The organism is Martinezella paranaensis (assembly GCF_014200235.1).
Lineage (GTDB): Bacteria > Pseudomonadota > Alphaproteobacteria > Rhizobiales > Rhizobiaceae > Rhizobium > Rhizobium paranaense.
This window is the reverse complement of record NZ_JACHBI010000005.1, coordinates 1-114549: the sequence shown is the minus strand read 5'-3', so window position 1 is coordinate 114549 and position 114549 is coordinate 1. Positions and strand designations below refer to the sequence as shown.

General features: G+C 59.5%; 112 protein-coding genes (1 of these 112 only partly in view). 43 read left to right on the top strand and 69 right to left on the bottom strand.

What is annotated here, in order from left to right:
* Positions 1 to 911: the 3' portion of a guanine deaminase gene (gene guaD / locus GGD50_RS14265; protein WP_183937974.1), read on the top strand. Its footprint begins 448 nt before the window's first position; the window shows 911 of its 1359 coding nt (coding positions 449-1359); its start codon lies off the left edge, out of view; it ends in the stop codon at positions 909 to 911.
* An 11-nt stretch (positions 912 to 922) separates the two neighbouring features.
* On the opposite strand, the gene GGD50_RS14260 is transcribed toward guaD, so the two are convergent.
* The 3 genes from GGD50_RS14260 to GGD50_RS14250 all read right to left on the bottom strand — a co-directional run bounded on the left by GGD50_RS14260 (position 923) and on the right by GGD50_RS14250 (position 5309).
* The gene (locus GGD50_RS14260; protein ID WP_183937972.1) at positions 923 to 3193 is read right to left on the bottom strand and encodes an FdhF/YdeP family oxidoreductase; all 2271 of its coding nucleotides are present in this window, start codon (positions 3191 to 3193) and stop codon (positions 923 to 925) included.
* 146 nt (positions 3194 to 3339) lie between these two features.
* Positions 3340 to 4293: a lytic transglycosylase domain-containing protein gene (locus tag GGD50_RS14255; protein ID WP_183937970.1), complete on the bottom strand. Its 954-nt coding sequence runs from the start codon at positions 4291 to 4293 to the stop codon at positions 3340 to 3342.
* Between the two features lie 122 nt (positions 4294 to 4415).
* Positions 4416 to 5309 carry a LysR family transcriptional regulator gene (locus GGD50_RS14250; protein WP_183937968.1) on the bottom strand — a complete coding sequence of 298 codons (894 nt, stop codon included), beginning with the start codon at positions 5307 to 5309 and terminating at the stop codon, positions 4416 to 4418.
* A gap of 189 nt (positions 5310 to 5498) precedes the next feature.
* Here GGD50_RS14250 and GGD50_RS14245 point away from each other — a divergent pair, with 189 nt between their 5' ends.
* Positions 5499 to 6800 (top strand): MFS transporter, encoded by a 1302-nt coding sequence (locus GGD50_RS14245; RefSeq protein ID WP_343069937.1) that lies wholly within the window; start codon positions 5499 to 5501, stop codon positions 6798 to 6800.
* A 58-nt stretch (positions 6801 to 6858) separates the two neighbouring features.
* On the opposite strand, the gene GGD50_RS14240 is transcribed toward GGD50_RS14245, so the two are convergent.
* The 10 genes from GGD50_RS14240 to murA form a co-directional block, all read right to left on the bottom strand.
* Complete coding sequence (locus GGD50_RS14240; protein WP_183937964.1) at positions 6859 to 7464, bottom strand: flavin reductase family protein; 606 nt, start codon at positions 7462 to 7464, stop codon at positions 6859 to 6861.
* Between the two features lie 106 nt (positions 7465 to 7570).
* Positions 7571 to 8686 carry an anhydro-N-acetylmuramic acid kinase gene (locus tag GGD50_RS14235; protein WP_183937962.1) on the bottom strand — a complete coding sequence of 372 codons (1116 nt, stop codon included), beginning with the start codon at positions 8684 to 8686 and terminating at the stop codon, positions 7571 to 7573.
* 10 nt (positions 8687 to 8696) lie between these two features.
* The gene (locus tag GGD50_RS14230; RefSeq protein ID WP_183937960.1) at positions 8697 to 9716 is read right to left on the bottom strand and encodes a serine hydrolase domain-containing protein; all 1020 of its coding nucleotides are present in this window, start codon (positions 9714 to 9716) and stop codon (positions 8697 to 8699) included.
* Between the two features lie 19 nt (positions 9717 to 9735).
* Complete coding sequence (locus GGD50_RS14225) at positions 9736 to 11478, bottom strand: dipeptide ABC transporter ATP-binding protein (protein WP_183937958.1); 1743 nt, start codon at positions 11476 to 11478, stop codon at positions 9736 to 9738.
* Positions 11475 to 12314 carry an ABC transporter permease gene (locus tag GGD50_RS14220; protein ID WP_183937956.1) on the bottom strand — a complete coding sequence of 280 codons (840 nt, stop codon included), beginning with the start codon at positions 12312 to 12314 and terminating at the stop codon, positions 11475 to 11477. The genes GGD50_RS14225 and GGD50_RS14220 overlap by 4 nt, the downstream gene beginning before the upstream one ends.
* Positions 12314 to 13273, bottom strand: coding sequence for an ABC transporter permease (locus GGD50_RS14215; protein ID WP_183937954.1), 960 nt, complete (start codon positions 13271 to 13273; stop codon positions 12314 to 12316). Before GGD50_RS14215 ends, GGD50_RS14220 begins: the two co-directional genes overlap by 1 nt.
* A gap of 126 nt (positions 13274 to 13399) precedes the next feature.
* The gene (locus GGD50_RS14210) at positions 13400 to 14920 is read right to left on the bottom strand and encodes an ABC transporter substrate-binding protein (RefSeq protein ID WP_183937952.1); all 1521 of its coding nucleotides are present in this window, start codon (positions 14918 to 14920) and stop codon (positions 13400 to 13402) included.
* An 81-nt stretch (positions 14921 to 15001) separates the two neighbouring features.
* Complete coding sequence (murQ, locus tag GGD50_RS14205) at positions 15002 to 15925, bottom strand: N-acetylmuramic acid 6-phosphate etherase (protein ID WP_183937950.1); 924 nt, start codon at positions 15923 to 15925, stop codon at positions 15002 to 15004.
* A gap of 275 nt (positions 15926 to 16200) precedes the next feature.
* Positions 16201 to 17091, bottom strand: coding sequence for a glucosamine kinase nucleotide-binding domain-containing protein (locus GGD50_RS14200; RefSeq protein WP_183937948.1), 891 nt, complete (start codon positions 17089 to 17091; stop codon positions 16201 to 16203).
* Entirely contained in the window at positions 17088 to 18344 is a 1257-nt protein-coding gene (gene murA / locus GGD50_RS14195; protein ID WP_183937946.1) for a UDP-N-acetylglucosamine 1-carboxyvinyltransferase, read from the bottom strand. The genes GGD50_RS14200 and murA overlap by 4 nt, the downstream gene beginning before the upstream one ends.
* Positions 18345 to 18583: 239 nt before the next feature.
* Between murA and GGD50_RS14190 the strand changes: the two genes are divergently transcribed.
* Positions 18584 to 19444 carry a MurR/RpiR family transcriptional regulator gene (locus GGD50_RS14190; protein WP_183937944.1) on the top strand — a complete coding sequence of 287 codons (861 nt, stop codon included), beginning with the start codon at positions 18584 to 18586 and terminating at the stop codon, positions 19442 to 19444.
* 486 nt (positions 19445 to 19930) lie between these two features.
* Here GGD50_RS14190 and GGD50_RS14185 read toward each other — a convergent pair whose 3' ends face one another.
* The 6 genes from GGD50_RS14185 to GGD50_RS14160 form a co-directional block, all read right to left on the bottom strand.
* On the bottom strand, positions 19931 to 21193 hold the full coding sequence (locus GGD50_RS14185) for a flavin monoamine oxidase family protein (RefSeq protein ID WP_183937942.1): 1263 nt from the start codon (positions 21191 to 21193) through the stop codon (positions 19931 to 19933).
* Positions 21194 to 21270: 77 nt separating this feature from the next.
* Entirely contained in the window at positions 21271 to 21867 is a 597-nt protein-coding gene (locus GGD50_RS14180; RefSeq protein WP_183937940.1) for a DsbA family protein, read from the bottom strand.
* Positions 21868 to 22034: 167 nt separating this feature from the next.
* Positions 22035 to 22892, bottom strand: a complete 858-nt coding sequence (gene nadC / locus GGD50_RS14175) for a carboxylating nicotinate-nucleotide diphosphorylase (protein ID WP_183937938.1) — start codon at positions 22890 to 22892, stop codon at positions 22035 to 22037.
* 1 nt (position 22893) lies between these two features.
* A complete protein-coding gene (locus GGD50_RS14170) occupies positions 22894 to 24435 on the bottom strand; it encodes an L-aspartate oxidase (protein WP_183937936.1) in 1542 nt (513 codons plus the stop codon).
* Positions 24432 to 25403, bottom strand: a complete 972-nt coding sequence (gene nadA, locus GGD50_RS14165) for a quinolinate synthase NadA (RefSeq protein WP_183937934.1) — start codon at positions 25401 to 25403, stop codon at positions 24432 to 24434. Before nadA ends, GGD50_RS14170 begins: the two co-directional genes overlap by 4 nt.
* 69 nt (positions 25404 to 25472) lie before the next feature.
* A complete protein-coding gene (locus GGD50_RS14160; protein ID WP_183937932.1) occupies positions 25473 to 26375 on the bottom strand; it encodes an NUDIX hydrolase in 903 nt (300 codons plus the stop codon).
* Positions 26376 to 26657: 282 nt separating this feature from the next.
* Here GGD50_RS14160 and GGD50_RS14155 point away from each other — a divergent pair, with 282 nt between their 5' ends.
* Positions 26658 to 27491, top strand: coding sequence for an SMP-30/gluconolactonase/LRE family protein (locus GGD50_RS14155; protein WP_183937931.1), 834 nt, complete (start codon positions 26658 to 26660; stop codon positions 27489 to 27491).
* A gap of 17 nt (positions 27492 to 27508) precedes the next feature.
* Here GGD50_RS14155 and GGD50_RS14150 read toward each other — a convergent pair whose 3' ends face one another.
* A complete protein-coding gene (locus tag GGD50_RS14150) occupies positions 27509 to 28201 on the bottom strand; it encodes an FCD domain-containing protein (RefSeq protein ID WP_183937929.1) in 693 nt (230 codons plus the stop codon).
* A gap of 129 nt (positions 28202 to 28330) precedes the next feature.
* On the opposite strand from GGD50_RS14150, the gene GGD50_RS14145 reads away from it, so the two are divergent.
* The 6 genes from GGD50_RS14145 to GGD50_RS14120 all read left to right on the top strand — a co-directional run bounded on the left by GGD50_RS14145 (position 28331) and on the right by GGD50_RS14120 (position 34346).
* Positions 28331 to 29335, top strand: coding sequence for an ABC transporter substrate-binding protein (locus GGD50_RS14145; protein WP_183937927.1), 1005 nt, complete (start codon positions 28331 to 28333; stop codon positions 29333 to 29335).
* 53 nt (positions 29336 to 29388) lie between these two features.
* Positions 29389 to 30204 carry an ABC transporter ATP-binding protein gene (locus GGD50_RS14140; RefSeq protein WP_183937925.1) on the top strand — a complete coding sequence of 272 codons (816 nt, stop codon included), beginning with the start codon at positions 29389 to 29391 and terminating at the stop codon, positions 30202 to 30204.
* 3 nt (positions 30205 to 30207) lie between these two features.
* The gene (locus GGD50_RS14135; RefSeq protein WP_183937923.1) at positions 30208 to 31071 is read left to right on the top strand and encodes an ABC transporter permease; all 864 of its coding nucleotides are present in this window, start codon (positions 30208 to 30210) and stop codon (positions 31069 to 31071) included.
* Positions 31072 to 31124: 53 nt separating this feature from the next.
* Positions 31125 to 32861 (top strand): L-arabinonate dehydratase, encoded by a 1737-nt coding sequence (araD, locus tag GGD50_RS14130; RefSeq protein ID WP_183937921.1) that lies wholly within the window; start codon positions 31125 to 31127, stop codon positions 32859 to 32861.
* Between the two features lie 18 nt (positions 32862 to 32879).
* Positions 32880 to 33605: a ribonuclease activity regulator RraA gene (locus GGD50_RS14125; RefSeq protein WP_183937919.1), complete on the top strand. Its 726-nt coding sequence runs from the start codon at positions 32880 to 32882 to the stop codon at positions 33603 to 33605.
* Positions 33606 to 33926: 321 nt separating this feature from the next.
* A complete protein-coding gene (locus GGD50_RS14120; protein WP_183937917.1) occupies positions 33927 to 34346 on the top strand; it encodes a GlcG/HbpS family heme-binding protein in 420 nt (139 codons plus the stop codon).
* A gap of 13 nt (positions 34347 to 34359) precedes the next feature.
* Here GGD50_RS14120 and GGD50_RS14115 read toward each other — a convergent pair whose 3' ends face one another.
* The 6 genes from GGD50_RS14115 to GGD50_RS14090 all read right to left on the bottom strand — a co-directional run bounded on the left by GGD50_RS14115 (position 34360) and on the right by GGD50_RS14090 (position 38206).
* Positions 34360 to 34647 carry a hypothetical protein gene (locus GGD50_RS14115; protein ID WP_183937915.1) on the bottom strand — a complete coding sequence of 96 codons (288 nt, stop codon included), beginning with the start codon at positions 34645 to 34647 and terminating at the stop codon, positions 34360 to 34362.
* Between the two features lie 6 nt (positions 34648 to 34653).
* Positions 34654 to 35115, bottom strand: coding sequence for a RidA family protein (locus GGD50_RS14110; protein WP_183937913.1), 462 nt, complete (start codon positions 35113 to 35115; stop codon positions 34654 to 34656).
* Between the two features lie 20 nt (positions 35116 to 35135).
* Entirely contained in the window at positions 35136 to 35930 is a 795-nt protein-coding gene (locus tag GGD50_RS14105; RefSeq protein WP_183937911.1) for an amino acid ABC transporter ATP-binding protein, read from the bottom strand.
* Positions 35931 to 35935: 5 nt separating this feature from the next.
* On the bottom strand, positions 35936 to 36583 hold the full coding sequence (locus GGD50_RS14100) for an amino acid ABC transporter permease (protein ID WP_183937909.1): 648 nt from the start codon (positions 36581 to 36583) through the stop codon (positions 35936 to 35938).
* Between the two features lies 1 nt (position 36584).
* Positions 36585 to 37250: an amino acid ABC transporter permease gene (locus GGD50_RS14095; RefSeq protein ID WP_183937907.1), complete on the bottom strand. Its 666-nt coding sequence runs from the start codon at positions 37248 to 37250 to the stop codon at positions 36585 to 36587.
* Between the two features lie 80 nt (positions 37251 to 37330).
* Positions 37331 to 38206: a transporter substrate-binding protein gene (locus GGD50_RS14090; protein WP_183937905.1), complete on the bottom strand. Its 876-nt coding sequence runs from the start codon at positions 38204 to 38206 to the stop codon at positions 37331 to 37333.
* A gap of 152 nt (positions 38207 to 38358) precedes the next feature.
* Between GGD50_RS14090 and GGD50_RS14085 the strand changes: the two genes are divergently transcribed.
* On the top strand, positions 38359 to 39165 hold the full coding sequence (locus tag GGD50_RS14085; RefSeq protein WP_183937903.1) for an IclR family transcriptional regulator: 807 nt from the start codon (positions 38359 to 38361) through the stop codon (positions 39163 to 39165).
* 14 nt (positions 39166 to 39179) lie between these two features.
* Here the strand turns inward: GGD50_RS14085 and GGD50_RS14080 are convergent, their stop codons facing one another.
* Both GGD50_RS14080 and recX read right to left on the bottom strand, forming a co-directional pair.
* Positions 39180 to 39779 carry a DUF922 domain-containing Zn-dependent protease gene (locus GGD50_RS14080; RefSeq protein WP_183937901.1) on the bottom strand — a complete coding sequence of 200 codons (600 nt, stop codon included), beginning with the start codon at positions 39777 to 39779 and terminating at the stop codon, positions 39180 to 39182.
* A 97-nt stretch (positions 39780 to 39876) separates the two neighbouring features.
* Positions 39877 to 40413, bottom strand: coding sequence for a recombination regulator RecX (gene recX / locus GGD50_RS14075; RefSeq protein ID WP_183937899.1), 537 nt, complete (start codon positions 40411 to 40413; stop codon positions 39877 to 39879).
* A 374-nt stretch (positions 40414 to 40787) separates the two neighbouring features.
* Between recX and GGD50_RS14070 the strand changes: the two genes are divergently transcribed.
* Positions 40788 to 41819, top strand: coding sequence for an aldo/keto reductase (locus GGD50_RS14070; protein ID WP_183937897.1), 1032 nt, complete (start codon positions 40788 to 40790; stop codon positions 41817 to 41819).
* A 76-nt stretch (positions 41820 to 41895) separates the two neighbouring features.
* Here the strand turns inward: GGD50_RS14070 and GGD50_RS14065 are convergent, their stop codons facing one another.
* Entirely contained in the window at positions 41896 to 42729 is an 834-nt protein-coding gene (locus GGD50_RS14065) for an alpha/beta fold hydrolase (RefSeq protein WP_210318845.1), read from the bottom strand.
* A 285-nt stretch (positions 42730 to 43014) separates the two neighbouring features.
* Here GGD50_RS14065 and GGD50_RS14060 point away from each other — a divergent pair, with 285 nt between their 5' ends.
* The gene (locus tag GGD50_RS14060; RefSeq protein WP_183937893.1) at positions 43015 to 43455 is read left to right on the top strand and encodes a MarR family winged helix-turn-helix transcriptional regulator; all 441 of its coding nucleotides are present in this window, start codon (positions 43015 to 43017) and stop codon (positions 43453 to 43455) included.
* 3 nt (positions 43456 to 43458) lie between these two features.
* Here GGD50_RS14060 and GGD50_RS14055 read toward each other — a convergent pair whose 3' ends face one another.
* Both GGD50_RS14055 and GGD50_RS14050 read right to left on the bottom strand, forming a co-directional pair.
* A complete protein-coding gene (locus tag GGD50_RS14055; protein ID WP_183937891.1) occupies positions 43459 to 43689 on the bottom strand; it encodes a hypothetical protein in 231 nt (76 codons plus the stop codon).
* A 173-nt stretch (positions 43690 to 43862) separates the two neighbouring features.
* Positions 43863 to 44138: a DUF982 domain-containing protein gene (locus tag GGD50_RS14050; RefSeq protein ID WP_183937889.1), complete on the bottom strand. Its 276-nt coding sequence runs from the start codon at positions 44136 to 44138 to the stop codon at positions 43863 to 43865.
* A gap of 426 nt (positions 44139 to 44564) precedes the next feature.
* Here GGD50_RS14050 and GGD50_RS14045 point away from each other — a divergent pair, with 426 nt between their 5' ends.
* On the top strand, positions 44565 to 45317 hold the full coding sequence (locus GGD50_RS14045; protein ID WP_183937887.1) for a YoaK family protein: 753 nt from the start codon (positions 44565 to 44567) through the stop codon (positions 45315 to 45317).
* A 305-nt stretch (positions 45318 to 45622) separates the two neighbouring features.
* Here GGD50_RS14045 and GGD50_RS14040 read toward each other — a convergent pair whose 3' ends face one another.
* From GGD50_RS14040 to GGD50_RS14030, 3 genes are all read right to left on the bottom strand, one after another.
* Complete coding sequence (locus tag GGD50_RS14040) at positions 45623 to 46282, bottom strand: peroxiredoxin (protein WP_183937885.1); 660 nt, start codon at positions 46280 to 46282, stop codon at positions 45623 to 45625.
* Between the two features lie 112 nt (positions 46283 to 46394).
* Entirely contained in the window at positions 46395 to 46973 is a 579-nt protein-coding gene (locus tag GGD50_RS14035) for an RBBP9/YdeN family alpha/beta hydrolase (RefSeq protein WP_183937883.1), read from the bottom strand.
* 244 nt (positions 46974 to 47217) lie between these two features.
* Positions 47218 to 47403, bottom strand: coding sequence for a hypothetical protein (locus GGD50_RS14030; protein WP_246451192.1), 186 nt, complete (start codon positions 47401 to 47403; stop codon positions 47218 to 47220).
* Positions 47404 to 48094: 691 nt separating this feature from the next.
* On the opposite strand from GGD50_RS14030, the gene GGD50_RS14025 reads away from it, so the two are divergent.
* Both GGD50_RS14025 and GGD50_RS14020 read left to right on the top strand, forming a co-directional pair.
* Complete coding sequence (locus tag GGD50_RS14025) at positions 48095 to 48904, top strand: mechanosensitive ion channel family protein (RefSeq protein ID WP_183937881.1); 810 nt, start codon at positions 48095 to 48097, stop codon at positions 48902 to 48904.
* Positions 48905 to 49030: 126 nt separating this feature from the next.
* Positions 49031 to 49372 carry a DUF2934 domain-containing protein gene (locus GGD50_RS14020; RefSeq protein WP_183937879.1) on the top strand — a complete coding sequence of 114 codons (342 nt, stop codon included), beginning with the start codon at positions 49031 to 49033 and terminating at the stop codon, positions 49370 to 49372.
* 64 nt (positions 49373 to 49436) lie between these two features.
* On the opposite strand, the gene GGD50_RS14015 is transcribed toward GGD50_RS14020, so the two are convergent.
* Positions 49437 to 49715, bottom strand: a complete 279-nt coding sequence (locus GGD50_RS14015; protein WP_183937877.1) for a hypothetical protein — start codon at positions 49713 to 49715, stop codon at positions 49437 to 49439.
* 243 nt (positions 49716 to 49958) lie between these two features.
* On the opposite strand from GGD50_RS14015, the gene GGD50_RS14010 reads away from it, so the two are divergent.
* From GGD50_RS14010 to GGD50_RS14000, 3 genes are all read left to right on the top strand, one after another.
* A complete protein-coding gene (locus GGD50_RS14010) occupies positions 49959 to 50483 on the top strand; it encodes a hypothetical protein (RefSeq protein WP_183937875.1) in 525 nt (174 codons plus the stop codon).
* 167 nt (positions 50484 to 50650) lie between these two features.
* Positions 50651 to 50815 carry a DUF1328 domain-containing protein gene (locus GGD50_RS14005; protein ID WP_183937873.1) on the top strand — a complete coding sequence of 55 codons (165 nt, stop codon included), beginning with the start codon at positions 50651 to 50653 and terminating at the stop codon, positions 50813 to 50815.
* A 548-nt stretch (positions 50816 to 51363) separates the two neighbouring features.
* Positions 51364 to 51570, top strand: a complete 207-nt coding sequence (locus GGD50_RS14000) for a CsbD family protein (protein WP_183937871.1) — start codon at positions 51364 to 51366, stop codon at positions 51568 to 51570.
* A 192-nt stretch (positions 51571 to 51762) separates the two neighbouring features.
* Here the strand turns inward: GGD50_RS14000 and GGD50_RS13995 are convergent, their stop codons facing one another.
* From GGD50_RS13995 to GGD50_RS13985, 3 genes are all read right to left on the bottom strand, one after another.
* Positions 51763 to 52026, bottom strand: coding sequence for a hypothetical protein (locus GGD50_RS13995; RefSeq protein ID WP_183937869.1), 264 nt, complete (start codon positions 52024 to 52026; stop codon positions 51763 to 51765).
* A 37-nt stretch (positions 52027 to 52063) separates the two neighbouring features.
* A complete protein-coding gene (locus GGD50_RS13990; protein WP_183937867.1) occupies positions 52064 to 52729 on the bottom strand; it encodes an acyl-homoserine-lactone synthase in 666 nt (221 codons plus the stop codon).
* Between the two features lie 78 nt (positions 52730 to 52807).
* Positions 52808 to 53551, bottom strand: a complete 744-nt coding sequence (locus GGD50_RS13985) for a LuxR family transcriptional regulator (RefSeq protein WP_183937865.1) — start codon at positions 53549 to 53551, stop codon at positions 52808 to 52810.
* Positions 53552 to 53675: 124 nt separating this feature from the next.
* On the opposite strand from GGD50_RS13985, the gene GGD50_RS13980 reads away from it, so the two are divergent.
* Together GGD50_RS13980 and fba are read left to right on the top strand one after the other, a co-directional pair.
* Complete coding sequence (locus tag GGD50_RS13980) at positions 53676 to 53885, top strand: hypothetical protein (protein WP_183937863.1); 210 nt, start codon at positions 53676 to 53678, stop codon at positions 53883 to 53885.
* A gap of 384 nt (positions 53886 to 54269) precedes the next feature.
* Entirely contained in the window at positions 54270 to 55334 is a 1065-nt protein-coding gene (gene fba, locus GGD50_RS13975) for a class II fructose-bisphosphate aldolase (RefSeq protein ID WP_183937861.1), read from the top strand.
* A 112-nt stretch (positions 55335 to 55446) separates the two neighbouring features.
* Here fba and GGD50_RS13970 read toward each other — a convergent pair whose 3' ends face one another.
* Positions 55447 to 56349: a LysR substrate-binding domain-containing protein gene (locus GGD50_RS13970; protein WP_183937859.1), complete on the bottom strand. Its 903-nt coding sequence runs from the start codon at positions 56347 to 56349 to the stop codon at positions 55447 to 55449.
* A gap of 130 nt (positions 56350 to 56479) precedes the next feature.
* On the opposite strand from GGD50_RS13970, the gene GGD50_RS13965 reads away from it, so the two are divergent.
* Both GGD50_RS13965 and GGD50_RS13960 read left to right on the top strand, forming a co-directional pair.
* Positions 56480 to 57616, top strand: a complete 1137-nt coding sequence (locus GGD50_RS13965; protein ID WP_183937857.1) for a TauD/TfdA family dioxygenase — start codon at positions 56480 to 56482, stop codon at positions 57614 to 57616.
* A complete protein-coding gene (locus GGD50_RS13960) occupies positions 57613 to 58374 on the top strand; it encodes a class II aldolase/adducin family protein (RefSeq protein WP_183937855.1) in 762 nt (253 codons plus the stop codon). The genes GGD50_RS13965 and GGD50_RS13960 overlap by 4 nt, the downstream gene beginning before the upstream one ends.
* Positions 58375 to 58418: 44 nt before the next feature.
* Here the strand turns inward: GGD50_RS13960 and GGD50_RS13955 are convergent, their stop codons facing one another.
* From GGD50_RS13955 to GGD50_RS13925, 7 genes are all read right to left on the bottom strand, one after another.
* Positions 58419 to 60158, bottom strand: coding sequence for a glycerol-3-phosphate dehydrogenase/oxidase (locus GGD50_RS13955; protein ID WP_183937853.1), 1740 nt, complete (start codon positions 60156 to 60158; stop codon positions 58419 to 58421).
* 23 nt (positions 60159 to 60181) lie between these two features.
* Positions 60182 to 61711: an FGGY-family carbohydrate kinase gene (locus tag GGD50_RS13950; protein ID WP_183937851.1), complete on the bottom strand. Its 1530-nt coding sequence runs from the start codon at positions 61709 to 61711 to the stop codon at positions 60182 to 60184.
* 90 nt (positions 61712 to 61801) lie between these two features.
* Positions 61802 to 62644, bottom strand: coding sequence for a DeoR family transcriptional regulator (locus GGD50_RS13945; RefSeq protein ID WP_183937849.1), 843 nt, complete (start codon positions 62642 to 62644; stop codon positions 61802 to 61804).
* A gap of 172 nt (positions 62645 to 62816) precedes the next feature.
* Positions 62817 to 63764 carry a D-ribose ABC transporter substrate-binding protein gene (locus GGD50_RS13940; RefSeq protein WP_183937847.1) on the bottom strand — a complete coding sequence of 316 codons (948 nt, stop codon included), beginning with the start codon at positions 63762 to 63764 and terminating at the stop codon, positions 62817 to 62819.
* Positions 63765 to 63877: 113 nt separating this feature from the next.
* Positions 63878 to 64930 (bottom strand): ABC transporter permease, encoded by a 1053-nt coding sequence (locus GGD50_RS13935; protein WP_183937845.1) that lies wholly within the window; start codon positions 64928 to 64930, stop codon positions 63878 to 63880.
* A gap of 23 nt (positions 64931 to 64953) precedes the next feature.
* Positions 64954 to 66498 carry a sugar ABC transporter ATP-binding protein gene (locus GGD50_RS13930; protein WP_183937843.1) on the bottom strand — a complete coding sequence of 515 codons (1545 nt, stop codon included), beginning with the start codon at positions 66496 to 66498 and terminating at the stop codon, positions 64954 to 64956.
* Positions 66495 to 67142 (bottom strand): DUF2291 domain-containing protein, encoded by a 648-nt coding sequence (locus tag GGD50_RS13925; RefSeq protein ID WP_183937841.1) that lies wholly within the window; start codon positions 67140 to 67142, stop codon positions 66495 to 66497. The genes GGD50_RS13930 and GGD50_RS13925 overlap by 4 nt, the downstream gene beginning before the upstream one ends.
* Positions 67143 to 68006: 864 nt before the next feature.
* On the opposite strand from GGD50_RS13925, the gene GGD50_RS13920 reads away from it, so the two are divergent.
* The 9 genes from GGD50_RS13920 to GGD50_RS13880 all read left to right on the top strand — a co-directional run bounded on the left by GGD50_RS13920 (position 68007) and on the right by GGD50_RS13880 (position 78013).
* The gene (locus GGD50_RS13920) at positions 68007 to 69560 is read left to right on the top strand and encodes an FGGY-family carbohydrate kinase (RefSeq protein ID WP_183937839.1); all 1554 of its coding nucleotides are present in this window, start codon (positions 68007 to 68009) and stop codon (positions 69558 to 69560) included.
* A gap of 49 nt (positions 69561 to 69609) precedes the next feature.
* Positions 69610 to 71121: a glycerol-3-phosphate dehydrogenase gene (locus GGD50_RS13915; protein WP_183937837.1), complete on the top strand. Its 1512-nt coding sequence runs from the start codon at positions 69610 to 69612 to the stop codon at positions 71119 to 71121.
* A gap of 27 nt (positions 71122 to 71148) precedes the next feature.
* A complete protein-coding gene (locus tag GGD50_RS13910) occupies positions 71149 to 72081 on the top strand; it encodes a sugar phosphate isomerase/epimerase family protein (RefSeq protein WP_183937835.1) in 933 nt (310 codons plus the stop codon).
* 174 nt (positions 72082 to 72255) lie between these two features.
* A complete protein-coding gene (locus GGD50_RS13905; RefSeq protein WP_183937833.1) occupies positions 72256 to 73206 on the top strand; it encodes a sugar-binding transcriptional regulator in 951 nt (316 codons plus the stop codon).
* Positions 73207 to 73298: 92 nt separating this feature from the next.
* Positions 73299 to 74063, top strand: coding sequence for a DeoR family transcriptional regulator (locus GGD50_RS13900; RefSeq protein WP_183937831.1), 765 nt, complete (start codon positions 73299 to 73301; stop codon positions 74061 to 74063).
* Positions 74064 to 74071: 8 nt separating this feature from the next.
* Positions 74072 to 74857 (top strand): triose-phosphate isomerase, encoded by a 786-nt coding sequence (locus GGD50_RS13895; protein ID WP_183937829.1) that lies wholly within the window; start codon positions 74072 to 74074, stop codon positions 74855 to 74857.
* Positions 74854 to 75309, top strand: coding sequence for a D-erythrulose-4-phosphate isomerase (gene derI / locus GGD50_RS13890; protein ID WP_183937827.1), 456 nt, complete (start codon positions 74854 to 74856; stop codon positions 75307 to 75309). The genes GGD50_RS13895 and derI overlap by 4 nt, the downstream gene beginning before the upstream one ends.
* Before the next feature lie 258 nt (positions 75310 to 75567).
* Entirely contained in the window at positions 75568 to 77289 is a 1722-nt protein-coding gene (locus tag GGD50_RS13885; RefSeq protein WP_183937825.1) for an ABC transporter ATP-binding protein, read from the top strand.
* 130 nt (positions 77290 to 77419) lie between these two features.
* The gene (locus GGD50_RS13880; protein WP_183937823.1) at positions 77420 to 78013 is read left to right on the top strand and encodes a class I SAM-dependent methyltransferase; all 594 of its coding nucleotides are present in this window, start codon (positions 77420 to 77422) and stop codon (positions 78011 to 78013) included.
* A 50-nt stretch (positions 78014 to 78063) separates the two neighbouring features.
* On the opposite strand, the gene GGD50_RS13875 is transcribed toward GGD50_RS13880, so the two are convergent.
* A complete protein-coding gene (locus tag GGD50_RS13875; protein ID WP_183937821.1) occupies positions 78064 to 78963 on the bottom strand; it encodes a universal stress protein in 900 nt (299 codons plus the stop codon).
* Between the two features lie 103 nt (positions 78964 to 79066).
* Entirely contained in the window at positions 79067 to 79492 is a 426-nt protein-coding gene (locus GGD50_RS13870) for a MerR family transcriptional regulator (protein WP_183937819.1), read from the bottom strand.
* A gap of 70 nt (positions 79493 to 79562) precedes the next feature.
* Here GGD50_RS13870 and GGD50_RS13865 point away from each other — a divergent pair, with 70 nt between their 5' ends.
* The 7 genes from GGD50_RS13865 to GGD50_RS13835 all read left to right on the top strand — a co-directional run bounded on the left by GGD50_RS13865 (position 79563) and on the right by GGD50_RS13835 (position 88150).
* On the top strand, positions 79563 to 81860 hold the full coding sequence (locus GGD50_RS13865) for a heavy metal translocating P-type ATPase (protein ID WP_183937817.1): 2298 nt from the start codon (positions 79563 to 79565) through the stop codon (positions 81858 to 81860).
* Positions 81861 to 82066: 206 nt separating this feature from the next.
* Positions 82067 to 82762 carry a FadR/GntR family transcriptional regulator gene (locus GGD50_RS13860; protein WP_343069926.1) on the top strand — a complete coding sequence of 232 codons (696 nt, stop codon included), beginning with the start codon at positions 82067 to 82069 and terminating at the stop codon, positions 82760 to 82762.
* Positions 82759 to 83925, top strand: coding sequence for a PLP-dependent transferase (locus GGD50_RS13855; protein ID WP_183937815.1), 1167 nt, complete (start codon positions 82759 to 82761; stop codon positions 83923 to 83925). The genes GGD50_RS13860 and GGD50_RS13855 overlap by 4 nt, the downstream gene beginning before the upstream one ends.
* 42 nt (positions 83926 to 83967) lie before the next feature.
* Positions 83968 to 85227 carry an ABC transporter substrate-binding protein gene (locus tag GGD50_RS13850; protein WP_183937813.1) on the top strand — a complete coding sequence of 420 codons (1260 nt, stop codon included), beginning with the start codon at positions 83968 to 83970 and terminating at the stop codon, positions 85225 to 85227.
* A gap of 90 nt (positions 85228 to 85317) precedes the next feature.
* Complete coding sequence (locus GGD50_RS13845) at positions 85318 to 86253, top strand: carbohydrate ABC transporter permease (protein ID WP_183937811.1); 936 nt, start codon at positions 85318 to 85320, stop codon at positions 86251 to 86253.
* Between the two features lie 3 nt (positions 86254 to 86256).
* Entirely contained in the window at positions 86257 to 87087 is an 831-nt protein-coding gene (locus tag GGD50_RS13840) for a carbohydrate ABC transporter permease (protein ID WP_183937809.1), read from the top strand.
* A 4-nt stretch (positions 87088 to 87091) separates the two neighbouring features.
* Complete coding sequence (locus GGD50_RS13835) at positions 87092 to 88150, top strand: ABC transporter ATP-binding protein (RefSeq protein WP_183937807.1); 1059 nt, start codon at positions 87092 to 87094, stop codon at positions 88148 to 88150.
* Between the two features lie 88 nt (positions 88151 to 88238).
* Here the strand turns inward: GGD50_RS13835 and GGD50_RS13830 are convergent, their stop codons facing one another.
* Positions 88239 to 89780 carry a hypothetical protein gene (locus tag GGD50_RS13830; protein ID WP_183937805.1) on the bottom strand — a complete coding sequence of 514 codons (1542 nt, stop codon included), beginning with the start codon at positions 89778 to 89780 and terminating at the stop codon, positions 88239 to 88241.
* Between the two features lie 207 nt (positions 89781 to 89987).
* Positions 89988 to 90656 carry a methyltransferase family protein gene (locus GGD50_RS13825; RefSeq protein WP_183937803.1) on the bottom strand — a complete coding sequence of 223 codons (669 nt, stop codon included), beginning with the start codon at positions 90654 to 90656 and terminating at the stop codon, positions 89988 to 89990.
* 264 nt (positions 90657 to 90920) lie between these two features.
* Between GGD50_RS13825 and GGD50_RS13820 the strand changes: the two genes are divergently transcribed.
* From GGD50_RS13820 to ehuR, 4 genes are all read left to right on the top strand, one after another.
* Positions 90921 to 91415 carry an Lrp/AsnC family transcriptional regulator gene (locus tag GGD50_RS13820; protein ID WP_183937801.1) on the top strand — a complete coding sequence of 165 codons (495 nt, stop codon included), beginning with the start codon at positions 90921 to 90923 and terminating at the stop codon, positions 91413 to 91415.
* A 119-nt stretch (positions 91416 to 91534) separates the two neighbouring features.
* A complete protein-coding gene (locus GGD50_RS13815) occupies positions 91535 to 93031 on the top strand; it encodes an NAD-dependent succinate-semialdehyde dehydrogenase (protein ID WP_183937799.1) in 1497 nt (498 codons plus the stop codon).
* 32 nt (positions 93032 to 93063) lie between these two features.
* On the top strand, positions 93064 to 94443 hold the full coding sequence (locus GGD50_RS13810; protein ID WP_183937797.1) for an aspartate aminotransferase family protein: 1380 nt from the start codon (positions 93064 to 93066) through the stop codon (positions 94441 to 94443).
* A 135-nt stretch (positions 94444 to 94578) separates the two neighbouring features.
* On the top strand, positions 94579 to 96009 hold the full coding sequence (gene ehuR, locus GGD50_RS13805) for a MocR-like ectoine utilization transcription factor EhuR (RefSeq protein WP_183937794.1): 1431 nt from the start codon (positions 94579 to 94581) through the stop codon (positions 96007 to 96009).
* A gap of 43 nt (positions 96010 to 96052) precedes the next feature.
* On the opposite strand, the gene ehuA is transcribed toward ehuR, so the two are convergent.
* The 19 genes from ehuA to GGD50_RS13710 form a co-directional block, all read right to left on the bottom strand.
* Complete coding sequence (gene ehuA / locus GGD50_RS13800) at positions 96053 to 96817, bottom strand: ectoine/hydroxyectoine ABC transporter ATP-binding protein EhuA (protein WP_183937792.1); 765 nt, start codon at positions 96815 to 96817, stop codon at positions 96053 to 96055.
* The gene (ehuD, locus tag GGD50_RS13795; protein ID WP_183937791.1) at positions 96814 to 97506 is read right to left on the bottom strand and encodes an ectoine/hydroxyectoine ABC transporter permease subunit EhuD; all 693 of its coding nucleotides are present in this window, start codon (positions 97504 to 97506) and stop codon (positions 96814 to 96816) included. The genes ehuA and ehuD overlap by 4 nt, the downstream gene beginning before the upstream one ends.
* Positions 97503 to 98168: an ectoine/hydroxyectoine ABC transporter permease subunit EhuC gene (gene ehuC, locus GGD50_RS13790; protein ID WP_183937789.1), complete on the bottom strand. Its 666-nt coding sequence runs from the start codon at positions 98166 to 98168 to the stop codon at positions 97503 to 97505. The genes ehuD and ehuC overlap by 4 nt, the downstream gene beginning before the upstream one ends.
* Before the next feature lie 93 nt (positions 98169 to 98261).
* The gene (gene ehuB, locus GGD50_RS13785) at positions 98262 to 99119 is read right to left on the bottom strand and encodes an ectoine/hydroxyectoine ABC transporter substrate-binding protein EhuB (protein ID WP_183937787.1); all 858 of its coding nucleotides are present in this window, start codon (positions 99117 to 99119) and stop codon (positions 98262 to 98264) included.
* Positions 99120 to 99222: 103 nt separating this feature from the next.
* A complete protein-coding gene (doeB, locus tag GGD50_RS13780; protein WP_414124156.1) occupies positions 99223 to 100233 on the bottom strand; it encodes a N(2)-acetyl-L-2,4-diaminobutanoate deacetylase DoeB in 1011 nt (336 codons plus the stop codon).
* Positions 100234 to 100250: 17 nt separating this feature from the next.
* Positions 100251 to 101429, bottom strand: coding sequence for an ectoine hydrolase DoeA (gene doeA / locus GGD50_RS13775; RefSeq protein WP_183937784.1), 1179 nt, complete (start codon positions 101427 to 101429; stop codon positions 100251 to 100253).
* Positions 101426 to 102442, bottom strand: a complete 1017-nt coding sequence (eutC, locus tag GGD50_RS13770; protein ID WP_183937782.1) for an ectoine utilization protein EutC — start codon at positions 102440 to 102442, stop codon at positions 101426 to 101428. Before eutC ends, doeA begins: the two co-directional genes overlap by 4 nt.
* Positions 102442 to 103425 (bottom strand): hydroxyectoine utilization dehydratase EutB, encoded by a 984-nt coding sequence (eutB, locus tag GGD50_RS13765; protein ID WP_246451189.1) that lies wholly within the window; start codon positions 103423 to 103425, stop codon positions 102442 to 102444. The genes eutC and eutB overlap by 1 nt, the downstream gene beginning before the upstream one ends.
* Positions 103426 to 103681: 256 nt before the next feature.
* Positions 103682 to 103942 (bottom strand): cell division topological specificity factor MinE, encoded by a 261-nt coding sequence (gene minE, locus GGD50_RS13760; protein ID WP_028750328.1) that lies wholly within the window; start codon positions 103940 to 103942, stop codon positions 103682 to 103684.
* Complete coding sequence (gene minD, locus GGD50_RS13755) at positions 103939 to 104754, bottom strand: septum site-determining protein MinD (protein ID WP_183937780.1); 816 nt, start codon at positions 104752 to 104754, stop codon at positions 103939 to 103941. Before minD ends, minE begins: the two co-directional genes overlap by 4 nt.
* 32 nt (positions 104755 to 104786) lie before the next feature.
* On the bottom strand, positions 104787 to 105524 hold the full coding sequence (gene minC / locus GGD50_RS13750) for a septum site-determining protein MinC (protein WP_183937778.1): 738 nt from the start codon (positions 105522 to 105524) through the stop codon (positions 104787 to 104789).
* 200 nt (positions 105525 to 105724) lie between these two features.
* Positions 105725 to 106429, bottom strand: coding sequence for an EAL domain-containing protein (locus tag GGD50_RS13745; protein ID WP_183937776.1), 705 nt, complete (start codon positions 106427 to 106429; stop codon positions 105725 to 105727).
* 322 nt (positions 106430 to 106751) lie between these two features.
* Entirely contained in the window at positions 106752 to 107090 is a 339-nt protein-coding gene (locus GGD50_RS13740) for a slr1659 superfamily regulator (RefSeq protein WP_183937774.1), read from the bottom strand.
* Positions 107091 to 107099: 9 nt separating this feature from the next.
* Positions 107100 to 107669, bottom strand: coding sequence for a slr1658 superfamily regulator (locus tag GGD50_RS13735; RefSeq protein WP_183937772.1), 570 nt, complete (start codon positions 107667 to 107669; stop codon positions 107100 to 107102).
* A 4-nt stretch (positions 107670 to 107673) separates the two neighbouring features.
* Entirely contained in the window at positions 107674 to 110034 is a 2361-nt protein-coding gene (locus GGD50_RS13730) for a SpoIIE family protein phosphatase (protein WP_183937770.1), read from the bottom strand.
* Positions 110031 to 111209, bottom strand: coding sequence for a class I SAM-dependent methyltransferase (locus GGD50_RS13725; protein ID WP_183937768.1), 1179 nt, complete (start codon positions 111207 to 111209; stop codon positions 110031 to 110033). Before GGD50_RS13725 ends, GGD50_RS13730 begins: the two co-directional genes overlap by 4 nt.
* The gene (locus GGD50_RS13720) at positions 111206 to 111727 is read right to left on the bottom strand and encodes a ubiquinone biosynthesis methyltransferase UbiE (RefSeq protein ID WP_246451187.1); all 522 of its coding nucleotides are present in this window, start codon (positions 111725 to 111727) and stop codon (positions 111206 to 111208) included. Before GGD50_RS13720 ends, GGD50_RS13725 begins: the two co-directional genes overlap by 4 nt.
* Before the next feature lie 203 nt (positions 111728 to 111930).
* Positions 111931 to 113601, bottom strand: a complete 1671-nt coding sequence (locus GGD50_RS13715) for a putative bifunctional diguanylate cyclase/phosphodiesterase (protein ID WP_183937766.1) — start codon at positions 113599 to 113601, stop codon at positions 111931 to 111933.
* Between the two features lie 527 nt (positions 113602 to 114128).
* Positions 114129 to 114335, bottom strand: a complete 207-nt coding sequence (locus tag GGD50_RS13710) for a KTSC domain-containing protein (RefSeq protein ID WP_183937764.1) — start codon at positions 114333 to 114335, stop codon at positions 114129 to 114131.
* Between the last annotated feature and the right edge of the window lie 214 nt (positions 114336 to 114549).

Genomic DNA, 114549 nt, shown 5'->3' with positions numbered 1-114549 from the left:
TGGATATCTGCCTGGAAAAGGGTCAGCGCGCCCTGATCGGCAAGGTGGCGATGGACAATGCCGACGAGTGTCCAGACTATTATCGCGACCTCTCTGCGCAAGAGGCACTCGACGGCACGCGGGCATTGATCGACTACGTGCGTGGCCATCCGGACAATCGCGAAGGACGCGTTTTGCCGGTTGTCACGCCGCGCTTTATCCCCTCCTGCACGGACGCGACACTCGAAGGCCTCGGCGCCATTGCCAGGGAATGCGGCTGCCATGTGCAGACCCATTGCTCGGAGAGCGACTGGGCACATGGCTATGTTCTTGCAAGACATGGCATGACGGATACGGACAGCCTCGATCGCTTTGGCCTGCTTGGCCGCAAGACGGTCCTGGCGCATGCGAATTTCCTGACGGCGAAGGATATGGAAACAGTTCGTGCGCGGGAAGCCGCCGTCGCTCATTGCCCGCTTTCGAATGCCTATTTCGCCAATGCCGTCTTTCCATTGCGCGCCGCGCTCGAAAAGGGGCTGCATGTCGGTCTCGGCACGGACATTTCCGGTGGCCCGAGTGCTTCGATGTTCGAGAATGCCCGTGGCGCGATCCTGGCATCGCGGATGCTGCAAAGCGGCGTCGACCCGAACTTGCCGCCATCAGCCCGCTCGACGTTTGGCCCGGCTCAGATCGATTTTCGCGATGCCTTCCATATCGCGACGGCAGGCGGCGGCATCGCGCTCGATCTCCCCGTCGGGCAATTCACGCCCGGCTATCAGTTCGACGCCGTGCTCATCCACGCCGATGCCGAGAAAGGCACGGTGCGGCTATTCGAAGACCGCGACAAGGGCGAGCACATCCTGCAGAAAATCATCTACACCGCGTCGCGGCCAAACATCGCGGCCACTTGGGTTAGCGGCCGCAAGGTTTAGAAGCAGCAACGCTACGCGGCTTTGCTGATACGCACCGGAACCGACTTGTAAGACGGCGTGCCGCTTTCCTTGTCCTGATAGTCGATCGGGATCAGGCAGTTTGCCTCCGGATAATAGGCGGCGACGGAGCCCGGCGCGATGTCGTAGGAGATCGCCGTCAGCTTCAGCAGCCGCTTGCCGCCCGAAGGCAGCGCGGTCTCGATTTCCACGAGATCGCCATGCTCCAGCCCCTTCGCCGCCAGATCACGATCATTCATGAACAAGACGTCGCGGCGGCCGAAGACGCCGCGGTAGCGATCGTCGAGGCCATAGATCGTCGTGTTGTATTGGTCGTGGCTGCGGATCGTCGCGAGTTTGAGGATGCCGGCCTCGGCCACCGCGATATCCTCGTTGAGACCCCGGAACAGCAGGAACTCCGCCTTTGCCGACGGCGTCTTCCAGACGCGTTCGGTCGGCCCCAAAGGCAGACGGAAACCGCCCGGCACGCGAATGCGCTGGTTGTAACCCTCGAAATCGGGAAAGACGATTTCGATCTTGTCGCGAATGCGGTCATAATCGGCAACAAGCTCCATCCAGGCGACCTTGCTGTCCGGCAACGTCGCCTGCGCCATGCCGGCAACGATCGCCGGTTCCGAACGCAGATGTTCCGATGCCGGCTTCAGCTTACCGCGCGAGGCATGCACCATCGACATCGAATCTTCGATCGTCACCGATTGCGGTCCGGAGGACTGGATATCCTGCTCGGTGCGCCCAAGCACCGGCAGAATGATGGATTCCTTGCCGATCAGCAGTTGCGAGCGGTTGAGCTTGGTATTCATGTGGACAGCGAGCTCGAGTTTGCGCATGCCGTCGGCGCAAAGTTCCGGATCCGGTAGCGCGATGGAAAAATTGCCGCCAAGGCAGATCAGCACCCTCGCCTGTCCTTCCGCCATCGCCTGCATTGCCGCGACCGCATCGTGGCCGTGATGTTCGGGCGATTTGAAGCCAAAAGCGCGCTCGATGCCGGCAAACATCGCCGGATTCGGCCTCTCGCTGATCCCGACCGTACGATTGCCCTGCACGTTGGAATGGCCGCGCAACGGGCAGATGCCGGCGCCAGGCTTGCCGAAATTGCCGCGCAGCAGCAACAGGTTGGCGATCTGCTGCACATTCGCGGTGCCCTTGGAGTGCTGGGTAATGCCCATGCCGTAGGTGACGATGGTGGCATTCGATTTGACATAGGCCGCGGCGACCCGTTCCAAGTCCGCCCGCATCAGGCCGGATGCTCTTTCGATATCGGCCCATGCGGTTTGCCTGAGATCGGCGGCGAAGATATCGAAGCCGTTGGTGTGTTCGGCGATGAAGGCACGGTCGAACACGTCTTCCGACGTTTCGGCCGCCTCCAATACCGCCTTCATGATACCCTTAAGGGCAGCCGCATCGCCGCCGATCTTGACCTGATAGTAGGAGGAAGCAATCCGCGTCGAGCCGAAAGTGCTCATCTCGATCGCGTTCTGCGGATCGGCAAAACGCTCAAGCGCCCGTTCCTTCAGCGGATTGAAAACGATGATCGGTACGCCGCGCCGCGAGCATTCATGCAGCGTGCCCATCATGCGCGGGTGATTGGTGCCGGGGTTATGACCCATAGAGATGATCAGTTCGCAACGGTCGAAATCGTCCAGCGATACCGTGCCCTTGCCGATGCCGATCGATTGCGGCAGGCCGACACTGGTCGCCTCATGGCACATGTTGGAGCAATCGGGGAAATTGTTGGTGCCGTATTCCCGCGCGAAAATCTGGAACAGAAAAGCCGCTTCGTTGGAGGCGCGGCCGGAGGTGTAAAACTCTACCATGTTTGGATCCGGCAGGCTGCGCATGACCTCGCCGATACGGGCAAAGGCCGCATCCCATTCGATCGGTCGATAAGTATCGGTTGTGCGATCATACTCCAGCGGATGCGTGAGCCGGCCTTCGTTCTCCAACTCGTAATCGCTCCATTGCAGCAGCTCGGTCACGGTATGCTTGGCGAAGAACTCGGGCGTCACGCGTTTGCTGGTGGCTTCCCAGGTAACGGCTTTTGCGCCGTTTTCGCAGAACTGAAAGGTCGATGTGTGCTCCTTGTCGGGCCAGGCGCAGCCGGGGCAATCGAAGCCATCGGGCTTGTTGGTGCGCAGAAGAAGCAGCGGCGCTTCGGTGACATCCATCTGCTCGCGCACGGCCTTGGCGGTCGCCCTCAACGCGCCCCAGCCGCCGGCGGGATTGCTGTAAGTACGGATTCCCGGAACTTCACGCTTCTGCGCCATAGCACGCTCCTTTGGTTCGTCTCCTCACATTCCCGGAGTAAAGCTAGCCGATTGGTGAATATTTTCCATTCACTAAGCGGCAATGGGCGACGGAATCGTTGCGCACTGCATCCCGCAAGCATTGAGGCCTGATCGAAGCAAAAACCTCAATTCTTGAAGACGAAACAAACGCCGCCCCTTTGGTGGACCTGAGCGCAAACCGCATCCGCCTCATCACGCGTCTGCCGACCGATGCGGGCGGCATATCGGATGCGAAAGCCGAAGTCCGCGTTGCGCTGGCGCACGATGAGCGGCTTTTCTTCATTCAACGGCGCTGGAAGCTTGCTGACGTCTTCGGAGAAAAGCCGCCGGACGGTGTCGAGCTGGATGTGCTCCGCGAGCTGAGCACCCCAGGGCGCCCAGGGCCGCTCCTGCTCCAAAGCAACCTGCTTTAGCCGGCGGCTGCCGGCAAGCGCCATGCAAGCCTGCGCGAAAGGCTTGCCCTTATCGAGTTCCGGCGCGACCGTATCCGGCGGATCATCCTTCCATTGCTCGACGGTGTGCGCCGTAATCGCAATCACGTAGCTGCGCGTCTCATTGGGCAAATTGCCGGAATTGAGAAAATTTGCGAGGCCGTTTTCGCCGGCATTGTAGGCCGCTGCCGCCAAGCCGAGATTGCCGAAACGGTTGCGCAATTCATCCAGATATGCCGCCGCCTTGCTCAGCGCCTCCAGTAGGTCGTAGCTGTCCTGAACACCGCGCAATCTTGCCGTTCCCGGCATGAATTGCGCAATGCCTCGCGCGCCCTTCGGGCTGACGGCATCGGGACGGAACGTGCTTTCGCGCCAGATGAGCCTGGCCAGATAATCCGACGGCAGATGATTGACGTGGGCAAAATAGTCGATCGCGTCGCAGAGGTCGTGATTGTAGCTTTCCTTGCGGATGCAAAGTGTTTCGCCGGTGTCCGTGATCAAAGGCCCTGAGATGCAGGCCGGTGGCGGCGCAACGCTCCATTCAGATTGGGCCTTCGCGGGACAAACGGCCGACGCGACCAAGCCGGACGCAATAGAGAAACCTATGGCCCTTCCGACAAAGCCGGGCCGATTCTGGTTGACTGCCATCCCCGCGAAACCCGTTGGAAACCGTCAAATCGCTAGATTGCCCTCTTGATAGCATCGATGCGCGATGAGGAAAACCGGGAAGCTGCAAGAGGCTTCCGGATAGCCTCCGTTCGATTGAAGGTCTATGACCTGAATGCGTCGAAGATCAATGCCCGTAGCCATTGATGGGCAGGATCGGCATCCATGCGAGGATGCCAGGTTTGCGCGATGACGAAGCCGGGTGTGGCCACGGGCAGCTCAAACATCTCGATCTGCTTCGCGGCACCCGCTTGGCAATAGGAACGCGGTAGCAATCCGATAAGATCGGATGCTGCCGCGACGGCCATCACTGCCGGATAGCTCGGCACCACGAGGTTGACTTTTCGCGAGAGACCGAGTTCGGCAAGGGCTTCGTCAACCGGCCCCTTGATATGTCCTCGCCTGGAGGAAATGACATGTCCGCACGCTGCGTATAACTCGGGCGTTATAGGCTTCGCCTTCAAAAGAGGATGCCCTGCCCGCGCGACGCCGACAAAAGAGTCTTCAAACAGTGTCTGGCCACGCAACTCCGCGCCATCCCCCGAGATAACCCCGATGTCCAGGTCAAGCGTTGCATCTCTTAGCGGCTGAATTTCCTTGTTTGGCTTGGGTGCAAAACGCAGCCGCACGCCAGGCGCAGCATTCGTGGCGGCGACGCTTAGACGCGCAGCATGCAAAAGCACGAATGCCTCGTTGGCACGGATCGTGAAATCGCGCTGCAACTCGCGAATATCGATCGCCGGCGGCGGGCTTAGCACGGTCTGCACGGCCGCGGTCAGCGAACGCACTTGATCGGCGATCGCCTCCGCATGCGGTGTCGCGACCATCGCCCGACCCGCCGGAACCAGAATGGGATCGCGCAACGCAATCCGCAGCCTCGACAAAGTCCGGCTCATGGCGGAGGTACTTAGCCCGAGCTTTCGGGCGGCGGCCGATACGCTCCGTTCACGAAGCAAAACGTCCAAAGCTGGCAGCAGGTTCAAGTCTATATCGGGCATGGGTTGAGCTTAACAACGCAAGGCGTTGAATGCAACGGTCAGTTTCCTACGTTGCGTCTGGTGCAAACTATGGCTCCAGGATATCCATGGCTCAAACAAACGTACAAGGTGAGCCCAATGTCCGTAACATCACTCGCTGCCCCTACTTATGACGGCCTACCCTATCCGCGGCGATACCTGGCCGTCGGCGTGCTTCTTGTGACGCTCGTTCTCGTCGTGTTGGACGGCGCCATTGCGAATGTTGCGCTGCCATCGATCGCAGCCTCGCTTGGTGCCGATGCCAGCGACACCGTCTGGGTCGTGTCCAGCTACCAGCTTGCCGTGCTCGTCGCTCTCCTGCCCTGCGGCGCGTTGGGTGAAATTCACGGGCCGCGACGTGTCTTCCTGATGGGTGTCGCTCTTTTCACGGCTGCTTCGGCGGCATGTGCCTTCGCCGAAAATCTTCCCGTTCTGATCGCAGCGCGATTTGCTCAAGGGCTGGGCGCAGGCGCGATCATGGCACTGGGAATAATGAACCTGCGCTTTGCGGTGCCGCAGCGGCTGTTAGGAACCATCATCGGCATCAATGCGATGGTCATCGCAATTTCTTCGGCCGCTGGCCCAGGTGTTGCCGGGGCAATCCTCTCCGTGGCCAGTTGGCCTTGGCTGTTTGCCGTCAACATACCGCTTGGCGCAATCGTCCTCTTGTCCGGCGGGCTTCTCGGTCCTTTGCCAGGCGTGAAGCGACCGTTGAATGTCGCAGCACTACTGGCCAATACGCTGATGTTCATTCTGTTCTTCTCAGGCGCAGACCGGATAGCCACTGCGCCGATCAGCGGCTCCATCCTGATTGGCGGCTCTATTTTGGCCCTCGTCGCGCTGCTGCGCCTTGAGCGCAAGAGCGCTGCGCCGATTGTCCCGACGGACCTCCTGGCCGAACCTGCTTTTCGGGTTGCCGTCATCGCGTCAATCGCGTGCTTTACCGGTCAGATGCTCAGCTATGTCGCGCTGCCGTTCTACCTTCAGCACACCTTGCATATGCCGCCGGTTCTGACCGGGCTCTATATGATGCCCTGGCCCGCTGCGACGATTATCGTGGCCCCGATTTCGGGACGGCTGGCCGGTCGCATCAAGACGGCGTGGCTGTGCACCTCCGGAGGCGCGCTCCTGGCCGCAGGTCTTTTCATAGCCGGCCTCTGCCCGGTCGATCCGAGAGGAATTGGATTCCTGGTCGGGACGGTGATTGCCGGTATCGGGTTCGGTCTTTTCCAGACTCCGAACAACCGCATTCTCCTTCTCTCGGCACCGAAAGCACGCAGCGGCGCGGCGGGAGCCATGCAAGGCACGGCACGCCTTCTCGGCCAAACCTTCGGTGCCATTTGTATGTCGATCATTTTCGAAATCGTGCCGCAGGCAAGCGCGCCTGGCTTTGCGCTTGTTTTGGCGGGTATCTGCGCAGCAGTCGCGAGCTGCGTCAGCCTCAACCGGGCGCGCTATGAGACCGTCGGATAGAGGTCTTTGATACAGCCTCCGGTGCCCAAAACGGCACCTGAGGCCGTCAAACGGCATGTCACGCGCGGAATGTTTTCCCGAGTTCAGTGTCGGACAGGTCGTAATAGTGACGAAAATTATAGACCAAGGGAGACCACTTCTTCGGGTCGATATGGTCACTCTCGTCTTTCAAGAATTCTTCGCTGGCATGCACGCGCAAAATCTCGACGACAGCCACGAGGCCGCCGCCAAGTTCAGCCAGTTTCGTTCCGCCCATTTCATGACGTGACAAGACACGGGCTTCCATTTGGATCGGGCATTCTGCAGCGCACACCGGGCGAACCAACTCACTGTCGAGCCTGGAAAATCCGGCTGCTGCAAATTTGTCTTTCTCTGTCTTGAATTGTTTGGATTTCAGTTCGGGGACAGGGTCTTTGCCTGTCAGCGGCGCAAGCTTCTCGACCATCTGCCACATGGAGGGAGAAGGAAGGTTTACGACGCATTCCGGGTGCCGTGCGAGATTCTCCGCGAGCTTGGCATCATTCAGCAGACCCAGCGCCATCGTCCAACCAAGCGCCCAAAATGATGAGATCGGCGACAAATTTGTCGAACCATCCTCATTCAAGCTACTGATCAATGCGACCGGCGTCCCGAAATACAGGATCTTTGGCTCAACGTTTCTCATTTCATCCTCCTGAGCCGGATAGGTTCAGATCATCAATAGACGAATTTCAGCGAGGATGCTTCGGTTATGATCGAAGTGTGGTGGAATGCGGGATGCTCAAGCCCGCCTATTCCGCAAGGCGGCCACCGCGCATCGGCGTCGGTACGCCCGTCGTGCCGGGGAAGCTGATCGGCAGTCCGCGCAAGACGCGGACGGCTAGAAAAGCGAAGCATTCGGCCTCGACGGCGTCACCGCGCCAACCGAGTGTTTCCGCTGAAATCGGCTCGACGCCAGCACGGGTTCTGAGCATCGACATGATCGTCGGATTGCGGCGGCCGCCGCCGCTGACCACCAGCTTCTTCGGGCGGCGTGGCAGCAGATCCAAGGCCTTGCCGACGGCGGCTGCGGTAAAGGCGGACAGCGTCGCTGCGCCGTCCTTAAGGCCTAGCCCATCGGCCATGGAGGCACCAAAGTCGAAGCGATCCAGTGATTTCGGATAGGGGGCGCTGAGATAGGGGTGTTCCAGCAGCTTCGCAAGCCGCCCTTCATCCACCGTGCCAGCCCGACCGAGCGCGCCGTCCCTGTCCATCTCGCCGGCTCCATGAGATCTAACGAAATCATTGAGCGGCGCGTTGGCCGGCCCGGTGTCGAAGGCAACGAAATTGCCCTCCCCGTCCGACCAGGTAATGTTGGCGACGCCGCCGAGATTGAGGATGGCAGTATCGTCTCCGGCGCCGGCCCGCCGCAACAGGGCGGTATGATAGGCGGCCGCAAGGGGCGCGCCTTGACCGCCGGCGCGCACGTCGGCGGAACGGAAATCGTAGGCGACCCTAGTACCAAGGATGGAACGCATCAGCTCGCCATCACCGAGCTGGCGCGTATCGCCTTGGCGTTCCTTTTGCGGTGCGCGATGCAATACGGTCTGGCCGTGGAAACCGACGACGCCGATATCGGCCATGGTCAGCCCGTAGCCTTCGACGAGTTCCCGGACAGCGGACGACTGCGCCCGTGTCAAGGCTTCCTCGGTTTGCTTAAAGATTTCCGGCTCCGGCCCGTTGAAATTCCAGACCCGGGCCTGCGCCAACGTCTCTTCCAGCAATGTCCTGATCCAATCCGGATAGGGCGCCAGCACATAGGGACCGAACTCCTCGATCCGTTCACCATCCGTCTTGAGCAGAGCGACATCGATATTGCCGTCGAGAACGGTTCCGGTCATCAGACCGACGGCCCAGATTGGTTCCATGATCAAGCTCCTAAACTCTATTGACGAGATCGCCGACGGACTGGCGAAGCGCCACGATGCCGCTGTCGAAATGGCGTGTCGGGTGAATACGGTTGGTGAGCAAGGTCCACGCCCTGCCCTTGTCGAAATCGATCCAGAGACCGGTGCCGGTGAAGCCGGTATGGCCGATCGTGTCCGGAGAGCACAAGCCGCCGCCGGACCAGCCGTCATAGGGCCGCTCCCATCCATGCGTACGCGTGGCGGACAATGGCGTGCGCATCAACGCAATGGAGCGCTCGGACGCGCCGGAACCGGTGAGCAGACCCAAGGCAAAATCGAGGACCGAGCCTGCTGTTCCAAACAAGCCGGCATGACCGGCGCCCTGCAGGGCGGAGCAATTGTCATCATGGACTTCGCCTGAGAGAACGCGATGACGCCAGGTGCAATCCTCCGTCGCGGCGGCCTCATCGGGTGCAGCGGAGAAGGCAAAGCCCGGCCCGGCATCCATGTCGCGGATCGTTTGACCCGTCAGGCGTTCCAGCGCAAGCCCAAGCAAAATGAAGTTGATGTCGGAATAGACAGGCGGACCGGCCTGCCACTCACGCTGCAGAATGAAGGCGCGGAGCAGGTCGGGGTCGCGACCGTAGGTATAAAGCGGCTCGACAGCCGGAAAGGGTGTCTGATGGCCAAGGCATTGGCGGAAGGTCACCTTCCGCTCCCAGGCCGCCGCATCATATTGGTGCAGGTTCGGCAGCAACATAATCAGCGGCGCATCGAGATCGATCGTGCCGGCTTCCGCCAAGGCCAGGATGCGCGGCGTGGTGAAGATGACCTTGGTCAACGAGGCCAGATCGAACCAGGTATCGGCAAGCATTGGCCGCGTGACCGGAACCTTCTGTGCGGAACCGACCGCACGAACCATCCGATTGCCATCGCGGTCGATCATGCCGAGCACGCCGCCGGGAATGCGCCCGGCCGCAACGGCGGCATCAACGGGCTGGAATGCCCGATCGAAGCGTTGCGCGAATTCCGTATTCCCTATCGCCGCCATGCTCCACCGCGCCTTTCTGTCAGGCTTCCGCCTGTGCTATATGATCCGGAGCAAACTGTCGCCATTCGGGAGCGGCCGGCTCGAAACCGAGCGGGCGTACCAGAGAGGGGACCAGGCGCGTATCCAGCGCAAAATTCTCCCGCCGACGGTCGACGGCCGGAACGGCCGATATGAGCCGCCTAGTATAGGAATGCTTCGGCTGCGACAGTACCGATACGGCATCGCCGATCTCGATGATCTGGCCGGCATAGATCACTGCGATCCTGTGTGCGATCCGCTCGACCACCGCCATGTCATGCGAGATAAAAAGGTAGGCAAGGCGGTACTCGCGCTGCAATTCGATCAAGAGATCCAGAACCTGAGCCTGGACGGAAACATCCAGCGCCGAGACGGCCTCGTCCAGCACGAGAACCGAAGGGTTCAACATCAATGCCCGGGCGATACACAATCTCTGGCGCTGACCGCCTGAAAATTCATGCGGATAGCGTTCGAGACTGTTTTCGGGCAGGCCGACACGCTTCAGCAGCATCGCCATCCTGTCGGGTGTTTCCCCTGAGGCACGGCCGCCGGCGGCGATGACGGGTTCGGCCAGAATGCTGTCGATGCGAAGCCTGGGGTTGAGCGAGGCATAGGGATTTTGGAACACCATCTGTACCGCGCTCGTCCGGTTCGCAGCCTTGCCGGCATTCGCCGTGAATGTGCCCCGCGTCGACTTCACCAGACCGAGAATTGCCCGCGCGGTGGTGGATTTGCCCGAGCCGCTTTCACCGACGATCGCCAGTGTTTCGCCGGGCAGCAGATCGAAACCGACGCCTTCGACCGCATGCACGGCGCCGGTCGGGCGGCGAAAGAAGCTGCCCGACACCGGGAAACGCACCGTCAGCCCATCGACCTTCAGCGCTGGCGCGGCTTTTGCGGTGTCGTCGCGGCTGAAATCCGACCGGGTTGCGCGGCCGGCCGAAAAATGCGGCACTGAATGAAGGAGATGCTGGGTATAGGGATGGCTGGGTTTGTCGAGGATCTGGTTCAACTCGCCCTGTTCAACCGCCTGACCAGCCTGCATCACCATCACCTTGTCGGCGATGCCGGCGACGAGGCCGATATCATGGGTGATGAAGATCATCGCCATGCCAGTCTCGCGCTTCAGCTCGGCGAGAAGCGCCATGATCTGCGCCTGTACCGTCACATCCAGCGCCGTCGTCGGCTCGTCGGCGATCAGCAGGCGCGGGTTGCAGGCGAGCGCCGTCGCGATCATCACACGCTGCAGCATGCCGCCGGAGAGTTGGTTCGGGCAATATTTCAGCCGCCGCGCGGCATCCGGGATGCGGACGCGATCCAGCGCATCCTTTGCGGCGGCGGTTGCCTGACGGCCGGTCAAGCCGCGATGCAGGCGGAAAGACTCTTCGATCTGCGTGCCGATGGTCAGTACCGGATTGAGCGAGGTCATCGGCTCCTGGAAGATCATGCCGATCTCGGCGCCGCGGATTTTCGTGAGTTCAGCTTCCGTCGCAGATGTCAGGTCGAGAATGCTGTTATCGGGCCGCTTCAGCCTAATCGAGCCGCCGATGATGCGACCGCCGCCGAAGTCGACGAGACGATTGATCGAGAGCGCGGTGACGGATTTCCCCGAGCCGCTCTCGCCGACGATCGCCAGCGTCTCGCCGGCTGCGAGATCGAAGCTGACGCCGCGAACGATCTTGTTGGCCTCGGGCGTGCGGCCGAAGCCGACTTGCAGATCGGAGACGGAAAGCAGAGGGCTCACGGAATGGACCTCCGCATTTTCGGATCGAGGATATCACGCAGGGCATCGCCGAGCAGATTGAAACCGAGGATGCTGATCATGATGGTGACGCCGGGGAAGATCAGCAGCCAGGGCGCCGTTTCCATCAAGTTGCGGCTGTCGCTCAGCATCAAGCCGAGCGAAGAGGCCGGCGGCTGTGTGCCGAGGCCAAGGAAGCTCAAGCCGGCTTCGGTGAGCAGCGACCATGCCAGCGCCAGTGTGATCTGCACCGTTAGTGGCGCGACGAGGTTCAAGAGCAGATGCCGCGTCAGTATATAGGGTTTGCTGCTGCCGAAGGTGCGAGCGGCATCGACGAAATCACGCGTTTTCAGCGAGAGGGCCGGCCCGCGCACGACGCGAGTGAAGATCGGCGTATAGACGATGGCGATCGCGGCGACGCTGGTCCAAGTGCCGGGGCCGACGATAGCGATAATCAGCAGCGCGAGAAGGATGGCCGGGAATGCCAGCAGCACATCCATCGTGCGCATGATCAGACCGTCCCAGCGCTTGCCGAACCAGGCAGCGGTCAAACCGAGTACGGTGCCGACCAGGCTTGCGAGAGCAACCGAAAGGAAGGCGACGGTGAAGGACTCGCCAATGCCGTTCATTAGCCGGCTAGCCACGTCGCGACCGAGCAGGTCCGTCCCCATCCAGAAGGCGCCACTCGGGGCGTGCAATCGGTTCAACGGGCTCCGCGTCACCGGATCATAGGGGGTGAGCCCCAGCGTGCCGAGAACGGCAAGGATGAGATAGATGAAAACAATGGCGCCGCCAATGCGGCCGCTCGTGTGCCCGAAAATGGCTTTGACTATGCGCATCAGCCTTCCCCCAGGCGAACGCGCGGGTCGAGCGCGACATAGGCGAGATCGACAAGCAGATTGACGATCATGAAGTTGAAGGCAATGAACAGGACGCAGCCCTGCACAAGCGCGTAGTCGCGTTGCTGGATCGCATCGAGCACCAGTCGCCCGAGGCCGGGCAGCGCGTAGATCTGCTCGACCAGCACGGCGCCCCCGAGGAGATAGCCGAACTCCACGCCGCTCAGCGTCACCACCGGAATGAGCGCGTTGGGCAGCGCATGGCGCCAAATGACGCCGCGGGCCGGCACGCCGCGGCTGCGGGCGGTACGGACATAATCATCGCTTAGAACATCGAGCATGGCCGAGCGCACCACGCGCGTGACAGAGGCGGCGAAGGCGAAGCCGAGCGTCAGCGCTGGCAGGATCATCTGGCCGAGATTGCCGAGCGGATCCTGCAGGAACGGCGTGAACGCGCCCATGGCCGGCAGGACACCGAAGCCTGCCGAAAGGGCGTAGATGATGAGAAGTCCGAGAACGAAATTCGGGGTGGACTGCCCGACCATGGCGACGATGCGGACCGCGAGATCGGACAATCTTTCGTTCCGGGTCGCCGCGAAGACGCCCGCCGGCAGGCCGATCAGCAGCGCGATCGCCATGGAGAGCAGTGCAAGCTCGAGCGTCAGCGGAAACCGCTCGAGGATGATGTCGAGCACCGGTTTGCCGTAGGTGACGGAAATGCCGAGATTGCCCTGCAGCACGCCGAACAGCCAATGCCAGTACTGCACGAACCAAGATTGGTCGATGCCGAAATAGGCTGCCAAGGCCTGCCGCTGCTCCGGCGTCAGCAGGCCGGCATTGGTTCCGAGCATCGCCGTGATCGCGTCGCCCGGCACCAGCCGGATGGCGACGAACACGAGAATGGACACTCCCAACATGATCAGCGGGAATGTCATCAGCCGGCGCGTCAGGTAGCCCATGGAACGTCCTTTAGAGCACTTCCAGGAAAAGTGCGAAGCGGTTTCCGTCCGGAATGCGTAAAACAAAGGGACAGAGCGGGAAAGCGATTCCGTGAAACGCTAAACCGCTCTGGAACCCGGTACCCATCACTTGATAGATACCTTGCTGAGACCGAAGAGAGAGCCCGTCGGCGTCGGCACGAAGCCCTCAACGTTCTTCTGCTCGGCCGTGTAGCCGTAAGACGTATAGAGCCAGATCCAGGGCGAGACCTCGGCAATGTGTTTCTCGAAGTCGGCGAAAATCACCTTGCGTTTGGCCGGATCAGTTTCGACACGCCCCTTTTGCATCTGGCTGTCCAGCGTGTCGTCGATATAGTTTGCGACCTTCTGCAGGTTGCCGGTCTTCGTCCAGTAGCGGTTATACATCGAATAGGGATCAGCACTGCCGCCGTTCAGCGCAACCGCCATGTCGAAATTGCCCTTCAGCCAGGCGTCGACATAGACGTTGAGTTCCATCACCTTGATGTCGAGCTTGATGCCAATTTCGGCGAGCTGCGACTGGATGATTTGCGCTTCGGCAGTCGCGGTCGGCGGCTCGCCGGTGGCGGCGATCACGGTTGCGGAAAAGCCGTTGGCAAAGCCTGCGTCGGCCATCAGCTTCTTCGCTTTCTCGACATCGCGCGTGTAGCAGAAGAGCTGACTCGGATCGGTCGCGTAGAGAGGCATGGTCAACGGTCCCGTCACCTTACCTTCGCCGAGCGCTGCCGTATCCAGCACATCCTTCCGGTCAATCGCGCAGGAGATCGCCTGACGCACGGCAAGCTGGTCCATCGGCTTATGTGAGGGGTTGAGCTGCAGGACGTTATAGGAAAGCACCGGCGTGCGGGTCAGTTGCAGCTTCGGCTCCTTGGGAACCAGTGTCGCCACGAGCGGGTCGTTCAGAAGCGCGAAATCGATCTGGCCCGTGCGAAGCGATGCCAGGATCGCTGTTTCGTCCGGAAGGACGCTGACGTCGATGCCATCGACACCGACCGTGCCGCCGGCCCATGCCTTGTTGGCGCTCAGCACTTCCTTGGAATTCGGGACCCAATTGTCGAGCTTGAAGGGACCGGAACCGATCGCCTTCGTGCCGATGGAGCCGGCGGCGATTTCGCTCGCCGGAACGATGGCGGCGTTGAGGCTGGTCATTGAGGTCAGAATAGGAACATCAGGCTGCGACAGATGGAAGATGACGGTCGTCGCATCGGGCGTATCGATGCTGGCGATCGACAGAAAATTGGCGCGAGCAGCCGCACCGGTTGCTTGATCGAGAATGCGCTGGAACGACGCCTTCACGTCGGCCGATGTCACGGCCGCACCGTTCTGGAATTTCGCATTCGGATTGAGCTTGAACGTCAGCTCCTTGCCGTCGGACGAAAACTGCCAGTTCTCGGCGATGGCGGGAACGATCTGCAGATTGCTGTCGAGCCGGACGAGCGGCTCATAGATCAGCTCCAGCAGGCGGATCGAGGAAAAGGCTGTCTGCTTGTGCGGATCGAGGCCGGTCGCATCCTGCGCCCATGCCATGCGCAGGGTCGCCGCATAGGCTTCCGTCGAAATGGCTGCCATGCCGAGACCCGCCGCCACCGCGACGCACGAAATCAGCTTCCTTGCAAAATGCCTTTTCATTCTTTTCTCCCTCGAGCGCTTTGGCGCTTCCCCAGCCGATTTTGGCCCTTTCATCAAAGCTATCGCTGCTGCGGTCTCAGTTCATACTGTCTTTGCGCTGATGGCCTTTCGCAGGAATCCACCAGCGTTTTGCAACGCCGCTCGGGCTTCTTCAATGCCCATCCCGGTAATTTCCATGAGAATGGCAAGTTTGACATCATTGCCCGTCTGATCGAGCACGCGGCGTGCTTCTTCCTGCGTGCAGCCGGTCGCCTGCATGACGATCCTGGAGGCACGCGCGACCAGCTTCTTGTTGCTCGCATTCACGTCGACCATCAGGTTCTGATAGCTCTTGCCGATCCGGATCATGCTCGCCGTCGTCAGCATGTTGAGTATGAGTTTCTGCGCCGTTCCCGACTTCAGCCGGGTCGATCCCGTCAGGATTTCCGGACCGACGACGGGAGAAATCGCAAGATCGGCAATACCCGCGATGACGGAATTGGGATTGCAGGACAGGGCAACCGTGGCCGCGCCGACGCTCTTCGCATAGTTCAGCCCGCCGATGACGTAGGGCGTGCGGCCGCTGACGGCTATACCGACGACAACGTCTGCAGCCGTCAGCTTGACATCCTGCAAGGCTTGGCGACCCTCTTCCGGATCGTCCTCGGCGCCTTCGATCGAGCGTTGCAGTGCGTCGGGGCCGCCGGCGATCAGGCCGATCACCATGCTCCTCGGCACGCTGAACGTCGGCGGGCATTCGGAGGCGTCGAGAACGCCAAGCCTGCCGCTGGTGCCGGCGCCCATATAGATCAGCCGGCCGCCCTTCTGAAAGGCCGCAACGATCTGGTTCACGGCAGCGGCGATCGCGGGAATGACCTTCTCGACCGCGGTGGGGACGGTTTGGTCCTCATAATTGATTTCGCGCAGGATATCGAAGGTCGACAACAGATCGATATGCATCGTGTTCGGATTGCGACCCTCGGAAACCAACTGCTCCAGTTCGGATATCAATCTTTGCTCCGTCATGTGCCTGCTCTCGGAAGAATGCTCTTCGATATCAATAGATCAGGGATGGCGAGCTCGATCGACAAGGATCGGGCCAGCCGCAGCAGCCTTAGATTTTTGAACGCAACAGAAAGCTGGTCATCAGCACAAGCGGCCGGCCTTTATGGCTTCGTTCGCCGCCGTTTCCCTGTTTACCTTCGTTAACATTATGTCCATTTATTCCGTTCGTCAATCGCATTAGGAATAAAATATTCCATCACGGGCAGCATAAAGTCAGGGATGGTCGAGTCATCCTTTCAGCGCCCGCAGACCGACTTTCTGGCAAGAATGATGGCGCCCGAAACGGCATCGCCGTCGATGGGTTTGAGGCGGCGGCGGACATCCGGCGCCAGCCATGGCTCAAGCGGGCTGGAGAGGCCACCGAGCAAGGAGACACGCGGAGCGCCCTTGTCGAACAGCGAGCGGATCAGCGTGTCGATATGCTCTGCCGCACTCTGGACAATACGCCGCCCGGCGGCATCACCCTGATCCGCATGGCGCATCACCATCGGCGCAAGAGCGGCATAGTCGGTTGCGGAGGCGCGGTCCATCCAGGCGACCGCTTCCATGGCATCGTTTTGAAACCGCTGCAAAATCTCGGCGAGCAGCGCAGTCTTCTCGTAGCGGCCGTCTTGCGCGCGCAGTGCAAGCTGCACAGCTTTCAGTCCGAGATCCGCGCCGCTTCCTTCATCCGAGATCGGAAATCCGTATCCTCCGACCCGCAAATGGCGGCCCTCGACGAAACCAAGGCCGATCGATCCCGTTCCCGCAATGACGATCGCACCGTCGCGGCCCGAATGGGCGCCGAGGCAGGCGCCCTCGCCGTCGCTGACGAAATCGATGCTGGCGAAGGGATGCTTTATGGAACGCAAGGCCTCAAGCGCGCCCTTCCGCCCGATCCCGGCAAGGCCGACACCGGTATGGACGCGCGCGATCTCGGATGGGCCGAGACCCGCCTCTTCGATCGCGGCTCCGAATGCCCTCGCAATGGAAGCCCAGGCTTCGTCAATGCCGAGCCGCGTGGTCGCGGGGCCGGATAATCCCTGGCCCAATAGGGTGCCTGCGGCATCCTCGATCCTCGCGCGACAACCGGTGCCTCCGCCGTCAATGCCGAGAAAGTAATGCTCACCTTCTGTTTCGCTGCTCATGACGTCAGCCGCTCGATATCAGCGCCGCAAAGGCGGAGCTTGCGATCCAACTGCTCGTAGCCGCGATCGAGATGGTAGACGCGGTTGACGATGGTTTCGCCCTTCGACACCAGCGCCGCCAACACCAGCGAGACGGAGGCGCGCAGATCTGTTGCCATGACCTGCGCCCCCCGAAGAGGTGCACCACCACGAACCAGCGCCGTAGTGCCCTGCAGCGTGATGTTGGCGCCGAGGCGCATCAATTCCGGTAGATGCATGAAGCGGTTTTCGAACACCGTCTCGCGGATCAGCGAGGCGCCTTCGGCACAGCAGGCAAGCGCCATGAACTGCGCCTGCAGGTCCGTCGGAAAGCCCGGATAGGGTTCCGTTGTGATGTCAGCGCCCTTGAGCGGGCCGTCCCTCGAAACGACCAGGCCCCGATCACTCGGCCAAACGCTGACGCCCATGGCTTCCAATGCCTGCACGACGGAAGCCAGATTCTCCAGCCGGGCGTGGATCAGCTCAAGCTGCCCGCCGGTGATGGCGGCTGCGACGGCGTAGGTGCCGGCCTCGATCCGGTCGGATATGCCGTGATGCCTGGCAGGCTGCCAATTCGTGTTGCCTTCTATCAGGATGCGATGCGTACCGGCGCCCTCAATCCGCGCGCCCATGACACTAAGACAGGCGGCGAGATCGGCCACCTCCGGCTCGCGCGCCGCGTTCAATATCTCCGTCTCGCCCTTGGCAGCACATGCCGCCATCATCGCCGTCTCGGTCGCGCCGACAGATGGGGAACTCAGGACAATACGCGCGCCCTTCAGCCCGCCGGGGGCCGATGCGACGATCAGACCGTTCTCGATCGCGATATCGGCTCCAAGCGTCGCCAGCGCCTTGATGTGCATGTCGACCGGCCGGGCGCCGATGGCGCAGCCGCCGGGCAGAGAGACACGGGCGTGCCCGAAGCGCACCAGCAGTGGCGCAAGCACCAACACCGTCGCCCGCATCCGCCTCACGGTGTCGTAAGAGGTTTCCGTCGAGACGATGGCGCTGGCATCGATGGTGGTTCCGTGCGCCGCGCGGGTGACGATCGCTCCATGAAGGGCGACGACGCCGAGCATGTTCTCGACATCGGTCACGGCCGGCACGTTCGTCAGTTCCAAAGGATGTGGGCTGAGCAGCGCCGCAGCGATCTGCGGCAAGGCGGCATTCTTGGCGCCGGAAATCGTCACAGCACCCTGCAGCCTGTTTCCGCCGGATATCCGCAGTCTGTCCATGATATGAAACCCGTCAAAGAGAGGGGCGAAAGAGCAGACGTCATTTCCTCTGCTTCTGACTCAAGATTATTCGTCCATTCCGTCCTGTCAATGTGGGTTGGAATTTTTTATTCCAGTTTCTTTGTGGTAAGGTCGGCGGCTGACGGACCGAAAGCGTGGTTGCCCGCCGTCGGCCGGGTGATATCTTGTGGCTCGATTGTGTCGACGCGTGAACCGGCCTCCACGGCCTGAAGGGGCGGATGTCTATCTTAAAGAAAATCAGCGCGAAGCTTGAAGGCATGGCGCCGGCCGATCGCCAGATCGGGCAATTCATCGTCGAAAATCCCGACCAGATGCTGCGGCTCTCATCCGCCGCCCTCGCCGCCGAGACCGGTCGCAGCCAATCGAGCGTCGTCAAGTTCAGCCAGAAACTCGGCTACGCCGGCTATCAGGAACTGAAACTCGCCGTCAGCGAGGCCAAGGCGCAGGAATGGCAGGCCCCGGCCGGCATGATCCACGGTACGATCGAAGTCGATGACGGCTACCTGACCATCCTGCAGAAATTACTCGGCAGCAAGCTGCAGGCGATGCAGCAGACGATCGCCGTCAACAACGAACTGGATATCGGCAAGGCGCTGAAAGCGCTCTACGAAGCCCGCCGCATTCATCTCGCCGGCGTCGGCGCATCTTCGCTGGTCGCCCGCGACTTTTCCTACAAGCTGATGAAGCTCGGGCGCAATGTCCTGCACGACAGCGACAGCCATGTGCAGATGGCCAACGCCTCCACACTCGGCCCCGACGACCTGCTGTTCGCCCTCTCCTATTCCGGCACCAGCATCGAGACTCTCAGGATCGCCGAACTCGCCAGCCAGCGAAATGCGATCGTCATCGCCGTAACCGGCCTACAGGACAATCCGCTGGCCCATGTCGCCGATATCCGCCTTTATACCGTCGGCGACGAAGACCGCGTCCGCTCCTCGGCGATCACCGCACGCGACGCGCAATTGATGCTCACCGACCTGCTGTTCATCCTGCTTGTGCAGAGGCAGCCAGACGCGAACGACTATGTTCACAACAGCGAAGCGGCTGTCTCGGTGCTGAAAGCGAAGCAACTGTCGTAGCCGGGCCTATCAAGCACATTCTGCAACCCAATGCCTGATATCGTCCAATGAGCGCATCAAGATCGAGGGATTGTCGCGGGCCGGAATAAAACCCCAGCTCTGCCAGAATGTCTCCGCCTCGGTGTCTATAGCGCGAACCACCAGGGCACGCCCTGCCACGATATCCGCGCCGGCGACGCAGCGCGTCAACGCGTCCTTCACCAGAGCCGAGCCGATGCCGGGGTAACGGCGGTCAACCGCGAGCTGACCGATCAGCAGGCAAGGAATGGGATCAGGTGGACGGCCGGTGCGAATCTTACGTGGGGTAGCATTAGGCTCGATGACGGACGGAGCAAGGCCCTAATAGCCAACGACGACATCGTCATCGAGCGCAAACTTCGGGAAGGAAGATAGGTCAATGTAGTGCAAAACGCAATACAAGGGCGGCGATCATTCGTCACTCACGACAGAGATCGCCCCGGGATGATCAAGACGACCAGTCTTTCATCAGCTCCTCGGCTTCAAAGCCACGGCGATCGCTTCGGCGGCGGCAAAGCCGGTTTCGAGAGCGCCATGGGCAGTCGAAAAGCGCGTTGGCGAACAGGCTTCACCGGCGAAGAAGAGCCTGCCGTCGACGGCTTCGCCAAGCACGATGCGTTCAGCAGAGGCACCTGGCTCAGCATAGGAATAGGATCCGCCAATATGCGGCTCGCTGTGCCAAGCCGACATGGCCACGGCCTCGATGCGACGACCGAAAGCGCTTCCGAAATGCTGGGCCAGCTCTTCTTTGGCGAAGGCGAGCGCCGCCTGCTCTCCGGCGGCCTCCAGATCCCTTGCCAACGAGCCACCGTAATAGGCCTCGATCAAGGCGGTGCCGAAGGGGCGTAGCTGGTAGGAACCCGTTCGCGCCTGATCCAGGGAGCCCGTCAGCCTTGTGTCGATCGGCAGATCGTCCGGCGATGTCACGCTGAGGAACAGCTTGTTGGCAAGCCCCAGCGGCAAACGATCGGCCGCTTCCCGCTTTCTCGGCAGCGGCGGATCGAATTTGATCTGATCCTCCGCAATCACATTTGTCGCGACCGTTACCAGGACTATGCGCGCACGCAGCGTTCCGCGTTCCGTCTGCAAAAGGATTTCCCCGGCGCCACGGTGATCGATGGTTTTGACCGGCGTCGAAAGCATCGCGGGGACCGGCTGCGCGTAGGTCGAAATCAGCGTCCCGTAACCCTCACGGACGCGCCAGTCCGGGCCGGGTCCCGGATCATAATGGACATAATCATGAATGGAAGCGGCAGCGAGTTCGACCCCGTTTAGAAATGTCCCGATTGCTTCAACGAGACCATTCCGGGGATTTCCAGGCTCCAGCAGTTCGGCAAGCGACCCATCCTCGCCGGAATCCCCCCGTTCTTCCGCGCGCGCAAAAAAGGCGCTGACGGCCGCTCTGCCTTGCGCTCCCTCGACCGTCCGTCCGCCCTCGCTCCAGGGAGCAGGCGTCGTTTCCACGGTCAACCCAATCTGGCGGGCGATATCGGTCCACCCATTCGTCCTCGCGCCATGGAGCCATCCGCAGCCGAGATCGACAGGCTCATTCTCAAACGACGGCAACCGAACGGTCCAGGCGCGGCCTCCCACGCGGTCCTTCGCCTCAAGGATCAACACCGAAGCATCAGGACGGAGAGACTGCAGCCGCCTCGCCGCTGCGACACCTGCCGCACCGGCGCCGATGATGGCGACATCGACTGTCTGGCCCGCGGACCAAGGATTGCTCAAACGCCCCTCACCTTTCTGGTAGACCGGCGTCCCGCTGGATCCGGCCTCGTGATTTTCGTGAACCGCCTATGGACGACTTATGGCTTCACGCCGTTCAGATGGCTTTCGAGGAAGTGCAGATTATCCTGCCCCCAATAGAGTTCGCCATCATAAAGGAACGACGGAAAACCGAAGACGCCGTTCTTGAGGGCGAACTCGCGATCGGCCGCCCACTTGCCCTGCACGTCTGCATCGCCCTCCCGCTTCGAGAGCACATCGCCGTCGAAACCGGCCGCATTGGCGATCGCCCTGCGTACCTCGGGATTGCCGATATCCTCGGCACGACCCCAGAACGCTTCCTGCAGGATCTTCGTCAGTTCGAGCCAGGGCTTGCCGTCGAGATAGGCGGCGATGACCATAAAGGCGGCGGGTGCCGGATCCGCGAGCGGCGGGCGGTTTTCCAGAAGTAGCGTCTTGCCGCGAAGGCCGGCCCAACGCTTGAGATCCCGCAGCCAATATTGCCTGCGAGCCTCCGGCCGATTGCGCGAGAAAATGCCGCCATTCTCCTCGAGGACAACGGTGAGATAAGGCCGGATTTCCGCACCCGTCTTTTCGAGGAGATCGAGAAACGGCGCCAAGCCGATATAGGACCAGGGCGAGCCGATGGAAAAAACGTAATCTATGATCTTGGTCACTGCCTGCCGCATCCATGCATGATGATGAAAACTCACGGAGTTTGATCAGCAAGATGGCAAGTTCGCAAGCGCCAACCGGATGCTGCGGCACAATTTCCATAACGATATCGTGACGTGGTCGGCGCCAATCCCGACCACGCCTTGAAACCGGCCGCTCAAGCTCTGCTCTATGCGACCGCTTTCCAATCGAGCCCGACATCGAGCGTCGGCGCGCTGTGTGTCACCCAGCCGACGGAGATCAGATCGACGCCCGAAGCGGCAATTGCCCCGGCAGTCGAGGGCAGGACACGACCTGATGCCTCGGTGATTGCCCGGCCGGCGACAATGTCCACGGCTTCGCGCAACTGATCAGGCGTCATATTGTCGAGCAGCACGGCGTCGATGCCCTCCGTCATGGCTTCGCGGAGCTGGTCAAGCGTATCGACTTCGACCTCGATCTTGACCATGTGGCCGACGCCGGCCTTGGCGCGACGGATCGCCTCAGCGACTCCACCGGCGATCGCGACATGATTGTCCTTGATCAGTACCGCGTCATAGAGCGCAAAACGATGGTTCATGCCGCCGCCCGCCCGGACCGCATATTTCTCCAGCGCCCGCAATCCCGGCGTCGTCTTGCGGGTGCAGACAATCGAGGCCTTCGTGCCGCTGATTGCCTCAACGATACCGGCCGTCACGGTCGCAATGCCGGAGAGATGACCGAGGAAATTCAATGCAGTCCGCTCTGCCGTTAACAAACCACGCGAGGGACCTTCGATCATTGCGATCACATCGCCGGGGCCGACCTTTGCGCCATCCTGAACATGGCGGGTCATGGTGGTCCTGGGATCGACAAGCTGGAAGGCGAGTTCCGAAGCGTCGAGCCCGGCGACCACGCCCGGCTGGCGGGCCACCATGGCAACAGTGGAGCGATGATCCTCCGGGATGACGGCGGCGGACGTGATATCGCCGGCAAGGCCAAGGTCTTCCAGCAGCGCATTGCGCACCAGCGGCTCGACGATGAGGCGCGGAAGGGGGACGAGGGTCATGTCAGGCGCTCCGGGCGAAGGAATAGGGGATGGTGGATCTGGCGATGTCCAATGCGTCGGACAGGCGCATCGTCCGGCGCTGCGTATTCTTTAGTTTCAACGGAAAATCCGTGCGGGCGTGAGCACCGCGCGACTCCGTCCGCAGGCTGGCGAAAACAGCAATCAACAGCGCCACGATGGCGGGATCGGCGGCCGGACCTTCGCTTTCGACGAGCGGCAGAAGCGCGGCGATCGCTCCATGAATGGCGCCGGCATTGCGAAGCACGCCGAGATGGCGCGAGACGATCGGCCGGACAAGCGAAGCATCTGGGGCAATCGCGCGTGCAAGTGTGGACGGCACGTTCGCAGCGCTACAGGAGACGCCGGCAATATCCCGCGCGGCGCGCATGCCCATGACTGCGGCCTCCAGCAACGAGTTGCTGGCGAGCCGATTTGCTCCGTGAAGGCCTGATGATGCCACCTCCCCCGCCACCCAGAGGCCGGAGACGGAGCTACGGCTGTATACATCCGTTGCAACCCCGCCCATGTGATAGTGAACGGCAGGACGCACCGGGATAAGTTCGCTCGACGGATCGATGCCTGCCTCCCGGCAGAGCGCATCGATGACGGGGAAGCGCGCGGCAAAGCGATTGCCAAGTGCTTTGCGCGCATCGAGAAAGACACGGCCGCCGCGTGCGATTTCCGCACTGATCGCCCGCGCAACGACATCGCGCGGGGCGAGTTCCGCACCGGAAACCTCAGCCATGAAACGCTCGCCTCTCTCGTTGACAAGCACGGCACCTTCGCCGCGCACAGCTTCGCTGACCAGCGCCAGCGGCCGCCGGCGAGAATCGAGCGCTGTCGGGTGGAATTGCACGAACTCCATATCGGCAAGAAGCGCCCCAGCTCTCGCGGCGAGTGCTACTCCCTGGCCGAAATTGCCGATGGGATTGGTCGTCGCATCGAAGAGACCACCAATGCCGCCGGTCGCAAGGAGGATGCGAGAGGTAGGCAGAACGGCCGTTCCTTTCGGCGTCGCACATAGGAGGCCGCTGATCCGCTCGCCATCCAGGAGCAACCGCCGCGCTTCATATCCTTCCAACACTGTAATGGATAGCGTATTGGCAACGGCCTGCACCAGCGCGCGGACGATCGCCGCGCCGGAGCCATCGCCTTCGGCATGAACGATGCGCCGCCGCGAATGGGCAGCTTCAAGGCCGAGCGACAGGGCACCGGCACCATTTCGGTCGAAGCGGACGCCGGCGCGCTCCAGAGCGGCAATCGCTGCAGGCGCCTCGGCAATGATGCTGGCCGCGACTACCGGGTCGCAGAGCCCATCGCCGGCAGCGAGCGTGTCGGCAAGATGCAGTTCTGCGCTGTCATCCGCACCCATGCTGGCGGCGATGCCGCCTTGTGCCCAGGCACTCGACGTCTCGGCGCCGAGTGCCGCGCGGGTGACGATGACGGTCGGCTGCGGCGCCAGCGTCAATGCCGCCATCAGCCCGGCGAGACCACTGCCGACGATCGCGACATGGCCGGCAAGATCGTGAAGAACCTCGGTCATATCGCCAGCATCCTTTCCACCGCGCGACGCGCGGCAACGGCAATCGCGGGATCGACGGTCACTTCATGCTGGTTTTCCTCAAGCGCCCTGCGGATATTGCCAAGCGTGATGCGCTTCATGTGCGGGCAGAGATTGCACGGCCGGATGAAATCGACATCCGGATGATGAACGGCGACATTGTCGCTCATCGAGCATTCGGTCAGCAGCACGACGCGCGCCGGCCGCTTCTCGCCGACATAATCGGACATGACGGCGGTAGAGCCGGCAAAATCCGCTTCCCTGACGACCTCGGGCGGGCACTCAGGATGCGCGAGCACCGTCACGCCGGGGTAGTTTTCGCGAAGCTGGCGTACATCGTCGGCGGTGAAAAGCTCATGCACCTCGCAATGCCCATGCCAGGAGATGATTTCGACATTGGTCTCGCGCGCGACGTTCTGCGCCAGATATTCGTCGGGGATCATCAGCACCTTGGGAACGCCGAGCGATTCCACCACCTGCTTGGCATTGCCCGATGTGCAGCAGATATCGGATGCCGCCTTCACCGCCGCGGACGTATTGACATAGGTGACAACGGGAACACCGGGATGCGCTTGGCGCAGCAGGGCAATATCTTCCGGCGTGATCGATTCCGCCAAAGAGCAACCGGCGGCCGTATCGGGGATCAGCACGGTCTTTTCCGGGTTGAGCAGCTTGGCGGTCTCGGCCATGAAATGCACACCGGCGAGCACGATAATGTCGGCGTCCACGTCGATCGCCTTGCGAGCAAGCGCCAAGCTGTCGCCAACGATATCGGCAACGCCGTGGAAGATTTCCGGGGTCTGATAGTTGTGCGCGAGGATGACGGCGTTGCGGCGGCGTTTCAGCTCGAGGATCGCCTCGACATCATCCTGAAACATCATCCATTCGGCTTTGGGGATGACGCGGCTGACACGATCATAGAGGGAGGATGCGGATACGGGATAGTTCATGACCGGCTCCTTATTATACTCAATTTGAGCATATTATGCGCAAATAGATATTCTCGTTATGAGCATATGTCAATTGCGGGAGAGCGGTAATTTTGTTCCGGCGAGTTCGCGTTCTTCGAGAATGGCGCGACGGAAGCGGAAGAGCTTTGCCGGGCGGCCGCCCGTCTCGCTTTCGGTTGCGCCCGTCTCCTCGACCAGCTCCTGCTGCTCGATCAAGCGGCGGAAGTTCTGCTTGTGCAGCGTCAGGCCCGCCAGGGCCTCGACAGTGCGCTGCAGTTGAAGGAGCGTAAAACTCTCGGGCATCAGCTCGAACACGACAGGGCGATATTTGATCTTCGCGCGTAACCGCGCCATACCGGTCGCAAGAATCCGCCTGTGATCGGCAAACATTGGCCGGCCGGAATTGCCCTGCTGAGTAAAGCCCGCTTCCAAGACAAGACCGGCCTCGTAAAGCAGCTCATAGCGCTGCAGAACGAGATCTTCGTTCCACGAGGCATCATTCAAACCAAAGGCGAAATCGGCGCGGCGCCGGCGTTGATCACGCCTGGCCGGATCGCCGGCGATCCACACATCCAGCCGCTCAACAATGTCGTCCAGCACGGACGGACGGCCGTGGCGATGGTCTTCCCAAGGGAAATATTCGTACCAACCATGCCAGCCCGGACGGCCGCCGCCGGGCGCCGCTTGCTCCCGCACCAGGCCGAGATAGCTGATCGAAATCGTCCGACCGCCGAGGATCTCGTTGTTCCTGTCACGATCGGCAAACGTATAAAGCTGCTCAAGATAGCCGACGGGATGCGCCGTCTGCTCCCGCACCCATTCGCGAAGACCGCTTTGCAAAGTGCGGTGCCCGAGCTCGAATGGTCCCGACGGCAAGGCATCGCCGGACCGCACCGTCATAACCCGTGGATCGTTGCCGGTGACGGCTGTCAGAACCGCGATCAGTTCGGCGTGCGCAAGTCCGATGGTCAAGGAAATTCCCTATCTTGTTCGATCTTTACTTTTCTCGCACGAAGCTTTGCCGAAGCCAATGCAGCCGTTCGGCGCCTCCACATTTCTCAACGTCGCAAATGCCCTCAAACTTCTGGGCATACCGGGACTTGCATCCATCAAGTACATTGCAAGCGCTTATTGATGTATTAGTGCTTTAGTTTATCGACCGCCGCGCCTCCGACGGGGGAATATCTGATGGACAGCGTGACGTCAGGCGATAGTGTGGACGCCTCCCGACATCAGGCATAAGCAAGAGGCAAGATGATATCAGAATTCGACGTATTCTCGGACCGATGGGGCTTCCTCGGCGAAAGCCCGGTCTGGTCGGGGGACGGCAAGTCTCTGTGGTGGGTCGATACCGAAGGTTGCCGGCTGCTGCGAACCGATGCGGCATCGGGCAGAACCGAGGCCTGGGATGCGCCGGAGGCTGTCGGCTGTATCGCCATGCGGCCGGACGGGATGCTGCTGGCAGGCCTCGCCAGCGGCGTTTTTCTCTTCGATCCGGCAAACGGGCGTTTCGAGCTTGCCTGCTCGCCGGAAAGCCGCTGGGATGTTCGCTTCAACGACGGTGCCATCGATCCAGCGGGCCGCTTCTGGGCAGGTACCATGCACCTCAACCTGATCGAACCCGCCGGAGCCATTTTCTGTGTCGAAGCCGATCTTAGCCACCGCCGCATCTTCGACGGCCTTTGGGTACCTAACGGGCTCGCCTTCGATCCCGTCCGTCACCGCATGTATTTCTCGGATTCTCATCCCACCGTGCAAACGATCTGGGTCTGCGACTATGATCGCGCGACGGGAACGCCGAGGGATCGCCGGGTCTTTGCGACGACGCATGATTTCGCAGGCCGGCCTGACGGCGCGTTCATCGATGAGGACGGCATCTACTGGATTGCTGGCGTCGGCGGATCGCAGCTCCTCCGCTTCGCACCGTCAGGCGAAGCGCTGCAACCGATCCCCTTTCCCGTGACCCACCCGACCAAGATCATCATGGACAGAGCCAATCCGCGCTCCGTTTTCGTAACCACAAGACGGACTGTCCCAGAGGATGAAACGCACGCTTCCGGGCATGTGCTGCGCGCGACCTTGCTATAGCCGCGACTGGAGGCTGCCTACCGGCTGACGTAATCCGGGTATTTCTCGCAAATGAGATCGATGATCGACAGCGTGCCAGAAAGATGCTTACGAAGCGCTGCAACCGCCTCTTCAGCCTTTCCTGACTGAACAGCATCGACGATAGCATGATGATCGGCGATGACCTGCTGTTGTTTGCCTGGCATTGGCAAGTTCAGCATGCGCAGCCGATCGAGATGAACACTCTGGCGCCGGACGGTTGCCCAAAGCCCCAATATGCCGGCCCTCTCGAAGAGAACACGGTGGAAATCCTTGTCGAGACCATCGAAGAGATCGTAGGTCTCCGGCGACATCACATGCTCCTGCCGGACCAGAACTTGCCGCAAGGCCGCCGCCGTTTCCTCCGGAGATTCGGCCGTCAGCCGGCGGACGGCCTCCAGCTCAATCGACAAACGCAGGAAGTGCGCCTCGACGGCGTTGTCGATATCGATTCTCGCGACGACAGTGGCGTATTGCGGGTAAACCTCGACGAGCCCCTCTTCTTCCAGCCTGATCAAGGCATCGCGAACCGGTGTCTGGCTGACATTGAACTCGCTCTGAAGCGAGATACGCGACAAAACCGTGGTCGGCGGCAAACTCATTGAAAGAATACGCGATCTCAGGATTTCCAGAATCTGCGGCGCGACCTGGCGGGACCGATCCAAGGCGAATTCTTTCGGGTTTACTTTCACTGGCTACCTTCCTGATCGAGAGCGTCAGTTCATAAAGCACAATTTATGACTTGATGCACTGATACATTAGTGCTTTAGTTGGTTTGTGTAAACGCGATTTCACGGGTTTGCGTCGTTTGGGAGGACATAATGAGAGGATTTCTTCACGGCATGACCGCGGTCGCGCTGATGTTGGCTGGCGCTTTTTCGGCCGCCGCTGCCGAAAAAACCGATATTTCGATCACGCGCCAGCCAGGCATTCTTTATCTCGTCAGCCACGTCATGGAGACGCAGAAGCTTATCGAGAAACGCGCCGAGGCTGACGGCCTGCCGAGCGTCAAGGTCGAATGGCGCACCTTTAGCGGCGGCGGCGCGCAAACCGATGCGCTGCTTGCCGGCAGCGTCGACATCGTCAACACCGGCACCGGCAATCTGCTGCTGCTCTGGGATCGCACCAAAGGCAAGGTCAAGGGCATTGTCACCAATTCTGCGCAGCCGGTTCTCATGGTCTCGCGCGATCCGCGCATCAAATCGCTGAAGGACATCCAGCCGGGCGACAAGATCGCCGTGCCGACGGTCGGCGTTTCGACGCAGGCGATCCTGCTGCAGATGGCCGCCGCTCAGATGTATGGTGACGATCAGGTCCATAAGTTCGATGCCAACACAGTGCAGCTTGGCCATCCCGACGCCATGGCAGCGCTTGCCAACCAGAACCATGAGGTGAAGAGCCATTTCTCGGCCCCGCCTTTCCAATATCTGGAACTCAAGCAGCCGGACGTTCATGAAGTCGTCAATTCGCGCGACATCATTGGCGGTGAGCTGACGCAGGGCACCTTCTTCACGACGACGCAATTCGCCAGCGCCAACCCGACGATCATTAAGGCCATACGCGAAGCAACGGCCGACGCCATCGATGTGATCAAGAAAGACCCGAAGACAGCGGTAGAGGCTTACAAGACGGTCAGCGGCGACAAGACCAGCGTCGACGATCTCCTGGCGATTCTCAATCAGCCGCACATGATGGAGTTCCGCATGGACCCGCAGGGAACCATGAAATTTGCGGCGCACCTCTACAAGATCGGGACCTTGAAGACGATGCCCAAGGCCTGGACCGACTACTATCTGCCCGAAGCGGCGGATCTGAACGGCAATTGAAGCCTGTTGGCGGCGCCAATGCCGCTTTCAGCTATCTCTCTTGGAGGAGTCTTATGCTTCAGGCAAAAATTGCAGCCGATGGCCTGCCAACTGAAACGGCCGCGGCCAAATCACTCTTGAACGTCGACAAGGTAACGCTGCGCTACAAGACGCCAAACCTTTTGATCACCGCCACTGAAGAGGTCAGCTTTTCGGTCGCCCAGTCCGATCGCTTCGTGCTCCTCGGACCCTCCGGCTGCGGCAAATCGACATTGCTGAAGGCCATCGGCGGCTATCTGGCGCCGATGGCCGGCCGCATCGAAATCAAGGGGCAACCGGTCAAGAAGCCGGGCGCCGATCGCATGATGGTCTTCCAGGAGTTCGACCAGCTCCTGCCGTGGAAGACCGTCCTTGAAAACGTCATGTTTCCGCTAACGACAGCCCGGCGCCTACCCCGCGCGGAAGCCGAAGCAATTGCGCGCGACTATATCGAGAAGGTCAAGCTCACCCGCGCCGTCGACACCTATCCGCACATGCTTTCAGGCGGCATGAAGCAACGTGTGGCGATCGCCCGTGGCATGGCCATGCAGCCCGATATCCTGCTGATGGACGAACCCTTTGCGGCACTCGATGCGCTGACGCGCCGACAGATGCAGGACGAGCTTCTGCAGCTTTGGGAAGATACGCGCTTCACCGTCATCTTCGTCACGCATTCGATCGCCGAGGCGATCAAGATCTCCAACCGCATCCTGCTGCTTTCGCCGCATCCAGGCCGCGTCAAGGCCGAGATCCGCAATGTCGAAGCAGTCCGCCACGACACCGCGGCCGCCGCCAAGCTGGAGCAGGAAATCCATCACATGCTGTTTGCCGAAGCAGGACATAGGGAATAGGCCATGAGCGCACCGCAGATCATCCTCGCGGCCGAAAGGGCCGAACCGGCAGGCCACATCGCTGCAGTCGAGCAGAAGCTCGGCGCCGCCGAACTTCTTTGGCAATCGAGCCTTTTCCGAAAATCGCTGTTGATCGTCATCTTGGCCATTATCTGGGAGACCTATGCGCGGCACCTCGACAATCCGCTGCTTTTTCCGACGCTCAGCGACACGCTGACGGCGCTCTACGATCGCTTTGCCGATGGCGTGCTGCCCGAACGCATCTGGACCACCTTGAAGATTTTGGTCACCGGCTATGTGACGGGGACAGTGCTCGCCGCCATCCTGACCGTCGTTGCGATCAACACGCGCATCGGCACCGATTTCCTCGAGACGATGACGGCGATGTTCAATCCGCTGCCGGCGATCTCGCTGCTACCGCTGGCGCTCATCTGGTTCGGTCTCGGACCTGCAAGCCTCGTCTTCGTGCTCGTGCATTCCGTGCTCTGGGCAGTTGCCCTCAACACGCATGCCGGCTTTCTCGGCGTTTCGCGCACGCTGCGCATGGTGGGGGCAAACTACGGACTGACCGGACTTTCCTACGTGTTTCGCATCCTCATTCCCGCCGCCTTCCCCTCCATCCTGACCGGCCTGAAGATCGGCTGGGCCTTCTCCTGGCGTACATTGATCGCCGCCGAATTGGTCTTCGGCGTTTCCTCCGGCCAAGGCGGGCTTGGATGGTTCATCTTCGAAAACCGCAACCTCCTCGATATCCCCTCGGTCTTCGCCGGCCTGCTGACGGTCATCGTCATCGGCCTTATCGTCGAGAACCTGGTTTTCCAAACGATCGAGCGTCGAACCCTCCAGAAATGGGGCATGAAGGAATGATGCGCTCACGCGAATTCATCTCTTCTAATAGTTGAATATAAGGTCATAAGACAATGAATGCCAAAAGGAAATCGGCTGAATTGCGCAGCGCCAGATGGTTCGCGCCCGACGACCTCAGAAGTTCCGGACATCGCTCGCGCACCATGCAGATGGGCTATGCGCCGGAGGAATGGGCGGGCAAGCCTGTCATCGCCATTCTCAACACCTGGTCCGACGCAAATCCCTGCCACGCGCATTTCAAGCACCGGGTCGAAGACGTGAAACGCGGCATCCTTCAGGCTGGTGGCTTTCCTCTCGAACTGCCGGCGCTATCGCTATCCGAAAGCTATGTCAAACCGACGACCATGCTCTATCGCAATATGCTGGCGATGGAGGCGGAAGAACTGCTGCGCTCGCATCCGGTCGATGGTGCTGTGCTCATGGGCGGCTGCGACAAGACCACGCCCGGTCTTGTCATGGGCGCGCTCAGCATGGGCCTGCCGATGATCTACCTGCCCGCCGGCCCGATGCTGCGCGGCAATTTTCGCGGCGAATATCTGGGCTCTGGCTCCGATGCCTGGAAATTCTGGGACGAACGCCGCGTGGGCGCTATTTCGGAGAAGGAATGGGTCGAAGTCGAGGCCGGCATTGCCCGGTCCTACGGCCATTGCATGACGATGGGCACGGCGAGCACGATGACGGCGATAGCCGAGGCACTGGGTCTGACCTTGCCCGGAGCGAGTTCGATCCCGGCCGCCGACTCCAATCACATCCGTATGTCTTCCGCCGTCGGCCGCCGCATTGTCGAGATGGTCTGGGAAGACCTTATCCCCTCGAAGATCGTCACGGCCGCCGCCGTCGGCAACGCCGTCACCGTGGCAATGGCGACCGGCTGCTCCACCAACGCAGTCGTGCATCTGATCGCAATGGCCCGGCGCGCCGGCGTCGACCTTACACTGGACGATCTCGACAAGGCAGGCCGCACGACACCGGTGCTTGCCAATATCCGGCCGACCGGCAAGACCTATCTCATGGAGGATTTCTATTACGCCGGCGGCCTGCGCGCGCTGATGGCAAAGCTCGCCTCCAAGCTCGATCTCTCTGCGCTGACCGTCTCCGGCGTCACCCTCGGCGAGACCCTGGAGGGAGCAAAGTGCTACAATGACGACGTCATCCGCTCGCTCGACAATCCCGTCTATCACGAAGGCTCCCTCGCCGTCGTGAAAGGTAATCTTGCACCCACGGGAGCCGTCATCAAGCCGGCCGCCTGCGATCCGCGCTTCCACAAGCATCAGGGACCAGCCCTGGTGTTCGACAGCTATCCGGAGATGAAAGCGGCGGTGGACGATGAAAATCTCGCCATCACGCCCGACCACGTCATGGTGCTGCGTGGTGCTGGGCCGCAGGGCGGCCCCGGCATGCCGGAATGGGGCATGCTGCCGATACCGAAGGCACTGCTGAAGCAAGGCCATCGCGACATGCTGCGCCTGTCCGACGCCCGCATGAGCGGCACTAGCTATGGAGCCTGCATCCTGCACATCTCGCCGGAGTCGCATGTCGGCGGCCCGCTGGCGCTGCTGAAGAACGGCGACATTATTCGCCTCGATCTCGAAGCAAGGCGGATCGACATGCTGGTGGATGCGGACGAATTGCAGCGCCGGCGCGAAGCCTGGGTCAAGCCCGCCGAAAAATTCGGCCGCGGCTACGGCTGGATGTTCGCCCGCCATGTGGCACAGGCCGACACGGGCTGCGATTTTGATTTCCTGGAAACCGGTTTCGGCCCGACGCCGGGCGAACCCGATATTTATTGACCGCAAAGGACATATGTCATGAGCAACTACGTGCTGAGCAGCGAGACCCGCAACAAGCTGATGGGCGTTGCCACGCCGACGATCGCCACGGCACTCTTCAAGCGCGGCCTTCGCAATCAATTCATTCAGGATGTCCGCCCACTGTCGCCGAAGAAGGCGAACATGGTCGGCCAGGCCTTCACGCTACGCTACATCCCCGCGCGTGAAGACCTGAACACGCTCGAAGTTTTCCGCAACCCTGAGCATCCGCAGCGCGCGGCAGTCGAAAAATGCCCACCCGGCGCCGTCCTCGTCATGGATAGCCGCAAGGATGCACGCGCGGCTTCGGCGGGTTCGATCCTGATATCGCGGCTGCAGGTGCGGGGCGTCGCCGGCGTCGTGACCGATGGCGGTTTTCGCGACAGCCCGGAAATCGCCAATCTCGATATTCCCGCCTATCATCACCGCCCGTCCGCGCCGACAAACCTGACGCTACACCAGGCCATCGAAATAAATGGACCGATCGGCTGCGGCGATGTCGCGGTTTTCCCCGGTGATGTTCTCGTCGGCGACAATGAGGGCGTGATCGTCATCCCCGCCCACCTTGCCGATGAAATCGCTGATGAGACTGTCGAGATGACCGCTTACGAGGACTTCGTCACCGATGAGGTTTTGAACGGCGCGACCATCATCGGACTTTATCCGGCAACCAGCGACGCGCCGAAGATCAAGTTCGCCGAGTGGCGAAAGCAGAGAGGCCGCTGATTGGTGTCTATGCCAACACGCCGAACCGAAATCCCGTCACCTACAGCGACGGGATAGTATTCCAATAAAATTATTGGATAGTAATAGCTTATCCGGCCAAGCTCATCCGGTTCCGGAGGCAGCTTTCATCGGCATCGGCTGAAAAATTCAGCGCTTTGGCCGCCGTAGGTCGTGCCCTTTCCAGACCCGAAGCGGACAAGGAAATCGGCGGTGCTTTATCAACCTCAGTCTTGACGTTGCCAACTATGAGAACGCCGGTCTATTCAGACTCCACGGCCTATCTTTGCCATCAGAATTCGATTCTACAGGAGCCATAAGCCCATGTCCGTGACACGCGAAACCCTGGTTCTGTCCCATGCCGGCGCAATGCAGGCTCTTGTGGCGGCGATCGCCCATGCCGAGAAGATGGGTATTCCGCAATGCGTATTCATCGTCGATGCCAGCGGTGAGACCATCGCCAGCATCCGGATGGATGGCGCAAAATATCTGAGCATGCACACGGCTCGCGCCAAGGCCCGCACGGCCGCCTCGATCAACGCGCCGACCGGCGCCATCTCCTTCGAATCCGCTACGGCTGCCGGCATCGCCTCGCAGGGCGGCGTCACGCATCTGCCGGGCGGCCTGCCCATCCGCTTCGGCGGCCGGCTTGCCGGCGCGATCGGCATAGGATCGGGCACGGGTGATCAGGATTTCGAAGTTGCTCGCGCCGCGCTTGCTGCCATTGGGGCCGATGCCGTTTAAGATAAGCTTCCCCTCAGTCCGGCCGCTTGCGAACGGTGCGTGTCGATTTCTCCGGCACCAATATCTCGTCGGCCGGCCTTTGCTTGGCCGACAATAGCGAAGAAAATTCGCGGGCAACAGTCTCGGCCTCTCCCGGAAGATTGCAGGGGTCAAGGAAGAGTTGTCCGCGTGCGACCTCCTGATTGCGGACGATGATCGGTATCTGCACCCGGGCAGGGCGGTGGCAAGCCCTGCCGCCGTTCGGCCGGAGATTGAGGCGCTTCCTGATCGGCTGTCCAGAGCCTTTGGCGGTCGCAACCATGGGCTTCTAGCTATGAATTTCGATAATCGCTTCGATTTCGACAGTGATATTGTTCGGCAGCGAACCGACGCCGATCGCCGAGCGTGCATGCATGCCGATATCGCCGAAGACGTCGACGAATAGATCCGAACAGCCGTTGATGACCTTCGGGTGTTCGCTGAATTCCGGCGTCGCGTTGACGAATCCCAATAGTTTCACGATCTGCTTGACCTGGCCGAGATCGCCGATGCTGGCCGTCAACGCCGATAGGAGATTGAGACCCGTCAGCCGCGCATGCTGGTAAGCGGTTGCGACATCCACATCCTGTCCGACCTTGCCCGTGCGGAGCGTACCGTCGGCATCCAGAGGTCCCTGCCCCGACATGAACAGCAGCGAACCACAGCGGACGAAATTGCGAAAATTGCCGATTGGGGTCGGCGGTGTGAAGAGCTCCAGGCCGAGAGCCCTCAACCGTTCATGAGGCGTCATCTCCTTGCTCCAGTTCGATCTCAGACGGCCGGGGCCGCATGGAAGCGGGATAGGAAAGCCTTCAACCGTTCATTCTCGGCCACAAGGGCCGGAAGGTCCTTCGGGGCGCCCTGGGCGGACACTTTTCCGTCGGCCATGAAGACGATGCGGTCACTGGCATCCCTGGCGAAGGCGATCTCGTGGGTGACCATGAGCATCGTCATCCCCTCCTCCGCCAACTGCCTGACCACATCGAGAACTTCGTTCACCAGCTCCGGATCGAGCGCCGAGGTTATTTCGTCGAGCAGCAGGATCTTGGGGTCCATGGCCACGGCGCGCGCGATGCCGACGCGCTGCTGCTGACCACCAGAGAGTTCCGACGGGAGATTATTGATGCGGTGTCCGAGGCCAACGCGATTGAGCCAATGTTCGGCTATTTCCCGCGCCTCCTGCTTCGACTTGCCCCGGACCTTCTGAAGGCCCAGCATCACATTTTCAGCGGCAGTCAGATGCGGAAAGAGGTTGAAGCCTTGAAAGACCATGCCCGTTTCGGCGCGCATGCGTGCCAGATCTCTCTCACCGCGGCGCTGCTGATTGGTGCCGTCCCGATAGCCGACTTCGGCTCCATCAATCTGGATCGAGCCGCTGTCGTAGCTTTCGAGAAAATTCACACAGCGCAAGAGCGTCGTCTTGCCGCTGCCCGAAGGGCCGATGACCGAGACCACCTCGCCTTTGGCAACATCCATATCGATGGAATGCAGAACCTTGACGGGTCCGAATGCCTTCGCGACATTGCGTATTCTAAGGAGCGGCGTGGTTGATTGCGTATTGTTCATGACGGTCAATCCCTGATGTAGGAGTATCGGCGCTCCATTCTCCGGCTCAGGCTGGAGAGACTGTAGTTGATCGCGAAATAGATGAAGGCCCCGAGAAGATAGAGCGGCATGGCCTCATAGGTTCGGCCGATCACTTCATTGATCGACTGCATGAGGTCGACGATGCCGAGCAGCGAGATCAGAGCACTTCCTTTCACCGCATCGGTCACGCCATTGATCCACGGCGGCAGAAAGCGGCGGGTGGCCTGCGGAAAGATCACGTAGCGCAGGCGCTGCACAAAGGTAAGGCCGATGGACATGCCGGCTTCCATCTGTCCCTTGGGAATGGAGAGGACAGCGCCGCGCACATATTCGACCACCTGCGCCGATTTGAACAATGTCAGCGCCACAACACCGGCCCAAAAGGCGACGATGTGCAGACCGAGCGCCGGGAAGCCATAGTAGACGATGAAGATGAGGACGAGGATCGGAATGCCGCGGATGCAATCGCTGAAGAAGCGCACGACGAGCTTGACTGGCCAGGGGCCATAGATCAGCCCGACGCCAAAGACGATGCCGATGCAAAGCGACAGCGCGACGACGATCGCGGAGACCCAAAGCGTGATCAGCAGGCCTTTCAGCAGAAACGGCAGAGCATAGAGGATCGCAGCCATTCTAGCGCTCCACCCTGAAATGACCTTCCAGCCGCCGCAGGCCGAACAGGATGAGATAGCCCGTGACGAGATACATCAGGGTCGCGATGATGTAGACCTCGACGATGCGGAACGTATTGAAATTGATCCATTGCGCTCCGTATGTCAGCTCAGGCACGGCAATGACCGAGGCGACCGATGTATCCTTGAACAAGGAGATGAAGGTGTTGGACAGCGCAGGCAAAGTAATGCGCGTCATCGTCGGCAAACGGACATAGAGAAGACGCTGCAAGGGCGTGAGCCCGATCGCCTTGCCGGCATCGATCTGTCCGCGCGGCACGGCCTCCAGGCCGGATCGGAATACCTCGACAAGATAGGCACCGGCATAGACCGACAGGGTGATGATGAACGACGTCGTCGCGCTATAGGCGATATTCACCGCTGTCGGCAGGCCATAAAAGACAAGATAGACGAGCAGGATCAGCGGCACATTGCGGATGAACTCGACATAGGCGGCGATAAATCTGCGTGCGATTTTGCCCGCCGACACGTACCAAATGGCGAGGATCAGCCCTATCAGGGCGCCGATGGCGATGGAAATGATCGCAAGCTCAAGACTGAGCAGTAGCCCGCCCCACAGCTTGTCAATGTGTCGCCAGATAAGATTGAAATTCAGGTGATAGCCCATACCGGCCGCCGTCTCTTGCTATGCGATCGATGTCTGCTGCGGAGCCAGCGCCAGCCGAGGCCGCGCTGGCTCCGTTCAGATCAGATGGTCGGGAAACCCGGCTTGCGCACCGGCGCATCCAAGCCGAAATACTGCTTGAAGGCAGCGTCGTAGAGTGCCGATTCATGGCCGAACATGGCGGTGTTGAACGCCGTGTTGACGAAATACAACCAGTCGAGATCGCCCTGACGTACGGCGGCGCCGTAAAGCATGGCATTCCACTGCTTGCCGGCGTCGAAATAACGATCGGGCGTTCGCGATGCGAGCCAGCGTACCGTCGACAAATCGACTGCGGCGGCATCTGCGCGCTTGGCCTCCAATGCCTGAATGACGTTAGCCTGCGTGTCGATCTGCATGACCTGCGCATCCGGCATAACGAGGTGAACGGTCTGTTCCGCGTCCACGTTCTGGAGGATGGAAATGCGCGTGTTACTGCCGCCGGCCAGGAGCTTGTCAAAGGTCTTGTTGTCTGCGTCCGGACGGGTCAGTAGGGCAACACCTTCGACATAGTAAGGCCGGGAAAAGTTGATGAGCTGCGCGCGCTGCGCCGTCATCGTCATGAACTGGATGGTAATGTCGACCTTGCCGGTGACGATGTTCGGAATGCGCTGCTGCGCATCCTGCTTGACGAATTCGACCTTGGTTTCATCGTCGAACAGGCCCTTGGCAAGAATACGGCCCATGGTGATATCCATGCCGACCAGTTCGCCGGCGTCGTTCTCGAAATGCCAGGGAGCATTGGTGCTGCCCGTGCCGACAATCAGATGACCGCGATCCAGGACCGTGCGCAGCAGACTATCGCTGGCCGCCTGAGCCGCCGCCTCTTCGCTGCTGGCCATCAGGCCAACGGCTGTACCGACTGCCAGTCCACCCAGGCCCAGCTTCAAAAAATCACGACGCTGCGAAATATCGTTCATGTTAGCCTCCGCGTTTGAGATAGAGTTCCCGCATGCAAGCTTGTTTCTCAAGCTTTTGTCTTATATATAAGACTCATTTCTTATATTTAGGACGATATACCGATTTCGGCGCTGGCGCAATGCCAGAGCGGCAGCAATGGAGCATTTTTGCCATGGTTTCGAACGACGAAGGTGCGCGAAAGACCCGGGAATCCCACGGACCTCGTGAGCGCGGCATCGATAGGGTCTTGAAATTGCTCGCTTATCTGAACAAGGCCGGGCGACCGGTACGGCTTGCCGACCTGCCGAAGGCTATCGACGCACCGCGATCGACCATCTACGATCTCGTCGGCATTCTCTCGGATGCGGGTATTCTGGAGACCAACGGCAGCGACAATAGGGTCTATTTCGGCAAGCTGCTCTATCTCTACGGTACGCGCTACCTGCAGGAGAATGACATCATCATTCGCGGCAGAGAAGCCGTCGAGCGGCTGTCGAAACAGACGGGCGAGACGAGCGAGCTCTGCGTGCGCCATAGGAACAAGCAGGCGATCGTCCACGCCTCCCCAGGTTCCCGTCCCCTCCGCATCAGCTCGGAGATCGGATCGCAGGTGCCGATCCCTTGGACGGCATCGGGACGATTGCTGCTGTCACATATGTCCCAGGACGAAATCGGTAAGTTGCTGGAGGAAGGCGACTTGACCCTTCCCGACGGGCGTGCAGTCGAGCTTGAGGATTTCGCTCGCGAATGCAGCGAGGCCAGGAAAAAGAAACTGATCGTCACGACGGGACTGATCAATAGCTTCACGCAATGCATGGCCGCTCCGATCTGGAACTCGAACGGCATCGTCGAAGCGACGATCTGTTTCGTCCTGCCGATCGATGTTTCCGGAGATCACAAGACGGCTTTGGGCGCAGAACTTGTTCGTACTGCCGAAGCTCTTTCGATCGGCAACAGCCATTTGGCTGCCGCGCAATAGGCTCCCGGCGGGATCTACTGCTCCCTCACCAATTTGAGGACGAGCTGCTGGAGATTGCCGCCGTCGCTGAGTTCGGTTTTGTCGAAATCCCGGGCTCGCTGCCGTTGCTTGTTCGAAATCTCGGACAAGCGCTTCGTCAGATCGTTCCTGATCTTGCGGCAATCGGGATCAGCGGTGGCAGTCAGGCCAACGCTCATGGCCTCGATCTCCTTCACCATGTCCTTGATCATATCGCCATGCACGAGTTCATGCTTGTGCACGCCGGCGATGAAGGTATCCCAACTTTTTCTTGTCGAGACCGGCAATTGCTCTGCCGGTTTGGGCAACGTGTAGGTGATGATCAGCTTCGGTTGTGCGGAAACCAGGACGCAGGCATCTCCCTGCGGCTCGTACTTCCTCGTCCACGTCAGTTTGAAACCCGTGTACGCGATAGCGCGAACTTTGCTTCCAACCTCTGGGCCTCGCCCGCCGATCGATTCGTAGAGTTCCGCGCCCGATTTCCCGGCAACGGCATAGGTCTTCACCGTTTCGATGGCCTGCCATTGCGCATGCGCCACGATCGGCAATGACGCAAAACAGACCGCCAGCACACAAGATCGAACGCCTGCCTTCATGCAAATCCTCGCGAACCGCGCCTCAATGCGGGTGAAACTACCGGCTGCAGGTTCCGCTTTCAATCGGGCTATGAGAATTCAGACCAACTTGCACCGTTCAGAAAACCAAGGACGAATGCAGCAGTTCTTCGGCCTCCTGCCGGCTCATATGAAAAACCGCCTTGCCGATCTCGAAACCGAATCCGTTGCGGGCGAATGCTGATAATTCTTTCGTCTTTCGCTTTTCATCGAGTTCACCTCTCCGAAAAGGTCCGAAGGCGCGTTTACGGGCAAAGATGACGGCCGCGACCAAATCGTTCGTAGCATCCAAAGCCGCCGCCACCGTATCGTTCTCTATGCCTTTCGAAGCGAGCTTGTAGGCGATGGCCTTCCTTGACTTGCCGGAGCGGACCGCGGACCGCGTGCTGATCTCGGCATAGGCGACGTCGTTAAGAGCGTTCTGGTCGTAGGCGAATTTGATGGCGAAGTCAGCGACGGCCTTGATCTGCGCATCGCTGATGCCTTCGAACTTCTGTTTCGCTTTTCTCGCAATGGCATCGAACAACTGCTTCTCGGTCATCATCTTGCGTTCAAGACGATAGACCGTCGAATTGCGTGCCCAGGCCAGCATTCGGGTTGTGGGAGTTTCGTCCATGGGCGGAAGATGTTCAGAATCGGCGAAAAGGAGATTCGGGGTTAAGGGTCTTTACGTCACGCACCCCGCTTTCGCAATGAATTCGCTTTCCCCGTAACGACGCGTCAGACCAACCCCTCGTGTTGACGAAGATCATCTCCAGCCAATTAAATCCATCTCACCAGGAGCAGTGCAGCTTATTTCGCAAACCCACTTGGTCACAGCGGCGTGATTGGCTATGGTTGCATTGCGGCCCCATGCTGAAGCGTGGAGCGCCGAACGTCATTCGATGGCCGGAGGCCGTCTCAAGCACAACATCGCTATAGATTACGGGGCTCTCGCTCTGCTGGCCGCTTTGCGGATCGGGTGCAGGTGCTCCACCAGAGGAGGCAGGAATGGATTATCGCAAGCTCGGCCCCAGCGGGGCTGTCGTCACTGCATATTGCCTTGGCACCATGACCTTCGGCGCGGAAGCCGACGAAGCCGCATCTCACAGTTTGTTGGACGACTATTTCGCCTGGGGCGGCAATTTCATCGACACCGCCGATGTCTACAGCGCCGGCAAGTCGGAGGAGATCATCGGTCGCTGGCTGAAAGCGCGGCCGACCGAGGCGCGGCAGGCAATCATCGCCACCAAGGGACGCTTCCCCATGGGCACTGGGCCGAACGATATCGGTCTGTCACGCCGGCATCTCAACCAGGCTCTGGATGACTCCCTGCGGCGCCTCGATGTCGAACACATCGACCTCTACCAGATGCACGCCTGGGACGCGCTGACGCCGATCGAAGAGACGCTGCGTTTCCTTGATGACGCCGTCTCTGCCGGCAAGATCGGCTATTATGGCTTCTCCAACTATGTCGGCTGGCATATCGCCAAGGCCGTCGAAATCGCCAAGGCGCACGGCTATACGCGGCCGGTTACGCTTCAACCGCAATACAACCTGCTTGCCCGCGATATCGAGCTTGAAATCGTCGCGGCCTGCCAGGATGCGGGCATGGGCCTGCTGCCGTGGTCGCCGCTCGGCGGCGGCTGGCTGACCGGCAAATACAGGCGCGACCAGATGCCGACTGGCGCAACCCGTCTCGGCGAAAATCCCAATCGCGGCAGCGAATCCTATGCGGCACGCAATGCACTGGAGCGAACCTGGGCGATCATCACCACCGTTGAGGAGATCGCCAAGGCACGCGGCGTCAGCATGGCGCAGGTAGCCCTCGCCTGGACGGCGGCGCGCCCCGCCGTGACCTCCGTCATCCTCGGCGCCCGCACGCCCGCACAGCTTGCCGACAATCTCGGCGCTGCGGAACTGACGCTGTCAAAAGAAGAGATGGACAGGCTCAACGACGTCAGCGCACCGCAGTCGGCGGATTACCCCTACGGCAAAGGCGGCACCAACCAGCGTCACCGCAAGATCGAAGGTGGCCGGTAAGATTTAGTGTGAGGGCTTACGACGTTGCGCGCAAAGCGCCCGCCTTCCGGCGGGCGCTCTATTTTTGTAGGGATCGTTACGCCTTGAAGAAGGCGAGCAGGTCGGCGTTGATGACATCGGCATGGGTGGTGGCCATGCCATGCGGGAGGCCCTTGTAGACCTTCAACGTCGCGTCCTTGAGCAGCTTGGAAGACAGAAGCGCCGAATCCGCGATCGGCACGATCTGGTCGTCGTCGCCATGCATCACCAGTACGGGCACATCGATCTTCTTCAGGTCCTCGGTGAAATCAGTTTCCGAGAAAGCCTTGATGCAATCATAGTGAGCCTTGGCGCCGCCCATCATACCCTGACGCCACCAGTTATCGATGACGCCTTCCGAGACGGTCGCACCCGGACGATTGAAACCGTAGAACGGGCCGGCCGGAATATCATGGAAGAACTGGGCGCGATTTGCGGCAAGCGCGGCGCGGAAGCCGTCAAACACTTCGATCGGCAAGCCACCGGGATTTTTCTCGGACTTGACCATGATCGGCGGAACCGCACCGATCAGCACCGCTTTGGAGACCCTGCCGTTGCCGCCATATTGGGCCACATAGCGAGCAACTTCACCGCCGCCAGTCGAGTGACCGACATGGATGGCGCCCTTCAGATCGAGGTGAGCCGCCAGCGCTGCGACATCGGCGGCATAGGTGTCCATTTCATTGCCGGTTGCCGTCTGGCTCGAGCGGCCATGACCACGGCGATCATGGGCGATAACGCGGAAGCCCTGGTTCAGGAAAAACAGCATCTGCGCGTCCCAGTCGTCGGCGCTCAGCGGCCAGCCGTGATGAAAGACGATCGGCTGACCTGTGCCCCAGTCCTTGTAGAAGATCTGCGTTCCATCCTTGGTCGTAATCGTGCTGCTGCTCATAGTGTCCTTACCTTTCGTAGACTGTTTTACGGGAGAGGCTTGTGCGGTTTGAGCGAAGGGCATGATAGCCGCCGTAGCGGCCAGGCCGAGTCCGGCCGTCATGACACCTCGGCGCGTAGCTTGATTGATCGACTGGCTCATTTCAATCTCCATTAATTTAATATCGCGCTATTTGTTATTGCGATATCTATCTACTTAGAGCCGTTTCGAGCCGCTGTCTACAAAAATTTATCGCGATATCTTTTTTCGTGATATAGGAATGACGAGCACAATTGGAAGATACCCATGTCGGAACCCAAACCCGTCCCCTTGGACAATCAGCTTTGTTTTTCGCTCTATGCGGCCAGCATCGCTATCAACCGCACGTACAAACCGATGCTGGATTCAATGGGCATCACCTATCCGCAATATCTGGTCTTATGTACGTTGGGGGAGAATGATGGGCTGACGGTCGGCGCAATCGCCGATCGGCTCGCACTGGAATCGAGCACGATTACGCCCCCGGTGCAGCGGCTGGAACAAGCTGGTTATGTCGAACGCCGACGCAGCAAAATCGACGAACGTCAGGTCCATGTTTGGCTGACGGAAGCCGGCCGCGCGCTGTTTGCCCGGAGCCGCTGTCTTGGCGAGACCCTGACGGAACGCTCGGGCATGACGCCCGCCCAGTTGGATGCATTGAATCGGCAAGTTCGGGAATTGCGCGAGATGCTCGGCGGAGAGCAATAAACCCTACATGGCCGGTACGAACTTCCAAAACACGCCCTCATAGCGTTCGGGATAATATTTGAATTCGCATTCGAAGCGTCGGCCATAGGCCTCGGCATTGTCGAGGGCTGCCTTGCTGACCGGGTTCATCCCGGTCCCTGGCGCAAACCAGTCTTCAAGCAGGTCTTCGGGCACATAGGCACCAATCCGGAGCGGCAGCTTCGTCAGCACGTCGTTCATCTCTTCGGGAGGCATTGTCTTCTCCAACCTGAAACGTTGATGATATCGGACGCCGCCAACCGGAGAGATTTGCTCCGCTCGTTGGGCGTTTGACGGTGTCACCTATACCGCCGCCAGTAGCTCCGCCCTCAGACGGAGCCGTCCGCTCAAATTCTACTACAGCGCGTCGTCCGCGAAAATCCGAAGGCTTAGTGCGGTATGGCCTTGCGAGGCAAAGTGAGCGCCGGCATGTCTGCCTCTAGGCACGCAGCAAGAAAGGCTTCACGCGCGACGATCGAGGGGATTACGCCACTCAATGCCCCGCGGCAGGTTTTGCCTGCGCGGTCATACTGCTTTCCGTGCCGAACCGGCCACTCATGTTCGAGGAAATCCAGGGCATCGTATGCGCCGGAAAAACTGCGCTCCAGACCGCATTGCAATCGAATGATGACAGGCCGTATCCAGGGAACATTGTTGTTCAACATTTTCTTCCTCCCGTCGAATGCCGTCCCACATCGCTCTGATCTGTGAATATTGCCTGGTCTCACCCATGTTCAAGGGAGACTGGCGGCATTTGGCTGATCCACCTCTTCCGAGGACCTCGTAAGTGCGCGTCCTGCAGACTTTGCAGCACGGATAGAAACCCCCGCTTGTAAAGACTCAAAGCCTCGGAGTAAGCTGCGATCGTTTCACGCACCAAAGGAGCCATTCGTGGCCGACGAGCTCCATCATATGGAGTCAGCCGCTACCGCTGAGGATGACGAAGGAGGCCGCCCAAGCGCGGCTGCAAGGGAATGCTTCGCCGTCATTAAGCCAATAAGATATTTCAGCACGACGATGAAAAAACCGCTTGAATTAAACCTCATCCCTCACGGCTATTCCAACGCCGTCACACCGATAGTTCGCACCACATGCTCGTAAGACAAGGTTCTCATCGTAACGAAAAGATCGACCGCGGCCTTGCGGGCTCGCTTGCCGCCATCGCTGGCGCGTTGAACGCATCGGCTTTCTATGCCGTCGGCTTCTTCTCCGCCAACATGACGGGCAATGTCTCGGCGCTCTCGGATGATCTGGCCATTGGCCATTGGCTCTCGGCGCTGTTCTATGCCGGGATCGTGGTGGCGTTCATAGTTGGTGCAGCAGTGTCGACGCTGATCATCAACGAAGGCCGCCGCCGCAACGTCCATGCCATTTACGCCTATAGCATCCTGACGGAGGCTGCACTGCTTGGCCTTCTCGGCTGCGCGGATCTCTGGCTGCTGGCTGTCTGGCGTGTGCCGGTTCTCGTTCTCGGTCTCGCATTCCTAATGGGCGTGCAGAATGCCGTTGTCACCCGCATCTCCGATGCGCGCGTGCGCACTACGCACGTATCCGGCATGGCCACCGATCTCGGTATCGAACTTGGGATCGCCTTCGACATTCTGCGTGGGCGCGAGCCCGAGGCCGAGGCGCGGCACAATCTGAGCAAGCTCCGGCTGCATTTCTACACAATAGCCGCCTTCCTGATCGGCGGCATTCTGGGCGTCCTCATCTACCGCGCCGTCGGCGGCTACCTTCTCATTCTAGCCGCGACCTTGTTGACGGTGATCGCGTTGGATGCAATTCGGCGGGCAAAAGGAGCTGCGTCGGCTGTGGGCACCTTCCCGTCTGACATACATCGGTGAGTCCGCAATCTCTTCCAATGCCGTGGTCCGGGGAGACGGCCAAAACTGGCACCCAGCCATATTGGTATAAAAAAATCTTTAAGAACAATACAATATGCAAAGTTATTGATCTTAAACAATAACTTTAGGAAAGCGCAGATTGAGTTTAACAAGCTCTCCTACTCACAGGGATAAAATGGCATCAACGCGCTGACAGTTTTCAGCCTGTCAACACGTTGAACAGGAGATGAGCCGATGGCAGGCCATCAGCCGACGGAAAGGGAACGCGGCTCGTAGCCCGGCCGACGTTCCCATATGCTGCCCACTTAGGCCGACGGCTGTTTCGTTTTGCGAAGGTAGGGCAGAACCGTATCGAACGAGCCGAAGCGCGTGATGGCGTCTTCGTTGGATACGGCGGCCGTGATGATGACATCTTCGCCCTGCTGCCAGTTCGCCGGCGTGGCGACCTGATGCTTTGCCGTCAACTGAATGGAGTCGATGGCGCGCAGGATTTCGTTGAAGTTGCGGCCCGTCGTCATCGGATAGGTGAGGATCAGCTTGATCTTCTTGTCTGGTCCGATGATGAAGACCGAGCGCACGGTGGCATTATCGGCAGGCGTGCGGCCTTCCGAGCTTTCGCCGGCACCGGCTGGCAGCATGTCATAGAGCTTGGCGACGTTGAGATCCTTATCGCCGATCAGCGGATATTCGACATCGAAGCCGGTCGCCGTCTTGATGTCGCTCTTCCACTTGCTGTGGCTTTCGACCGGATCGACGGAAATGCCGATGATCTTGACGCCGCGCTTGGCGAAATCCTGCTCAAGGCCTGCCATTGCCCCCAGCTCGGTCGTGCAGACCGGCGTGAAATTCTTGGGATGCGAGAACAGGACTGCCCAGCCGTCGCCAAGCCAGTCATGAAACCGGATCGGTCCGCGGGTGGTGTCGGCGGTAAAGTCGGGTGCGATATCGTTGATACGCAGGCTCATGGTGGTCCTCCCCATAGTGGCTCGTCGTCCCGGCAAAATTGCTGGCGACGAACGTCGAGTTAAAAAATGTACCGCAGGATGCCGCCTAATGCATTCGAAGAAAAGTCCTCCTTTAGGCGGTAGCCACAGACATGGACCTTCGCGGTCTCCGGTGTCTAGCCCGCGCCTTCAGCATCTCCAGCAGCCCGTACCCACTCGGCCAGCGTCCGAAGCCGCTCGCAACATTGATATGTCCCGCAAGGCCGATATTCCGGATATCGGAATTCCAGAGGTGCCCGAACATCGTAAGACGGTCAAGCGTCATGTATATGTCGTTCAGGCTGCCGATCGTCAGGCTGGGAAAAGGCAAGGTCGCGGTGGGCATGGCTCCGAAAGAAATATGCCCCGCATGAAGCGCCTCGGTCGCCGGAAGATCGCAGGGCGCGACGAGCAGCGCTCCCTTGACACGGCGCGCCGTCGGCCGATCCGCCAGCCGCGCGGTCAGCAGGCAGCCGAGGCTGTGGGCAACGATGTAGGCCTCTCCCGCCTCCTCCAGCGCTGCGTCAAGCTTTGCCATCCAGTCGCGAAGGTTCGCATGATCCCAATCGTCCTGATCCACCAGGCGCCCGTCCGGCTGATCCTGTAGCCAATAGTGCTGCCAATGTCCCTCTCCCGATCCGAACAAGCCCGGCAAGATCAACACTCTGCTCATCGTATGCCCATCAAAGTGCTTTGGGGAAACCGGCGGAGGACATACTGACTGTCCCGCGCGAAGGGTCTGAAATACAGCGGAGAGAGCATCAGAATACTCCCATCACAAACGCGAATAAAAATATGAAGGACGAGGCAACGGAGCAAACTTCGAGGCCGTAAACGAGATGGGATCGAATGTCGTCCGGAAACCGTCTTACGACCGGTCGTCGCAGATCGAAGGCCAGTGCCATAAGTGCCTCCTCTCAATACCAGGGCGCCGGTGCGGAGCACCAGTAATAGAGTTCGTAATCGCTCGCCGATGGATAACGGCCGTCATCCAACGTGATCGGTCTTTCGACAGATGCTCTCTGAACGCCCGGCTTGCCCATCCGATGAAGCGCAAGACGGCTGAAGATTGCCTTCAGGCGGCTGATGAAATCGAATTTCATGCGATCCTCCATCTCGTTGATCCACGCCTCGTCGGCCAAAGCCTTCCGCCTGCCGGCCATCCGGAAGCTGCCAGCCTATATTCCCCATAAAAATAGTAGATAAAAAGGAACGACCATCTTTCCTTGCAAGGAAAAGGGGAAATCTGTTCTCGAACAGCGTCACATTCGGGGGGTGTGCGATGCAGGGCTTCGGTGTTCGCGCCGCGCAGACTAGATCTATCCGCCGGATCACCCGATCGAACCGAAGGCGCTAATACATATTAGCGACTATTTGGATGCCCCGCCATGTGGCAAGTATTCAGTGGAATTCGGGGCGGTGCTGAGTCGAAGAATTTCGCGCAGCGGCAAAGCGGACAGATGATTGCTTTGCGGCGGACTGAATGAAGAGAACTCGCCGCTATCCGCCAGAGGGCAGCGAGTTCTTTTTCATATTCTGCATTGGTTGTGGAGCAGGCGTTGCTGGAACGGCGGCGCTTTTTTCGGATACGCCCGCCACTTGTCTCGCCACCCAGAGGGGGCGTGATGACGAAGAAGATCTCATCAGAACTCAACCAGGACATCGCCGCCCTCGATATCCATCCGGGCGCCACTTCCTCTCGGCAGAAACCGCAACCGCGCGGTTGAAAACGGGTTCAACGGACTATTTCAGACCAAATCATCGTTGCTACCGTCTTGGAAGGATGCTTTTTCAATGGAAAATCAGCCGGTCAACCTTATTCTTGCCGCGCGCGCCGCCTTCAGCCAAGCAGCGGCCCTGGCTGTACAATATAGCTTCTCCATCGCCGGCGCCGTCATTCTTCTCATCGTCGGCTGGATTCTGTCCGGAGTTTTCAGCCGGTGGGCCTATCAAGGTCTGTCGAGAATCCATGGGATCGACGAGACGCTTGCCCGCTTTTTCGAAAACGTCCTGCATTACAGTATTCTCATCTTTGTTTTTGTCGCCGTACTGGCGCAATTCGGCATTCAGACCGCGTCGATCGTTGCCGCTCTCGGCGCTGCAGGCTTGGCGATCGGCTTGGCGCTGCAAGGCACGCTTCAAAACATTGCAGCCGGTATCATGCTTCTGGTGCTCAGGCCGCTGCGTGTTGGTGAATATATCGAGACGACCAATGTCGAGGGACGCATTCTCGAAATAGGCTTGTTCGCGACTGTGATGAAGACAGCCGACGGCCTCTACCTGATGGCTCCGAATTCAACGCTGTGGAATACGCCGATCAAAAATCACAGCCGCGAGGTCAGCCGGCGCCAGCAATTGTCGGTCGCTGTCGGCAACGATGTCGATATCGACGTGGTGATGCAGGCGATACTCGAGCTCGTCAGATCGGACGAACGGGTGCGAAACGATCCACCCTCCCGCGTCTATTCGGACGATCTCACCGCCGACAAGACGGTATTGATGATCGAATACTGGGCGAAAACGAGGGAATGGTCGGAGACGCGCCATGCCGTGATCGACCGGCTGAGACGAGGCCTTGCAGACAAGGGCATCATGCTCAAGTAAAGCACCGAGCGTTGCATCAGCCGACGACGTGCCGTGTTAGGAATTTTGTGGCGAATGAACAAAAGGCGGGCCGGTCAAGGAACATACTCTCCCCACGTCGATTGATAGGCGAAAAGGAGATGACCGATGGCAGATGACAGACCGACCAATTCGCCAGCAGCCGATGAATCACAAACGGCGGAAGCACCAACAAGAGATCTCGAAAAGGAAATCAGAGAGCGGGCCTACTCCATATGGGAAAACGAAGGCAGACCAGAAGGTCGACACCTCGAGCATTGGGAACGTGCAGAAAAACAGATCAATGGTGAGTTTCATCTCGATAAGACCGAGATCGAGGGCGACGACGTGCCAAAATTGGATGCGCCAAGGGAAGCAGCCGCCGAACATACGGACGCATTTCTGGTAAAAGGCGATCTTGAAGACGCGAACGAACGGACCGCTGCGCCAGGTACGCGGGAACAGCCTTAAAGCGACACCGCCGCAATCATCTTTAGCTCGACCGCAGCTTCATGGCTCTTTGAGCGCGAGCATTTCAGGATGATTTGCCGACCGCTTCTGCATATTCGGCAAATGTCCTGGCTCTCCCCAGGCTCGACTCCTCGTTGGCGAGCAGCAGCAGACGAATGGGAAAGAGCATGGCCTTTCGATTGGCTTCCGATAGGCCGCGGGCCTCGCCGTTGACGCCTTGCTGTGCACGTTCCAACGCCTGCTGCATATCGCTGCGAGAAACGATGCCGCTGTCGACGAGAAGGGCATTGATTGAAGCGACTGCGGTGAGAAGACCTTCAAGTTGGAGATTGGCAGTGTTCAAGGTTCGACTCCTTCGCCGATGAATTCCACTGGAGCAACGACGTCGTTTAACGCGACGCCTCCGTCGGTGAATTGCATGATCTCCCTTCGATGAGAGATGGCTATAACGATAGACTATTCATGTAGTTCCGGCCACCAGCAGTTCCTGCCGCAGCAGCCATTCGCCGGTTATCGATGGCATTGCCACGATGATGACCGATTTGCGTGTTGTTCCCTTCTCCTCCGGCAATGGGACCGCTTACAAATGGAATGGATCAATCGTTACATCGATCAGCCGCTGCTCGATGGCGCAGCCAATTGGCTTCGAGCGTGGCATGTTTATTCTGGTCAGCCTCCAGAGCGGCTCGAGCCGACCTGGCACCTTGCCGTGCTCCTGTTTCTTCTGATTGCCGCTGAACATTTTCTTCACGGCTCCGGGCTCCTCCTCAGCATTTCAGCTCTCATCATGCTGGCGCTTCCCTCCCTTTGGAAGCTCCTTTTTTCGATGAGAAAAACCGATACGTATGGCCGGCGGGAATATGCGCGCCTTAGGACACATGCCTTCGCGAGACGAGAAGCGGAATGGTCGGTGAGAATGACCGTCTTGTTCATGTCCGCCAGTCTGCCCTTTTTCGCCGGCGCCGGCGACTCCGTGGGCGCGTATTTCTTGTTCGGAGCAAATATTTGGTTCGTTCTGACCGCGCCTGTCAAATTCTACCTTCAGGCAGCGGAACCACCAGAGCCCAATGAGGGCGACAGATCATTCCAGCACGCGCTGAATTTTGGATAGCCAATGAACGGTTGCCGTCGGCCCTGTTCATCGCCGGCATCTATGTGCGTCACCTGAACGATCGATACCTTGACCAAGCCGAAAGGTCAGCTTGGCCCGGGCATGACGTTTCGGAACCAATACCGAAGCGCTCCGTTATCTCCTACATCAATCGAAAGGAGAGCACGATGCTTTACTATGCTCTGGTGTTTTTTGTTGTGGCGCTGATTGCCGGCATTCTCGGATTCGGAGGCATCGCAGGCGCCTCTGCTTCGATAGCACAGTTTCTATTCTTCATCTTCTTGGTCTTGTTTATCGTCTCGCTGGTTATGCGGGTCGTGCGGAGACCATAAGACCAAGAAAGAAGCGGCCACGTCATGGCTCGGCTAGGGAACTACGCCTTTTGTATAGGGTGTAGTTCTTTAGCGGAGCTTTCTAAAACTCACTGGAACTTCCCCACATCATATCGGTTTGGACGCAGGTGGCAGGGGGGCGCCACCGGGTGTCGCATGAACCAAGCAGCGATGCCCTGGCCCGTCGCGTGCTTGCCCAGCACCGCGGCGGGCCTAAAGATTGGCGGACGAGAAGCCATTCGATGATCGCTTCGTGCGAAGAGGTTCACTCTCACAAAAAAGAAAAAGCCCTATCCGCTCAGGGATAGGGCAAAAGATAGTCCAGCAGTCGGGCGCGGGCACGTCCGACGGTTGATTTAAAGCATATTTTTATGACAACTTCTATACGTTATTTGACCCATACCAATCGGGTGCGGCACACTCGTCGGATTTTCGTAAGTCTGTCTAACCGGTCATTTTCGCCGTTTACAGCAGGTCTCCCTACCGAACAAAGATAGCCAAGCTGCGTTATCTTCCCATAACGCAACCAAGATAGCGAGGCGGAAATTATGGATTGGAACAGAGTCGAAGGAAACTGGAAACAGGTTAAAGGCAAGGTCAAGGAGCAGTGGGGTAAGCTCACCGATGACGACCTCGATCAAATCGACGGTCGCCTGGATCAGCTCGAAGGCAAACTCCAGGAACGCTATGGTTTGCAAAGAGATCGCGCACGGCGCGACATTGACTCCTGGTATAATCGACAGACCTGGCACTAACAGGTCGCATTCAGCAATTGCCCCGCTTCTGCGGGGCTTCTTTCGATCTCAAACACCGAGTTCGAATGCTGGATCGGGTTGACGCAGACGCCGATCGACCGAATGGAAGTTCATGGATATCCCGGCGCTAGAGGATCTTATCCGCTTCCAGGTAGTCCCGCCTGAAAGCGGAGGACGCTCTAGCTCGGTTATTCACGAATGGGGTAGAACAAGCAGGTTCTCTCTGCCGTTCCTCATCGCGATCCGCGCTTTCTCGCGAACGAGCCCTCCCAGGTCGATATCGGGATCTCGTTCCGGGTCCAGACCATCCCAGTCCAGTGCCACCTGCAGCAATGCCATATTCGTCAGGTGGACTAGGTTGCGAAGCTGCAGTGCTTCGGCTGCATCCTTCGCCGAGGAAATCAGTCTGAACATTCTGACAAATTCACGCACTCTCAGACTATCGTCGCTGGGCATGGGCGCCTCCTAATTCGAAACACGAAGGTCACGTTGCTCACGCCGCCATCTCCAACAGTCGTGTGGTAACGGATCGTATTGGCTTGGGGCGAACGTAAAGCGGAGCCGAGACGTTCAGCATGCGCCGCATATTCGCCAGGACACGCTGCGAGACCTCGAAAGCACCACAGCAAACAGGATATTTCCCATATCCGTCGCAGCGGCCAAGTTCGTCGACTTCAGCACCCGCCCGCTTGTACACCCGCTTAAGATAGGGTTCGTAGTTGGAAATCATCGTGTGGATGCCGTGGTCGAGGGCGCATTCGCAAAGTGCGAGCAACAACAGACTGAATGCCCGGCCGGCATCGATGTCGGGAAACTCGCTTGCGATCGCGGCCTCGTCGATGCACATGCGGGTTCCTTCCCAGATCCCCGGCGCAACGAGGTCGGTTGCGGCCGGAAACGTCTCTCTGAAGACATCGTAGAGAAGTGTCGGTCCCGTCGTCGGCATGAGCCTTATCCCGCCGTAGAACCGCACACGCCGCTCATCGCACCAAACAAGATAGGCGGGGCCGAGAGCATCGTAGCTATCGCGTTCGTAGGGGCCGATGACGGTTACGTCCCAGCCAAGCGTATCCGCAAAGATCGTCTTACGAAGGCGGAACATCTGATCGAGGATGTTCGCGTATTTATGATATTCATGAGCTTGAATAACTATGAACATTTTCGCCTCCAACAGTTGCTGTCGTAAGGCAAGAATGAGCCTGAAAGCCAGGGTCGGAAATCCCGCAAATGGAGCCCCTCATTTGAGGGGATTTGTGAGCGGTGTAATGATGCGAAGCTGGACGGCTTTGGTCGTGGCGGCCGAGAGCGTGGCGCAGCCCAGCTTGAACCGCGCCGTCTTCAGATAGTCGCGCGTCGTATGCTCGGAAATGTCGAGAATCAGCGCGATGTCCTTGTAGTCCTTGCCAAGCGCTGTCCAATGCAGGCACTCGATTTCCCTCGGGCTCAAGGATGGCACCGGATCATGTTCGCCATAGAGTTCCAGCACAGCTTTGGTATGGATGAGATGCGCAAGTTCTGTCCACGCCTCTTGAGAACTCGTGACCAGTTCCTGCCATTCATCGGCCGGCAAAGCTGAATTGATGGAAAGCAACGACCGGCGCCTGGCCTTGTCGACGACGGGAATGGAGTAACCGTTGCCGCCAAGGCCATGTTTCTGCGCGTCGACCAATAGCGCGTAGGCCTCTGGCGTCGGCTCGACCTCGCTCCAGTCGAACGGAAGTTGACGGAGAAAACCTTCCCTGACGACCGGATCAATCCTAACATAACCGTGCAGGAGATATCGGGAAACCCAGGCATCGGGATAGGTGGTACGAACAAACGGTGCGTCGATCGTATCCATAATTGTCTGCGCGAGATGGTAGGTCACGTAGTCGACGTGATATGCCGCCTGCAGAGACCGAATGGCGGTGTCCACATTGGGCGCCGCTTTGATCTCATTGAAGGCGTGCTCGAATCTTGGGTTGTCGGAGGTTCCCCGCATGACGCATCACCTACCTTTGATACCATCCTACCGCGAGATTGCTTCCACAAACAAGGGCATCCCCACATATGAGGGGAATGACGTTCGCAAAGGCGCCCGTATATCCTCACGTTAGGAGAGCGAGATGGGCCAAGCCGACGAAGCTGAGGAGGCGGTGAGCCAAGCCGCCAGTGGATTGAAAATGAGCTGGCACGATATGGCCGGCTCGGAAGCGTTGATACGGGCTCTGATCGCCGAACGAAACCAAAGGACAAGCGAAGCGCTGTTTTGGGTTCGGGTCTATCGTGCTCTATCCCCCGAGACGATCGATCCCATCCCCTCTTTTTTCCGATAGAACCGCTGTCCCGCCGGGATCTGCGCGATCAGCAGCGCCGCCTGCCCAGGGGCTGGCGCAACCTTTCCGACATCCACCCTCCCTCGCAAGTTTGCGCTTTCCATCATTCCGCCGTCCGCTTTCAATGTAAACGACCGAATTCGCCGCGATTTCTCACGAACACGACGCAAAACGTCACAAACCATGTGATCTTGTTAGTTTATGCTGTTATGAATTTTGATGGGATGTTATGGGCTTTCCATGACGTTTTCGGGAGGTTTCTGTCATCTTTGATCCACGCATCCGGCTACGACCTGTAGCCACCCTCCGGTGCAATCGAAATGACATCCCCATAAGTATCAAAATGATCGCAGTCGCTCGCAATGCTAAAGGGAGAGAGCTTGAATGGCACGCATCACGTTGAGACAGTTGCTCGATGACGCAGCAGAACATGGCTATGGCGTCCCCGCTTTTAATATCAACAACATGGAACAGGCGCTCGCCATCATGGAGGCGGCCGATGCCGTCAACGCACCCGTCATCATGCAGGCATCGCGCGGTGCCAGAGCCTATGCCAACGACATCATGCTGAAACACATGATGGATGCCGTCGCCGAGATCTATCCTCACATCCCGCTTTGCGTCCATCTGGATCATGGCAACGATCCGTCCAGTTGCATGACCGCCATTCAGGCCGGTTTCACGTCGGTGATGATGGACGGCTCCCTGAAGGCCGACGCCAAGACGCCGGCCGATTGGGACTATAACGTCGGTGTAACGAAGACCGTCACCGATATGGCCCACCTTGGCGGCATCTCGGTGGAAGGAGAGCTCGGCGTGCTCGGCTCGCTGGAGACCGGCATGGGCGAAGCAGAGGACGGCCATGGCGCCGAAGGCAAGCTCTCGCATGACCAGCTTCTCACCAACCCGGACGAGGCGGTCAAATTCGTGCGGGAAACGAGGGTCGATGCCTTGGCGATCGCCATGGGCACCTCGCACGGCGCCTACAAGTTCTCCCGCAAGCCCGACGGCAAAGTGCTGGCGATGAATGTGATCGAAGAGATCCACCGCAAATTGCCAAATACACATCTGGTGATGCACGGCTCTTCTTCAGTTCCGGAAGAACTGCAGGAGATCATCAACAAGTACGGCGGCCAGATGAAGCCCACTTGGGGCGTGCCGGTCGAAGAAATCCAACGCGGCATCAAGAACGGTGTGCGCAAGATCAACATCGACACCGATGGCCGCATGGCGATGACCGGCCAGATTCGCCGCGTGTTGCAGGAAGACCCGAGCGAATTCGACCCGCGCAAGTACATGAAGCCCGCCATGGCCGCGCTGACGAAGCTTTGTAGGGAGCGGTTCGAGCAGTTTGGGACGGCAGGTCATGCGACGCGCATCCAGCCGCTATCGGTCTCGGAAATGGCAAAGCGCTACAAGTCCGGCGCGCTCGATCCGGTCTTTTCGTAAAGCCAACGCCGGGCGACAATCCGGCTTCGGCAAGAACGCGAACTATCTGTCCGCAGCGCCTTCGCAGAGGTTTTGCGGACAGTGTTTTTGTGCGTCTGCGGAAGGCCGCCGCTCAGCTCAAAGTGGTCGCGCCGTTTCCGTGACCGATGATCCACTCCGTCAGAAGCCGCACCGCCGCCCTGCGCTGCGGCACCGCGGGAGAAACGAGGAAGAAGGCTTCCTTGGGATGATAGGCAGTTGCGCCAAACACGACGAGCCTCCCCTCGCGAACGAGATCTCCCGCATTCGATTCCCATCCGAGCAGAACGCCCTGCCCCGACAAGGCCGCCTGCGTCGCCTGGACATAATTGGTGAAATAACGGCCGAGCGCGCGGTTTTCCGGCAATCCGTTGAGGCTGAGATAATCCTTCCAGGTCAGCCAGCTATCATCGTCGCTTCTAACATGCAGCAAGGTCGCGGCCGACAGGCCACCTTCGGCCTCGATCCGTTCAGCAACGACCGGACTGCAGACGGGAACGACCCTTTCGTCAAAGAGCTTGACGCTTAGACCGTCCTTCCAATCGCCCGTGCCGTATCGGATGACGAGATCCACCCCAGGCTGGAACTCCGGCGCGCCGGCTGTTGTCAGCACGTTCACGGCAATGTTCTGGTGCTCACTGTAAAAATCTGCAAGCCGCGGCATGAGCCAGTAAGTCGCCGTGCCGACGCTGCAGGCAACAGTGACGGATTGCTCGGCGGCATTCTGAAGCGACCGTATCTGTACGAAAGCCTCCGCAATGCGCCCAAGCCCCTCCGAAACGCCTGCCTGCAGGATCCTTCCGGCTTCCGTGAGCGTTGCTGGGCGCTTGCTGCGATCAAGCAGGCGTGTGCCGACATAATCTTCCAGGGCCTTGAGCGCCTGGCTCACGGCCGGTTGCGTGACATTCAGCTCCGACGCAGCTTTCTGGGCGCCGCCTGTCCGCAGCACGATCTCGAAGACCGTCAGCAATCGGAGGGGTGGCAGGCGAGTTTCCAATATAATCTCTGAGTTATGTTATCTGCATTTTTTTCCATCTTCAGATTAGCGACTACCCGCTCTATTGTCCATAAACAACGGCTTTTGGGGATGAAAGCCGATTATTAACATAAGGAGGCAGGAGGGTAAGATGGACACGGGCCTTTTGGAGACGTCACCGGTGAAACTGGGCGATAAGGGCCTGCATCTCGGCCTGGCAGGTGGGGCGGCAAGCTACTTCAACTATTACTGGCTGCGGGACAATTGCCCGACATCCTTCGACAGCCAGACCCGCGAGCGCGTGTTCGACATCTTCCATCTGGACAGCGCGCCCGCACCGGAGCAGGCCGCGGTGGTCGACGATGCGCTGGAGATCGTCTGGAAAGGTGACGGACACAAGAGCCGTTATCCGCTGAGTCTGCTGGAGCAATATAGCGGCGGCAAGCCCCGGCACGATCCCGCGGACCTTCCGCGACGGCCATGGTATTCGGATCACTATGCCGCCATTGCCAGATTCTCGCAGCCGGAGCTTCTGGCCAACCAGTCGACCGTCGCCAAATGGTTGGAGGCATTGATCGTCGAGGGCGTCGCGATCGTGACGGACATGCCCGACAGCAACGAGGGACTGACAGAACTGGTGCGCCTGATGGGACATATGCGCCCGACATTCTTCGGCGATTATTTCGACGTCCGCACGCATATCAAACCGACAAACCTTGCCTATACGGCAAAGGCTCTGGAACTGCATACCGACACGCCTGCGGAGGAAATGGCTCCGGGCATGCAATTCCTGCATTGCCGGGCCAATAGCGTCGAAGGTGGCAGGAACCTCTTCCTCGACGGCGCCGCCGTCGCCAACGATCTGAAGACGGAGTTTCCCGAGGACTTCAAGCTCCTGACGGAAACGGAAATCCCCTATTATTGCGAACATGACACCTACGATGTCCGCTCTCGGCAGAGGGTCATCGAACTGGACGAGCACGGCGAGGTATCGGGAGTCACCATCAGCCAGCACATGGCCGATATATTCGACCTGCCGCAGACTTTTCTGGATCGGTATTATCCGGCCTTCTGCCGTTTCGGCCGCATGCTGCAGTCCGACAAATATCTCATGCGTTTCACGCTCAAAGCCACGGAATGCATCGTCTTTGACAATCACCGCATCGTGCATGGGCGGGCAGCCTATTCGGCAACCAGCGGCGACCGCTATCTGCGCGGCTGCTACGCCGATCGCGGCGAGATGCGCAGCACCTATCGCGCGCTGACATCGGAAGGACGGTTCAAATGAACGAACGAAACTCCCTCACCGATATTGCCGGTCACGATCTCGCGCAATTGCGGATCGATCTGGCGGCCGCCTTTCGTCTCTGCGTCGAATTCGGCTGGAGCGAGTCCGTCGGCAACCACTTCAGCGCGGCCGTATCGGCGGATGGCAAACAGTTCCTGATGAACCCGAAATGGAAACACTTCGGGGCGATCCGGGCAAGCGATCTCTTGTTGCTCGATGCGGATGATCGGACGGTTATGAATCGTGATAATGCGCCAGACCCATCTGCATGGACTGTTCATGGCACAATCCACCGAGAATGCCCCGAAGTCCGTGTGCTGCTCCATTGCCATCCGCCCTATGCGACGGCGCTTTCCACGCTCAAGGACCCGTCAATGAAACCGATCGACAACAATACGGCGCGCTTTTTCGGCACGCTTGGCATCGATCTCGGTTTCGGAGGGATCGCCGACGATGCCGAGGAAGGCGCAAGACTGGCCCGGTCTCTCGGCAGCAACAAGACCCTGATGATGGGCAACCATGGTGTGACCTGCACCGGCGATACCGTCGCGGAAGCGTTCGAGGATCTCTATTTCTTCGAAAAGGCTGCGAAAACCCTGATGCTGGCCTATTCCAGCGGCCAGGCATTGAACATCCTGTCAGACGATGTCGCCCGCAAGACCGCGGAAGGCTGGCATGCCTATAAGGGCATGGCATTCGCACATTTCGATTACCTCAAATCGACGCTCGACCGGAAGGATGCGTCCTACAGGGAGTAGGGCGCGAAATTCCATCATGGCGCGCGCGAAGAGGCCGGATTGGTTTATATCCGTGCTTCCGCCGGCTGCTGGCCGGACGTATCGGTCAGCCGGCGGCCATGGAACTTCGCCAGCGAATTCACCACATCGTCGATCTCGGCTTGCAATCTTTGCCCGCTCCATCCGAATGCGCCGGCGGCGATCGTGCCGACCGCGCGCAGCCCCTCCATCGTCAGCGCGCCCTCGATGGCCAGCGTGGTGCGGCGGAAGACAATGTCAGACAGATGCACGACAAGCTCGCGGCGCGCGATCCAGTCGATTTCGAGAAAGCTGTAATGCGAAGCGCCGGGAAGCCGCTCGGCGTCGCTATAGGCAGAACCATGCTCAAGGATTGCCGAGGCCGTGGTGCCGTAGCGGGCCAGAAGCGCGCCGACCCGCTTCGGATCGATACCGGTCCTGGCGGCAACCGTGCGCACCCATTCCTTCCTTGCACCGGGATTGGCAGGAAAATCCTTGCCGCCGCCGATTGCAAGCTGCTGGGTGGAAACGCGTCGTGTCCGCTTGAAACGGCTGAGCACGGTATCGGCGACTTCTTCGGCAAAGCCGCGGAAGGTGGTCCACTTTCCGCCCACAAGCGAGATGATCGCGAACGGGCGTCCTGCCTGCGGCTCCAGCACCGGGGCGGAATGGTCACGGCTGATCAGCCCAGGCGACGACGCATCCGAAGCTGGCAGCGGGCGGATGCCGCTATAGGTATAGACGACCTGCTTCTCATCGAACTGCAGCCCTGGCAGCAGCGACCTCAAGCTTTCTAGGAAATAATCGAGCTCCGGCTCCTCGCAGCGCACATTGTCCGGATCGGCGCTTGGAATATCGGTGGAGCCGACAAGGGCAAGACCGAGATAGCCATAGACCAGGCAAATGCGGCCGTCGTCGGCTTCGAAATAGATCATATGGCCGTTCAGGCTACGCACCAGCTCCGGATGGTCGAGCAGGATGTGCGAGCCTTTTGTGCCGCCGATCAGATGCGAGGACGCGCCGAGCGTTTCGTTGACACGATCGATCCAGGGGCCGGCAGCGTTGATCACAAGCTTCGGCCTGACGGAGAACGCGCTGTCGTCCGGTCGGCGGAAGGTGAGCGTCCCGTTCGATGACGAGATCAGCGTCGTGGAATTGGCGGCGAGCGCATTACCGTTGGCCTCCAGCCCATCCTTCACGAGCTCATAGACGAGCCGCTCCGGCCTGCTGATCTTGGCGTCGTAATAAATGCCGCCGGCGACGATTTTCGGCGTGACATGCGGCATCTCCTTCAGCGCCCGACCCTTGAAGACGAACCTGTGGCGGGGCATGACGCGGCCGCGCGACCCGAAGAAATCATAGAGCGCGAGCCCGATCTTGATGAGGACCGCGCCGCGGCTCCTCGGCGCGGTGGTCGAGCCGGTGAGCGTGCGCAACGCCGCCCATATGCCGCGGGTCCAGGAAAAGATCGGAACGAAGGTCGGCAGCGCCTCGACGCAATGCGGCGCATTCCTCAAGAGCAGATTGCGTTCAAGCGTCGACTGCGCGACCAATCCGAATTCGCCGGTCTCCAGATATTTCAATCCGCCATGAATGAGCCGCGACGGGGCGGCACTGGTGCCGGAACCAAAATCGGACTTGTCGACGATGAGGCAGTCGATGCCCTGGATTGCAAGATCGCGAAACAGTCCGGCGCCGTTCACGCCCGCCCCGAGGATGACGACATCGATGTCGCCATCCTGCAGTCTCGAAAAGCGTTGGTCCAGATCGGCGGCGGTATCGGTCATGACGTCATGGTCCTGCTGAAACTCTAGTTTGCGGCATCCGCCGGCACGAGGCCGCCGATCTTCGGCCAGAGCGGCGCCATGGCCTCGGCGATCTCCTTGAAAAGATCGTAGCGCACGCGATAGTCGGCGCTGCGGCCCGCATCGGGATAACAAGTCCTGGCAATCGCGCCGACATTGCGCGGATCGTTCTGCGGGCCGTCATAAAGCCCGACACCCGCGCCGGCGCAGAGGGCCGCTCCCCACGCTGCCGCCTCGTCAGTTTCCGTCACCGTCACCGGCATTCCAAGAACATCGGCGAACATCTGGACGACCCTCGGATTGCGGGAAATGCCGCCCGCAAGCCTTGCCTCCCCGAAGGCGAAACGGTCACTCAGCGCATCGACGTGGATTTTGTGGTTGAAGGCGATTCCCTCCAGCACGGCCCGGAGCATGTCGCCGCGATCATGCCAGCCGCCGAGACCGAAGAAGCCGGCGCTTGCCGAGGCGCCATAGGGTGAGCCGAACAGATAGGGGTGGAAAAGCGCCGTCGAGGAGCGGCCGAACGCCGCCTCTATCTCGGGTGCCAGCAATGCATGGATCGATCCGCCAGACGCTTCGCAGCCTGCGCGTTCGCTGGCGCAAAGCCGGTCGAGAAACCAGTCGTAATTCGCCGTCGAAGCCGGGGAGATCGACATGTTGTTCCATTGACCGGGCGCAATGGCATTGCGGCAGAACCAGCGCCTGTCGACGCGTGGCTCGGAGGAAAGGGTTTCGTTGATCGAATATGTGCCGGCGATCACCGCAACCACGCCGGAGGCGTAACCGCCCGCGCCGAGCGCCGATGCGGTGACATCGTGCAGACCGGCGACGACAGGCGTTCCCTCGGCAAGCCCCGTGCGCGCCGCTGCGGCTCGCGTTACATGACCGACGATCTCGTCCGAACGCGAAGCTGGCGGCAAGGCATCGGCCAACGCTTCCAGTCCGAAAAGCCCGAGTGCGTCCAGCGAATATTCCTGGCTTCGGACATTGGTAAAGGAGGTACTTGCTTCCGTCCTATCCGTACCGATCACCTCGGTCAGGCAGAAGCACAGCCAGTCCTTGCAGCTCATGATATGGCCGATCTCCGCAAAACGGGCCGGCTCCTTCTCCTTGATCCAGGCAAGCAGTGCCGACGGTGCCGAGACATGCGGCAACTGCCCGGTAAGCTCTATCGCTTCATCAGCAATCGGACTTTCCAGCCAGCGATCGACGACAGCTCCCGCCCGGCTGTCGAGCGACAGGATCGCATGCCCCAACGGCTTGCAGGCGCGATCGAGCATATAGATGCCGTCGCCATGAGCGGTTGCCGCGATCGCCTGGATATCGGAGGCGGGACGTTTGCTGAGACTGATCGCCTCGGCGATTGCATCCGCCGTCGCCGTCCAGAGCTCATCCATATCGCGTTCGATATGCCGGGCCTTCGGTATGAACTGTGTGACGCGCCGGCGCGCCACGGCAATCGGCGTTCCGTCGATGTCGAAGATGACGGCTTTCGTGACCGTCAGACCGCTGTCAATTCCGAGCAGACTCGGCATGCTTATGACTCCGGATGGTGGAAAGGCCGCACGCATGATCCGGTCTACGAACAGACGGGCCGCTTTTGGGCCTTTCTGCCATCGCCACCCTCATGACCGGCCCCCATCGCCCTTGGCGATGACGACATTGATATCTTTGGACCGCATGCGGTCGATGTGGATGGCAGGCGTCTTGTCATCGACGACCACGGCATCAAACTCGCTCAGTGCCGCGAAGCTGTGCAACGCACGCCGCTCGAATTTCGTGTGATCGGCAAGCAGGATGCGCTTGACGGCGCAGTCAAACATCGCCCGTTTCGTATCGACTATTTCCGGCGACTGGTGGAAAGCGATGTCGTCGGTGATTGCCGACATCGAAATGAAAGCGATATCGGCCCGCAACCGGGTGATTTCGTTGATCGTCATGCGGCCCATGAAGGCATTGCACCAACTATAATACTGGCCGCCAAGCGCCAGAAGCGTCACGTCATGCATTCCCTTGAGCGTATTCATCAAGGTCAGCGAGTTGGTGATGGCCGTCAGCGGGACCTTGGCGGAGAGATGGGTTGCCATCTGCAGCACGGTCGTCGAGTCATCGAAGAAAATCGCCTGACCCGGCTCGACAAACTGCATCGCCGCGGCCGCAATCGCTTTCTTTTCAGCCGCCTGCCGGTTTGAACGATAGACATCGCTCGATTCAATGAGACTGGTCGCGGCGGCAGTGACGATGCCGCGCGTCTTGCGGAAAAGACCGCGGCTTACGAGTTCGTCGACATCCCGATGAGCGGTCATCAGGCTGATGCCGAATCTCTCGGTGAGATCCTCGATACGCATGGAACCTTCCGTCATCACGGCCTCGGCAATCATCTGCCGGCGAACGAGCTGGCGGGTGTGCCGGCTGTCGCTTGGCAATTCGTCCAAAAGGGATGCTCCCAGGCTTGTCTTCTGTGTCACTTTGGCCCCTGCCGCTGAATCTCGTCGATGTCGGTTTCGTACAGCGAATGCAGTGCGAAGGCAAAAAGAGGAGATGGAACAACCCTTTGCATTGCGCATGTCTTGGCTGCCCCCGGCGAACCGCCGGCGGCCGGATGAGGGAGACGCCGCTGCCGGCGTCCCCCTGTCGTCGTCACTGCGACAGAACGAACGGAGCCGTGTACTTGTCGACGTTGTCCTTGGTGATCAGGATGCAATCGAAAAGCTGCTTCTCGCTCTTGGCGCCGGTCTTACCCGTCTTGATGACGCTGTCAGCCTGCTTGACAGCTTCCGCAGAGAAGGTCGCAACCGGCTGCAGCACGGTGTACTGCAGTTCGCCAGCCTTGATCGCGGCCACCGCATCCGGCGAACCGTCGAAACCGCCGACCTTGATCTTGGCAAGCTTGCCGGCTTCCTTCAGCGCGGCGATCGCGCCGAGCGCCATTTCGTCGTTACCGGAAATGACGCCGACAATGTCGGGATTGGCCTGCAGCATGGATTGCATCTTGTCATGGCCCTGGGTGCGATCCCAGTTGGCGACTTCCTTCGCGACCTTCTGCAGGTCCGGATACTGCGTCAGCACCGTTTCGTAACCATTGGAGCGGGTTGCGGCATTGTTGTCAGACGGAGCGCCGAGCAGTTCGGCATACTTGCCCTTGTCACCGACGCTTTCGACCCATTGCTGGGCGCCAAGTGCTGCACCCTGCGCATTGTTGGAGACGAGCTGAGCCTTGGCGAGACCTTCCTGGTTGATTTCAGCGTTGACCAGCAAGACCGGAATGCCGGCAGCCACAGCCTTCTTCACCGCGCCGACCGAGCCGTCGGCATTGGCCGGGTCGAGGATGATGGCGACGGATTTGTTGGTGATTGCCGTGTCGATCAAATTGCTTTCAGTATTGGTGTCGCCTTTGTGGGCACTGACGGTTGCCGTATAGCCCAGCTTTTCGGCCGTCGCTTTTGCGACATTGCCTTCCGTCAGCCAGTAAGGGTTGGCCGGATCGTTGACGATGATCGTCATCTGACCAGCGGCCCATGCCGCTCCAGTCAAAAGCGGCGCCACCGCGACTGCCGTAATAACAATGCGCAAGCCTTTTTTAAACATTGGTCTCTCTCCCATTTGATGAGCTCGGATTGTGCCGGCGAGCCGGCGGTGCTTTCCGCAATCGGCGGCTGTTCGAAGCAGCCCGCCGTCGTGGACAAGTTCTGTCGCGATCGTCAGCCCGATTTGGTCCGACGCCCGTATTGGATGCTGTTCATGAGGACCGCGAGCACGATGACTGCGCCAGTAAAGACGGTTTGCCAGTAGGCGGACACGCCGATGATGACGAGACCGTCCGACAGGAAGCCGATGACGAAGGCGCCGAGCATCGTGCCGCGAACGGTGCCCCGACCACCGGTCAGCGCCGCGCCGCCGATCACTACGGCTGCGATTGCGGTCAATTCATAGGTCGTGCCTGCTGTCGGACCGGCCGAGGTGAGCTGCGACGACAGAACGAGGCCGGAGATCGCGGCGCAGACGCCGGAAAGAACGTAGACGATGATCTTCACCCGCTTGACCGGCACGCCAGACAGATCGGCTGCACGCTCATTGCCGCCGGAGGCATAGAGCCAGCGACCGAAAGCGGTGCGGCTCAGCACGATGCCGCAAATGATGGCCAGCGCCGCCAACACGATGACGCCGATCGGAATGCCTGCCAGGCGGTTGAAGCCGAGCCAGTCAAAGCCAGTATTGCCGAGTTCCGGACGGCCGCCGAGATTGTTGTAGGTCAGGCCGTTGGTCATCAGCAGCGCGACGCCGCGCGCTACGTAGAGAACACCGAGCGACGCCACGAAGGCCGGTACCCGCAAATAAGCAATCAGCACGCCGTTTACCGCGCCCACCAACGCGCCGAGCGCGCATGTGATCACGACAACAGCCCAGACCGGCGGATAGAGGATGACACCGAGGCTCGACAGCGTGACGCCTTGCATCAGGAAACCGGCGATGCAGCCGGCAAGGCCGAGCGTGGAGCCGACGGAAAGGTCGATGCCGCCATTCAGAATCACGAGCAGCATGCCGATCGCCAGAATGCCGAAGATCGCGACATGCGAGGCCATGATCAGGAAGTTGTTGAGCGTGAAATAGTAGGGCGACAGAAAGGAAAAGACTGCGATGATGACGATCAGCGCGAAGAACGCGCGGCCCTCGAGGATCAACCGGATGGGATTGGTGTTCCGCTTCTGCCCGTTCGCAACCGCTTTCTTTCCTGTGACATTCGTGACTGACATAATCAGCGCTCCATAATTGCCGGCTAGTGCGCGACCACTGCTTCGCCTGAGGCGGCCATGATTTTTTCTTTGGTGACGTCGGGACCGAATTCGGCGGATATCCTGCCTCGATGCATGACGATGATGCGGTGTGCGATGCTCAGGCATTCGCCGACCTCCGAGGTCGAATAGATCACCGCCAGGCCCTGCTTGGCGCGTTCGGCCAAAAGCTTGAACACTTCCGCTTTCGCGCCGACATCGATGCCGCGGCTCGGTTCGTCGAGCAGCATGACCTTGGGTTCGGTCGCCAGCATCTTGCCGATCACGACCTTCTGCTGGTTGCCGCCCGAGAGAGAGCCGATCGCCGCCTCGCCACCATCCGTCTTGATATGAACCTTGCGGATCGAGTTGTTCACCAGCTCCCGCTCGCGCCCACCGGAGGTGAGCAACCCCTTGGTGAATGCGGCGATGCTGGCGAGCGAAAGGTTGGAGCCGACTGTCATTGTTTGGACGAGGCCGTCGCGCTGGCGATCTTCAGGCACCAGCACCAGGCCGTTGGCGATGCGTCCGGCGATGTTGAGATTGCCGACATCGCGGCCCTCAAGCAGAACCCTGCCGCCACTTGATCGAAGACGTCCGGCGACGCATTCGAGCAGTTCGGTGCGCCCTGCGCCCATCAAACCATATATGCAGATGATCTCGCCGGCACGGACCTGCAGCGAAAGACGATCCACTGCGTTATAGGCGGCGCCGGACGGTCCGGGGACGGTCAAATCCTCAAGCGCCAGCGCGACCTCGCCGATCTCATGGCCGGTCGGCGGACTGCCGAGATCGAAGTTCTCGCCAACCATGTTGCGGACGATCCATTCGAGATCGATGTCCTTACGCTCGGCATAAGCCGTCATGTTGCCATCGCGCAGCACGACGGCATGGTGGGTAATCTGCAGCGCCTCTTCGAGATGGTGCGAGATATAGACGATGGAGACGCCGCGGCTTGTCAGGTCACGAATGACCTTGAAGAGAACCTCCACCTCGCTGGCGCTAAGCGCCGAAGTGGGCTCATCCATGATGAGAATACGCGAATTGACCGACAGAGCGCGGGCGATTTCAACGATCTGCTGCTGGCCGAGGCGCAGATCCTCGACGGGAGTGAGCGGATCGATCTCCTCCTCGAGTTCCGCCATCAAGGCCCGCGTCTGGCGTTCCTCCTCGGCAAAGTCCACGCCGCCGCTCTTGATGATCTCGCGGCCCATGAAAATATTGTCGCGGACATTGAGATTGGGAGCGAGGCTCAGTTCCTGATGGATGATCGAGATGCCACATTCGCGGGCATGGGTGGAGGAAGAAAACGAGACCGGCTGGCCGTCGAGGACGATCTCGCCGGAGCTTGGTTGGACGACGCCGGAGAGGATCTTCATCAGCGTCGATTTGCCCGCTCCGTTCTCGCCGAACAGGGTGGTCACCTGGCCACGATGAATGTCGAAATTGACACCCTTCAGGGCATGGACGCTGCCATAGGATTTCGTGACGTGGCGGGCAGCAAGAACGACCTCGCCGCGTACGCCCTCATTTTGCAGCGCCGCACTCATTTGACTTCGACTTTCACCGGCGTGACGAGCCAGTTTTTCGGATTGATGAGCTTGAAGACGCCGACGACCGTTCCTGTCTTGCCGGAGAGATTTTCAACATCGAGACCGGCGAGCACGGCCTTTTTCATCTCGTTGTTGATTGCCGAACCGGCATCCTGATACTCGATCTGGTTGGTGAACTGACCGAACTCGATAGTGCCCGTAGCGTCGCGCAGGTCCGTGCCGTTGACGGCCGGCCCCGTCTGGACGCGCACGACGACGTCGGCCGGCAATCCATCCACCTTGATCTCGTTGTAGTTGGCCTTTCGGGCGCCAAACACGCCCGTCAGCGAAACCGGCATGACCGGGCCAGTGCTCGTAGCAACACCATATTTGTCGCCGGCCGCCTTCTTGTCCGACGCGATCGCATTGGCAAGATCGACGGCGCCGACGGCGCGTTGCTCGACATTTGCTTGCACCTTCGGGAACTCCTGGACGCCGTAAGCCTCCGGCGAAAACGCCTGCTCGCGCACATCGTCTTCGGAGCCGATCTTGACGATGGTCGTATCGAAGCCGATCGCCGCGATGACGATCACTGCCGCCGCCACGCTCGCCCACAATGTGAATTTCGGCTTGGAGGCCGCGTTTTGAATTTGTGCACTCATATTCGAAAGACCTTCGGCGCTATCGGCCGGATTGCCCTGCTGGCAGGAAAACGGAAAAAGCGAACGACTTTCGCTGGCAAACGATGGTCATCGAAGCCGCTGTCGGCTTGCCCGGATGGAACGACATAGGCCTCGCCCATCGACACGACGGCATCGCCATGAAGCCCAACCGTATACCGAAACGAAATAGCTCATCGAAGTTCCTCCTCGGTTGCCAGCGCTTGTCTCCCCCCAATCGCCTGGCCTCGTAAACAACGGCATGCGACGTCAGTTACGATATAAGAATGTTATTAACATCACCAAGCATGTTATAATTTTCCGAATGTGTCAACTGCACTCTGGCACCCTCGGCAACTTCCTCTCATGTTCCCCGTAGAACAAACTGCAGCAGCCGACATATTTGTCATTGCCGCCAGCGCCTTGGCGCTCGAAACATTAAATTCAGCATTTCCGAATGAATTCTCTTAGAAAATATCGTTAAATATCAAAAATATATGACGCGATTCCACCATGCGCTTCGATTGGCAGGATTTTGGGCTGCAAACGCTACGTGTCCAAGCCACACGGCGTTCACCCACGCGGAATCCACGTACCTTCGAGCGATCGCAACAATTGACACGACCTATTTTATATGAAAAAAATTACATTGCTAGAAAATTATTACGATCGATATGAGATTTCTATGTTATAATCTGATTGCGATTTGTAGCGTGAGAATGCGGCTTATCAAGATCGCGCCGTGGGAGCAGTTTTCGGCATGGACCGTGAAGATCTCAGGTCGGGCGATTGGGGAGGAGCAAGGAATGGAGTTCACACAAGGACTGGCCGCTGAGGCGGATCTCGGTGCGTGGGAGCTATCGCCCAATGCCTAGCAACGACCCGATCATTATCGGAATTGATGCGGGGACATCCGTTATCAAGGCCGTCGCCTTCGAACTTTCAGGCCGGCAGATCGCCGCCGCCTCGGCTCGCAATCAATATACGATGGGGGATGATGGTTCCGCTACGCAGCCGCTTGACCGCACGTGGTCGGACTGCGTCAGCGCCCTGCGCGGGCTCGTCGAAAAGGTCAACGACCTTGCCGCGCGCACCGCCGCCATCGGCGTCACCGGTCAGGGCGACGGCACCTGGCTCGTCGGCTCCGGCAATGTCCCCGTCGGCGATGCCTGGCTTTGGCTCGATGCAAGGGCCGCTTCGACGGTCAGCCGCCTGAACGGCCATCCCAATAATCGCGCCCGCTTCGAGGCAACCGGCACAGGGCTCAACACCTGCCAACAAGGCCCGCAGCTCGCGCATATGGACCGCTATATGCCGGAGCTTCTGGATCGAGCCGAGACGGCCCTTCATTGCAAGGATTGGCTCTACCTCAATCTCACCGGCGTCCGCGCAACCGATCCGTCCGAGGCAAGCTTCACCTTCGGCAATTTCCGCACGCGCCAGTACGATTCCGTCGTCCTCGACACGCTCGGCCTCAATCATCGAGAATCCCTTCTGCCCGAAATCATAGAGGGAACGGAGATCACGCATCCGCTGTCGGCGGGTGCAGCAAGCGCGACCGGCCTTTTGGCCGGCACGCCGGTCTGTCTCGGCTACGTCGATATGGTCATGACGGCACTCGGCGCCGGAGTGCGAACCGCAGGCCAGAACGCCGCCTGCTCGACGATCGGTTCGACGGGCGTGCACATGCGCGCCAAGGCGGTCTCCGACGTCCAGCTCAATGCCGAGGGCACCGGCTATGTGATCGCCCTACCGATCCCCGGCATCGTCACCCAGGTTCAGACCAATATGGGCGCGACGATCAATATCGACTGGATTCTGCAGATCGCCGCCGACCTGATGTCGGAGGCGGGCAAGCCCGTTGCCGCCTCGGACCTCATTTCCCGGATCGACACATGGTTCGCTGAAAGCCGCCCCGGCTCCATTCTCTATCACCCCTATGTTTCTGAGGCGGGAGAACGCGGACCCTTCGTCAACGCCCACGCGCGCGCCGGTTTTACCGGGCTCTCCATCCGCCACGGCTTCCCAGACCTGGTTCGCGCCGTGGTCGAAGGCCTCGGCATGGCGACGCGCGATTGCTACGCGGCGATGGGCGATATGCCGCTTGAGCTGCGAATGACCGGCGGAGCCGCGCGAAGCCGCGCGCTACGGCAATCGCTCTCGGCCGCCATCAGCGCGCCGGTCCGGATTTCCGAACGCCAGGAGGCGGGAGCTGCCGGTGTTGCCATGATGGCCGCGGTCGCAATCGGCGCCTATGCGACCATGGACGACTGCATTGCCGAATGGGTCACCCCGCTGCTCGGCGAAGCCGAAGCGCCCGATGCGGAACAGGCGCGCCGCTACGATCGATTGTTCCCAGCCTATCTGGACGTGCGGCAGGCGATCGCACCCGCATGGGACAAGCTCGCGACGCAGCCATAGGGGCAAGAGAGATGATTTTTGATGCGCACGGCATCCGAAGGAGCATGAAATGACTGAATCCGAAATCCTCGATCTCTTCGTGATCGGAGGCGGCATCAACGGCGCCGGCATCGCCCGGGACGCAGCCGGTCGGGGTCTCTCCGTCATGCTCTGCGAAAAGGATGATCTGGCCGAAGGCACGTCGTCCCGATCCGGGAAGCTCGTCCACGGCGGTCTGCGCTATCTTGAATATTATGAATTCCGCCTGGTGCGCGAAGCCCTGATCGAGCGCGAAGTGCTGCTGAATTCCGCAAGTCACATCATCTGGCCAATGCGTTTCGTGCTGCCGCACAGCCCGACGGATCGCCCCGCTTGGCTCGTCCGCCTCGGCCTCTTCCTCTACGACCATCTGGGTGGCCGCAAGCGATTGCCCGGCACCCGCTCCCTCGATCTCAGCCGGGATCCGGAAGGCACGCCGATCGTCGATCAATATAAGAGGGGTTTCGAATATTCCGATTGCTGGGTCGACGATGCGCGGCTCGTGTTGCTGAACGCCCTCGATGCCGCTGAGAAGGGTGCCAAGATCCTGACGCGCACCGCCTGCATCAGCGCCCGGCGCGACAATGGCAGTTGGCTCGTCCAGATGCGCGACCAGCGTTCCGGCGACCTCCGCACGGTGCGGGCACGCGCTCTTGTGAACGCCGCAGGCCCCTGGGTCAACGATATCATCGGCCGTGTCGCCGGCTCCAACAGCCACCGCAAGGTCCGGCTCGTGAAGGGCAGCCATATCATCGTCCCGAAATTCTGGAGCGGTCAGCATGCCTATCTGGTCCAGAACCATGACCGGCGCGTGATCTTCATCAACCCCTATGAAGGCGACATGGCCCTGATCGGCACCACCGATATTCCCTACGAGGGCAAGCCGGAAGAGGTGAAAGCCGACGAGCAGGAGATGGACTATCTGATCGCCGCCGTGAACCGCTATTTCAAGGAGAAATTGCGCCGTTCCGACGTGATCTCAAGCTTCTCCGGCGTTCGGCCACTGTTCGACGACGGTCAGGGCAATCCTTCCGCCGTGACGCGCGACTATGTCTTCGACCTCGACGAAACCGGCGGCGCACCGATGCTCAATGTTTTCGGCGGCAAGATCACGACGTTCCGCAAGCTGTCCGAACACGCCCTGCAGAGGCTCGCCAAATTCTTCCCCAAGATGGGCAGCGACTGGACCCGTGCTGCGACATTGCCCGGCGGCGACATTCCGAATGCCGATTATGCCAGCTTCACCGACACACTGCGCGAGGCCTATCCCTGGATGCCGCGCGCGCTCGTGAACCACTACGGGCACCTATATGGCGCGCGGACCAGGAACATCGTAGGCGAAGCGGCCTCGCTTGCCGGCCTCGGACGCCATTTCGGCGGCAACCTCTATGAGAAAGAGGTCCGCTACCTCGTTGCCTACGAATGGGCGCAGACCGTGGACGACGTTCTCCTGAGACGCACCAAGGAAGGCCTGCATATGACCGCCAAGGAGAAAGCGGATTTCTCGGCTTGGTTCGAGAGCGAACTGGCTTTGGCCGCCTGAGATATCCGCGCATCCGAGGAGCCGCCCATGCCATTGACACTTTCACTCAACACCAATCCGCTGGTGAACCGTTTTGCCGAGCCGGACGATCTCATCGAGACGGTTGCACGCGATCTCCGGATCCGCGATCTGCAACTGACGCATGAATTCATCAATCCGAGCTGGCAGGCGGCGGTGATCCGGAAGCTGACCCGTACGATGCGAGCCGCGTTGGAGCGCACCGGCGTTCGCGTAACTTCAGGCATGACCGGTCCCTATGGGCGTCTCAATCATTTCGGCCACCCCGACGCCGATGTCCGACGCTACTACGTCGACTGGTTCAAGACCTTCGCCGACATCATCGCCGATCTCGGCGGCCAGTCGGTCGGCACACAATTCGCCATCTTCACCTACAAGGATTTCGACGATCCGGCACAGCGGGAGAACCTTACCCAGATCGCGATCGATTGTTGGGCTGAGGTTGCCGAACACGCCCGTTCAGCCGGCCTTTCCTATGTGTTCTGGGAGCCGATGAGCATCGGCCGCGAGTTCGGTGAGACGATCAATGAATGTATTGCGCTGCAGGACCGCCTGACGGCTGCCGATCTCGCGGTGCCGATGTGGATGATGGCCGACATTGATCATGGCGATGTCACATCGGCAAATCCCGACGATTATGATCCTTATGCCTGGGCGCGCGCCGTTCCCAAGGTTTCTCCGATCATCCACATCAAGCAAAGCCTGATGGACAAGGGCGGGCATCGGCCATTCACGGCAGAATTCAACGCCAGGGGCCGTATCCAGCCCTCGCCATTGCTGCAGGCATTCACCGAGGGCGGCGCTGAGGACAACGAGATCTGCCTCGAACTGTCGTTCAAGGAGCGCGAACCCAATGATCGTCAAGTTGTTTCGCAAATCGCTGAAAGCATCGCCTTCTGGGCGCCTCACATCGACACCGGCGCAGGCAGCCTCCGCATCTAGTTGCAAGAACCCGGCAAGGCTTTAGGACATCAACGTTACGGCATCGCATTTGATTCTTGGTCGAGCACCGATGCCGTAACAGCAACGAAGCCTTTATGGGCCGGCATCGAACGGTGCTACCGGAGAAAGGGCGACCTTGGGTGAAACGCAGGACTGAATGGAAGGGGACAATCGATGGCCGATGCGGATGAGTCGCTCGCGGTGCGTGCTGCCTGGCTGCACTATGCCGGCGGACTGACACAGTCGGAGGTCGCCAAACGCCTTGGCGTCCCTTCCGTCAAGGCGCACCGCTTGATCGCACGGGCGGTTGCCGATGGCGTCGTCAAGGTGACGATCGACGGCGATATCGTCGAATGCGTGGAGCTTGAAACCCGTCTGGCGGAACGTTTCGGCCTGCAATATTGCGAGGTAGCACCGGATCTCGGCGAAGAGGGCTTCGAGTTTCGCGCCCTCGGCCAGGCCGGTGCCGGCTTCCTGAAGCGGGAAATCGAACGCGGCGACAACAAGGTCATCGGTCTCGGCCATGGCCGGACATTATCGTCGGCCGTGCACCACATGCCGCGTTTGAACGCGAAGGGGCTGCGATTTGTCTCGATGCTCGGCGGCCTGTCAAGAAACTACGTGGCCAATCCCTATGATGTGATGCACCGCATCGCCGAAAAGACCGGCGCGCACGCCTATATGATGCCCGTGCCTTTTTTCGCCAATACCGGCGAGGACCGCGAAGTGATGCTTGCTCAGCGTGGCGTCAAGGAAGTGTTCGATCTCGCAAACAACGCCGACCTGAAGCTCGTCGGTCTTGGCACAGTCGATACCGATGCACAGCTTGTCCTCTCCGGCATGGTGGAGCCGCGCGAGATCGCGGAGATCGCGGCCGCGGGCGGTGTAGGCGAAATACTCGGGCATTTCTTCGATGCTGACGGACGCATTCTCGAGACGACGCTGACGGCGAGAACGCTGTCGGCTTCCTTGCCTAAATCGAAGAAGGAAAGGCTGGTCGCCTTGGCCGGCGGCGTTGCAAAGGCGGAGGCCATCCGCGCGGTCCTCAAAAGCCGGTGTCTCTACGGCCTGATTACCGACGAACGAACGGCCCAGGCGCTTCTGGGGCCGTCTCACGCCACATAAAATTATAACAAACTAACAAAATTAATGTGGAATCATGTGATAAACGTGTTACATTCCGAAGCACCCAAGCCGGAGAGAACCGGAGCACCAAGGTGAAACGAGAAGAACGGCAACAATCGATCATCAACCTGCTCATCGAGCATAAAAGCATCGACCTCGATGACCTGGCCGATCGCTTTGCCGTGTCGAAGATGACCATTCACAGGGATCTTGATGATCTCGAACAGGCCGGCGTCCTGCGCAAGATCCGGGGCGGCGCGACGATCGACGCGGGCATGCAGTTCGAAAGCGACTTCCGCATCCGCGAACGCCAGGGCAATGAGGCCAAGGTCAGCATGGCGCGTCGCGCGCTGGAACTTGTCGAGCCGGGCATGACGGTCATGGTCAACGACGGTTCCATGGCAGCGGTTCTCGGCGAGATGTTGTTGCAGAAGCGCCCGCTGACGCTGATCACCAATAATGCCGCGATCATCGAGAGATTGAAGAACGAAAGCGGCATCACATTGATTGCGCTGGGTGGGATATATTCGCCGAAATTCAACGCATTTCTGGGGGTCGTGACGGAGGAAGCATTGTTTCGCCTCAGGGCGGATATCGCCTTCATCTCGACACCAGCCGTTTCCGGCACCCTCGCCTATCACATGGATGACAATGTCGTACGCGCGAAACGGGCCATGATCGCGTCTGCGAGTAAGGCCTGCCTGTTGGTCAATCACCAGCGCATCGGACATACGGCCCTGCATGTCATGGCCGATCTTTCCGCTTTCGAGGCCATCATCACCGATAGCACCCCAGAGCCCGCCGCCGCCGCGCAGCTCGAACGCGCCAACATCAACCTGATCATCGCCTCGGACTAGGAGACGACATGAGCGCCGCCCCTCGATTCTGGATTGGAACCAGTTGGAAGATGAACAAGACGCTGGCAGAAGCCAGCAGCTATGCCGAGACGCTACGCGCCGCCGATGGCGAGCGGGATCCGACGATCCAGCGTTTCGTCATTCCGCCATTTACGGCGGTGCGGCAAGTCAAGGCTCTGCTTGCCGGCACCTCCGTAAAGGTGGGTGCACAGAATATGCATTGGGCCGATGAGGGTGCCTGGACCGGCGAGATCTCTCCCCTCATGCTCAGGGATTGCAACCTCGACATCGTCGAACTCGGCCACTCCGAACGCCGCGAGCATTTCGGCGAGACCAACGAGACGGTCGGCATGAAAACTGAAGCCGCTATCCGCCACGGTCTGATCCCGCTCATCTGCATCGGCGAGACGCTGGCCGACCGGGAAAGCGGCAGGGCGACAGATATCTTGAAAGCTCAGGTTCTCGGTGCTTTTTCGAAGCTGTCCGAGGCGCAAAAGGACGCACAGATCCTACTTGCTTACGAACCTGTATGGGCAATTGGCGAAAAGGGAATTCCCGCCTCGCCAGATTATGCCGATGCACGCCATGCCGAAATCATATCGGTCGCACAGGATGCACTCGGCCGACGAATCCCCTGCCTTTACGGAGGATCGGTCAATCCGGGGAACTGTGAAGAACTCATATCGTGCCCGAATATCGACGGACTTTTCATCGGTCGTTCGGCTTGGAGCGCTGAAGGTTATCTCGGCATCCTCGCCCAATGCACCGCCAAACTCCAAGGAGACAGACGATGAAGCTTGCAATCGCAGGAGACAGCGCCGGCGAAGGCCTGGCAAAAATTCTCGCCGAACATCTGAAGGCCCGCTACGACGTGCAGGAAGTGTCGCGCACCGACGCCGGTCCCGATGCTTTCTACGCAAACCTTGCCGATCGCGTCGCCTCGGGCGTCATCGATGGCACCTATGACAAGGCGATCCTCGTCTGCGGCACCGGCATCGGCGTCAGTATTTCGGCCAACAAGGTGCCCGGCATCCGCGCGGCACTGACGCATGATACCTATTCGGCCGAACGTGCGGCGCTTTCGAACAATGCGCAAATCATCACGATGGGCTCCCGCGTCATCGGGCCGGAGCTTGCCAAGGCAATCGCCGACACCTTCCTCGCACACACATTCGACGAGCAAGGGCGTTCTGCCGGAAACGTCAACGCAATCAATGAGGTCGACGCGAAATATAACGCGCGCTGAATTGGACTTGTGCAGGCTTGCCGCGTGCTCTCACATCGGCACGCGGCGAGGAAATCGACGCGCATGATGACACCAATTCCCTGTCGGGGATGACAACGCCTGGTTTGTCGGCTATAAGGTCTGTGCGACTCATGAGGGAGATCAGTTAGATGAGAAATTTCGGCACCAATCAACGCTGAACAGCGATGCCGAATGCGGACTGCTGTTCAGTCCATCCTTGTCTAACAATATGATCTCTCGTGCCCTTGGAGGGCATTCATGTTTCGTCGCTTCTTTTCCTATTATGCGCGCTACAAGACCCTGTTTTTTCTCGATTTTGGCTGCGCGGTCATCGCCGGCCTGCTCGAACTTGGCTTTCCACTGGCGGTCAAGCTCTTTGTCGATGAGCTGCTGCCAAGCCGTAACTGGGGTCTGATTGCCGCGACGGCTGCGCTGCTGCTGGTTGTCTATGCGCTGAACACCGGCCTGATGGCCGTGGTCAACTATTGGGGCCATGCGCTCGGCATCTCGATCGAATCCGACTTGCGCCGCCAGGCCTTCGACCACATCCAGAAGCTCTCGTTCCGTTATTTCGACAACAACAGGACCGGGCATCTGATCACCCACGTCACCAAGGATCTCGAAGAGGTGGGCGAAATCGCCCATCACGGACCCGAGGACGTCTTCATCGCCATCATGACCTTCATCGGCGCCTTCCTGCTAATGTTTTCGGTGCATTGGAAGCTGGCGCTGCTGACGACCATCATCGTGCCTTTCATGACCTGGCTGGTCAGCCGCTATGGCGCCAAGATGACATTGAACTGGCGCAGCCTGTTTACCAAGGTCGGTGACTTCAACATCCGCGTGCAGGAGAGTGTCGGCGGTATCCGTGTCGTCAAGGCTTTCGCCAACGAAGACTACGAAAGCCGGCTCTTTGCCCGCAACAACGAGGACTACAAGGCCACCAAGCTCAATGCCTATGCCTATATGACGGCCAGCATCGCGCTCAGCTATTTCAGCACGCGCCTCGTGCAGCTCGTGGTGATGGTGGCCGGAACCTGGTTCGTGGTTTCCGGCGAGTTGACCTATGGCGGCTTCGTCAGCTTCCTGCTGCTGATCAATGTCTTCTTCCACCCGATCGACAAGATCACGTCGGTGCTCGAAATGTATCCGAAGGGCATTGCCGGCTTCAAACGCTTCCTGTCGCTGATCGACACGCAGCCCGACCTCGCCGACCGGCCACATGCGATTGTGGTCGATCATCTCAAGGGCGATATCGTCTATAAGGATGTCAGCTTCGGCTATTCGGATCAGGGTACGATCTTCGATGGCCTGAACCTGACGATATCGGCCGGAGAAACGGTCGCTTTCGTCGGCGCTTCGGGAACGGGCAAGACGACGATCTGCTCGCTGCTACCGCGCTTCTACGATGTGACCGGCGGTAGCATTACCGTCGACGGCATCGACATCCGCGATATGACGCAGGCTTCACTGCGCAGCCAGATCGGCATCGTGCAGCAGGACGTGTTCCTGTTCGGATCGACCATTCGCGAGAACATCGCCTATGGAAAGCTTGGTGCGACCGATCAGGACATCATGGAGTCGCTGCGGCGCGCATCGCTCGATGAATTTGTCCGCTCTCTGCCCGACGGCCTGGACACGCCGACCGGCGAACGCGGCGTGAAACTGTCGGGCGGGCAGAAGCAGCGTCTCGCCATCGCGCGCATCTTCCTCAAGAACCCGCCGATCCTTATCCTCGATGAGGCAACGTCGGCGCTCGACACGGCAACCGAATATGCCATCCAGCAGGCACTGGCAGATCTCTCGAAGGGGCGCACGACCCTGGTGGTGGCGCATCGGTTGACGACCATCCGCAATGCCGATCGCATCATTGTCATGGGGTCTGATGGCATCGTCGAGCAGGGATCGCACGCGGAACTGCTGGCCCGCGGCGGTGGTTACGCCAGGCTTCACAGCGCTCAGTTCGACACGCTTCCATGATGCGGATGAGCATTGCGGCGGCGGCCAAATAAGCGTGTGGACGGGTTCCGAAAGGAGCCCGTCTAGCCTACCATCAAGACAATCGTCTGCCTCGCGCCGGAAACGGCCTCCGCGTCGAAAGAAAAGAACAATGGATGATCTGTTCCCCGCCACCTCGATGCCCGACCGGGATTGGTGGGCGGCCCTTTGGCCGCGGCCGGCGGAGGTTCTGACTGATCTCGGCATCCGGCCTGACATGACCGTGCTCGACCTGTGCTGTGGGGATGGTTATTTTACCGCGCCGCTCGCCCGTCTTGTCGATGGCCGCGTCTATGCGCTTGATCTGGATGCAGGGATGATCGAGCAGGCAAAAGTCGAGGTCGCGCGCCTCGGAGGCACTGTCCGCCTATGGATCAATGCCGATGCGCGCGAGATCGTCTCGCTGCTGCCGGAACCGGTCGACTATGTATTGATTGCCAACACGTTTCATGGCGTGCCGGACAAGCCGGATCTGGCACGGGCAGCCTGGCAGATCCTGCGGCCGGGCGGCTTGTTCGCGATCGTCAACTGGCATCCGATCCCCAGGGAACAAACGGTCGTCCTGGATCAGCCGCGCGGCCCAAGGACGGACATGCGCATGTCGCCCGACGCCGTGCGAAAGATCGTCGAACCTGCGGGGTTTAGCACCGCCCTCATCGAGGAATTGCCACCCTATCACTACGGCATCATCCTGAAGCGCGTGTAGCGGCGAAGGTTGTTCGCAAATGCGGGCAATCAAACGATCGCCTCAAGGAGCTAATGTTTCATCATCAGCGGAAGCTTGGAATGCGACAGGAGGTGGCGCGTGACGCGGCCTAGGAGCAGCTCCAGAAGGTATCCGTGCTTGAATGCTCCGATCAGCAGACATGTCGCGGTCGCGGAACGGGCAAAATCAAGGATTGTTTCTCCGACCGACCGGCCTCCGGAACTGATCGCGACCACCTCGCCCTCGAGGCCGAGCTGATCAAGTAATTCCCTCGCCGTGCGCTGATAGCTTCCGTCGGCTTTGTCGTTGATGCATAGAACAGTGATGCGATCGGCCGCAACCAGCCAGCGCCTTGCCGCAACGACAGCGCGTTGCGCATGTTCATGCGGTTTCCAGCCGATCACCACATGGGCCAGAAGATTGCCGGTGTAAGCATCGGGAGGCGGCACCAGCACCAGCTTGTGTTCCCTGAACAGCAGATCATAAAACGCGTCGCGGGCATCCATGTTGCCATGGCAGGGAGCGACGACCAGCGCCGTCTCATGGCATTCGGCCGTCACGCAGCGGCTCAGATCGCCGCGGCAATCATCCAATAGCAGGCTTTCACGGTCGGGACTGACCCGCTTCCAGTCCGCAAAGGCACCCGCAATCCGCTCGAATCTTTGGCTCGGAGAGTCCTCATTCATGTCTCGCAGAATCTGCAGGTCGACTTCCTCAGGCGCCGCGATCATCCTTTCGGGATCGGCACCAATATGGGCTGCCGCCATAGTGCCGTGGACAGCGCGTGCGGCGTCCTCGGCAATATCCAGGCAGTTCCGGACGGTTGCGGGATCGGGCAGCAGCGCAAGAACAGCGGCATGGATGGTCGCTTCATGCACGGAGCTAATCGACTTAAGACCGGCCCATTGCGGTGGCGGTTTCGCGTCGCTTCCATGTGCTGGCGGGCTCATTATATCGGACCTCCTTTCGCGATGCTGCCGTACCGCTCCTAGTCCAATCGGTGGATTCTAGTCCCAGATCAAATGGCCCGCAACGCTTCGAGAAAGCTCAATCCTACTCGTGACGCGGATGCATGCACTGCCCGTGATCGGCCAGAACTTCGATCACCCGGCATTGGTCAATACGGCCGTGGCCGCAGCCTTCGACCATCATCTCCAGCTCAGCTTTCAGTGCCCTCAGGCTGCGTATCCGTTGTTCGACTTCGATTAGGCGGGCTTTGGCGATGGCGTCGGCGGAGGCGCAGGATTGATTTGGGTCGTCCTGAAGCGCCAGAAGCGTCCGGATCGCATCGACCTCAAAGCCCAATTCGCGGGCATGGCGAATGAAAGCCAGTCTATGAAGGTGCGATTGCTCGTAGGAACGCTGGTTGCCCTCGCTTCGCTCCGGTTCAGCTAGAAGCCCGATGCTTTCGTAGTAGCGGATTGTCGGCACTTTCACCCCGCTCTGCCGGGCCGCCTCGCCGATTGTAATTTTTTTCATGATTTTCCTCTTGCACCTCTAGCCACTAGAGGATGTAGGAGAGGTGCCACGGTTTGACAAGGAATGGATCATGGCAGAGACAGCGGAAGCACGATACCGGGTAAGTGGCATGGACTGCGCGTCATGCGCAGCCAAGATCGATACGGCTGTGAGGCGCATGCCGGGCGTGGAGGATGTCTCCGTTTCCGTTACCGCAGGAACGATGACCGTTCGTCACGACGAGACCAGCAATCTCGCCGCGATCGAAAAGAAAGTGGCCGGCCTCGGCTATTCCCTCGCCCCGCTGGCCGGCAAGGCCGAGCGCGCGCCCTCCGAGCACCAGCATGACCATCATGATCATGATCACGACCACCACGACCACGACCATAATCACGACGGCCATGATCATTCATCGCACGACCACGCCGATCATGATAATCACGACCATGCCTCAAAGGAAATCGAGGGCCTGCACGGTCACGACCATGCGCCCATGGATGGTCCCTGGTGGAAGAGCAAAAAGGGTCGGCTGACCATCGTCTCGGGCGTGGCGCTGGTTGCCGCCTATGCCATTGGCCATCTCATACCATCGATTGCATCCTATGCCTTCATCGTCGCCATGCTGGTCGGTCTCGTGCCGATCGCGCGCCGCGCCGTCATGGCGGCATTGGCGGGCACGCCCTTCTCCATCGAGATGCTGATGACGATTGCGGCCGTTGGTGCGGTCATCATCAATGCCGGCGAAGAAGCGGCAACCGTTGTCTTCCTCTTCCTCGTCGGCGAACTGCTGGAAGGTGTCGCCGCCGGTAAGGCGCGCGCCAGCATCCAGTCATTGACGACCCTGGTCCCGAAAACCGCCTTGATCGAAGACAAGGGCGAGACCCGCGAAGTCCAGGCCGAGAGCCTTAAGGTGGGTACCATCATTCTCGTGCGTCCCGGCGACCGCATCGCCGCCGACGGCACGATCATCGAAGGTGAGAGCGCCATCGACGAAGCGCCGGTCACCGGAGAAAGCACGCCCGTACGTAAAGGTGTGGATGCCAAGGTCTTCGCCGGCACCATCAACACGGATGCCGTATTGCGCGTCAAAGTCACCGCCGCCGCAACCGACAACACGATTGCCCGCGTGGTGAAGCTGGTTGAAGAGGCGCAGGAATCCAAGGCACCGACCGAACGCTTTATCGACCGCTTCTCACGTTACTACACGCCCGGCGTGGTCGCCGTCGCGGCACTGGTTGCGGTGACGCCGCCGCTGGTGGCCGGCGCAAGCTGGCTGGAGTGGATATACAAGGGCCTCGCCATCCTGCTGATCGGTTGCCCCTGCGCCCTGGTGATCTCGACCCCGGCGGCGATCGCGGCGGCTCTATCGGCGGGCGCCCGCAGTGGATTGTTGCTGAAAGGCGGCGCTGTTCTCGAAACGATGGGCAAGGTGACGATGGTCGCCTTCGATAAGACCGGCACCCTGACCGAGGGCAAGCCCAAGGTCACGGACATCCTGGGCTTCGGCCGCACCGAGATAGAGGTTCTTTCGCGTGCTGCCGCTCTCGAAAACGGTTCGAGCCATCCGCTGGCCCTCGCAATTCTGGAGCGGGCGAAATCCGATGGCGTTCCGGTTCCGCCCGCAGTCGAAGCGAAGGCCCTGCCCGGTAAGGGCGTCAGCGGCCGCGTCGGTGGCGAGACCATATCGCTCCTCTCCCCACAGGCAGCACGGGAGAACGAGCCTTTGTCGGCCGAACAGAACGCCCGGATCGAAGCGATGAACGACGAAGGCAAAAGCGTCTCCGTTCTCGTGGTCGACGGCAAGATTACCGGTTTGATCGCCATGCGTGACGAGCCCCGCGCCGATGCGCGCACCGGGATCGAGGCATTGCAGACGGCCGGCGTCGGTTCCGTCATGCTGACCGGCGATAACGCCCGTACCGCCGGTGCAATCGCAAAGGGTCTGGGCATCGAACCCCGCGCGCAGCTTTTGCCGGAAGATAAGCAGCGCATCGTGCGTGAACTGCAGGCGAAGCAGCAGATCGTTGCCAAGGTCGGCGACGGCATCAACGATGCCCCTGGCTTGGCCGCCGCCGACGTCGGCATCGCCATGGGCGGCGGCACCGACGTGGCGCTGGAGACGGCGGACGCCGCCGCCCTCCACGGCCGTGTCACCGATGTCGCCAATATGGTCGTGCTATCACGGACCACGATGAGCAACATCCGCCAGAACATCAGCATGGCACTTGGCCTGAAGGCGGTGTTCCTGGTGACCACGATTGCCGGTATCACCGGCCTCTGGCCGGCGATCCTCGCCGATACCGGCGCAACCGTGCTCGTCACCGCAAATGCGATGAGATTGTTGCGATGGAAAGGCGCGTTCGGCGGTTATTCGATGAAAGTGCGCTGATCTTAATCGTCACCCACTGCATAAGGCCCGGCACACGGATTCAGAGGAATCGATGTGCCGGGCCTTTGTTTTTACCAGTCCGGTCGCCGCCTATCACCACGGTGAGAACTGATAGTCTCATTCCTATGTGAAAAACACGCCCACACATAAAAAAGAGATTGACCTGATGGCAGATGTCAGACCAATTTAATGTCATGACGAAGGCCATGCTCACCCCTCTCCCATCGATCGACCGGACGCAGCAAGTTATCGACGCGCTGTCCGATTTCATCGAGTCTTCGAGGCTCCAGGCCGGTGACCGGCTGCCGACCGAGCGCGAATTGATGGTGGCCCTCTCGGTCGGGCGCTCGACGATCCGGGAGGTCGTCACGCATTTTCAAGCCTTGGGCGTCGTGGAAACCCGCAAGGGCAGCGGTACCTATCTGCTGAAACCTGTTTCCAAAGCGACCATCCATATGCCCTTGTCGCTCGATACGGCGCATCTGCGCGATGCGCTGCTGCAGACCCTGGAGGTTCGCCGCGGTATCGAATGCGAAGCCGGAATGGTCGCCGCCAAGAGGCGCACGAGCAAGGATATTGCGATCATCGAGGAGAAGCTCGACGAGATGGAGCGCGTCCATATCGCAAAGGGCACCTCCGGCCCGGAGGATCTGGCGTTTCACCTTGCCGTCTATGACGCCACCCATAATCCTCTGTTCAAGCAGCTCCTCGAACAGATGCGCGGCAGCTTCGAGCGGTTCTGGACCCACCCCTTCGACCGGCAGGATTTTGCCCGCCGGTCCTTTCCGTTTCACCGCACACTGTTCAACGCGATCGTCGCTCAGGACCCCGAGGCGGCGCGCGCCGAAACATTGAAAATTCTCGACGTCGTCGAGGAAGACATCAAGGAAATGTCCAAATGACTGACGGGCTAGAGCCGTTCGATCTCGCTTCTCTCATCACGGCCCATGATGACGGCAATTACGCCGATGCCGTGGTGCCGCCGATTTTTCAGACATCGCTTTTCACCTTTGCCAATTACGACGACATGATCGCTTCCTATCGCGGCGAGAAGGTGCGGCCGATCTATACGCGCGGCCTCAATCCGACCGTGCGCATGTTCGAGGAAATGCTGGCAAAACTCGAAGGTGCAGAGGATGCGCTCGGCTTTGCGAGCGGCATGGCGGCGATCTCTTCAGCCGTTTTGAGCTTCGTCGAGCCCGGCGATCGGATCGTGGCGGTCAAGCATGTCTATCCGGATGCCTTCCGCCTGTTCGGCACGGTGCTGAAACGGATGAAGGTCGAGGTGACCTATGTGGATGGCCGCGACGAGGAGGCTGTTGCCAAGGCGCTGCCCGGCGCAAGGGTACTTTATCTGGAAAGCCCGACGAGCTGGGTGATGGAAGCCCATGACGTCGGCGCGCTCGCGGCACTCGCCAAGCAGCATGGCGCCGTTTCCATGATCGATAACAGTTGGGCCAGCCCCTATTTCCAGCGGCCGTTGACGCTCGGCGTCGATCTCGTCATCCATTCCGCTTCCAAATATCTGGGCGGCCATAGCGATGTCGTTGCCGGCGTGGTTGCTGGTTCAAAGGCGATGATTGCGCGGCTGAAAGCCGAGGCATATCCTTATCTCGGCGGCAAGCTCTCGCCTTTCGACGCCTGGCTTTTGATCCGTGGCTTGCGCACTTTGCCGATCCGCATGAGAGCGCATGAGGCGGCCGCAATGACGATCGCCAAACGGCTGCAGGAGCTCGATGTCGTCGAGAAGGTCTGCCATCCGGGCCTTGCCAACCGTTTGCCCGCCGGGCTCAACGGCACCTCGGGCCTGTTTTCATTCATCTTCCGCGAAGGCGTCGATATCCGCGCCTTCGCCGATCACCTCAAGCTCTTCAAACTGGGTGTGAGCTGGGGTGGGCACGAAAGCCTGATCGTACCGGGCGAGGTCGTGCTTCAGCAGAAGGCACAGCCGAATTCCGCGCATACCTTTAGTATCAGTCCGCGGTCCGTACGTCTCCATGTCGGTCTCGAAGGAACCGAGGCGCTGTGGAGAGATATCGAGGAAGCGATCGCCGCCGCCTCATAAGACCATCAACCTGAGAGAAACACCGAAAAGGGGGAACTGAGCATGAAAACACTGATCACGGCAGCACTTTTCGCCACGATGATGGCGAGCACGGCCTTTGCCGATACCACGCTGAAACTCGTCGAAGTCATTACCAGCCCGGAACGCACCGAGACGCTGAAGTCGATCGTCGCCAAGTTCGAAGCGGCCAATCCGGGCACGAAGGTCGATATCATTTCCCTTCCCTGGAACGAAGCCTTCCAGAAGTTCGCGACCATGGTTTCGGCGGGTGACACGCCTGATGTAATGGAAATGCCCGATACCTGGCTGTCGCTCTATGGCAATAACGGCATGCTCGAAAGCCTGGAGCCTTACTTGGCGAAGTGGGAGCATACGAGTGAATTGACGCCGCGCGCCCTCGAGCTCGGCCGCGACGTGAAGAAAACCGCCTATATGCTGCCCTACGGCTTCTATCTGCGCGCCATGTTCTACAACAAGAAGATCCTGAAGGATGCCGGCATTGCCGAACCGCCGAAGACGATGGACGATTTCGTCAAGGCATCCGAAGCAATCTCCAAGCTGCCCGGCAAATACGGCTACTGCATGCGCGGCGGCCCCGGCGGCCTGAACGGCTGGATGATCTTCGCGGCCTCCATGGCCGGCGACAACAAATATTTCAAGGATGACGGCACATCGACGATGAACAGCCCCGGCTGGGCCAAGGGCATCGAATGGATGGTCGATCTCTACAAGAAGGGCTATGCGCCGAAGGACAGCGTCAACTGGGGCTTCAACGAAGTCGTCGCCGGCTTCTATTCCGGCACCTGCGCTTTCCTCGATCAGGATCCGGATGCCTTGATCGCAATCGCCGAACGCATGAACAAGGATGACTTCGGCGTCACGCCATTGCCGAAGGGTCCGGACGGCAAGTCTTTCCCGACAATCGGTTATGCCGGTTGGTCGATGTTCTCGACGAGCCAGAACAAGGATCTCTCCTGGAAGCTGATCGCAACCCTTGAAGGTAAGGAAGGCAATCTCGAATGGAACAAGAAGATCGGCGCCCTGCCGGCCTACACGTCCGCTGAGAAGGACCCCTTCTACGCCGGCGACCAGTTCAAGGGCTGGTTCGAGGAACTGGCCGACAAGAATACTGTTCCGACGGTCATGCCGACCTATCTCGAGGAATTTGCCTTCTTCAAGGATTCGCTCGCCATCAAGACGTCGCAGCAGGCACTGCTCGGCGATATCTCGGCCAAGGACCTGGCCGATCAATGGGCCGATTACCTGACCAAGGCGCAGCAGAAATTCCTCGCCAAGAAATAAGATCGACTCCCGGCGGCGGAGCAATCCGCCGCCGCTTTTCCGCACATGAAACAGACGGCGTCCGAACGCCGCGAACGGGAACATTGGCCGATGACCATGACCGCCGACACGCTCGACAGGCGTCACGACCGCAGGCCGTGGCTGAAGCGCCTTGCCGATGCCTCGGAGCCCTATCTCTATAGCGCCCCAGCGCTCATCCTCATTATCGCCGTCATGCTGGTGCCGCTGGTGATCGGCATTTCCTACGCGTTTCGCGATATTCAATTGCTCAATCCGTTTTCCGGCGGCTTTATCGGCCTGGAGCATTTCCGCGATCTCTCAAAAGACCCCGCCTTCTACGGCGCGCTGAAGAATACGCTCTGGTGGACCGGCGCCTCGGTGGTCTTGCAATTCATCTTCGGGCTGATTCTTGCTCTGTTGCTGGATAAGCCGTTTCTCGGCAGGGCAATCGTGCAGGCGCTGGTGTTTCTGCCTTGGGCGGTCCCCTCCTTCCTCGCCGGCCTCAATTGGGCATGGCTTTTCAATCCCGTGATCGGCCCTATTCCGCACTGGCTCTTCGCGCTCGGCCTGATGAAGGAGCCCGGCAACATCCTCTCCGATCCACAATATGCGATGTGGGGGCCGATCGTCGCCAATGTCTGGTGGGGCATTCCCTTCTTCGCCATTACGCTGCTGGCCGCCCTTCAGGCGATCCCACGCGATCTTTATGAAGCCGCTTCGATCGACGGTGCCGGTTGGTTCCAGCGCTTCCGCTCGATTACGCTCCCCTTCCTTGCTCCGACGATCGCGATCACCGTATTGTTGCGCACGGTCTGGATCTCGAACTTCGCCGATCTGATCGTCGTGATGACCGGAGGGGGGCCTGCCGATCGCACCCAGATCGTCGCAAGCTACATCTTCACCCAGGCTTTCAAGCGGCTGGATTTCGGCTACGCATCCGCCATAGCTCTCGTCCTGCTCCTGCTGCTGCTTGCCTATTCCATGCTGATCATCCTGCTGCGGCAGACCCTGCTGAACAAGGATTGAGCCATGAGACGATCCGTCATCCCCACCATCGCGCATCGCCTGGCAATCCTTTGCTACGTGGTTTTTGCGCTCTTCCCGCTCTTCTGGCTGCTGAAGGTCTCGGTCACACCGAATGACCTGCTCTATTCGGAAGGCGTGCGCATGTGGCCGTCGCGCACGACATGGGAGCACTACGCCTTCGTGCTGCAACATAGCGATTTTCCGACATTTTTTAAAAACAGCCTGATCGTCTCCGCATCGACAGCGATCACAGTGACTATCTGCGCATCGCTTTCCGGCTACGCGCTCTCGCGCTTCACCTTCCGCGCCAAATACTGGATCGTGGCCCTTATGCTGCTGACGCAGATGTTTCCGCTGGTCATGCTGGTTGCGCCGATCTTCAAGATCCTGACGCCGCTGCATCTGACGAACAGCCTGACCGGCCTCGTCATCGTCTACACGGCTTTCAACGTGCCCTTCGCCACCTTCCTGATGCAATCCTTCTTCGACGGTATCCCGAAGGACCTCGAAGAGGCTGCGATGATCGACGGTGCGACGCAGTTCACGGCGTTTCGGCAGATCATTCTGCCGCTGACATTGCCCGGCATCGCCGCGACGCTCGGTTTCGTCTTCACGGCCGCCTGGAGCGAGCTGCTGTTCGCCCTGATGCTCATCAACGGCAATCAGGCAGCAACCTTCCCCGTCGGGCTTCTCACCTTCGTTTCGAAATTCTCCGTGGATTTCGGGCAGATGATGGCAGCGGGCGTCATGGCGCTCATTCCGGCCGGCCTCTTCTTCCTGCTCATCCAGCGTTATCTCGTGCAGGGTCTGACGGCCGGCGCGGTCAAGGGTTAGTCACATGGCATCGATCGATATCCAGAACGTCAAAAAAGCCTATGGCCACGTGCAGGTGCTGCACGATATCGACCTCAGGATCAAGGACGGCGAATTCGTCGTTCTCGTCGGTCCCTCCGGCTGCGGCAAGTCAACGCTGCTCCGAATGATCGCCGGTCTCGAAGACATCAGCGGCGGCGAGATCCGTATTGCGAACAACCGTGTCAACGAGCTGCATCCGAAGGACCGCGACATCGCCATGGTGTTCCAATCCTATGCGCTCTATCCGCACATGAACGTCGCCGGCAATATGAGCTACAGCCTCAAGCTCCGGAAGATTGCGAAGGATAAGATCGGAAAGGCCGTCGCCGCAGCAGCGTCGAAACTTGGTCTCGATCCCCTGCTCGAACGGCGCCCGAAGGCGCTGTCGGGCGGCCAGCGCCAACGCGTCGCCATGGGCCGCGCCATCGTGCGCCAGCCCAAAGCCTTCCTCTTCGACGAGCCGCTTTCGAACCTCGATGCGCGTCTGCGCGAACAGATGCGGGCCGAAATCAAGAAACTGCATGGCGACCTGAAGGCGACCTCGATCTATGTGACGCACGATCAGATCGAGGCGATGACACTGGCAGACCGGATTGTCGCCATGCATGGCGGAGTGGTTCAGCAGGTCGGCAGCCCGCTCGAGCTTTACGATCGCCCCGCCAATCTCTTCGTTGCCGGTTTTATCGGCTCTCCAGGGATGAATTTTCTCGACGCGACCTATGAAACAGGCGGTTTGCGACTGAAGGACGGAACCATCGTCCTGCTTTTGGCAACACCAAACCTGCCGACCGGAGCCAAAGTGACACTCGGAATCCGACCGGAGCATGTGATTTTGTCAGCGGACGGCTCCGGCATCAGCGCCGATGTGGAACTTATCGAGCCCACCGGCTTCGGCATCATTCTCCACCTCTCGCTGCACGGCCTGCCCTTCAAGGTCTTCTCGCTCAATCGAGATGTGCTGAAGGCGGGACCGAAAGTGAATGTGATATTCCCGTCGCAACATCTACACGTCTTCGACGGCGACGGAAAACGCGCCGGCTAGCTAGCAGTGTCTCGAACGGTTGCAACTTGCCACATTGAGCTTGCCCGTCGAACTGCGTTTGCGGCCAACAACGCTTCCGGATCATCTACTACGGAGCGTTCGAACTCGGTTCGGCGGGAACGTTGCGACCATAGACGGTAACCCGCTCATCCTTTGCAATGGGATGATAGGCAGAAAGCAGCGCTGCAAAACGTGGTTGACCAAGCACGTAATCGGTCCAAAGTGGCTCATCCTGCTGGATGACGATCAGATCGTAGTTGTAGCTGGCGAATTCGGCATATTTGGCGTCCAGATAAGCATCCGACCGCTTCTGGTAGCGGTCAGCATCCGCCGCGTCTCCTTTCGCTGACGCCTTCCGAGCCAGAACATACGCGAGGGCGCCGAACCAGTCGCTGTTATTGGCAGACAAAAAGCGGGCCCCGACAATCCTGGCGAGCGGATGGGCATCGGCGATATCGCTGCCGATGACGCCGAGCGTCGGCTCTCCCTTCGATGCCGCTTTCACTGCAGCGACGAAAGCGTCGCTCGGCTTCTCCGTCTGCAAAAACGGCAGCCATGCAAACATGACGACAATGGCGCAAAGAATGCCACGTGCGAGCGTTTCACGGTTGTAACGCCAGCCGGAAGACGCTGCGACCCTGCAAAGCACAGCAACAAGTGCCAGCGAGATCGCAGCGAAAGCATGGTAGGCCCAACCCTTGCCTTGATAGATCAAGGGCGCGACGGCAGCGAGTGAAGCCAGAAGCGTCACGGCACAAAGTGGCGTAGCCGGCGCTTTGGGTGCAACCATCCGAAACAGAAGCAAAATCAGCAGGTAGGACGGCCCGCACCTCAATACGACCCTGACCGGATCACCTATCTTCATGTAGACATCCGCTACCTGCGGGAGGAGATCCCGCATGAATTCGGGCGTCAGCAAAAAGACGAGCGCGATATAGGCGACACCGACTATGCCGATGATGCAGTTCTCGGGCGCCAGAAGTAGCCACAGGTTTCGGCGCCGCCAGGCCACATAGAGCGCGGGCACGATGTAAGCGACGACATAATAGGCCTTCACCAGAACAAGAACGCTACCGCAGAGACCGGCGCCGACAATCAGGACGAAGCCGGGTGCGACACGACGTGTGGTGTCAGCCCGCAATGCCATGAGCGCCAGCAAGGGCAGAAACAGCACCGTGCCGACGTGATCTCTCTCGGTGAAGGTATTGCCGGGAAAAATCGTGAAGAGTGCGACGAAAAGTGGTAGCAACCGAAGCAGGGCGTGATTTTCGGCAAAGCCCGCCCGCCGGACGATTGCGGCCGATAAACCCAGACCCACGACCACTGCGAGGCAGGTGTAGAGACAGATGCCTATTTCGGGAGCGATCCCTGCCCATCTCGACGCTATGATCGCCGGTAGGAAAAGCCAGAGCGAAAACGGCGGGTTGCTGTCGATCACATCGACATAGAGCCGCTCTCCATCGAGTACCCGCTCAGCCATGGTAATGAGCCAGCTTGTGTCGACGATGGTTCCCCACCGCTGCTGCCACAGCGCCACCGCCATGAAAACCACAGCACTCTGAAGCAGCGCGACCCATAGCACTGACGACGTCGTCGACCTAAATCCGGGCGTGTCCGCCGCGCTACTCATTCGGCTGACCCCATTGTCATCCCAAATAGCGGTCGAGGTGTCGCCGTCGATGCATCATAACTCATGTAAAATATACCAATCGCCAAAAGCTATGACGCTACCATAACGCGAACTTGCTAAATTGGGCGTTAAAGCATGGCACCAAGGGATGTTGATGATCGATTGCGCCGCACGGAAATTGCGGTCGCAACACCACCATACGAGGTGCTACCAGACGAATGGCACGAGCCGATATCGCACGCGGGCCGCATAGGCTTGATAGCCGCTCAGCTCCGCGCTTAAAGCGCGCTCCTCATGCACCGCCCGCCAGGCGACACCCAGGATGAACACTGCGGAGAATGCGAGGCCGAGCCAGGAACCGAGCAATAGCGGCATGCCAATAAGGAAAAACAACGCGCTCGCGTACATCGGATGGCGAACAATGGCATAGGGGCCGGTATCGATCACTTTTTGATCCTTTTGGATCTTTACCACGGGCGCGGCGAAGACGTTTTCGCGAAACGTCCACCAGGTACCAAGCATGTTGACCGCCATACCAAGGCCGCCAAGCGCTTGAAGCCACGGCGGCATCGCTCGGAAGCCCGTCCGGGCCGCATCCCAACCCATGAAATATAACCAACCCAAGAAGGCCAAAACGAAAAACGTCAACCAGACGCGATCCCACGGCTTCTGATCACGTTGCAGCGGAGATGCCATACGTTCACGCAACAGGCGCGGGCTATGCTTCGACAACCACAGGATCATCGCCAAGCCGCCGAGCACGAAGAAGGCAATTACAACCCAAGCGCCCGGAAAAGCCAGCGTACCCGCCGGCCACAGCATCAGGGCCGCAATAAAGACCGACCAGGCCAGGAGTTGGAGCAAGTAGATCACCATGGCACACTCCAAAAACTGTCAACGGGAAAAGCCGGAGGCACGCCTGGAAGCAAATACGCTTCTCGCGACGGTGCTGTTTCGATCAATCAATAAAATCCATTTCACGTTGATATTGTTCCTCGTGAAATGCCCTCGGACCCGTCTTGCCGCAGCACACGATCCGGGATGCCGTCGCGAAAGCCCAATTCCCGGATATGCGCTTGTCAGTCCCGGTCTCGAATGTCATTGGTCGAACAGTCAGCTCATTCACACACAGTTCTGCAAATGAAACTCGATGCAATCGATTTGCGTATATTGGATGCCATTCAACGTGATGGCCGCATCACCAAACTCGCGCTTGCCGAAAAGGTAGGGCTTTCGCCCACTCCATGCTGGCTTCGGCTGCGCAAGCTCGAGAAGGCCGGGATTATTTCCGGCTATCATGCCCATCTTGCGCCACGCCGGCTTGCGGCAGTTGCCAGCGTCATGGTCGAACTCACGCTCGCCAACCATCGCCAGAGCGACTTCGAGCGCTTTGAGCGGGCAATCTCCGCCATTCCCGAAATCGTCGCCTGCTGGTCGGTCGGAGGCGGCGTCGACTACATTCTGAAGATTATGACGCCCGATATCGACGCCTATCAGCGGCTGATCGACGGCCTTCTGGATCGCGACCTCGGCATCGAGCGTTATTTTACCTATATCGTCACCAAGACCGTCAAGGAGGAGACCGTGCTTCCGATCGCCAATCTCCTTTCCGCAGAGCCTCAGGGCGACGAATAGAGACACTCTCTACGGCCGCCTTACTCTTTAGGCGCTCTCTCTCTTTCAGCAGCGACCAATGGACAATGTCTCGCGGCGTTCCGTGAGAGCATTGGACACCTGAAGAGAGAGGTTTGCCGATGACTGCAGTGCGCGCCCGCCCCGTCTATCACGAAGCCCTGTCACGACTGAACGACCGGCATTTACTGCGGGATCTCTCCTATGTGAGCGGCCGCTGGGTCGCCGGCAAGACCGGCGCGAGCTTCAACGTCATCGACCCCGCCTCCGCCACCACGCTCGCCTGGGTTTCCAGCCTGGGCAGGGATGAGACGTTCGAGGCGATCGACGCGGCAGCGGATGCCTTTTCAGCCTGGCGCTCGCTCCTGCCGCAGCAGCGCACGACGATCCTGCGCAAATGGTATGAGTTGATGCTCGCCGCGAAGGAGGATCTGGCGCTCATCATGACGCTGGAACAGGGCAAGCCGCTCGCCGAATCCCGCGGGGAGATCGATTATGCCGCCGGCTTCATCGAATGGTATGCGGAGGAAGCCAAGCGGATCAATTCCGAAAGCGTCACCAGCCATCTGCCGGACACCGAAATGATCGTGCGCCGGGAAGCATTGGGTGTCGTGGGGATCGTCACGCCCTGGAACTTTCCCTCTGCCATGCTCACGCGCAAGGCTGCCGCAGCCCTTGCCGCCGGATGCACCGTCGTCGCCCATCCATCGTCGGAAACGCCGCTGTCGGCGCTGGCCCTTGCCGAACTCGGTGAGCGTGCCGGCATCCCCGCCGGCGTCTTCAACGTCGTCACCGGCGACGCCGCCACGATCGTCGGCGCTCTCTGCGAGGATGCCAGAGTGCGGGCCTTGAGCTTCACCGGCTCGACAGGCATCGGCAAACTGATTGCTGGCCAATGCACTCCTACCATGAAGCGGCTGGTGATGGAGCTCGGCGGGCATGCGCCGCTGATCATCTTTGACGATGCCGACCTGGAGCGCGCCGTCGACATCGCGATCAATGCCAAATTTGCGACGTCCGGCCAGGACTGTCTCGCCGCCAATCGCATCTTCGTGCAGCGTTCGATCATGGAACCCTTCGTCGCTGCCTTTGCCAAGCGGATAGCGGCTCTCAAGGTAGGCGATGGATTGATGGACGCAGTCGACATCGGACCGCTGATGCACGAGCGGGCTCTGGCGAAAGTCGAGGAACATGTGGCCGATGCGTTGAAGCACGGCGCAAGGCTGGCCACCGGCGGGAAACGCCACGCGGCAGGGCCGCTCTTCTTCGAACCGACACTGCTTATCGAGCCATCCCCCGATGCGCTGATCATGCACGAGGAGACATTCGGGCCGGTCGCCGCAGTGACGTCGTTCGACACCGAGGCGGAGGTCATCGCCCGCGCCAACGATATCGAATATGGCCTCGTCGCCTATGTCGTGACGCAAAACGGTGCGCGTCAGATGCGCCTCGGCCGAGCCCTGGATTACGGGATGGTGGCGATCAATCGCGTCAAGATTACAGGCGGACCGGTTCCCTTCGGCGGCTGGAAGCAATCCGGTCTTGGCCGCGAAGGTTCGCGCCACGGCATCGAGGCTTTCACCGAGCTCAAATATCTCTGCATCGACACGGCTGCCTGACGCGCCACCCACTTTCAGCAAAGGAAAATATCATGTTGGACAAGCGCAACGAACTGAACGCGTGGGACAGGGATCACTTCTTTCATCCCTCGACCCATATGGGAATGCACGCCCGCGGCGAAACGCCGACCCGCGTCGTCGGCGGCGGCGAAGGCGTCTACATCACCGACACCAACGGCAAGAAAAGCCTCGATGCCTTTGCTGGCCTCTACTGCGTCAATGTCGGCTATGGCCGGCAGAAAATCGCCGACGCCATCGCGGAGCAGGCAAAGAACCTCGCCTATTATCACGCCTATGTCGGGCACGGTACGGAAGCGTCGATCACGCTTTCCAAGATGATCATCGACCGGGCGCCCAAGGGCATGAGCCGCGTCTATTTCGGCCTCTCCGGCTCGGACGCCAACGAGACGAACATCAAGCTCATCTGGTATTACAACAACATCCTCGGCCGGCCGGAAAAGAAGAAGATCATTTCGCGCTGGCGCGGCTATCACGGATCGGGGGTCATGACCGGCAGCCTTACCGGGCTCGAACTCTTCCATAAGGCTTTCGATCTGCCGCGCGACCCCATCCTCCATACGGAAGCACCCTATTTCTTCCGCCGCCCCGATCGGTCGATGGATGAAGAACAGTTCGCTCAATATTGTGCGGACAAGCTGGAAGAGATGATCCTGGCCGAAGGTCCGGAAACCGTCGCCGCTTTCATCGGCGAACCCATCCTCGGCACCGGCGGCATCGTTCCGCCGCCGAAGACCTATTGGCAGAAGATCCAGGCCGTGCTCGACAAATACGATGTCCTTCTCGTCGCCGACGAGGTCGTGACCGGTTTCGGCCGGCTCGGGACAATGTTCGGCTCGGACCACTACGGCATGAAGCCGGATCTGATCACCATCGCCAAGGGCTTGACCTCCGCCTACGCGCCGCTTTCCGGCAGCATCGTCTCCGACAAGATGTGGCAAGTGCTCGTACAGGGTTCCGATCAGCTCGGCGCCATCGGTCATGGCTGGACCTATTCCGCCCACCCGATCTGTGCGGCCGCCGGCATCGCCAATCTCGAACTGATCGATGAACTCGGCATCGTCGAAAACGCTGGTTCGACTGGCGCCTACTTCCGGTCCGAGCTTGCCAAGGCCGTCGGCGATCACAAGCATGTGGGCGAGGTCCGTGGCGATGGGCTGATGGCGGCGGTCGAATTCGTCGAAGACCGGGATGATCGCAAGTTCTTCGATCCGGCGAAAAAGATCGGCCCGCAGGTGGCGGCAGCACTGCTTGAGCGGGGCGTGATCGGCCGCGCCATGCCGCAGGGAGACATTCTCGGCTTCGCCCCGCCCTTGTGCCTGACGCGCGGTGAAGCCGATATCGTCGTCAAGGTCGCGGCGGACGCGATCAAAAGCGTATTTTCCAATCTCTGACGCGGCTGCCGCGGAAGGCTCATACGAGCATCGCGCAGTCCGTTGTTGACAATGGACTGAGCTTATCGGCTTGGTCATCGCCATGCCGCATTGGATGGTGTACATGGATATCCTGCAATTGTACCGGATCAATCCATGCTTCGTCATGATTCAAAAGGCCAGCACAACGATGTCTGGAAACCCGTCCTTCAGCACCGCAAGGGCGTGACCAAGCACAAGCTGCTCACCGACAAGATCATTTCCGATATCGATGAGGGCATTCTGCCGGTCCATACGCGCATGCCAACACATCGCGATCTCGCTCACGCGCTGGGGATTTCGGTTCAGACCGTGAGCATCAGCTACAAGGAGGCGGAGCGGCGTGGCTATCTGCGCGGTGAAGTAGGTCGCGGCACCTTCGTCCGTAGCCGCGTTACAGAACGCGCCGACAGCTTCATGCTCGACCGCGATCCGAGCGGCAGCGCCGATCTTTCGATCATCCGGGCCGTCTACACTGAAGCGCACGAGCGATCGGCGCGTGAACTGATGCACGCTCTCGCCGAAAGCGACAACAGCAGTTTCATGCGGCCATGCCGGCCGATCGCAGGCCTCGATGCCCACCGCGCCACAGCGCAGGCTTGGCTGGCGCGTTTGTCCGTCAATGCCGATCCAGATCGCATTGTGATCACGAATGGCGCTGCCCATGGCCTTTTCCTGGCCGTCGCCTCGGTGGTTCGGCCCGGCGAGGTTGTTCTGACCGAAAACCTCACCGATCACGGCATTATCGGCCTCGCCAATGTGCTCGGCTTTACGCTCCGCGGTCTTCCGACCGATCGCGAAGGCATCTTGCCGGACGCCTTCGAGAATGCCTGCGCGGTCGGCGATGTGTCGGCCCTGGTCATCATTCCGTCGCTCAGCAACCCGACCAGCCATGTCATGGGCGCGGAGCGCCGCCGCGCCATCGCCGATATCGCCCGTCGGCACGGCATCTTCGTCATCGAGGACGAGGTCTATAAGCCGCTGCTGCGCGATCCCCTTCCCTCCATGCCAGACCTGTTGCCGGAACTCGGCTTCTTCGTCACGAGCTTTACGAAATCGGTGATGACGGGCTTGCGTATCGGCTATCTCGTCGTTCCGGCGAACTATTCCATCCGTGTCGCGTCGATCCTGCGCGTCACCGGATGGAGCGCCACCAATGTCGTCGCGGAAATGGCCTCGCGCTGGGTTCTGGATGGCACCGCCGACGCGCTGATTGCCGTTCAGAGAACGGAGGCTGAGGCCAGGCAGGCGATCGTGTCCGACGTGATGGGTCCCTTCGTCGCCGGCAGCCATCCCCTGTCGCTCTGCGCATGGCTCTCGGTGCCCGAGCGCTGGACGGAGGACGGACTTGTCCGCGTACTCGCTCGCAAAGGTGTCGCGGTCACACCATCAGATCCATTCGTCGCCGGCGGGGAACGGCCGGGCGGCGGAATTCGCATCTGCCTTGGCGGTCGCCTGTCACACTCCGCTCTTCGCTCTGCGCTGGAAACGGTCCGCGGCGCCTTCGAGCAATTGCCGCCGATTTTCGACGTAGGATCGATCGCTTAAAACAAGCTCGATACCGGATGGCCGGTATCAGGTTCCTTTTCAGTCACAGAACAGAGCGCAAAAACTCCTTGGTGCGATCCTCCTTCGGGGTGCTGAAAATCTGTTCGGGCTTGCCTTCTTCGCAGATCCGACCCTTGTCGAAGAAGCAGACACGATCGGATACTTCGCGCGCGAACCGCATTTCATGGGTCACCAGCAACATCGTCAAATCGTGCTCATGGGCGAGATCGCGGATAACGCCGAGCACTTCGCCGACAAGCTGCGGATCGAGTGCAGAAGTCGGCTCGTCGAACAGCAGGACGCGCGGGCGCATGGCAAGCGCGCGGGCTATTGCGACACGCTGCTGCTGGCCGCCGGAAAGCTGGCTCGGATAGTGATCTTTCTTCTCGGAAAGACCGACCATACGCAAGAGATCGACGGCACGGCACTCAGCTTCCGCCCGACCCAATCCGAGTACGCGCGTCGGCGCCTCGACGATGTTGCGCAGCACGGTCATGTGCGGAAACAGATTGAAGCTCTGGAACACCATGCCGACATGCGTGCGGATCTGGCGCAAATGCGCCTCGCTGGCGCGGAACCGTCCCCTGCCATTCTCCTGATGGTAGGACATGCCGGCAAGCTGCAATGTGCCTTCCTGGAAGGGTTCGAGCGTCATCAGGATACGCAGCACCGTCGATTTGCCCGAGCCGGAGGGGCCGATCAACGTCACCTTCTCGCCGGGGGCGACATCGAAACAGAAGTTATCGAGCACGGTGAAATTGCCATAGCGCTTGGTGACGTCGTGAAAGCGGATCAGGGATTCGGTCATCTCAAAGCAATTCCGTTTTTCGGCAGTGTCTTTTCGAGCCAATGAATGGCCGCCGAGCAGACGAGCGTGAGGATGAGAAAGATCAGGCCGACGAGAGACAGCGGCACCAGATATTCGAAGGTCCGATCACCGATGAGGTTGGCCAGATTCAGCATGTCGACCACGGTGACGACGGATAGAACCGGCGTCTCCTTGAGCATGGAGACGAGATAATTGCCCATGGCCGGGATGATGCGCGGGATCGCCTGCGGGATGATGATGTCGCGATAGGTGATGCCGCGCCCCAGATTAAGCGCCGTCGCCGCTTCCCATTGACCGCGCGGCACAGCGTCCAGGCCGCCGCGATAGACCTCCGATGTGTAGGCCGAATATTGCAGGCCGAGCGCCAGCGCTCCCGTTAGGAAGGCCGGCAGGACGATCCCGTAAATCGGCAGGACGTAATAGAGGAAGAAGAGCTGGACGAGCAGCGGCGTGTCGCGCAGGAATTCGATGACGAGCGCTGTCGGCCAGGAAATCGCCACGAAGCGGCTGCGCCGCAACAGCGCGAACACCAGGCCGAGGATCAGGGCGATCGCAAATCCGGCCGCCGCCGCCTCCAGCGTCACGATCAATCCGATACCGAGGATCGGCAGGATCGACAGCGCGAAGGAGAGCGTCGAGGACGTATCCCAGGTGAAGCCATACATCATGCCGGCGCACTCCCCGGAAAGGCGGGGCCGCGACGAAGGATCGTCTCAAGCCAGCGCATGAAGACAACAAGGATAAGCGCCATGATGAAGTATCCCATCAGCGTCAGCGAATAGATCCTGACGCTGTCCAAGGTGATGTTGCGCAGTTGCTGCGCCTGAAAGGTCAGATCGCTGATCGAGATCAGCGACACCAGCGCCGTGTCCTTTAGGTTCTGGACGGCAAGATTACCGAATGGCGGCATCATCTCCACCACGGCTTGGGGCAGGACGATATGGAACAGCGTCTGCCCCTGCCCGAAGTTCAGGGCACGCGCCGCCTCATGCTGCGTGTCCGGAACCGACTGCAGCGCGCCGCGCACCACCTCGGCGCCGTAGGCCCCGATGTTCAGCGCCAGCCCAGCGATACCCGTCGTGATAGGATCGAAGGAGATACCGATCAGCGGCAGCGCATAGTAGAGCCAGAAGAGCTGGACCAGGAGCGATGTGCCCCGGAATATTTCTATGTAAACCAGCGCAATCCACGACAGCAGGCGTCCGCCGGCGAACCTTGCAAGGCCGGCCGCGAAGGCAAAGAGTGCGCCGAGCAACATCGATGCGACGGCGATAATGGCCGTCACCTCTGCGCCTTTCAGCAGTGCCGGAAGATAGTGCATCCAGCTCATATCCGGGTCACCTCCGTCCGCAAGATGTAAGGGGCCGATCGGCCCGGCCGTCGCCCGTGGGCAAAGACCAAGCCGATCTCGTTGTCGTCAGCCTCACTTGCCCGCGCACAGGTCTTCCGTGTTCTTGGTTCGCGCAGCCTCGACGCTTTCGGCGCTAAGTCCGTAAGACATCAGGATTTTCTTGTAGTCATCCGTCTTCTTGAAGTCGGTGAGAGCGGTGTTGAACGCCTTGTAGAGATCCTTGTCCTCAGGACGGAAATCGAAGCCGCCATAGCTTCTGACCGATTTGCCTTCGATGACCGGATCGGTGAAGGGCGCTGCCTGCTCGACATTCGTGCCGCCCTGGACCAGTTTGGCGACCGTCAGCTCCGTTGCTGCATAGGCATCAGCACGGCCGGTCTGGATGGTCGAGAGCGCATCGGCATTGGCCTGGATCATGACGATCTGAGAGTCCGGAATGCCGAGGCCATGGAAAAAGTCGAGCTGATCGGCACCGGATACAATCGCAACCTTGAGAGACGGATCCTTCTTGATGTCTTCATAGGAATGCAGCTTCTTCGGATTGCCCTTCGGCACCAGCAAGCCTTCGCCATAACTTGAATTTGGCGTCGTGAATTGCACCTGCTTGCAGCGCTCCGGCAGGATGTTCTGCTCGGCGGCAACGAAATCGAAGCGCTTGGCCTTCAGGCCGGGAATAAGTGATCCGAATGGCGTGACGGTCCAATCGACCTCCTTCACGCCCATCGACTTCAGCACGGCCGCGGCGACATCCGGACCGATGCCCTTGGCCGCTCCGCTCTCATCCATGTAGCTGTAGGGAACCTCATTGGCGCTGGCGCCGCGGATATAGCCGTCTTTCTTGACCTGCTCGAGGCTGGCGGCATGGGCGGAGACGGCCAGGCCGAGGGTCAGGCTCATGGCGGCGAGGCTGCGGTAAAAATTCGATCTCATGGTTCACTCCTCTGTGGTTGGATACCGTCATCGGCTGTCCGGTTTTCCGGATCTTTGCCGTGATGGGGGTTCAATCCGCGCCGCCTTGTCGCGACGCGGCAATTCAGGTGCCGTCCGTCAGCGTTGCGACGACGGCCAGACAATCTCCGGTCTTGATGAGGCCGGGGAAATGACGAGCGGCAAGGATACCGTCGAGAGCCGCCCGATGTTCAAAGGGCACGGACCCGGTACGGCCGATCGAGTGCACACGGGCGATGATCTCTCCGGCCACAACCATGTCGCCAAGATCCTTCACGGGTTCGAAAAGCCCGTCCGCTTCGGCAAAGACGAAGCAATCGGAGGACGGCATATCGAGCCACTGCGTTGGCTCCATTTCCGGCGCGCCGGCAACGATGCCGGCCTGCTTCAAGACGTTCAGAACGCCGCGCTTGGCAATGGAAGCCGTACGAGCCGATATGGTTCCGCCCCCTGAAAGCTCGGTCGTCACAAAAACCTTGCCCAGCTCCTCGGCGGTCGTGTCGTACATGCCGACGGCATCGATCTCGATCATCCGCATGGAATAGGGCGCAGAAAACGTGGCAACCGCATCGAAACAGGCCTTCTCCTGCCGTTTGTCCGGCAGCGCATGGGCTGCGGCATAAGGCAGGAAATCGAGAGTCCGGCCGCCGGAATGGAAGTCGAGCACGATATCTGCCAGCGGCAGCAGGTGTCGGGTGAAATAATCGGCGATCTTTTCCGTCATGCTGCCGTCGGGCCGACCGGGGAAACTGCGATTGAGATTGCCCTTGTCGACCGGAGAGGTGCGGGTACCCGCCTGAAAGGCGGGATAATTCATCGCCGGGACGATGATCACCCTCCCCTTGATCTCGTCGACCTTCAGAGTCCGGGCGAGATCGTAGAGCGCGACCGGGCCTTCATATTCATCGCCGTGGTTGGCGCCGGTCAAAAGCGCCGTCGGGCCATCGCCGTTCTTGACGACGCAGATCGGGATCATGATCGAGCCCCAGGCGGAATCGTCGCGCGACCAGGGCAGGCGCAGATGACCGTGCTGGACTCCATCCCGATCGAAATCGACGGTCGGCGTTATGGGTGATGGGCGTGTGATCGTCGTCATGCCGTTCATCTCGGGGATCATTTCACGACGAGTTTGCGGGGTACGTTGGAGAGGCACTCGACACCGGTCTCCGTGATCACGATGCTTTCCGTGATCTCCATCCCCATGTCTTCCAGCCACAGGCCCGTCATGAAATGGAAGGTCATGCCGGGCTGCAGTTCCGTGCGGTCGCCGGGACGCAGGCTCATGGTCCGTTCGCCCCAATCCGGCGGATAGGACAGGCCGATCGGATAGCCGGTGCGGTTGTCCTTGACGATCCCGTATTTCTTCAGGACCGCGAAGAAGGCGTTGGCGATATCCTCGCAGGCATTGCCGGGCTTGGCGGCGGCAAGACCAGCCTCCATACCTTCGAGCGTCGCCTTCTCGGCATCCAGAAAGGCTTGGGTCGGCTTGCCGAGGAAGACGGTTCGCGACAGGGGGCAATGATAGCGGCGATAGCACCCGGCAATCTCGAAGAAGGTCCCCTCACCGCTTCTCATGGGCTTATCGTCCCAGGTCAGATGCGGCGCGGAGGCATCGGCGCCCGACGGCAGCAAGGGAACGATGGCGGCATAGTCGCCACCAAAGCCATCAGCGCCACGGATGCCGGCATCGTAGATTTCGGCGACGAGATCGGATTTGCGAATGCCCGGCTCGACCTTTTCGACGATCCGCTTGTGCATGGTCTCGACGATGCGGCCGGCCTTGCGCATGTAGTCGAGCTCGGTCGGGCTCTTGACGGCGCGCTGCCAGTTCACCAGCCCCTGGGCGTCCTTGAAGCGGGCATTCGGCAGATGCTTGACCAAGGAAGCATAGGCCGCGGCGGTGAACCAGTAATTGTCCATTTCGACGGCGATCGAGGCCTTGGCCCAGCCGCGCTCTTCGATGACCTTGGAGAGCAGATCCATCGGATGGCGCTCGGTCGACTGCACATAGTGATCGGGATAGCCGATGATGTTGTCGTGGCTGAGATAGGCCGTGCGTTTGGCGCCATTGCCATCCTGGCCGCGTCCGTACCAGATCGGTTCGCCGGAACCCGGCACCAGCACGCATTGATGCACATAGAAGGACCAGCCGTCATAGCCCGTCAGCCAATGCATATTGGACGGGTCGGTCACGATGACGAGATCGACACCAGCCTTCTCCATGGCGCGCCGCGTCTTGGCGAGCCGATCGGCATATTCGGAGCGGGTGAAATTGAGGGTGGGTTCGCTCACGCTGGATCTCCTGATGCTTTTGTCGTTTCAATGGCTTGTCCCGCACCGGCAGCGATGGCGCGGCGGTGGGCAAGCGTGGCAATGGCCGTGTCCTGCACGCCGGTGCCGGTCAGATCGCAAAGGGTGATCGCCTGGTTTGACTGACGGCCGACCGCCTGGCCGCAGATGATGGCGCCCAGCTCGGGGAAGACCGCATCTTCTCTGACCAGTCCTGCGGCGATGGCATGATGCAGTTCTCCGAGCCGGCGGGTCTGCTTCAGGCTATCGGCGACATAGGGGGCGGCACGCAGGATCGCCGCCGGATCGATCTCGTTCTTGTGCTCGGCATCCGAGCCCATGGCGGTGACATGCTGGCCCGGCTCCAGCCAGGCAGCGTCAAGGATCGGCATGTCCGCCGGTGTGGTGGTGACGATAATGTCGGCGCCGCGGCAAGCCCGTTCGGCGTCGGCCTCAGCCGAAACCGGAAAACCGAGTTCGGCGGTAAGCTCATTGGCAATCCGTTTCGCCTTTTCCGTATCGCGTGCCCAGATACGGGCGGCCTCGATCGGCCTTACCAAAGTCAATGCGCGGAGCTGCAAGCGCGTCTGCATGCCTGCCCCAAGGATCGCGGCGACCCGGGCATCCGGCCGGGCCAGATGTTTAGCGGCAACGGCGCCTGCGGCGGCCGTCCGCACATCCGTCAGATAGCCATTGTCGAGCAGAAGCGCCTCGACCAGTCCGGTATGCGCCGACAGCAGCATCATCAATCCGTTGGTGCTGGGCAGGCCTAGCGATGGATTGTTGAAAAAGCCGGGGCTAACTTTGATCGCGAAACTGTCGAAATCCGGCACATAGGCCGTCTTGACGTCTACTTCGCCGCGATGGGCGGGGATATCCAGCCGCATGATCGGCGGCATCTCCACGGCCTTGGTCGCCAAGGCCGCGAAAGCTTGTTCAACGCAATCGACCGCGTCGGCATCGAGCTGCACGATTGTGCGCAAATCACTTTCCGTCAGCACAAGTACGCGCGCCATCACGCCACCCCCGATTTGATATCGTTGACGATTTGGCTATGGAGTGCCGGATCGATGTTGCCGCCGGAGACGACGATCGCCGTCGGGCCATCCGGTCTGATCTTGCCGGCAAGCAGCGCCGCGATACCGACTGCACCCGCTCCCTCGACGATCTCGCCTTCGACGAGTGCCGCATGGCGGATGCCTTCCGCTATCTCGCTTTCACTGAGCAGGATCACATTATCGAGAAGGTCGCGGCACATCGCGAAGGTCAGGCGATTGTCGAGCCCGATGCCGCCGCCTAACGAATCCGCCAGAGTTTCAACCTCCTGGACGTCAAGCGGCGCGCCGGCGGCAATGCTAGCTGCCATCGCCGCTCCCCGCTCCATCGATATGCCGATTACCCGGGCCTGCAGCCGCCTGCCTTTGATCGCGGCGGCGACGCCCGATGCAAGTCCACCGCCTGACAGAGGCACCAGCACAAGCGTCACATCCGGCATGCTGTCCGCGATCTCAAGGCCGATAGTTCCCTGGCCAGCGATCACGCCGGCATCGTCGAAGGGCGGCACAAAGCTCATGCCCTCTTCGCTTACCAGACGCTCGACCTCGCGCATGGCATCATCCTGTGAGCGGCCGACAATGCGGATTTCCGCCCCGAGGCTGCGGATCGCCTCGACTTTGTTGGCAGGAACAAGCCCCGACAGGCAGATGGTCGCCCGCGCGCCCAATGTCCTGGCGGCATGTGCGACCGCTCTGCCGTGATTGCCCGTGGAAGCGGTTGCCAACCCGCGCGAACGTGCGTCCTCGCTCAGGCAGAGGATCGCATTCGTGGCTCCGCGAAGTTTGAAACTGCCGGTCTTCTGGTGGTTTTCCAGCTTAAGGAATATGGGCGCGCCGGATTGGCGGGAGAGCGCCTGTGAGCGCAGCAAAGGCGTGCTGACAACGTGTCCGGCAATGCGCCGCCTTGCCTCTTCGATATCGGGCAACGTCACCATCGCGGTCATCGCGCGGTCCGTCGCTCTGGAAATGCCATGACAAATGTCAGCACGATTTCATATCTCTTTCGCAGCCGATGTTCATGACATCAGCGTGAAAGAGACATAAGATCATGTCAATCTGATTATTGTTTCATTACAATTTTAGAGGCCACACAGCACCTGTTCGTGGCGCTATGTGGCCCATTCTATCGGGGAACGCGGATGGTATCTTATCCGCGTTCCAGACCCCCTAAGCTCGCCGTGCGGGTAGCTTCCGCTCTCGTCACGCAGCCTGAACGACAGCGTGCAGCGGGATTTCGACGTCGATTTCCAGGGTCGAAACGTGTTCGTTGCAATCCATCTTGACCTGCACCTTATCGCCGTCGAGCTGAACATGCTTTGCGATCACGCCGAGGATTTCCTCCCGCAGCAGCGATACTAGATCCGAGCCCGCCGACGACCGTTCGTGGGCGAGAAGCACCTGCAAGCGCTCCCGGGCCGCCGGTGCGGTTCTTTGTTTGCCGAAAAGACGAAAAATGTTCATGCCGCCCTCCGTCCGAATATCTTACCGAAAAAGTTCCGCTTTTCGCCGGGAATCGTGATCGGTAGAACCTCACCGGTAAGCCGGCGCGCGGCATCGAAATAAGCCATCGCGGGTGCACAGCGGCTATCGGCCAGTGTGACAGGGGCGCCGATATTGGACGCCCGCAGAACATCCGTGCTTTCCGGAATGATGCCGAGGAGCGGAATGGACAGGATCTCCAGAACGTCGTCGACCTTGAGCATGTCGCCTCGCTCGGCGCGGGTTGCGTCATAGCGGGTGAGGAGCAGGTGCTTTTCGATCCGCTCACCGCGCTCGGCCTTGGCCGTCTTGGCGTCCAGCAGGCCGATGATGCGGTCCGAATCGCGCACCGACGAGACTTCGGGATTGGTGACGACCACCGCCATATCCGCGTGGCGCATGGCGAGAGTAGCGCCACGCTCGATCCCTGCGGGGCTGTCGCAGATGATCCAATCGAAGTGCTGCTTCAACTCGTTGATGACCCGCTCGACACCTTCCGCCGTCAAGTTGTCCTTGTCGCGGGTTTGCGAGGCCGGCAGCAGGAACAGCGTATCCAACCGCTTGTCACGGATCAGCGCCTGGGGGAGCTTGGCGTCACCATGGATGACATTGATCAGATCGTAAACGACCCTTCGCTCCGCCCCCATGACCAGGTCGAGATTCCGCAGCCCGACATCAAAATCGACGACGACGACCTTATCGTTTCTCTGTGCCAGGGCCGCTCCGAGCGCGGCGGTCGAGGTCGTCTTGCCAACCCCGCCCTTACCTGACGTGACTACGATGACTTTCCCCATCTTGCTCTCCTCTGTCGTGGCCGGCTGCCGGCTCAGATAAGTTTCTCTGCCATGATCGCATCGCCTTCGAGCCAGAGCTGAACAGCCTGTCCGCGAAGGTTGGGGGCCATGTCTTCCGCCATTTTGTAAATACCGTCGATCGCCACCAGCTCGGCCTCGAGCTTTCGGCAGAAAATGCGCGCCGATGCGTTTCCGACCGACCCTGCCATGGCTCGGCCGCGCAAGCTGCCGTAGATGTGCACCGAACCGCCGGCGATAATCTCCGCACCCGAAGCGACCGATCCGATAACGGTGACATCGCCTTCGGGGAAGATCACCGATTGCCCCGAACGCACCGGCTCCCTGATGACGATGGATTGCATGGCCGGCCTGACCTCAGGAGCCGCCGGCCGGCTGCGCACATCGACTTCAGGTTCCTTCACCGGGGTTTCGCTTACCGGAACCTCGATATCGGAAACCGGCCGACCGCCCTTGAGCGCAGGAGGCATGCCCTGCCCCAGGATTGAAGGACGCGCACCCTCGATACCCATGATGCTCACATTGCGCTGGGTGAGCTCCGTGAGCAGCTCTTTCAACTGCGACCGGTCAATCGGCAGGTCCGTCAGGTCGAGCACGACCGGCCGCCCCAAAAAGAACCCCGCCGAGCGCGCGGCGAGATCGTCCAGCCGGATCAACCATTCATCGATGGGAAGATCCGGGGAAAGCATGACGGCCAGGAAGGAACGGCCTTTGATACGGATCGAGCGAGCGTCTGTTAGCACTTTGGTCATCTGTGTAAATTTTTCGTTGATCATGTCTAGCGCTGGCATGGTTAACAAAAGGTTAACGCGACCCGGAACGCGCCCTCTATTGCATTGATCTGCTGCCGTTTTTTGGGTGCGCGACTAAGCCGGCCCTACCTCAGCTTTAAAGCCGCCCGGATTGGGCACGCACAAGGAGAAAAACTCGACGAATGGCTTTCGGATCAGGGTCACTGAGTCGATAAAGAGGCCGGCTTTCCGAACAGAAAACCCTGCACGTGAGTCGCCCCCGAGTCGCGGGCGGCATCCAGGTGCTCTTTCGTTTCGATGCCTTCGGCAACGATGATCGGGGCAACGCAGGACGCAAATCCGACAAGATAATGCAGGCTGCTCTGTCCCTTCCGAGAAGTCCGCACATTGCGCACCAGCGAAGCGTCGATCTTGATGATATCGGCCGGGACCGTCAGCAGTCGTGCAGGCGTAGCCATACCCGCTCCGAAGTTGTCGATAGCTACCCTGCAGCCGAGTGAGCGAACTGTCGACAGCCTGCCGACGCCTTCAGCCACCAAAGGGTAGGTCTCCGTAATCTCAAGGACGAGCCGCGGCGCAAGTTCGGAATGACGATCGATCTGCCGACAAATCTGTTTCCAATGATGAGGGGCGGCGAGATTCGCCGCGGAAATGTTGCATCCGAGAACAAGGTTTGGATCTCTGGCCAAATGCGACAGGATGAGATCCAGCATGCGCTCATCGAGATCGAAGGAGGCCATGGAGGATTCGAGATAAGGTGCAAAGGCGCTTGCGCTGTGCACAACGCCGCGAGCGTCCACGATCCGCGCAAAACACTCCCAATAGAGCACCTTGTCCGGAACATCGATTTGGCTGACCTTTTGTGCGGCAAAACTCAGTCCGCGATCGGAAACAGCCTTGGACATAGTGAGAAACACCTCCAGCGATGCAATTCTCAGTCATTGATCTCGATTGCGAGCAAAACCGCCAAGCCGTGGGGCCTACGTCCTGATGCGGAAACCTACAACCGACCGGCGCTGTCGGATAAATTGAATTTCGTATGTTAGTAACTTATAAGTACATCGGGACGACTAATGGTGTCAAATCCTCAATCACTGCGAGATTTTATGCAACCACCCTTTTGCATCGAAAGGTGGCACCAATCCCCTGCCGACAAGCGATCCGCCATCAAAAGCTTACACGATTCGGCCTTCTAGGGCCGAATCGAACGCGCCAGACATCGCGAAATTAGCTCAGACGCAGATCGAGCTCGCGATAAAGCTTCTTCAAATTCGGCAATGATTTTAGCTGCCATGAAATCTGTTTGGAACCGCGCACCGTCATCTGCACGTCGGCGCGTTTGCGGGCCTCTATGGTCAGTTTCGCAAGCAGGTTTATGCCCGACGAGTTCAGAAACTGAAGCCCCGTCAGATCGAGCGTCAGCCGCTCAGGGTTTTTCTCGAGCAAATCCATAGCCAATTGGAAGATCGGAGCATAGGCCTCAGATCCTGCCAAACGCATGGAACCGTCGAAGAACACGACATGTCCCTCAGTCCAAACCCGAAATGCCTCTCCTCTGATTTCCATGGTCAAAGCTCAGCCATTTTGGACGGAAGGGATTGGTAAAGAGGCATATGTCTGCAGATGAGTTGGACCATCAGGCCGTTTCGCATCAAAAGTCCACGCCAAGTCAGCTTCATAGTCACTCATCAGCGTCAGCAGGCCGAGGCCGGACTCGGTGCCGAACGTCAACGCCGCGTTCTTCTCGATTTGCCGAATGAGGAGGTCCGAGGGGTTATCATTGGTTATCTGTGCAAGCAGATGCTGAAAACGCTGCGCATTTTCGTTGTCGATAAAATTCGAGACCCTCATGCGAAACCGTTCCCCCTTTATCGAAGCCGAAATACCGATTTCCCCGGATACACGAAACTTCACGGCATTTTCAATAAGTTCGTTGGCGACGTAACCAATGTCATGGCGCACCTGATGATAGACCTGACGTAAGCTCCTGTAACGCAAAGCCGTTATCTCAGCGATAAAATCGGATGTCATCGAACAATGGGACCAGCTCAAAGCGAGCGGTCCGTCAAGCAATCGGAGAAAAGTGGCGCTGTCCCCACTGCTCTCTCCTACAAGATCTGCGAGCCCAAACACGACCGTCGCCATGTTATCACCTATGCCTCATTACAACCAGAGTTATGTCATCGTGAATCTTTTGCGACCCAATATAAGTCATGAGGTTTTCCAAGATACCGTTCATGACGTCCTGAGCCGTGCCGCCATAAAGATGGCGAGCTGATTCACAAAGCCGCTCAATTCCATACAATTCGCCGTCTCGGTTCTCTGCTTCGGTCACTCCATCGGTATGCAGAACGATGATATCGCCGCTTTTAAACGCCACATCTCGCGTGTCGACAAATTCGGAAATGTCTGAATCGAGCCCCACGGGAAGTCCCAGATCGGAGGTTTCTATTCGCTCAACCTCGCCGCCTTGTCTCACGACAATCAGATCCTCGTGCTGGCCGGAGAGCGTCAAGTGCTCGCCATCATAATCGAGAAAGGCAAGGGTCAGATGTTTGTCGGTCTTCGTGCGTTCGATGTTCTTGTATATCGTGCGGTTGAGATCGTTCAGGAACTTCGTCGGATCGGTCTCCCCGGCCTCCTGCAAGGCACGCGCGACAGACTGAACCATCAGCATGAGCACGCCGCTTTCAAGCCCATGGCCGGTGACGTCCCCTATCCCGATCTTCAGCCGCTTTCCGTCCTGCAGAATGTCATAGTAATCACCACCGACCTCATCGGCGGGACGCATGAACGCGGCGATCTCCAGATGTTCGATGGCGGCAAGTTCGTTTTGGCGCGGCAAGACCATGAGCTGTATCCGCTGAGCGACGGCCAGCTCTGCGCCCAGCCGAACATTCTCGCTCTTCAACTGCGTGTTCAGCGCCGAGATTTCCTCTTTCGCCTCCTCGATTTCCTTCGTTCTTTCGTCCACAAGCAATTCAAGGTTTTCCGTGTGGAAGCTTATCTCCTCCGCCATGCGGTTGAATGCAACGCCGGCCTGGCCCACCTCGTCGCGCGAGCGGATATCGACCCTGACCGAATAATCCTTCGCCTGAATACGCCGCGCAGCACCTGCAAGCGCGCTGATACCGCTGGTAATACGCTTGGAAACCGCGAACACCGCCGCGATGACGATCATCAGCGATATGGAGATCGCAAGGACCTGATAGATAAGGATGCGGTTTGTCGCCCGCGATATTTCGTCCTGCGCCGCAAAAAGGGAAGCGTAAATCTCCCGCTCCGGCACCACGATACCGAGCGACATTGCTTCCTTTTGAACCGGCCCGGAAACCCAAAGATTCGTCGGCGCTATCTGTTTGACGACAACCAGATACGGGATCTTCTCCCCTTGTTCGTCCAGCATAATATGCTGAATGACGCCATCGCGATCCAAGGGGAGCGTTGCCATCGCCTTTTGTGTGCTGTTGTGGAATGAGCGGTCAACGCCGGTCACACCCTTGTCGCCTGTGTCGCTCGACGCGCGCAGGCCAATGATTTTTTCGCCTGCATGATTGATGGCAACCACATTGCCATTCGACATCGTCAGGAAGCCGAAGCCGGTATCGGCAACCTTCACGCTTTCGACGATTCCGGCCAGTTGGTCCAAGGTGATATCGGCCCCGGCAATGCCAGCAACGTCCTTGCGGTCGGGAGACCAGAGAGGATTGAAGAAGCTGACGATCAGCTTGCCCGTAATCGCGTCCGTGTAGGGTGCCGTTTGCGTGATGTCGTCCGCGACAGGGCGCGAAGCCGGTTCGCGGCCCCATTGCTGCCAGGATTCGTAGAGGCCAGGAAAGAAGAAATCCCAGAAATTGGCGTCGTTGTGACCCGGATAGAGGCGATCAAAGGTCTGTGCCTGGTCGGTATACGGCACTGTCCTGAAAATCGGGCGGTCCTTGGGGCCGATGTAATACATCTGCAGCTTGGGGTAGCCGCTCTTCAGCAGGTTCGGCGCGACAAGATCGACAACGGTGCTGGTCTCTATGTCTTTTTGCACATCAGGCAGCGGCTGGTGATTTTTGTCGAGCAGATAGCCCCAAACGCTGATGACGGATGTCGAACCCGGAAGGTTCTGGGCCCACCGGCCTTTTGGATCGTAGGTGAGGTTGTTGGCGCCGGGTTCGGAACGCGCCAGCGCCTCGGCGATCGCATTGTTTCGGTCGGGATGATCTATCTGCGACTGGAGAACACCGGCGAGCGTTTTGACGTCGGAATGCACTTGATTGAGAAGCAGCCCGACGCGGGCGGCCGTCGAGTCCGCATAGGACCTGATATAATCCTGGCTCGCGCTCTCAAGGCCCTGGCCCACTTCGGACGTGGCGTCGCGCGACAATCGTTGCACGTTCCACAATGCCAACCCGCCGCTGACGAGAAGGTCGAAAAGGACGGCCCCGCCAACCACGAGGACAAATTTCGCGCGAAACGACCGGATGCCGGGAATGAAAAATCGGCCAATTTTTCTGCTCATAACGGCTTCCGCCCAGAGGCAGCCCAGATAGGCCAGCCGGCATAACCCTTCGGATGAAGGGCGGCGAAGATGTGATCCTGGAAGCCTTGACGGAAACGCTGGATGAACTCCGGCGTATCGCCCCGGCGAACCGACATTTCGCCGGCGTAGACATCTTCCCAGGCGGCGATGACATCGGCAAAATCCTGCGGATCGCCGTCGAGGTTAGACACCATGAAATTTTCCACCTCGATATCCTCGAAACCCGCATCCGTTAGCAGCCGGCGGCTTTTAGGGCCTAATTCGACATCCATGTCGAAATGGGCGAACAGCGTCGCCACCTCGTTGTAGGTCCACTGTATGCTTGCCGCTCGTGGTTCGCCAAGACAATGAGAGTTTTTTTCGTTGGTTATGTATACGCGGCCGCCCGGCTTGCAGATGCGGTAGAGTTCCCTCAGCAATATATCGGGCCGATTGAAGATTTGCAGCGAATGGCGGCAGGTCACCAAGTCGAACTGATTATCTTCGAGCAACATCTCTGATGCGTCGCCGAAGGTATATTCGATATCGCGGATGTCGAAATCGGCAGCGACCCTGCGGGCGTATTCGAGACTACCCACCGAATGATCCAGCGCCACGATCCTCGCCGGTTTGAATTCCTTGTAAGCCAATACGGCGAAATCACCGATCCCGCAGCAGATGTCAGCCAATGTGATACCGGCGCTCATGCCGTGACGCGGCAATATCTCGCGTTCGTGGCGCCAGGTCATTTTTGTCTGTGTCCGCAGGATGGGAATGAAGCTCTGGTCTTCGACAAAGGTCTGGCCCGGATAAAAGGCGGCATCATACGCCTCGACGGCAATCTTCGGTTCGATGGCACTGAGATGACGGAACGTCCTTGTCGCCCAACCAACGACACTGGACGTCACGACGACAAAGCGAATGTCCCCGCGTCTACGGCTCGCATTGACCAATAACCGCGCCAAGGCGTGATACGCCGTCGCATTCATATGAATGAGACGTTTGACATTGATGTAGAGAACGCCTCTGACTTGGTTGATGCTCTTTTCAAGCAGGGCGGTCGTTTCGGCGATCTCGACAGGCGATATCGGCCGCAGAACGCCTGAAAGCGAAAACTCCTGGCTGTTCAGGTCGAACTGAGCCGAAAACAGCGGAACCGGTTCGTGCGAACTCAATTCAGTAACCCCTCCACTGGAATGTCCAACACCACTGTAAGGGCTCGATCCTCCACCTGTTGCAGCGACAGCGATGCGTCGTAGTTGATCGCCAAGCCGAGCAGAATGACGTCCTCTTCCGAGACCGAACTTTCATCGGCGAGTGCGTCGAGATATCGTTGCAAGGCACCGGCTTTCGACGCTCTTGCGGTTGCGTCGCGATACAGGTGCTGTTGCGCGGGAGCACAGGGAAAGGTCAGGGCAATCCGCTCCGCGCCATCCCCCCGGGAGACATTGCAGTGAAGTCGCCCGGAGGCGCGGCCGGAGCGAAACGAGATTTCAAAAAGCTCGTTCAGTGCGGAGGAAAGCAAATTGGCGTGCCGAACCGGATCGCTTCGATCATGGCTCACCATGCGCGCAACGTAGTTTGAAAGCTGATTGCAATGGAGCCAGTCGGACATGAAAACGTCCATTTCCATTTCCAGCTCCAGCATCGGATGAAATGGTAATGTAGTGCGGCCTCCGCTTTGCTCGCTCAACGCCAATCCCCTTATCATCTGGAGCGGTTAGATTCGCATGGATGCACAGAACCGCTCTGTCATTTGTTCTCACAATCCCGGGCGGAAAACCGCTTTTCCCGGAACTGTGCTGGAGCATCTCATCCGCTTTCAGAGAGCAGATATTCCCATGTTCACGAATGCTCACGGAACAGGTCCCAACTGTTCCTCCAATTTTCCATCGCCTATTTTTCGTGACTTTGCCAATTTGCCGTATCGTTGCGCCGGAGGAAATCCAGGACGTCGGACGCAGGCAGAGGCCGACCTAGAAAGTAGCCCTGCAAACGATCGCAGCCGGCAGCGGTGAGCCAGGCGGCTTGAGCTTGGTCCTCCACACCTTCGGCGGTGACCTTCATTCCCAGTCCGTGCGCCAAAGCGACGATAAAGCGGACGATCGTCTGGCTCTTAGGGTCGTTGGTCAGATCTTTTATGAAGTACTTGTCGATCTTGATGGAGTCGAAGGGAAAGTTCTTCAGATAACTGAGGGACGAATACTCGGTACCGAAATCATCGAGCGAGATCTGAATGCCGAGGACGTTGAGGGTATTCAGCGTATCGAGATTGTTGATCGTGCGCTCGAGCAAAACACCTTCAGTGATTTCGAGTTCAAGGCGCTCAGCCGGAAATCCGATCGTATCGAGTGTCTGCGATACCCGGTCGGTAAAGCCTCCGGTCAAGAATTCGGCGGGCGAGAGATTGACCGCGACCATACAGTGCGACGGCCAATTCATTGCCTGGCGGCAGGCTTCTTCCAAGACCCATTGGCCGATTTCCGGCATCATTCCATCGGCTTCTGCCATCGGGATAAAGGCCGAGGGTGGAATGATACCCATCATCGGGTGATGCCACCGCAACAACGCCTCGAAGCCCGCGACGGAACCGGAACAATCCATTAGTGGCTGATATTCGATAAAAAATTCACCGTGCTGTAGCGCCACGCGCAGGCTTCGCCTCAGCAACTCCCGCTGTTCCAGCACCATCATCATGGCCGGCTCGAATGTTCGCGCGCGGCCTCTTCCCTCACTTTTTGCGGCGTAAAGAGCGATATCGGCGGCACGCATGAGCTGGTCTTCCTCGTTGCCATCACGCGGGGCAAGCGCTACGCCGATACTTGCGCCTGAAAACACCGCGATACCATTCACCAGAAATGGTTTTTTGAAAGCGTTCACCAACGAATCCGCGAGCCGCTCAGCTTCCGCCGGCTGGTCATTCCGAAGCTGAATGACGGCAAACTCGTCGCCCGCCAGACGGTACGCGGTTTCTCCAGCTCCCAGGACATTACGTATGCGCTCGGCCGTTTGCTGCAGGACGATATCGCCCGCGGCATGACCCAGCGTATCGTTGATCGGCTTGAACTCGTCGAGGTCCAACTGCATCAGCGCGATACCGTTCTTTCCGCCTGACAGAGCGTCACGCAGCCGGGCGGCGAACTGCCGCCGGTTCGGCAGCCCGGTCAAGGCATCATGATTGGCTTCATGCAGCAGGAGCGCCCGATCTGCTTCATCCGGCGACGGCTCCTGCCGAAGTGGGTTCCTCGTTTCAATAACCGCAAAGCCGTTGGCCGGTCGGAATATGATCAGATCGCATAGCGCTTCGCCCGGTCTTTGGAACTGCACATTCCGCAGCCATCCGGTATTGCCCGCCTGCTCAGCGAACATATTCATGCTCGGATCGTCCAGCTCCGGATATATTCCGAAAAGCGTGGCCTGCGAGGTCCTCTCGTCGCCGTAGAACGCCCTGAATCTCTCAGACGACATAATGAGATTCAAGTCGCAGTCATAAAACGAAAAAAGCACGTCAGGTGCGCTGCTAGCCGGCAAAGGTATGTCAAATTTAATGACGCTACTGGCTGCCATTCCGGTCTCCGTCCTGTCCTGGGAACTTTCAGGCTTCGTAATCGCTTTCAATCTCCTGTCGTCTTAGGATTTAACGGACCGAATACAGACACCTGCTCTTCACAAGTACCAAATGGTTGTGTTTCGAATATTACGCATAAATGATTAAATAATTGCCGAACTTAAGCCCCCACACGCGATTGCTCCCAGACAGCGCCCCCATCCGCGGGAACACTCTTCCAGGCACTCATTTACATTATGCTAATGAAGTGAGCCCTGTCAAATGTTCAATCAAAGATTGCGCGTGAGCACTGAGACAGGCATGGGTTATACCTGTCCAAGAGTGACGTGTTTTCCGCCTTTGGCGTGAAATAACGCAGTATTCGCGGGATCCTGAACAAGGAAGATTAGGCCGCATGGCTGCGGCCCCACAACACGCCTTTAAACGCCGCGCCTGCTTCGGCTTTTCACGAAATCTCAGAATCGCTCCAGTTAATTGTTGCCTCGCGATTCCGGACGGAGCCGCGGCGCGGCTTGCTGGAATTCTTTTAAGCAACACGCTCGAAGCGGGTACGGATATGCTCGATATAGTGCTGGCCGGGGGAGGACGCTGCGACCATAGCCAAGGCGGCCTCTTCCGGAACGCCTGTGAATAGACGCTCTTCGCCGTTCTTGAAACGAATATAGAGACGGCCGTCGTCCGGATTAAAAAAGACAGACTCAATAATTTTCGATGAAACTGAGAGTTCTTTCATAGGTCACCTCGCCTTTGAGCTGGTTGTGCCATGAAAATCACAATATCGAATGAAGTGACCTAGTTAAGGAAGCGTAGCCCTTCGACACAATATTTTATCCGATTTGAGGCTACTTAAGCGTAAGCGCCGTCTCCGCCCCATTGAATTGGCTGTATTTTGAGGCTTGCCGCGTGTGCGAGAAGGTTTCCAGGGTTATCTGGAGATTTGCATGGCA

Bases quoted from the DNA above. Each gene is read 5' to 3' on its own strand.
- GGD50_RS14260 (WP_183937972.1), bottom strand. From the start codon at position 3,193: ATGGCGCAGAAGCGTGAAGTTCCGGGAATCCGTACTTACAGCAATCCC.
- GGD50_RS14255 (WP_183937970.1), bottom strand. From the start codon at position 4,293: ATGGCAGTCAACCAGAATCGGCCCGGCTTTGTCGGAAGGGCCATAGGT.
- GGD50_RS14250 (WP_183937968.1), bottom strand. From the start codon at position 5,309: ATGCCCGATATAGACTTGAACCTGCTGCCAGCTTTGGACGTTTTGCTT.
- GGD50_RS14240 (WP_183937964.1), bottom strand. From the start codon at position 7,464: ATGAGAAACGTTGAGCCAAAGATCCTGTATTTCGGGACGCCGGTCGCA.
- GGD50_RS14235 (WP_183937962.1), bottom strand. From the start codon at position 8,686: ATGGAACCAATCTGGGCCGTCGGTCTGATGACCGGAACCGTTCTCGAC.
- GGD50_RS14230 (WP_183937960.1), bottom strand. From the start codon at position 9,716: ATGGCGGCGATAGGGAATACGGAATTCGCGCAACGCTTCGATCGGGCA.
- GGD50_RS14220 (WP_183937956.1), bottom strand. From the start codon at position 12,314: ATGCGCATAGTCAAAGCCATTTTCGGGCACACGAGCGGCCGCATTGGC.
- GGD50_RS14215 (WP_183937954.1), bottom strand. From the start codon at position 13,273: ATGGGCTACCTGACGCGCCGGCTGATGACATTCCCGCTGATCATGTTG.
- GGD50_RS14210 (WP_183937952.1), bottom strand. From the start codon at position 14,920: ATGAAAAGGCATTTTGCAAGGAAGCTGATTTCGTGCGTCGCGGTGGCG.
- murQ (WP_183937950.1), bottom strand. From the start codon at position 15,925: ATGACGGAGCAAAGATTGATATCCGAACTGGAGCAGTTGGTTTCCGAG.
- GGD50_RS14200 (WP_183937948.1), bottom strand. From the start codon at position 17,091: ATGAGCAGCGAAACAGAAGGTGAGCATTACTTTCTCGGCATTGACGGC.
- murA (WP_183937946.1), bottom strand. From the start codon at position 18,344: ATGGACAGACTGCGGATATCCGGCGGAAACAGGCTGCAGGGTGCTGTG.
- GGD50_RS14190 (WP_183937944.1), top strand. From the start codon at position 18,584: ATGTCTATCTTAAAGAAAATCAGCGCGAAGCTTGAAGGCATGGCGCCG.
- nadC (WP_183937938.1), bottom strand. From the start codon at position 22,892: ATGACCCTCGTCCCCCTTCCGCGCCTCATCGTCGAGCCGCTGGTGCGC.
- GGD50_RS14170 (WP_183937936.1), bottom strand. From the start codon at position 24,435: ATGACCGAGGTTCTTCACGATCTTGCCGGCCATGTCGCGATCGTCGGC.
- nadA (WP_183937934.1), bottom strand. From the start codon at position 25,403: ATGAACTATCCCGTATCCGCATCCTCCCTCTATGATCGTGTCAGCCGC.
- GGD50_RS14155 (WP_183937931.1), top strand. From the start codon at position 26,658: ATGATATCAGAATTCGACGTATTCTCGGACCGATGGGGCTTCCTCGGC.
- GGD50_RS14145 (WP_183937927.1), top strand. From the start codon at position 28,331: ATGAGAGGATTTCTTCACGGCATGACCGCGGTCGCGCTGATGTTGGCT.
- GGD50_RS14140 (WP_183937925.1), top strand. From the start codon at position 29,389: ATGCTTCAGGCAAAAATTGCAGCCGATGGCCTGCCAACTGAAACGGCC.
- GGD50_RS14135 (WP_183937923.1), top strand. From the start codon at position 30,208: ATGAGCGCACCGCAGATCATCCTCGCGGCCGAAAGGGCCGAACCGGCA.
- araD (WP_183937921.1), top strand. From the start codon at position 31,125: ATGAATGCCAAAAGGAAATCGGCTGAATTGCGCAGCGCCAGATGGTTC.
- GGD50_RS14125 (WP_183937919.1), top strand. From the start codon at position 32,880: ATGAGCAACTACGTGCTGAGCAGCGAGACCCGCAACAAGCTGATGGGC.
- GGD50_RS14120 (WP_183937917.1), top strand. From the start codon at position 33,927: ATGTCCGTGACACGCGAAACCCTGGTTCTGTCCCATGCCGGCGCAATG.
- GGD50_RS14115 (WP_183937915.1), bottom strand. From the start codon at position 34,647: ATGGTTGCGACCGCCAAAGGCTCTGGACAGCCGATCAGGAAGCGCCTC.
- GGD50_RS14110 (WP_183937913.1), bottom strand. From the start codon at position 35,115: ATGACGCCTCATGAACGGTTGAGGGCTCTCGGCCTGGAGCTCTTCACA.
- GGD50_RS14105 (WP_183937911.1), bottom strand. From the start codon at position 35,930: ATGAACAATACGCAATCAACCACGCCGCTCCTTAGAATACGCAATGTC.
- GGD50_RS14100 (WP_183937909.1), bottom strand. From the start codon at position 36,583: ATGGCTGCGATCCTCTATGCTCTGCCGTTTCTGCTGAAAGGCCTGCTG.
- GGD50_RS14095 (WP_183937907.1), bottom strand. From the start codon at position 37,250: ATGGGCTATCACCTGAATTTCAATCTTATCTGGCGACACATTGACAAG.
- GGD50_RS14090 (WP_183937905.1), bottom strand. From the start codon at position 38,206: ATGAACGATATTTCGCAGCGTCGTGATTTTTTGAAGCTGGGCCTGGGT.
- GGD50_RS14085 (WP_183937903.1), top strand. From the start codon at position 38,359: ATGGTTTCGAACGACGAAGGTGCGCGAAAGACCCGGGAATCCCACGGA.
- GGD50_RS14080 (WP_183937901.1), bottom strand. From the start codon at position 39,779: ATGAAGGCAGGCGTTCGATCTTGTGTGCTGGCGGTCTGTTTTGCGTCA.
- recX (WP_183937899.1), bottom strand. From the start codon at position 40,413: ATGGACGAAACTCCCACAACCCGAATGCTGGCCTGGGCACGCAATTCG.
- GGD50_RS14070 (WP_183937897.1), top strand. From the start codon at position 40,788: ATGGATTATCGCAAGCTCGGCCCCAGCGGGGCTGTCGTCACTGCATAT.
- GGD50_RS14065 (WP_210318845.1), bottom strand. From the start codon at position 42,729: ATGAGCAGCAGCACGATTACGACCAAGGATGGAACGCAGATCTTCTAC.
- GGD50_RS14060 (WP_183937893.1), top strand. From the start codon at position 43,015: ATGTCGGAACCCAAACCCGTCCCCTTGGACAATCAGCTTTGTTTTTCG.
- GGD50_RS14055 (WP_183937891.1), bottom strand. From the start codon at position 43,689: ATGCCTCCCGAAGAGATGAACGACGTGCTGACGAAGCTGCCGCTCCGG.
- GGD50_RS14050 (WP_183937889.1), bottom strand. From the start codon at position 44,138: ATGTTGAACAACAATGTTCCCTGGATACGGCCTGTCATCATTCGATTG.
- GGD50_RS14045 (WP_183937887.1), top strand. From the start codon at position 44,565: ATGCTCGTAAGACAAGGTTCTCATCGTAACGAAAAGATCGACCGCGGC.
- GGD50_RS14040 (WP_183937885.1), bottom strand. From the start codon at position 46,282: ATGAGCCTGCGTATCAACGATATCGCACCCGACTTTACCGCCGACACC.
- GGD50_RS14035 (WP_183937883.1), bottom strand. From the start codon at position 46,973: ATGAGCAGAGTGTTGATCTTGCCGGGCTTGTTCGGATCGGGAGAGGGA.
- GGD50_RS14030 (WP_246451192.1), bottom strand. From the start codon at position 47,403: ATGAAATTCGATTTCATCAGCCGCCTGAAGGCAATCTTCAGCCGTCTT.
- GGD50_RS14025 (WP_183937881.1), top strand. From the start codon at position 48,095: ATGGAAAATCAGCCGGTCAACCTTATTCTTGCCGCGCGCGCCGCCTTC.
- GGD50_RS14020 (WP_183937879.1), top strand. From the start codon at position 49,031: ATGGCAGATGACAGACCGACCAATTCGCCAGCAGCCGATGAATCACAA.
- GGD50_RS14010 (WP_183937875.1), top strand. From the start codon at position 49,959: ATGGAATGGATCAATCGTTACATCGATCAGCCGCTGCTCGATGGCGCA.
- GGD50_RS14005 (WP_183937873.1), top strand. From the start codon at position 50,651: ATGCTTTACTATGCTCTGGTGTTTTTTGTTGTGGCGCTGATTGCCGGC.
- GGD50_RS14000 (WP_183937871.1), top strand. From the start codon at position 51,364: ATGGATTGGAACAGAGTCGAAGGAAACTGGAAACAGGTTAAAGGCAAG.
- GGD50_RS13995 (WP_183937869.1), bottom strand. From the start codon at position 52,026: ATGCCCAGCGACGATAGTCTGAGAGTGCGTGAATTTGTCAGAATGTTC.
- GGD50_RS13990 (WP_183937867.1), bottom strand. From the start codon at position 52,729: ATGTTCATAGTTATTCAAGCTCATGAATATCATAAATACGCGAACATC.
- GGD50_RS13985 (WP_183937865.1), bottom strand. From the start codon at position 53,551: ATGCGGGGAACCTCCGACAACCCAAGATTCGAGCACGCCTTCAATGAG.
- GGD50_RS13980 (WP_183937863.1), top strand. From the start codon at position 53,676: ATGGGCCAAGCCGACGAAGCTGAGGAGGCGGTGAGCCAAGCCGCCAGT.
- fba (WP_183937861.1), top strand. From the start codon at position 54,270: ATGGCACGCATCACGTTGAGACAGTTGCTCGATGACGCAGCAGAACAT.
- GGD50_RS13965 (WP_183937857.1), top strand. From the start codon at position 56,480: ATGGACACGGGCCTTTTGGAGACGTCACCGGTGAAACTGGGCGATAAG.
- GGD50_RS13960 (WP_183937855.1), top strand. From the start codon at position 57,613: ATGAACGAACGAAACTCCCTCACCGATATTGCCGGTCACGATCTCGCG.
- GGD50_RS13955 (WP_183937853.1), bottom strand. From the start codon at position 60,158: ATGACCGATACCGCCGCCGATCTGGACCAACGCTTTTCGAGACTGCAG.
- GGD50_RS13950 (WP_183937851.1), bottom strand. From the start codon at position 61,711: ATGCCGAGTCTGCTCGGAATTGACAGCGGTCTGACGGTCACGAAAGCC.
- GGD50_RS13940 (WP_183937847.1), bottom strand. From the start codon at position 63,764: ATGTTTAAAAAAGGCTTGCGCATTGTTATTACGGCAGTCGCGGTGGCG.
- GGD50_RS13935 (WP_183937845.1), bottom strand. From the start codon at position 64,930: ATGTCAGTCACGAATGTCACAGGAAAGAAAGCGGTTGCGAACGGGCAG.
- GGD50_RS13930 (WP_183937843.1), bottom strand. From the start codon at position 66,498: ATGAGTGCGGCGCTGCAAAATGAGGGCGTACGCGGCGAGGTCGTTCTT.
- GGD50_RS13925 (WP_183937841.1), bottom strand. From the start codon at position 67,142: ATGAGTGCACAAATTCAAAACGCGGCCTCCAAGCCGAAATTCACATTG.
- GGD50_RS13920 (WP_183937839.1), top strand. From the start codon at position 68,007: ATGCCTAGCAACGACCCGATCATTATCGGAATTGATGCGGGGACATCC.
- GGD50_RS13915 (WP_183937837.1), top strand. From the start codon at position 69,610: ATGACTGAATCCGAAATCCTCGATCTCTTCGTGATCGGAGGCGGCATC.
- GGD50_RS13910 (WP_183937835.1), top strand. From the start codon at position 71,149: ATGCCATTGACACTTTCACTCAACACCAATCCGCTGGTGAACCGTTTT.
- GGD50_RS13905 (WP_183937833.1), top strand. From the start codon at position 72,256: ATGGCCGATGCGGATGAGTCGCTCGCGGTGCGTGCTGCCTGGCTGCAC.
- GGD50_RS13895 (WP_183937829.1), top strand. From the start codon at position 74,072: ATGAGCGCCGCCCCTCGATTCTGGATTGGAACCAGTTGGAAGATGAAC.
- derI (WP_183937827.1), top strand. From the start codon at position 74,854: ATGAAGCTTGCAATCGCAGGAGACAGCGCCGGCGAAGGCCTGGCAAAA.
- GGD50_RS13885 (WP_183937825.1), top strand. From the start codon at position 75,568: ATGTTTCGTCGCTTCTTTTCCTATTATGCGCGCTACAAGACCCTGTTT.
- GGD50_RS13880 (WP_183937823.1), top strand. From the start codon at position 77,420: ATGGATGATCTGTTCCCCGCCACCTCGATGCCCGACCGGGATTGGTGG.
- GGD50_RS13875 (WP_183937821.1), bottom strand. From the start codon at position 78,963: ATGAGCCCGCCAGCACATGGAAGCGACGCGAAACCGCCACCGCAATGG.
- GGD50_RS13870 (WP_183937819.1), bottom strand. From the start codon at position 79,492: ATGAAAAAAATTACAATCGGCGAGGCGGCCCGGCAGAGCGGGGTGAAA.
- GGD50_RS13865 (WP_183937817.1), top strand. From the start codon at position 79,563: ATGGCAGAGACAGCGGAAGCACGATACCGGGTAAGTGGCATGGACTGC.
- GGD50_RS13860 (WP_343069926.1), top strand. From the start codon at position 82,067: ATGCTCACCCCTCTCCCATCGATCGACCGGACGCAGCAAGTTATCGAC.
- GGD50_RS13855 (WP_183937815.1), top strand. From the start codon at position 82,759: ATGACTGACGGGCTAGAGCCGTTCGATCTCGCTTCTCTCATCACGGCC.
- GGD50_RS13850 (WP_183937813.1), top strand. From the start codon at position 83,968: ATGAAAACACTGATCACGGCAGCACTTTTCGCCACGATGATGGCGAGC.
- GGD50_RS13845 (WP_183937811.1), top strand. From the start codon at position 85,318: ATGACCATGACCGCCGACACGCTCGACAGGCGTCACGACCGCAGGCCG.
- GGD50_RS13840 (WP_183937809.1), top strand. From the start codon at position 86,257: ATGAGACGATCCGTCATCCCCACCATCGCGCATCGCCTGGCAATCCTT.
- GGD50_RS13835 (WP_183937807.1), top strand. From the start codon at position 87,092: ATGGCATCGATCGATATCCAGAACGTCAAAAAAGCCTATGGCCACGTG.
- GGD50_RS13830 (WP_183937805.1), bottom strand. From the start codon at position 89,780: ATGAGTAGCGCGGCGGACACGCCCGGATTTAGGTCGACGACGTCGTCA.
- GGD50_RS13825 (WP_183937803.1), bottom strand. From the start codon at position 90,656: ATGGTGATCTACTTGCTCCAACTCCTGGCCTGGTCGGTCTTTATTGCG.
- GGD50_RS13820 (WP_183937801.1), top strand. From the start codon at position 90,921: ATGAAACTCGATGCAATCGATTTGCGTATATTGGATGCCATTCAACGT.
- GGD50_RS13815 (WP_183937799.1), top strand. From the start codon at position 91,535: ATGACTGCAGTGCGCGCCCGCCCCGTCTATCACGAAGCCCTGTCACGA.
- GGD50_RS13810 (WP_183937797.1), top strand. From the start codon at position 93,064: ATGTTGGACAAGCGCAACGAACTGAACGCGTGGGACAGGGATCACTTC.
- ehuR (WP_183937794.1), top strand. From the start codon at position 94,579: ATGCTTCGTCATGATTCAAAAGGCCAGCACAACGATGTCTGGAAACCC.
- ehuA (WP_183937792.1), bottom strand. From the start codon at position 96,817: ATGACCGAATCCCTGATCCGCTTTCACGACGTCACCAAGCGCTATGGC.
- ehuD (WP_183937791.1), bottom strand. From the start codon at position 97,506: ATGATGTATGGCTTCACCTGGGATACGTCCTCGACGCTCTCCTTCGCG.
- ehuC (WP_183937789.1), bottom strand. From the start codon at position 98,168: ATGAGCTGGATGCACTATCTTCCGGCACTGCTGAAAGGCGCAGAGGTG.
- ehuB (WP_183937787.1), bottom strand. From the start codon at position 99,119: ATGAGATCGAATTTTTACCGCAGCCTCGCCGCCATGAGCCTGACCCTC.
- doeB (WP_414124156.1), bottom strand. From the start codon at position 100,233: ATGACGACGATCACACGCCCATCACCCATAACGCCGACCGTCGATTTC.
- eutC (WP_183937782.1), bottom strand. From the start codon at position 102,442: ATGGCGCGCGTACTTGTGCTGACGGAAAGTGATTTGCGCACAATCGTG.
- eutB (WP_246451189.1), bottom strand. From the start codon at position 103,425: ATGACCGCGATGGTGACGTTGCCCGATATCGAAGAGGCAAGGCGGCGC.
- minE (WP_028750328.1), bottom strand. From the start codon at position 103,942: ATGAACATTTTTCGTCTTTTCGGCAAACAAAGAACCGCACCGGCGGCC.
- minD (WP_183937780.1), bottom strand. From the start codon at position 104,754: ATGGGGAAAGTCATCGTAGTCACGTCAGGTAAGGGCGGGGTTGGCAAG.
- minC (WP_183937778.1), bottom strand. From the start codon at position 105,524: ATGACCAAAGTGCTAACAGACGCTCGCTCGATCCGTATCAAAGGCCGT.
- GGD50_RS13745 (WP_183937776.1), bottom strand. From the start codon at position 106,429: ATGTCCAAGGCTGTTTCCGATCGCGGACTGAGTTTTGCCGCACAAAAG.
- GGD50_RS13740 (WP_183937774.1), bottom strand. From the start codon at position 107,090: ATGGAAATCAGAGGAGAGGCATTTCGGGTTTGGACTGAGGGACATGTC.
- GGD50_RS13735 (WP_183937772.1), bottom strand. From the start codon at position 107,669: ATGGCGACGGTCGTGTTTGGGCTCGCAGATCTTGTAGGAGAGAGCAGT.
- GGD50_RS13730 (WP_183937770.1), bottom strand. From the start codon at position 110,034: ATGAGCAGAAAAATTGGCCGATTTTTCATTCCCGGCATCCGGTCGTTT.
- GGD50_RS13715 (WP_183937766.1), bottom strand. From the start codon at position 113,601: ATGGCAGCCAGTAGCGTCATTAAATTTGACATACCTTTGCCGGCTAGC.
- GGD50_RS13710 (WP_183937764.1), bottom strand. From the start codon at position 114,335: ATGAAAGAACTCTCAGTTTCATCGAAAATTATTGAGTCTGTCTTTTTT.